We start from the raw sequence: 113,902 nt of genomic DNA on the forward strand, positions 1-113,902 counted from the left end.
TTCTGATTCCCCCACCCCGCCCCTTCCCGAAACTGGGGGCTTCACCCCCAGACCCCCTTTTCGCGCTGAACGCGCTCGGCCTCAAACGCCGGCCGGGCTGAGTTTCAGCCCCTGCGGCGATTGAGCAGATCCGAACGAAGTTCGGATGCCGGGGTCTGGGGCGCAGCCCCAGTTTCGGGAAGGGGCGGGTAGGGGAAATCCGCCCGCCGCAGGCGCCCCACCCGCACCCACACAGCCCGCACATGGAGACCGACATGGACCTGGTCATCCGCAACACCCGCGTCGTCGACGGCACCGGCACCCCCTCGTACACCGCCGACGTGGCGATACGCGACGGACGGATCGCCGAGATCCGCAAAGAGGGCACCGGGCCCCGCCCGACAGCGAGACGCATTCTCGACGCCGACGGACTGGCACTCTCCCCCGGCTTCATCGACATGCACGCCCACAGCGACCTCGCCCTCCTCCGCGACCCGGACCACAGCGCCAAGGCCGCCCAGGGCGTGACCCTCGAAGTCCTCGGCCAGGACGGCCTCTCGTACGCGCCCGTCGACGACCGCACCCTCACCGAGGTCCGCAAGGCCATCACCGGCTGGAACGGCGACGGCTCCGACATCGACTTCGACTGGCGCACGGTCGGCGAGTACCTCGACCGCCTCGACCGGCAGGGCATCGCCGTCAACGCCGCGTATCTGATCCCGCAGGGCACGGTCCGGATGTACGCGGTCGGGTGGGACGACCGCGAGGCGACCACCCAAGAGATGGACCGGATGCGGCAGTTGGTCGCCGAGGGCATGGAGCAGGGCGCGGTCGGCATGTCCTCCGGGCTCACGTACACACCCGGCATGTACGCCAAGGACTCCGAGCTCGCGGAGCTCTGCAAGGTCGTCGCGCGCTACGACGGCTACTACTGCCCGCACCACCGCTCGTACGGAGCCGGCGCGCTCCAGGCGTACGAGGAGATGGTGAACCTGACGCGGGAGGCCGGCTGCGCGCTCCATCTCGCGCACGCCACCATGAACTTCGGCGTGAACAAGGGCAAGGCACCCGATCTGCTCGCGCTGCTCGACGGCGCCCTCGACGACGGCGCCGACATCAGCCTCGACACCTACCCGTACACCCCCGGCTGCACCACGCTCGTCGCGATGCTGCCGAGCTGGGCGAGCGAGGGCGGGCCCGAGGCGATCCTCGCGCGGCTGCGGGACGACGCGACCGCCGAGCGGATCCGCCACCACATGGAGGTCATCGGCGCGGACGGCTGCCACGGGGTGCCGATCGAGTGGGACACGATCGAGATCAGCGGGGTCTCGGACCCGGGCCTGGCGTCCTGCGTGGGCAAGACCATCCAGCAGTCCGCGGACATGCGCGGCGAAGAACCGTGGGTCACGGCCCGCCGGCTGCTCATCAACGACCGTCTGGGCTCGACGATCCTGCAGCACGTCGGCCACGAGGAGAACGTCCGGCTGATCATGAAGCACCGGGTGCACACGGGTGGTTCGGACGGCATTCTGCAGGGCTTCAAGCCGCACCCGCGCGCGTACGGCACGTTCCCGCAGTATCTCGGCCGCTACTCGCGGGAGTTGGGGATCCTCTCCCTGGAGGAGACGGTCGCGCACCTCACCTCGCGCCCCGCCGCCCGCCTCCGCCTGCCCGACCGCGGCCTCGTCCGCGAGGGCTACCGCGCCGACCTGGTCCTCTTCGACCCGGAGACGGTCGCGGCCGGTTCGACCTTCGAGTCGCCCCGTACGCTCCCGACCGGCATCCCGCACGTCCTGATCGACGGCCGGTTCGTGATCGAGGACGGCAAGCGGACGGATGTGCTCGCGGGGAGGTCGGTGCGGCGGACCGCCGCCTGAAAACCGAGTGGACCGCAGGCCCGGCCCCGGCCTAACCTGCGGTCCATGTCCAGCCCCGAGGCCTCCAGACTCTAGCCACCGGCTCCCCGGTGGCTGCTCGCGCCGATCCGCCCCGCCTCTGCGCGCGGGGCGCGCCGCCTGCTGCCGGCCTGCCGTCTCACGGTCCCTTTTCCTCCGGCTCGTACGCCTGCGCGCGTACGGCCCACCGTGTGCTGCGGAGTTCTGCTGTGCCTCTTTTCCTCTATCTCCTCGGCCTTGCCGTGTTCGCGCAAGGCACCTCGGAGTTCATGCTCGCCGGGCTCGGCCCGGACATCGCCCGCGACCTCCATGTCCCGCTCTCCGACGCCGGGTTGCTGACCTCGGCCTTCGCGGCCGGCATGGTCGTCGGGGCGCCGCTGATGGCGGTGCTCGGGCGGCGCTGGTCGCCGCGCGGGGCGCTGCTCGGCTTCCTGTCCGTCTTCGTCGTCGTGCATGTCGCCGGCGCCCTGACCGGCAGCTTTCTCGTGCTCCTGGTCACCCGGATCGTCGGGGCCCTCGCCAATGCGGGCTTCCTGGCCGTCGCCCTGGCGACCGCGGTCTCGGCGGTCGGGCCCGACCGGAAAGGCAGGGCCACCTCCATCCTGCTCGGCGGGGTGACCCTGGCCTGTGTGGCGGGTGTACCGGCGGGTGCGTTCCTCGGCCAACTCTGGGGCTGGCGCTCGGCGTTCTGGGCCGTGGCGGCGGTGTCGCTGCCGGCGCTGCTCGCGATCGTGCGGTCGGCACCGGGCGGAGCGCGCGGCGACTCCCGTACGGAAGCCGCCGAACCGCGTGCGCCGCTCGCCGCCGAGCTGCGGACCCTGCGCCGGCCGCGGCTGCAGCTCGCGCTGCTCCTCGGGGCGCTGGTGAACGGGGCCACCTTCTGCGCCTTCACCTACCTCGCCCCGGTCGTCACGGACGTGGCGGGACTCGCCGAAGGCTGGGTCCCGGCGCTGCTCGCCCTCTTCGGCATCGGCTCCTTCCTCGGCGTCACCCTCGCGGGCCGGCTCGCCGACACCCGCCCGCGCGCGGTGGCCGGCGGCGGGGCGGTGGCGCTGGTCTGCGGCTGGTCCCTCTTCGCGCTCACGGCCGGCTCCCCCGCGGCGACCGTCGCGCTCGTCCCGCTCCTGGGCACGCTCTCCTTCGGCGTCGGCGCCACGCTGATCTCCCGGATCCTGTACGCGGCCGAAGACGCACCGACCCTGTCCGGCGCCTACGCCACCGCGGCGCTCAACGTGGGCGCCGTCATCGGCCCCGCACTCGGCGGTATCGCCCTCACGTGGGGCGCACGCGGACCGCTGTGGGTGAGCGCGGCGCTCGCGGCACTGGCCCTTGTGGCGGTGCGGCGGGCGTTCGAGGTGGCGGACGTCACGTCTCCCGGCAAGGCTCCCCACATCCAAGCCCCGCCCGCCTCGTAATCCGGCATTCCGTACGTGCCCGCCCTCCGTCGCATTGCGATGGAAGGCGGGCCCGGAAGGGCGCGGAGATCAGTTCCCCGGGTGGCCTCAAACTCCGCGCGCCGGGACGAAACACGCTCGTAAAGTTGCCGCATGCAGCTGATCCAGTCGACGAAGCTCTCCAACGTCTGTTACGAGATCCGGGGTCCGGTTCTCGAGGAGGCCATGCGACTGGAGGCAGCAGGGCACCGGATTCTGAAGCTGAACACCGGGAACCCGGCGGCCTTCGGGTTCGACTGTCCGCCGGAGATCCTCGAGGACGTGCTCAGGAATGTGGGCTCGGCCCACGGATACGGGGACGCGAAGGGCCTGCTCTCCGCCCGGCGCGCGGTGATGATGCATTACCAGACGCTCGGCGTGGAGACGGATGTCGAGCATGTCTACATCGGCAACGGCGTCTCCGAGCTGATCGTCATGGCCATGCAGGCGCTGCTCGACGACGGCGACGAGGTGCTCGTGCCCGCGCCCGACTATCCGCTGTGGACGGCCGCCGTGTCGCTGTCCGGCGGTACGGCCGTGCACTACCGCTGCGACGAGCAGTCGGACTGGATGCCGGACCTCGCGGACGTGGAGCGGAAGGTCACCGACCGCACCAAGGCGATCGTGATCATCAACCCGAACAATCCGACGGGTGCCGTATACAGCGACGACGTGGTGCGCGGGCTCGCCGACATCGCGCGGCGGCACAATCTGCTCGTCTGCAGCGACGAGATCTACGACAAGATCCTGTACGACGGTGCCACGCACACCCCGACGGCCACGCTCGCGCCCGATCTGCTCACGCTGACGTTCAACGGCATGTCCAAGGCGTACCGGGTCGCCGGCTACCGCACCGGATGGATGGTCATCTCCGGTCCGCGGGCCCATGCCGCCTCGTACATCGAGGGGCTCACGATCCTCGCGAACATGCGCCTGTGCGCCAATATGCCGGCCCAGCACGGGGTGGTCGCGGCGCTCACCGGGCGGCAGTCGATCAACGATCTGGTGCTGCCGGGCGGGCGCCTTGTCGAGCAGCGGGACACGGCGTACGAGCTGCTCACGCAGATCCCGGGCGTGACGTGTGTGAAGCCCAAGGGTGCGCTGTATCTCTTCCCGCGGCTCGACCCGAAGGTCTTCAAGATCAAGGACGACCGGCAGATGGTGCTCGATCTGCTGCGGGCCGAGAAGATCATGGTCGTGCAGGGCACGGGGTTCAACTGGCCCGAGCCGGACCACTTCCGGATCGTGACGCTTCCGCAGGCCTCGGACCTGGCGGACGCGGTGACCCGGATCGGGCGGTTCCTGGACGGCTACAGCCAGCCGTAGGTCCGGTGGGCGGGGGCGGTTGGCTGTCGCGTGCGGGCCGGTGGGGGTGCGGGTGGTGCGCCTGCGGCGGGCTGATTTCCCCTACCCGCCCCTTCCCGAAACCGGGGCCGCACCCCGGGCCCCGCATCCGAACTTCGTTCGGATCGCCTCAGACGCCGGCGGGGCTGAGTGCGTGCGCCTCCATGCGGCGGGCCGCCAGGATCGCTGCCGAGGTGTCCGCTCGCGATGCCGCCACCACCAGGGCGCGGCCGGCCAAAGCGTGCGCGCGCTCGTGGAGGGCCGTGAGGTCGGTGGCCGACGTGACCGTCGCGCGGACCGGCGTACGGCCGCCACGCAGGCGGGTCACCGCGGCTTCCAACTCGGCGGCCGCGTCGTCGAGTTCGCCGGACGGCGCCAGACCCCGCAGCTCGTCCGTCACCGCCAGCAGGGCCGCGAGGTGACCGGCGAGCTGGAGCTCCAGCTCCTCCTCGCGCGTGCGGTGCGGGAAATCGCCGTCGGGGCCCGGCGTGTGGACCGACTTGGCGCGGATCGGCTCGTACATGGCAGGACCTCCAAGCTGGGATGATTCATATCCTAGCTTAGATTGAGTCTAAAGTTGAGTCCGCACCAAACCCCCTCACGGATCCATCGCGCTCGCCAGCAACGCCACCAGAATGATCACCGCGATCACCGCCATCAGCGCCCACACCAGCTTCCGGGCGTCGAAGCGTCCCGACGCGGCGAGCGGCGGAGGCACAGGAGGCGGCTGCGGGGACTGCGGCGGCACATGGACCTGGGTCCGCACCTGCTGCCGCGGCTCCGGCGCGTTGAACAGGTCCTGGCCCGTGGCCGCCGCCCGCGCGCACCAAGGACAGGACGTCAGATGAGAGCCGTACGTGTGGCGGGCGCGGGCGGTGCAGACGCGGACCCGGCCCCGTTCCTCGTCCAGGGCCCGCAGCCAGTCCTGCGCCGTCGGCCGGGACTTCGGGTCGAGCACCCCGGGCCCGAAGGCGCGGCGGGCCAGGGTGAGCAGGCCGGGCGGCAGGACGGTGGGGTCGATGATGCCGCGCGGGACGACCACCCTCTCCGGGCGGACCACGTACGAGATGGAGGCCGCGATGTTGTCCTTGACCGTCGAGTCCTCCTGGCTGTCGTGCGGGACGCCCCCGAAGGGATGGTTGCCGACGGCGAGCAGCTGATAGACGAGCACCGACAGGGCGAAGTCGTCGCTCTCCTTAGACGCCGGGCCGCCCGCCTGGCGTTCGGGGGCCGAGTAGTCCGTGGTGTGCATCAGGCAGGGGAAGGACTCGCGGGTCCCCCGGTCGGTGAAGGCGATGGAGTCGCAGTCGAGGAAGGTGACGAAGCCGTTGCGGTCGACGACGACATTGCTGCTGGAGAAGTCGCCGACGACGAGGCCTTCGTGGTGCATACGGGCCGTCATGAAGGCCAGGTTCCAGGCGACGCCGAGCAGGAAGCGCCAGTCGGCGCGCTCCGGGAAGAGGCGCAGGCGCTGTGAGCGCGTGAACAGGCCGACCAGCTGGACGTGTTCGGGTTCGCCGAAGCGGCGCATCGCATAGCCGAGGAAGGCGCCCTCGGGCGAGCGGGCGAGGGCGGTCGGCCAGGCCAGCTCGGGCGCCTGGTTGGAGTCGATCGGGCGGTCGCCGAGCGGGGACATGGCCAGCATGCGGGTGAGGCGGCGCTCCTGCTCGGCGCCGGGGCGTTCGCGGTAGAGCTTCACGACGATGCCGGGTTCGCCCTCGACGGGATAGACGGAGGCCTCGCCGCCGCCCTTCAGGGGGCGTTCGGCCAGCGTGACGGGCCGGCCGTCGAGCAGCACCCTGCGGCCGGTCCGGGCTCCCGCGCCGTTTGCCCCGCTCATACCCGTACCGCCCGAAGCAGCGTCTTGTCGTCCGCGTTCACCGCCGAGAGACGGTCCGAGCGCAGCAGCTCGGCGAGGTCCGCCTCCTCCGTGTCCGGATCCTTGGCGGAGGTTTCCAGCGGGCCCAACACCGCGGCCAGGAAAGAGGCGTTGGGGGTCTGGAAACGGGTGAGCGCGGCCTGCGTGAGACCGTCCGTGGAGAGGACCACCGCGTCGATCCCGGGGTCGTCCACGCAGTCGGTGCGCACCCAGCGGCCGGCGTCGCGCGAGGTGAGGAAGACCGTCTCATTGCTGTACTCGCTGGCCGCGGCGGCCTGCGGAAGCAGGTGGAAGAGCGGGATGCCGTCCTCGTCCGTACCCGCGCGGACGATCACCAGACCGTCACCGACGCTCAAGTGCCCCAGCCAGTCGGGGGTGATGACGACGACGGTGAGCGTGGTCGCGAAGTCCTGGGCCGGCGCGCCCGTCTGCTCCACGGCCACCAGGAACTCCCGGCACACCGACTGGAACGCGGAGTGAAGGAGCCCGTGCACCGCCTCCCCCGCCGGCACCCGCAGCTGCGCCGCCTCTCGGCCGAAGTGCTCGGTGGCCAGCCTCACCGCGAGCTGCGCGCCCTCCTGCGAACGCGGCCGGCTGCCCGCGCCGTCGGCCACGGCGAGCACGACGATCCGGTCGCCCGACCCCGTACGGAACTGGGCGCTGTGCCAGGCGTCCTGGCAGGGGACGCCGGTGCGCCGGTGCCGGTATCCCTCCACGCTCACCCCGTGCGTGCGCCACTCCCCGCCGGCGCGTGCCGACGCGCCCCCGCGCCCCATGGGTCAGGCTTCCCAGGCGGGGCGCTGTGTACGGAACTGGTGGAAGATCTTCTCGAAGGCCTCCTCGCCCTCGCCCTTCTGCTCGGCGGCCGCGCTCGCCGACATCATCTGCAGGAGCTCGCGGAACGGGAAACCCTGCAACTGCGCGTTGTACGTGGGTGCGAAGGCCCGCAGCACGGCCTGGCCGCGTTCGGTGATCCCGCCGACGCCGATCGCGTACAGGCGGAAGCGCCGCGAGCGCTGCTCCTCCGCGAGTACGGGGACGATGCGCTGCCAGGTGGTGGTGTAGTGGCCGGTGCCGTCGGTCGGCAGGCCGTCGGTGACCAGGCAGATCTGGGGGCGGTAGTACTGCAGGCCCAGTTTGCGCAGCTCGGTCTTGCGGGCGGCCACTATCTGCATGGCGAGTTCGACGGCCTCGGTCATCAGGGTCACGCCGTTCGCGGCGAGCGTCGGCGCCGTGAAGGCGTGCGCGGGCACGAACGGGCTGAGGTTCATCCCCGGATACAGCGGCTCGGCGCCCCGGTAGGCGGTCACGGACTGGTCCCCGAAGGTGATGACGGCGACCTCGACGCTGTAGCTGAGGCTGACGTCGTCGTGCAGCTCGCGGGTCCACTCCCGTAAGGCCTCGTTGAGCGCCTGGATCGGACGGCCTTCCATGGAACGGGAGTTGTCGAGGCACAGCACGAGCGGCAGCCGCTGGGCGTTGTTGTCCAGCTCGAAGTCGAAGTCCGCGTACTGGGGGACGGCGGTGGGCGGGGGCGGTTCATTCATCATGGCTGTCTCCTGAGTGCTGCGGGGTCCTCGCGAGGGGCAGGGCAAGGAGGTGCGGTGCGGCTTGCTCCGAGGGGTCGCTGTTCTCCGATACGTCGCGTACGCCGACGAACTCGCCGACGGCGGGCGGCGCGGAGGCGGGCCCGCCGGTCCAGCGGGCCCGGTGCAGACAGCGGTCGATCTCGACGTAGCCCTCGGGGACGAGGGGTGTGCGGACGAGGGCTTGGGGGTGCGGGGGTGCGGGCGGCACGTCGAAGGGCGTGACCGGGGCTGCGGGTTGGCGTGGCGCCCGGTGGCGTACGGGCTGGAGCGCCATGGTCCGGGTGGGGTCGGGGTGGTCGGACTCGGCGGGGCGGTCGAGGCGGTCGCGGTCGAGGCGGTCCCGCTCCAGTCGGTCCGGCCGGTCAAGCCGGTCAAGCCGGTCACGCTCCGGCCGGTCGCGCCGGTCCAGTCCGTCCACCTGGTCCGCAGCGCCGCCGGGCCCGGCGGAAGCTGAACGAATACGGCCCGGCGCGTGCCGCGCGGGACGTGCGTGGCCGACCGCGTGCGCGGGGCGCTGCACCGCCTTCAAGAGGAACACGACCAGAGCGAACAGCGCGGCGATGACGCCGAACAGCACCCACAGTGCGCCGTCGCCCCCGTCGTCCCCGCCGAGCGGATCCGCGAGATCGCCGCGCACCAGGTCCTCGCCCGACTGCTCGCGCGCGAGTGCCGCGCACAGCTCCCTGGCCGGCCGCCCCGCGCACAGGCCTGCCGCCTTCACGGCGGTGAGAGTGGACGGGTCGAGCGGGGTGATACGGCTCCCGTCCGCGACCCTGCGGTCCTTCGCGAGCAGCAGCAGGACCGAGCCGCCCTGCCCTGTCGTCTGCTTGTCCGGCACCTCGACGGCCAGACCGCTCCTGGCCAGCCGCCAGCGATGGTCGGAGAGGCTCAACTGGTGTACGGGGCGGCCGAGTTCGATCCGCCCCTTCACCTCGACGACGTCCGGACCCGGATCCCGCGCCGTCTCACGGTCCAGGCATTCCAGACGCTCGGACAGCGGGCCGGGACAGTCGAGGGTGTCCGCCGCGGCGGGGCCCGCCGTGAGCAGCCCCAGGACGAGCGCGCACCCGAGCCCCGCGCCAAGGAGTCCTCCGTGCCCCACCGCACACCCCCGCTCCGGTCGATCAGACCTGCCGAACCCGCCCCAGAACCCGCGTACTTGAAAGGCCAGGCGCCCTCACAGCCGGAACACCTGATGACACCGGGTGAACATCTGCCGCGCCTGGTCCGCCCAGTCGTCCGCCATCACCCCGAAGTCCTTGGGTGTCATCCGGCAGGCGAGCGGCAGCTGGCAGACCCCGGCGATACAGGGGTCGGGGCCGCGCACGTCCCAGACGGAGAGCATGGGGAAGAGCTGTTCGGTGTTCCATGCGTTGGCCGCTGCCGCCGCCACCGCGAGCTGGTCGCCGCGCAGCCGGCGCCCGTCGGTCATGAAGGCGACGAGCAGCCGCCGGGTCGTGGTGAAACGGAAGGTCAGCGTGCGTCCGGCGGACGGCAGCGCGAAGTCCAGGCTCAGCGCGTGCTCGTCCGCCTCGACACCCGCGCCGGTCGCGGCACCCCAGGTGCGGACCAACTCCCGCCAGTGCAGGCCGACTTCCAGCTCACGGCCCGCGTCAGCGCCCGCCCGTGGGTCCATGGCTCACCGCCCCCGCCACCATCGCGTCGGTGAGCCCGGCGTCGAGCAGGGCCTGCGCGTGCGACTGCAGACAGGACGGTACGGAGACCACCGCGGCCCGCGAGTCCTCGCCCCGCCGGCTGTCCAGGTCCCGCTCGCGCGTGCGGATGTCCGCGGCCACCGAGGGCGGCGGCCAGGGCGGTGCGCTGTCGTCGGGGGCGAGCAGTTCGAGCAGCGGGGCGAGCCGGGGCCGGGCGGCCGGGTCCTTGGCCAGACAGGGAAGCAGCAGACGGCACAACTCCTCGGGCGCACCGGCGAGATCGGGCGGCTCGGTCTGTACGCGCAAGGCCACTTGGTCTCCCGTACCGAAGGGAGAGCGGCCGGTGGCGGCGTACGCGAGCACCCCGGCGAGCGCGAAGACATCGGTGGGCGGGCCCACGCTGTCCCCGCTGAGCTGCTCGGGGGCCATGAACGGCGGGGTGCCCATGACGATGCCCGCCTGGGTGATGGTGCTGGAGCCGGCGATACGGGAGATGCCGAAGTCGATGACACGGGGGCCGTCGGCGGCGAGCAGCACATTGGAGGGCTTGAGATCGCGGTGCACGATGCCCGCGGCATGGATCGCCATCAGGGCCTCGACCAGCCCGGCGCCGAGGCGGCGCAGATACGGCTCGGTCAGCGGGCCGCCGGAGCGTACGGCCTCGGTCAGCGAGGGACCCGGTACGTACACGGTGGCGAGCCAGGGCAGATCCGCGTCCGGGTCGGCGTCGACGACGGCCGCGGTGAAGGCGCCGCTGACGGCGCTCGCGGCGGCCACCTCGCGGGCGAAGCGCATGCGGAAAGCGCTGTCCGCGACGAGCTCGGGACGTACGACCTTGACCGCGACCGGGCGTCCGGCGCGCGAGCGGGCGAGGTAGACCCAGCCCATACCGCCGGAGCCGAGCCGGCCCACGATGCGGTAGCCACCGACCCTCAACGGGTCACTGACCGGTGTCCTCATGGAGCGAGTGTGCCCGGATTTCGCGCCCAGTGAAGGCTGTGTGCACAGATTGTCACGTACGAAAAATCCACCCATAACCGTGCCCCCGAAGCCGGTTGGGGCTCCGGGGGCAGGAGGTTACGGGTGGGTCAGCCGAGGCGCTTCACCAGGGCGCGGTACTCGTCCCACAGCTCCTTGGGCGTGTGGTCGCCGAAGGTGTTGAGGTGCTCGGGGACCAGGGCGGCCTCCTCGCGCCAGATCTCCTTGTCGACCGTGAGCAGGAACTCGAGGTCCTCGGTGGGCAGTTCGAGCCCGTCGGTGTCGATGGAGTCGACCGTCGGCAGGATGCCGATGGGGGTCTCGACGCCCTCGGCCTTGCCGTCGAGGCGGTCCACGATCCACTTCAGGACGCGGGAGTTCTCGCCGAAGCCGGGCCACACGAACTTGCCCGCCTCGTTCTTGCGGAACCAGTTCACGTAGTAGATCTTCGGCAGCTTCGCCTGGTCCTTGTCGGCGCCGACCTTGACCCAGTGGTTCATGTAGTCGCCCATGTTGTAGCCGCAGAACGGCAGCATGGCGAACGGGTCGCGGCGCAGCTCGCCGACCTTGCCCTCGGCGGCGGCGGTCTTCTCGGAGGCGACGTTGGCGCCGAGGAAGACACCGTGGTTCCAGTCGAAGGACTCGGTGACCAGCGGAACCGCGGAGGCGCGGCGGCCGCCGAAGAGGATCGCCGAGATCGGCACGCCCTTGGGGTCCTCCCACTCGGGCGCGATGATCGGGCACTGCGAGGCGGGGACGGTGAAGCGGGCGTTGGGGTGCGCGGCCGGGACGCCCGACTCGGGGGTCCAGTCGTTGCCCTTCCAGTCGGTGAGGTGCGCCGGAGTCTCCTCCGTCATGCCCTCCCACCAGATGTCGTTGTCGTCGGTGAGCGCGACGTTGGTGAAGACCGAGTTGCCCCACAGGGTCTTCATGGCGTTGGCGTTGGTGTGCTCTCCGGTACCGGGCGCGACACCGAAGAAGCCGGCCTCGGGGTTGATCGCGTACAGGCGGCCGTCCTCGCCGAAGCGCATCCAGGCGATGTCGTCGCCGATGGTCTCCACGGTCCAGCCGGAGATCGTGGGCTCCAGCATCGCGAGGTTGGTCTTGCCGCACGCGGACGGGAACGCGGCCGCGACGTACTTCGACTCACCCTGCGGCGGCGTGAGCTTGAGGATCAGCATGTGCTCGGCCAGCCAGCCCTCGTCGCGCGCCATCACGGAGGCGATGCGCAGGGCGTAGCACTTCTTGCCGAGCAGGGCGTTGCCGCCGTAGCCCGAGCCGTACGACCAGATCTCGCGGGACTCGGGGAAGTGCGAGATGTACTTGGTGGTGTTGCAGGGCCACGGGACGTCGGCCTCGCCCTCCTGGAGGGGAGCGCCGAGCGTGTGGACCGCCTTGACGAAGAAGCCGTCGTCACCGAGTTCGTCCAGGACCGCCTGACCCATCCGGGTCATGGTGCGCATGGAGACGGCGACATACGCCGAGTCGGTGATCTCGACGCCGATCGCGGACAGGTCGGAGCCGAGCGGACCCATGCAGAACGGGACGACGTACATGGTGCGGCCGCGCATCGAGCCGCGGAAGATGCCGCCCTGGTCGTCCTTGCCCTGGAAGCTGTTCTTTTCTCCAGTAAAGATGGCCCGCATCTCCGCGGGGGCTTTCCAGTGGTTCGTCGGGCCCGCGTCCTCCTCGTTCTCGGAGCAGATGTACGTACAGTCCTCGACGCGAGCGACGTCGGTCGGGTCGGAGGCCGCGTAGTAGGAGTTCGGGCGCTTGATCGGGTCGAGCTTCTTGAACGTGCCCTTGGCGACGAGCTCTTCCGCGAGGCGCTCGTACTCCGCCTCGGATCCGTCGCACCAGACCACCCTGTCCGGCTGCGTGAGGGCTGCGATCTCGTCCACCCAGGCGACAAGCTCTGCGTGGTTGGTGGGGGCACTGGTGGAAGCCGCGATGTCGCGCGCCACGATCGCTCCTAAATGAGGGTTTTGTCGTTGGTTGGCCCCTTGGGGGCTGCGGCCCGGATACCGCGCCGACGAAATGCGCTCATCCGGTGCCGACCTCACTCATTTGATCATCGGGGCGATCCGCCCATATGTCCAGAGGGCCTCACACGTGAGCGTCCCCACATACGGAGCGCGTGAGCGTCCCCACATACCGATATGGAACCTACGGAGCCGTAGGTACGATTCTCCTTATGCCGTCTTCCGCCTCTGACGCCACCGCAACCGAGACGAGCGGTCCCGTCGAGATCGATCTGCCGCACCCCGCGAAGCCGAAGCTCCGGGGCTGGTTGCACGCGGGCATGTTCCCGGCCGTGCTGATCGCGGGACTCGCACTGATCATCTTCACCGACTCGACCCGCGCCAGAATCGCCACGGGGATCTTCGTCCTCACGGCCTGCCTGCTGTTCGGCACCAGCGGCCTCTATCACCGCGGCACCTGGGGCCCGCGCGGCGAGGCCATCCTGCGCCGGCTCGACCACGCGAACATCTTCCTGATCATCGCGGGCACCTATACGCCGCTCGCCCTGCTACTCCTGCCCGACTCGACCGCACGGCCGCTGCTGATCGCGATCTGGATCGCGGCGCTCGCCGGGATCGCGTTCCGCGTCTTCTGGGTCGGCGCCCCGCGCTGGCTCTACACCCCGTGCTACATCGCGATGGGGTGGGCCGCGGTCTTCTTCCTGCCCGACTTCATGCGCACCGGCGGCATCGCCGTACTCGTCTGCGTGATCGTCGGCGGCGTGCTCTACACCGTCGGCGGGGTCATCTACGGGATGAAGCGGCCGAACCCGTCACCGCGCTGGTTCGGCTTCCACGAGGTGTTCCACTCGCTCACCCTTGCGGCGTTCGTGGTGCATTACGTGGGGATTTCACTGGTCGCCTACCAGCACGCGTGAGTCCGCCGGACTCCTGACCCCTCAGTGGCCGTGGCCTCGACGCCGCGGCCACTTGCCATGTCAGCGCACCGACTCCGGCGACGACCACCGCGACGACGGCCCACACCCCGAAGGCCACCAGACCGATCACGCTGAACGCCGCGACGGTCCAGGCGATTCTGTCCACGCGCATCCACAACCCCCTCCACCCCGACGGTCCGGCGCCGTCACGAACGGTGAGAGAGCGTGTACCCAGAGGCCTTCACGAAAAACTTGACAGTGACTCTCACTTGAGAGCTACTCTCAAAATATGACTCCCGAGACTGCGAGTGCGCCCACGGCCGCTCCCGAGACAGTGAACCCCCGCCGCTGGTGGGCCCTGGGCGCGATGGTCGCGAGCATGCTCGTGCTCGGTTTCGACATGACGATCCTCAATGTCGCGCTACCCACGATCGCCGCCGACCTCGGCGCGAACACCGGTCAGCTGCAGTGGATGGCGGACGCGTACATCCTGGTCTTCGCCGCCCTGATGCTCCCCGCAGGACTGCTCGGCGACCGCTTCGGCCGGCGGAAGATGCTGGTCGCCGGGCTGGTGATCTTCCTGGCCGGGTCGGTCGTCGGGATGCTCGCCGGCGAGGTCGGCGCGGTGATCGCCGCCCGTACGGTGATGGGCGTCGGTGCCGCACTCGTGATGCCGCTCGCCATGTCCGTGCTGCCCTCGCTCTTCCCCGAGCACGAGCGCGGCAAGGCGATCGGGATCGTCACCGCCGCCTCCGCGGCCGGTCTGCCGCTCGGACCGATCGTCGGCGGCCGGCTGCTCGACTCCTTCTGGTGGGGCTCGGTGTTCGCGATCAATGTGCCGATGGTGGCGATCGGCATCGCGGCCTGCGCGCTGCTGCTCCCCGAGACCCGCGACCCCGCATCGCCCCGCGTCGACCTGGTCTCGACGGTGCTCACGGCGGCCGGGCTCGGCCTGTTCACGTACGGGATCATCGAGGCGCCCGTACGCGGCTGGGGCGACGGTCTCGTGCTCGGGACGCTCGCGGCCGGTGCGGTCCTGATCGCGGCGCTCGTGCTGCGCGAGCGGCGGGCGGTGCGGCCGATGCTCGATCTGCCGCTGCTCGGCCACCGACCCTTCCTGCTCAACACCCTGGCCGCGACGCTCGTGATGTTCGTGCTCTCGGGCCTGATGTTCGTGCTGCCGCCGTATCTGCAGACCGTGCTCGGCAATGACGCGTTCGGCACCGGGGTGCGGATGCTGCCCCTGATGGGCGGCCTGATCGTGTCCGCCAAGGTCTCCACGCCACTGGTCGAGCGGCTCGGCGCGCGGTCCGTGATCGCCGCGGGTCTGGTGGTCCTGTGCTTCGCGGCGCTGCTCGGCGCGGGGACACGGACCGGCAGCGGGTACGGATACACCGCGCTGTGGCTGACGATCGCGGGCCTCGGCTTCGGGTTCGCGATGATGCCGGCCATGACGACGGCGCTGTCCGTACTGCCGCAGGACCGGGCCGGGAGCGGTTCCGGACTCCTGATGACCGTACGGCAGGTGGGCGGCGCCCTCGGGATCGCGCTGCTCGGCTCGCTGCTCGCGGGCGCGTACGCCAGTGAGCTGGTGACGACCGGGTTGCCGGCCGCGGCCGCCGGGACCGCGGGCGAATCCGTGGTCGCGGCACATGCGGTGGCCGGGCGGCTCGGCGACACCGCGCTCGCGGCCTCCGCCGACGCGGCGTATGTGCACGGCATGCAGGTCGTGCTGCTCGTCTGCGCGGGCGCGGCCCTGGTCACGGCGGCGCTCGCGGCGCTGCTGCTTCCGGGCCGGGCCGGTGCGCGGCCCGCCCCCGCCGAGGCCTGACGCCCGAGGCCCCACGCCTGATGCCCGACAATGACCCCATGGCCGCCCGCTCGAAGACCTCTGCTTCCCCTGCCGCCCCCGCAGCTCCCGCCGCCGAGCCTTCCGTGCCCGATCTGCTGATCGAGGGACAGCCCGAGCTGGGGCTGCGGGAGCGCAAGAAGCTGAAGACGCGGATCGCGATCCGGCGGGCCACGTACCGGCTGATCAAGGAGCAGGGGTACGACGCGACCACCATCGAGCAGATCGCGGCCGCGGCCGAGGTCTCGCCCTCGACGGTCTTCCGCTACTTCGCGACGAAAGAGGACATCGTCCTCAGCGACGAGTACGACCCGGTCATGGTGAGCGTCCTGATGGCGCGCCCAGCCGGTGAACCGCCCCTGGAATCACTCCGGTTCGTGATCGTGCAGGCCATCGAGTCCTTCATGGAGACGGACTACGAGGAACTTGAGCAGCGCACCCGGCTCCTGGTCGAGGTCCCGGCCCTGCGCGCCCGCATGCTCGACTCGATGACGGAGACCACCCGCCTGCTCGCCGAACCCCTGGCGATCCGTGTCGGCCGCGCCGCCGACGACCTGGAGATCCGCGTCTTCACGGCGGCGTTCCTCTCGGCACTGCTGCAGACGTCGCTGTGGTGGGGCGAACGGGACTGCCAGGACGATCTGGTGGAGCTTCTGAACCGGACGGTGGACCTGTTCGGGTCGGGGTTCAGGCTGTGAGCAGGCGCGTTCAGATCGTGCCGGGCGGCATCAGCCACTGGGTCTGCTGACCGGTGACCGAGGCGATGGTCTCGAAGTCCCGGTCGTAGTGGAGCACGGTGAGCCCTTGGAGCTCCGCCGTTGCCGCCAGCACCAGGTCGACGGCGCCCGCCGAACGGTGCTTGCCCTGGTCGGCCAGCTCGCGCTGAACGTCCCAGGCGCGGGAGAACGCCCGGTCGTCGACAGGCGTCCAGCCGAACAAGGCGTCCAGGTCGGCGACGAGTTCGGCGCGGTCCTCCGCGCTCTTCGCGCTGTAGAGGAATTCCAGCTCGGTGACCGGGCAGCGCGCGATGATGCCTTCCTCCAGCGGCTTCTCCCAGGTCTCGCGCGCCGGCCGCCGAAGGATGCGCACCAACGCGCTGGTGTCGATGAGGTAGACGGCAGCGGTCACCGGCGGTAGGTCTCCTTGTCGAGTAGCTCGTCGAACTGCCCCTCGTCCGCCCTGGCCGCCAGCCTGGCAAGCGCTATGGCACGGCGCTTGCGGGCCACGCCCTCCTGGAGGGCGGCGATCACGGTGTCCTTCTTGGTCTTCGTACCGAAGGCGACCGCCGCGTCCGCGAGGAGCTGCTCGTCGATGTCGATCAGCGTCTTGGCCATGAGGCCACCTCCTGGATATACGGAAATGTATCGCGTATATCCAGAATAGCAGGCGCATGCAGAGGCGGCCGGGTGCACCAGCACCCGGCCGCCTTCGTCATGCGTGAGCCGCTGGATCACCGCCGCCGCAGGTCCGCCTTGCCGCAGGCGAGACCGTCGCCGTTGCGGTCCAGGTTCAGCGGGTCGTCGCCGTGCACCCTCAGACGGCCGTAGTCGTGGTCCTTCAGCCACGTGCAGCGGGCCTTGGTCGTGTCCGCGACATCCGGCGGGAAGTTCGTCGGGACACAGGTGTTGGCCGACCCGTAGTGCCGGTCGCAGCCGGCGACCGTCGGGCTGACGGGCACCGAGTCACGCGGCGCCTGCTTCGCCTTCGGGGACTTGGCCAAGTCGTCGGCGAACTCGTGGACATGGGCTGCCGGCGCGTCCTCGGCCAGGGCCGCGGGTCCGCCCAGGTGGACCCACTCCGCGATCGACGGCACACCGTTCGCGTCCACCGCGAAGAGCATGTACCAGCCGGGCGGGGCCAGGTTCGGGTTGGACGTGACGTTGAGGTCGATGTTGGTGCCGTCGACCGTCAGCGGCAGATCCACGAACCGCTGGTTCGGGTCCGAGGAGTGCGTCACGGCCGCGGGACGGATCAGCTCCGCCTTCGCGATGGGCCGGTCGACCGTGATCCGCTGCGTGTCCCCGTACGTCCACTGCTTGTCGATCAGTGAAGTGATCTTCGGCCGTGGGCCCTTGAAGAGGTACGAGGGCGAGTAGATCGACACGTCGTGGTTCCACGAGCCGTTGCCGGGGTTGTCGCCCGTGGTCATGACGCGGCCGTCGGGCAGCAGGAACGCGGACGAGTGGTAGCCGCGCTCCTCCGGGTCCGTGGCGACCTGGTCGAAGGTCTCCGTCTCCGGGTCGAAGACCGAGGTCTCGTACACCGGGTCGGCGCGGTCGTGCAGCGCGCCGCCGGTCTCCAGGACCTTGCCGTCGGGCAGCAGGACCGCCGAGACGTACATCTTGCCCTCGGCGCCCGTCTGCGCCCGCTTGCCCTGGCCCTGGTCGACCGTGCCGAGCGGGATGTCGGGGCCCTGCACGTAACCCGGGTTGGGGTTCTTGAGGTCGATGATGTCGACGAGCCGGTTGGCGACCGGGTTCTTCTCGTTGTTGCCACCGCCCATCGTGATGACCTTCTGGTCTTGGGCGGGCGGGAGAAGCACCGAGGCGGACTCGTCGCGTTCGTCCTTCAGGCGCAGGCCCGGGACGTCCGTGATCGTGTTCTTGTCGTAGTCGTAGATCGAGGCGCCGGTGCCGGGCGTGCCGTTGCCGAAGGTGTGGCTGCCCGAGTAGAAGAGCCGGCCGTCCTGCATCAGGATCATCGCCGGGTACAGGCCCCAGTACGACCAGGTCTGGTTGACCTCGTTGATCGGCAGCCACTTCTGCTGGGCCTGGGAGAACTTCTCGGCCACGACCGCGCCGGTGGAGTCCTCCTTCAGACCGCCGAAGGAGATGACGTCACCGTTGCCGAGGACGGTCGCCGAGGGGTACCAGTGCCCCTCGTTCATGTCGTTGGTCTTGATGTACTGCTCGGTCGCGGGATCGAAGATGTACGAGTCCTTGTATCCCTGGTAGCCGATCGTGCCGTCGGCGCTCGGGAAGCCCTTCGTGCCGCTCATCACGAGGACCTTGCCGTCGCTGAGCTGGACGTGGCCCGCACAGAACATGTCCTTGGGCGTGGGGATCTGCTTGTACGTCCCGTTCTTCGGGTCGTACACGGCGGAGGTGAACTTGCCCGCGGCGAACGCCGCTTGATCGTTGCCGGAGCCGGCGATCAGCAGGATCTTGCCGTTGTGCAGGACGACGCTGTGCATGGAGCGGACGGGGTTGGGGGTGGCGAGCACCTCCCACTTGCCGTCCGCGCACTCGGTCGCGGTGCCCGTGCACACCGGGTCCGGGGTGGGCGGCGCGACCTCCTCCATCACGTAATCGTCGGTGGTCACCGAGCCGGTGCCGTAGACGCTGACGCCCCAGGCGATCTGGTCGGTGCCGGCCGGGACGGCGGGCGTACGGACCTCGGTGCGCCCGTAAGCGGCCTGTACGGGAAGGGTCTTGAGGTCCGTCCAGTACTGCCAGCCGGCCGTGGTGTCGTGCCGGAACAGGGTGAGGGAGGCGTCCGGAGTCGTCGACTTGTACCAGAGGCTCAGGTCGTACTGCTTGTCCGGCGACACCTTCGGCGCGCACGTGGCGTTCTCGGTGATCAGTGCCTTGCGGTCGCCGCTGAGGCGGCGGGTGAGCTCCACCTTCATCGCCTTCGTGCCCGAGTGGGCGTCCGGCGTGGTGGTGAAGGTGAAGTCGTTGTCGCCCCAGCCGGACTTGGACCAGCAGGCGGGCATGTCGCCGGTGCCCGCCGTCTCGAAGCCCGGGTTCTGGATCAGGTTCGGTGCGGCGGACGCGGACTGCTGGGGTATCGCGAGGAGAAGGCCTGCGGTCAGGGCGCCCACCCCGGCCATGGCCGTTCTCCGCTTCGGACGTCTCACTGTGTGGTCCCCCTCGGTGCGGCTCGGTTCTTACGCGTGTAGACCAGTGCCTCCGTCCCGGCGTAGCGCAGGACGAACGTCAGGATGAGCGCGGTCGCCGTGGCCGGCAGGACCGCCATGTCCCAGGTGGTGACGAGCAGCGCGATCAGCGGGATGCGCAGGACCAGGTCCGCGTTGGCGAGCAGGGCATAGCGGCCGATGCGGTCGTACAGGCGGCGGTGGCGGCGGGTGCGGAAGAGGAGCACCTCGATGAGGAGGAAGTTCCAGGCCACACCGAACTGGTTCGCCACGATCTCGGCCGGCAGATAGTGCATCCCGGCGGCCGTGAGCCCCCACAGCGCAAGGAGGTTGGGGACGAACCCCGTCAGGCCGATCAGACCGAAGGCCACCATCCGCCACAGCGGCTTGGAGGTGCGCAGCTCCACGAGGTGGCGCAGGAAGCGCAGCCCCTCGCGGGCAGTCGACTTGGACTCGCCCGCGAAGCGGTCCTGGAAGACGAAGGGGACCTCGCGGACGCTGCGCGGACCGCAGCGGACGGCGAGCTCCATCAGGATCTTGTAGCCGAGCGGACGCAGATCCTCCGCCATCACCGCCGCGCGGCGGATCGCGAAGAAGCCGCTCATCGGGTCGCTGATGCCGCGCAGCGCGCGCGGGAAGAGGCCCTTGGTCAGCCAGGTCGAGGCGCGCGAGACCGCGACGCGGTAACCGCCGGCCAGACCGGCGCGGCTGCCGCCCTTCGTATAGCGGCTCGCGACCACCAGGTCGGCTCCGGAGGCCTCGCCCGTGGCGATCAACTCCGGTACCAGGGACGGCGGATGCTGCAGATCCGCGTCCATGACCACGACCCAGTCCGAGGCCGCCGCCTTGATGCCCTCGACCACCGCGCCGCCGAGACCGCCCGTGGGGACCTCGCGGTGGATCACCGAGACCGGGAACGGGCAGTCCTGGGCGGCCTTGGCCACCACCTCGGGGGTGTCGTCCGTGGAGTCGTCCACGAAGATCACTTCGCAGGGGACCCGGGACGGGACGGACTCGGTGATCTGCCGGAGCAACTCCCGTACGTTCCCCGACTCGTTGAAGCTCGGGATGATCACGGTCACGGCGCCGGGTTCCGGCACCGCGGCAAGTTCCCCTACGGAATCCTCCGCGGGTGTCTCGTACATGGTCATCGCTTCCCCCCGTTGGCGCTCATCGCTTCCCCCCGCTGCCCGGCGCGATCTCGCGGATCTCGACCCGGTCCTCGCCCGTGCCGAACACCGCGACCGCCTCGGAGTGTTCGAGGGCGGCCTTGACGTTGGGCAGGTCCACCGCGTCGCGCCGTACGGTCGGCGAGGCCACGATGTAGTCGACGTCGCGCCAGCCGTCCGGCATGGTCTTGGAGACGGCGGGGTCGAGGTCGGCCTTGTAGAACCAGATCGCGCCGAGGCCGGGCTCATAGCCGGCGTGCACGAGGTCGAGCCACATCGCGTCGTCCACGAGGACACGCTTGTCGGCGCGGTCCTCGACCTGGGTGGCCATCCAGGTGGCGGCGGCGCGGTAGGGGCCGTTGGCGTCCTGGGTCATGGCGGTGCGGTTGCCGTCGTACCACTTCGGGACGAGGTACGTGAGCGCCGCGAGGACAAGCACGGCGGCCGTCGCCCAGCGCACCCCGGTCACCGCGCGCGGTTCGTCGGGACGCCGGCGCGAGCGGATGAGCACCGCGTGCGAGACGCTCGCGGCCGCGCCCGCGAGCACCAGGGACAGGAAGGGCAGCGCCTGGATGATGTACATCGCCGGCAGGTAGCCGGACGGGCGCATCGAGACCAGGGCGAGGATCGCGACGGCGAGCGCGGGGCCCGCGAGCGCGCGGGCCGTGACCGACCAGCGCAGGACGGCAAGGAGCAGGAGCGCCGCGGCCAGACCGCCGATCGGCAGCACCTTGTCGTAGTACAGCCAGGACTCCAGGACCCCGTTGGAGCCGGAGCCCGCGTCGAAGATGAAGCCCGAGCCGGGGCGGCTCATCTGGTAGGCGATGCCGTCCCAGAGCGAGACATGGCCGTCGCCGGGGAACAACTCGCCCTTGAGCAGGGCGTAAAGGGGGTAGCCGAGGCCGATCAGCGCACAGGCGGTGATGGCGCCGGTGACCGCGAACTTGCGGGTGTCGCGGTGGCTGTGCCGCCACATGGTGAGCAGCACCGCGGGCAGGATGACGAGCATCGTCTCCTTGGTGAGCACGCCCACGGCGGCGGCGATGCCCGCGCCGAAGTGGTGCCACAGATGCCGCGAGGGCGAGGCCGCGAGGCAGAAGGCGAGCAGCATCCACATCACGGCGATGTTGTCGAGGAAGATCTCGCGCTGCAGCACGACCGAGAGCGGCGAGAGACCGAACAGCGCCATCGCCAGACCGGCCGCCCAGCGCGGCAGCCACAGCCGGCGCGCGAGCACGTAGAGGAGCACCGCGCTGACCGCGCTGACGAGCAGCATCGCCAGACGCATCGCGCCGACGGTCATCGACTCCGGCGCGATCAGGGACGGTATGTAGGTCAGGCCCGCGATCTGGATCCAGCCGAGCGGCGGGTGGTCGTACCAGTACGTGTAGTGGGCCAGGCCCTTGCCCTCCTGGACGGCCCAGGCCTGGGCGAGATAGGTGCCCTCGTCGTCGCTGAGGGTCGGGTAGCCGGCGATGTTCCAGCCCTGGACGACCAGGATCGCGGCGAGCAGGAGCGTGCACAGGATCAGATCGGGCGGCGAGCTGCGGAAACGGACGTAGGGCCAGACCGTCACACGCCGCTTGTCGGCCTTCTTCGGGGCGCTTTCGGGCGCACGGGACTGTTGCGTGGGAAGCTCGACCGTGTCGGTCGTGGTCGACGCGGGGACCTCGATAGGCGGGGCGGTCACGCGCGGATCTCCTCAGGGCTCAGATGTGCGCCGACGTGGCTGGTCAGCTCCCACTCGTTGTTGCCGCGGCTCTCGCGCCACACTGCGCGGATCGCGGCGAAGGCGAGGAGCACCTGGTAGAAGGGCCCGCCGACGATGAGCTTGATGTAGTGGATCAGCCTGACTTTCAGCGCGTACTGCTTGCCGAAGTCGTGCAGTCCCACGACCTCGAAGACGAAGGTGACGAACGCCGTGATCAGCGGCAGGAACGTGATGAAGGCGACCCCCACGGGGACTTCCAGGAAGATCGCGACCGCCACGTTGAGCGGAATGATCAGGCCGGTGAAGGCCTGCAGGAACGGCGTCATCAGGGTGTAGCGGGCCAGCAACCGCTGCCCGAACGTGGGCAGTTGCTTCCAGTCCTTCTTGCGGTAGACCTGCAGGAAGCCCTGGTTCCAGCGGGTGCGCTGCTTGAGCAGCGACATCAGCGTGCCGGGGGTCTCCTCGCGGGTGACCATGTCGGAGTCGTACGCGACGACGACCTTCTTGCCGATGCTGGACAGGCGCACACCCAGGTCGCAGTCCTCGGCGAGGCAGTTCTGGTCCCAGCCGCCGGCGTCGCGCAGGACGTCCGTACGGACGAAGACGGTGTTGCCGCCGAGCGGGATGAAGCCCTTCTGCGCGTGCAGGTGCAGCCGCGAGCGGAACCAGAAGAAGTACTCCAGGCAGTTGCGCAGGCTGTACCAGCTGGAGTGGAAGTTGATCAGCTGCACCCCGCCCTGGACCACGTCGGCGCCGGTCGAGCGGAACGCGTGGTCGACATGGGCGAGGAGCTCGGGATGCACCTGGTCCTCGGCGTCGAAGACACCGACGACATCGCCGCGGCAGTGCGGCAGCGCGGTGTTGAGCGCCTTCGGCTTGTTCTTGACCTCATGGGTGTCGGTGATGACCCGCACCCTGCGGTCGCGCCGGGCCGCCTCGTCGGCGACCGCGGCGGTCTCCGGGTCGTCGTGGCCGACGATCACCACGATCTCGAAAGCGGCATGGCTCGACTCGAGCAGCCGCTGGATCGTGTGATCGAGCACGGCCTGCTCGTGCCGCGCGGGCAGCAGCAGCGAGAACGCGAGTCCGTCGTTCCCGTGCGGTGCCTCGAACCTCGTGGCGGCGAGCGTTTCCGGCGTGCGCCAGGCATGCATCTGCCACCACAAAGTGAACGCGGCCATCCAGAACAGCGCCATCGAGACAGCACTGATCACAACAGTGGACAGCAAGAGTCCCCCCAGACCCCACAGTGGGAACGACTCCCCGTCGTCCCGCACCCCCAAGGGACGGCCGACGGCCGCCCCGTTCCCCCAAGCTACGTGGAGAGAATACGGGGGGATTGTGAAGGCGAGCAGCTCCTACAAGCAAATCCCTTGTTTCATCACAGCCCCCAAGATGTACGACCCATCACACCTCTTCAGGGTTGTACGAGCTTTTCGGTGAGTTCGGGCACTGTGGTGACCGGAGCGTCGCAGGTGAAATTGCGGCACACGTAGGCCGCCGGCCCGCCGTTGACCAGCGGACGGCCCGCGAGCAAGGGCAGTTCGTCCTCCTCGCCGTGCGCCACGACGGCGCCGGGCGCCGTGGAGAGCAGCGCGGTGCGCAGCAGTTCGCGCGTAGCCGGATCGTTACGGTCACCGACGACCGCGATCTCCCGCGGCCCGTCGAGCAGCGCCTCGGCGACGGCGAGCCCGTGCCCGATGAACCGCGGCGCCTTCGGGCCGAGCGCCCGCACGATCCCGAGCGCCCGCTCGGCGGCGGTGCGGTGGGGTTCGGCGCCGGTGTGCGCGGCATAGGTGAGCAGCGCGCCGGCCGCGGCGCACCAGCCGCTCGGGGTCGCGTTGTCGGTCGGGTCCTGCGGGCGCCGGATCAACTGCTCGGCGTCGTGCGCGGTGTCGTAGAGCGCACCGTCCTCGCCGCCGAACTGGTCGAGCACGATGTCGAGCAGGAACCCGGCGAACTCCAGCCAGACCCCCTCCCCCGTCACCGACGCGAGCGCCAGGAAACCCTCGGCGACATCGGCGTAGTCCTCCAGCACCCCGCTGTTCGCGCCCCGTCGGCCGTCCTTCGAGGTCCGCGAGAGCCGGGCGTCGGGGCCCATGTGCAGCCGTACGAGCAGATCGCCCGCGGCCAATGCGGCGTTCACCAGGTCGGGCCGGTCGAAGTACGCGCCGGTCTCGGCGAGCGCGGCGATCGCCAGACCGTTCCAGGCGGCCACCACCTTGTCGTCACGGCCGGGCGCGGGACGCTGCGCACGCGCCTCGAACAGCCGCTGCCGTACGTCGGTGAGCTTCTCCGAGTCCACCAGGCCGTCGCCCTGCGGAAGTTGGAGCACCGAGGCGCCCTCCTCGAAGGTGCCCTCCTCGGTCACGCCGTAGTGCACCGCGGCCAGTTCGGCGTCCTGCTCGCCGAGCACCTCGGTGAGCTGCTGCGGAGTCCATACGTAGAAGGCACCCTCGACATGCTTGCCGGTGGCCGGGTCCTCGGAGTCGGCGTCGAGCGCGGAGGCGAACCCGCCCTCGTTGGTGCGCAGTTCGCGCACCATGAAGTCGGCGGTCTCCAGGGCTACGCGCTTGGCGAGCTCGCTGCCTGTGGCGCGCCACAGGTGGGCGTAGGCGCGGCAAAGGAGCGCGTTGTCGTACAGCATCTTCTCGAAGTGCGGCACGACCCACTTGCGGTCCACGCTGTAGCGCGCGAACCCGCCGCCGAGCTGGTCGTAGATCCCGCCGCGCGCCATCCGCTCCAGGGTGTCCTGCGCCATCTCCAGGGCGCCGACCGAGCCGGTGCGCGCGTGATGGCGGAGCAGGAACTCCACGACCATGGACGGCGGGAACTTGGGCGCGCCACCGAACCCGCCGTGCGTGGCGTCGTAGTCGCGGGTCAGGCCGAGCAGCGCCTGGGCGAGCTCCTCCTCGCCCGGCGGCTTCGCCTCGCCGTAGGCGAGTTCGCGCTGGGAGAGGTCCCGCACGATCTTCTGCGCGACCTCGGTGACCTCGTCACGCCGGCCGCTCCACGCCTGCTGCACGCCTTCGAGCACCTGCGGGAAGGAGGGCATGCCGTGGCGGGGCGCGGGCGGGAAGTACGTACCGAAGTAGAAGGGCTCCTTGTCCGGCGTGAGGAACACCGTCATGGGCCAGCCGCCCTGGCCGGTCGCGGCCTGCACGGCCTCCATGTAGACGGCGTCGACGTCCGGGCGCTCCTCGCGGTCGACCTTGACGTTCACGAAGTGCTCGTTCATGTACGCGGCGGTGCTGTCGTCCTCGAAGGATTCGTGCGCCATGACATGGCACCAGTGACAGCTCGCGTAGCCGACGCTCAGCACGACCGGCACACCCCGGCGGCGTGCCTCCTCGAAGGCTTCGGGCGACCAGGGCCACCAGTCGACGGGGTTGTCGGCGTGCTGGAGGAGGTACGGGGACGTCTCGTGCGCCAGTCGGTTCGGCATACGTCCATCCTGCACGAGAAGGGGCGCGCCGACGGACACCGCCGGGCTCAGTGGGGTGCCGGGCCGCCGAACTCCGCCATCGCCCGAGCCACCGTCTCCTCCAGCTGTACGTGGTGTGCTCCGCGCCAGTAGACCCGCTCGCAGGCCGTGCACTGGGCGAAGACCTGGTGCGTGCGCAGCGTGCCGCCCTCCAGAAGGTGTGCCACGTCCTCCTTGGTGACCGGCGCGAGCTCGCCGTTGCAGAACGTGCACCGCGTCCACGGCCGCAGCTCGGGCCTGAACCGGCCGAGTACATCCCGCAGTTGGTCGTCGGGCCGGTCGCTGTAGACGTAGGCGCCCGCCCACAGCTCACGCCGCCGCAGCAGTCCCCGGTCGCGGCTCAGCAGGACGCGGCGGTCGCGGGCCGAGTACGCGGCGAGCGCGGGGTCGCCGATGTCCTCGGACTCGTATGCCGCGTCCACGCCGAGCAGCCGGAGCCTGCGGGCGAGCGTGCCGAGATGCACATCGAGCAGGAACCGCAGCGGCGCCCCCTCGACGGTCTGCGGGCGCTCCACTTCGTATACGTCGATCACTTCTCCGTGCGCCGGAATGTGCCCGGCCGTCACCTCGCGCCCGTCGACCTCGAGCCGCCCCACCTCGGTGAGCGGCACCCCGAGCGACTCGACGACATGGCCCAGCGTCGAACTCCCGTCGACCGCGGCCGCACTGCGGCCCGCGCGCCGCGCGGCGGGCACGAACACCCCGAGTCCGGGGCCGAATCCGATGCTGATCACTGGTGGCTTCACGGAGCGAGCGTAAGCGCCGTACGGCTTCCGCTTCGAGGGGATATCGAGGGGGACATCGAGGGGTGACGAACGGCGCGGCCGGCTGGTTCCGTCGCGGGACAGCCTTGGGCCGCCCGGGTGTGACCTGCAGGGCGGCCGGCACGAGGCGCGCGGATGCGGGTACGGGCTGAAGGCGTGGGGTGTCCGCCCGGCGGGCACTCGCATCGTCCACCGACTTCGGCCGCCGTTCAGACCCGGGAGCATGGAATGCCGAGCACCAGCAAGGACGTCGTGGAGCTGATCCTCGATGACCACCGCCGCATGGAGGAGCTCTTCCGCGAGATGCGGAGTGTGGAGGCCGACCGGGCCGCGGCCCTGAGCGAGTTCGCCGATCTGCTGATCGCGCATGCGCTCGCGGAGGAGGCCGAGGTGTACCCGGCCCTCAAGCGGTACCGGAACATCGATAACGACGAGATCGAGCACGGCGAGGAGGAGCACGAGGAGGGCAACGAGGCGCTGCTCGCACTCCTGGAGGTGGACGAGGTCGGTTCGGACGCGTGGGACGAGAAGCTGGAGAAGCTGGTCGAGGCCGTCACGCACCACACGGACGAAGAGGAGCGGACCATCCTCAACGGCGCGCGCGAGAACGTGGCGGCGGACCGGCGCGAGGAACTGGGTGCCGCGTTCCTGAAGGAGCGGACCGCCCGGCTCAAGACGGGCCCCGGGGACATCGACAACGTACGGAGCATCGTGAAGGGGTGATATCTGTCGCCGCGCAGTGAGATTTGGCGTGCCGGGCGCGGAATGTTTTTCCCTGAAGACTCAGTGCGGAATTATTTGGCGCCCACCAGGTCAATGCGGCGTGCTACTGTCAGTCTCAGTTGCAGTCATGGTTCCCATATTTCAGCGTTTTCGCCGGCTGTTTCGAGCCCGAGCGCTTCTATATTTCCGGTCATTTCCGGGCGGGGCATCATCGCGGCGACCCGGGCCCGCAGTCGCGGGTTCCGGCGTACTGCCCCGAAGGAGAACGACATGGCATCCGGCACCGTGCAGAACATCGTTCCGGTCTGACCGCGACGCACACTTCGCAGCTGGGGCCCGCATCCCTCGGGGTGCGGGCCCCAGCTGCGAGCATTCCCCACGTTCTTCAATCTCTCGCACTCCGTGCATTTTCCGCAGTGATTTCGCCCTGCGGGATCGCCGGCGCTTCTTCAGCAATCCATTTCGGCCCGTGCCTGTGATTCCCCGCGCTGCTCTTCTGCTGCGGGAATTCCTTGATGCGTGCCGTATCAAGGAAGGTTCTGCATGAACCCCACACGTACGCGTACCGGCAGTCGCTCCTCCGTCCCCCGCGGCCGCTCCGGCGGCCCGCGCCGGCAGGGTGGTCAGGGCCGGCAGGGTGGTCAGGGCCGGCGTCCGGCGGCGGTGCAGGGCGAGTTCGCCCTGCCGGAGACGGTGACGCCTCCGCTGCCCGCCGTCGAGGCCTTCGCCGACCTCGATCTGCCCGGCCCGCTGCTCGCCGCGCTCACCGCGCAGGGCATGAAGGTCCCGTTCCCGATCCAGGGCGCGACCCTGCCCAACACGCTCGCGGGCCGTGACGCCCTCGGCCGCGGACGCACCGGTTCCGGCAAGACGCTCGCGTTCGGCCTCGCCCTGCTCGCCCGCACCGCCGGACAGCGCGCCGAGCCCCGCAGGCCGCTGGCCCTGGTCCTCGTACCGACGCGGGAGTTGGCCCAGCAGGTCACCGCCGCGCTCGCGCCGTACGCCCGCTCGGTCAGGCTGCGCCTTGCCACCGTCGTCGGCGGGATGCCGATCGGACGGCAGGTCAGTGCGCTGCGCGGCGGCGCCGAGGTGGTCGTGGCGACGCCCGGCCGGCTCAAGGACCTCATCGACCGCGGCGACTGCGCGCTGAACCAGGTCGCGATCACGGTGCTCGACGAAGCCGACCAGATGGCCGACATGGGGTTCATGCCCCAGGTCACCGCGCTGCTCGACCAGGTGCGGCCCGAGGGTCAGCGGATGCTGTTCTCGGCCACCCTCGACCGCAACGTGGACCTGCTGGTGCGCCGCTACCTCTCGGATCCGGTGGTGCACTCCGTCGACCCGTCCGCGGGCGCGGTCACCACGATGGAGCACCACGTGCTGCATGTGCACGGCGCCGACAAGCACCGTACGACGACGCAGATCGCGGCACGCGAGGGCCGGGTGATCATGTTCCTGGACACCAAGCACGCGGTCGACCGGCTCACCCAGGACCTTCTGGCCAGCGGCGTGCGCGCGGCGGCGCTGCACGGCGGCAAGTCCCAACCGCAGCGCACCCGGACGCTGTCCCAGTTCAAGACCGGGCACGTGACCGTGCTCGTCGCGACCAACGTCGCGGCGCGCGGCATCCATGTCGACGACCTCGACCTCGTCGTCAACGTCGATCCGCCGGCCGACCACAAGGACTATCTGCACCGCGGCGGCCGCACCGCACGGGCCGGCGAGTCCGGCAGCGTCGTCACCCTGGTCACCCCGCAGCAGCGCCGTGACATGACCCGCCTCATGGCGGCCGTCGGCATCGTGCCGCAGACCACCCAGGTCCGCTCCGGTGAGGCGGAGCTCAGCCGGATCACCGGCGCCCAGGCTCCTTCCGGCATCCCGGTGACGATCACCGCGCCGGTGTCCGAGCGACGCAAGCGCAGTACGAGTACGGGCTCACGCGGCCGGCGCAGCCCCGCCTCGGCCGCCCGGCGCGCGGCCGGCCGGCAGTCCGCCTTCGACGCGGCGGCGTAGCGCGTCCACGACCCCCGGCCGACCGGTGACAACCACCAGGTGGCAGCCGGCAACCGACAGCAAGTCGACCCCGTTCCGCAGGAGGTACGTTTTGACGCTGGTTCAGATGCAGCCCCGCCCGGCCCACACCGTCCCCGGGCCCCGGCACACGGCCGGCGCCCTGGACGCGGGCGCGCCGCGGGTCGGGGACGACATGACCGTCGAGGTCGCGCTGTCCGTCATGGCCGGCGCCCGCACCGGGCATCTGCTCGTGTGCGACGACGACGGTGTGTGCACGGACCTGGTCACCCGGGCGCAGCTCGGCGCGGTCCGCGACAGCTCCGCGTATACGGACCGGATCCGGCTGCGGGACATCCTCGGGGGCCACGGCCCGTCGGCGGACCACCTCGCGCCGGTGCACTGAATCGCCTCACCGCAGCAGAGACGTCCCCCTTCCGTTCCCACCCTGTGAGGCATCATGCGCTGTGTCATCGCCCGCTTCCCGTTCGACCTCACCAAGAGCGGGGTCCTGGAGTCCATGCGGGGCGTCAAGCCCGAGCAGGTCACCGGCGAGTCCGTGATCATCGGGCGTCGCACCTATCCCCTCAAGCAGGTCGGCCAGGTCATCACCCGGCAGGACCGCCGCGACTTCAGCGCCGGTGAAGTGCTCCGGGCCATGACCAAGCTCGGCTTCACCTGCCGCGGTCTGCCCCAGGGCGCGCCCTCGCGCGCGCTCAGCCCGGTGCAGCACGCGTCCGCGATGCTCGGCGCACCCGCGCTCGCCTGACCGACGGGCATCGGCGCTTCCGCACCTGCCTGAACGACGGGCAGGCATCCGCCACCGCCGTCATACGGCAAGGCCCGGCCGGGACGTCCCGGCCGGGCCTTGCCGTATGACGGCGGTGGTCGCAGGGCGGCCGGCGGCCCTGCGCGAAGGCGCCCTTACGGCACGTAAATCTGCCCCGTCTGAGCCCCCTCCACGGACCGTACGTACGCCTGCGCGACATCGGCGAGGTCCACCGGCGGCATGCCCGGGAAGAAGTCCCCGTACCGGTCGAGGCTCTCGGTGAAGACCGTGGGGCTGACCGCGTTGATGCGCTGCGGGGCGATCTCGATGGCGGCGGCCCGGACGAACGCCTCGAGCGCGCCGTTCGCCATGGAGGCGGCGCTGCCCGTGGGGATCGGCTCGCGGGCCAGGACACCGCTGATGAGCGTGAACGAGCCGCGTTCGGCGACATGGGGAACGCCCTGGCGGACCAAGTCGATCTGGCTGAGCACCTTGCCGTGGAAGGCGGCCAGATAGTCCTCCGGGGTCAGCTCGGCGAGCGGCTTGAACGGGGTGTGGCCCGCGGCGCCGACCACGGCGTCCACCCGGCCCGCCCGCGCGTAGAGCTCGGTGACCTGCGCGGGGTCGGACACGTCGCAGCGCAGGTCGCCGCTGCTGCGGCCGACGGTGAGGACGTCGTGGCCGCGGGCGGCGAGGGACTTGTGGACTGCGGTGCCGAGCGTGCCGCCCGCGCCGATGAGGAGAATCTTCATGGCTTCGACGCTATGGCCCGCTCTGCGCGCGAGGGAAATGCCTACTGCGGCGCAGTTATGCTCCAGGGTTATGAATGTGGAGCTGCGGCATCTGCGGGCCCTCACTGCGATCGGCGACGAGGGGACCATCACCGGCGCCGCGGCCGTGCTCCACATCAGCCAGCCCGCGCTGTCGCGCACCTTGGAGCAGCTGGAGAGCCGCGTCGGGGTGCGGCTCGTGGAGCGCACCACGCGCCGCCTCGCCCTCACCGACGCGGGTCAACGGCTTTACGAGCGTGCCCAATTGATCCTGCACCAGGTGGACGACGCCCTCGCGGAGGCCGTGGCGGGCGTGCGGCCGCTGCGGGTCGGTTTCGCCTGGGCGGCGCTCGGCGAGCGTACGGTCCCCGTGCTGCGCGCCTGGCGCGAGGCGCACCCCGGCACCCCGATCGAGGTGCACCGCCGCGCGGACCCGGAGGCGGCCCTGCGCCGCGGAGAGATCGACGCGGCGCTGCTGCGCGCGGACCCCGATCCTGGGGCCGGACTCGCGGTCCAACCCCTGTACCGGGAGCGGCGGTTGGCCGCCCTGCCCGACAGCGACCCGCTGGCCGCGGAGCCCGTCGTACGGCTCGGGGATCTCGTCGAGCGGCCGATGGTCCTGTGCGCCACCGCCCCCACGACCACCGCCGGGCTCTGGCCGGACGAGCGGCGGCCGCGCACGTTCGAGGTGTCCAATGTCGACGAATGGCTCACCGCGATCGCCATGGGCGACGCGGTGGGGGTGACCGCCGAGGCCACCGGGCACAGCCATCCGCACCCGGGGGTCCGGTACGTACCGCTGACGGACGCACCGCCCGTGACCGTCCTGCTCGCCTGGCCGCGTACGCCCACGCATCCGGCCACACCCGCGCTGATCACGCATCTGCGACGGATGGCGGAGGGCGTGCCCGGCCGGGAGTAACTCCCCTTGCAGGTCTTGGACCCACTGTCTTGACGCTCGGAATGTTACCGGTAACACTTCATCGGGTGAGCGACCACACCGCCCGACATCAACGCGCCCGGACCGCCCAACTCCCCGCCCAAGCACCCCTGTTCAGCACAGCCGCCGTCGTCGCCTCCTGCGCCGGATTCGTCCTGATCGGTGCGCTGCAGGCCCTGTACGGTCCGGCGATCCCGGCCTTCCGCGCGGAGTTCGGGCTCTCGCCGTCCGGCGCGGGTCTGGGCCTGAGCGCGCACTTCGTCGGCGGAGTCGCCGGAGTGCTGCTCTTCGACCGGCTCTTCGGGCGGCTCGGCAATCGGCAGATCCTGGCCAGTTCGTACGTCCTGATGGCAGCCGGCGCCGCCGGCTTCGCGCTCGCACCCACCTGGCCGTTCGCCCTGGCCGCCGCGCTGCTCGCCGGGCTCGGCTTCGGCGGGATCGACTACGGCCTCAACCAGCTGTTCGCGAGCGGCTTCGGCCACCGCTCGACCGCGATGCTGAACATCCTCAACGCCCACTTCGGCATCGGCGCGATCCTCGGCCCCGCGCTGATCGGCGCGCTGGGCGCCGCGCACTATCCGGCGGTCTTCCTGGCGTTCGCCGCGGCCAACCTGCCGCTGCTGCTCTGCCTGCGAGGCGTACGCGACAAGGCTCTCGCACCGCAGCAGGAGTCCACGGAGCCCACCGGGGCGCTCGGGCGCAGTCTGGCCTCGGTGCTCGGGGTGTTCATCGCCCTGTACGTGCTGCACGTCGGGATCGAAGCGGGCGTCGGCGGCTGGGAGCCGACGCATCTGGAGGCCGTCGGCTACGGCACCGGGGCCGCGGCGACCGCCACGTCCGTGTACTGGCTGATGATGACGGTGGGCCGGTTCCTGGTCGCACCCCTCGCGCTGCGCCACTCGGCCCAGGCGATCATCACGGTGTCCTGCGCGGGCATGACGATCTGTCTGCTCCTCGCCACGGTCCCCGGACTCTCCCCGTATGCGTACGCGGGGGTGGGCCTGTTCATCGCACCGATCTTCCCGACCGGTCTGCCCTGGCTGCACAAGGCGGCCCCCAAGGCACGGCGGGCCGGCGCCGCGGTGATCGCCGCATCGATGGCCGGCGGTGTGGTGGCCGGACCCGCGCTCGGCAAGGCGATCGAGTGGTCCGGGGTGCGGGCCGTGCCCCTGCTGCTCTGCGGGGTGTCGGCGGTGTGCCTGGCCGCGACGCTGTGGCTGATCCGGGCGACGCGGACGCCGCGCACGCGTATGCACCGTACGCCCCCTCCGCCCTCTGGGGCCCCTGCGCCCTCTGCGCCCTCTGGGGCCCCTCCGCCCTCTGGGGCCCCTCCGCCCTCTGCACCCTCTGCGCCCACTCCGCCCCCTTCGCCCCCTCCACCTCCTTCGCCCCCTCCACCTCCTGCGCCCCCTCCGCCCCGTACAGCCCGTACGCCCTGATGTCCCTCTCACCGAAAGGTCCAGGCCCCATGCCCGCCCTGACGACCACCACCGACGGATTCCTGCTGCACGGCGCCCCCTTCCGGATCATCTCCGGCGCGATGCACTACTTCCGTATCCACCCCGACCAGTGGGCGGACCGGCTGCGCAAGGCGCGGCTCATGGGGCTCAACACCGCGGAGACGTACGTCCCTTGGAACCTCCACCAGCCCGAGCCTGACGGCCCGCTCGTCCTCGACGGGCTGCTCGACCTGCCCCGCTATCTGCGCCTCGCGCAAGAGGAGGGGCTGCAGGTGCTGCTCCGGCCGGGCCCGTACATCTGCGCCGAGTGGGACGGCGGCGGGCTGCCGTCGTGGCTGACCTCGGACCCGGGGATCAAGCTCCGCTCCAGCGACCCGAGGTTCACCGCCGCCATCGACCGCTTCCTCGACCTCCTGCTGCCGCCGCTGCTGCCGCACATGGCCGCGTCCGGCGGCCCCGTGATCGCGGTGCAGGTGGAGAACGAGTATGGGGCGTACGGCGACGACACCGCCTATCTGCGCCACCTCGCCGACGGGTTCCGCGACCGGGGCGTCGAGGAGCTCCTGTTCACCTGCGACCAGGCCAACGCCGAACACCTTGCGGCGGGCGGCCTGCCGGGCGTGCTCGCCACCGCCACGTTCGGCAGCCGGGTCACCGACTCCCTCGACCGGCTGCGCGCGCATCAACCCCAAGGGCCGCTGATGTGCGCGGAGTTCTGGATCGGCTGGTTCGACCACTGGGGCGAGCCGCACCACGGGCGCGATGCCGCCGACGCCGCCGCGGACCTCGAACGGATCCTGGCGGCGGGTGCCTCGGTGAACATCTACATGTTCCACGGCGGCACCAACTTCGGCTTCACCAACGGGGCCAACCACGACCACGCGTACGCGCCGATCGTCACCTCCTACGACTACGACGCACCGCTGACCGAGTGGGGCGACCCGGGCCCGAAGTACCACGCGTTCCGCGAGGTGATCGCCCGCCACGCGCCCGTACCGGAGGAGCCCGCTCCGACACCTGGCCCCAAACTCCCCTATACGGAAGTGGAGTTGACAAGCCGCACCCCGCTGCTCGCGCATCTCGACGAGCTCGCCGAGCGGGTGCACGCCGAACAGCCGCCGACCATGGAGGAGCTGGGGATGCGCTCCGGTTACGTGCTGTACCGCACGGCCCTGCCCGCCGCGGGCGACGGGCTGCTGCACTTCGAGGGGGGTGTGGGCGACCGCGCCCAGGTGTTCGTGGACGGCGCGCCCGTCGGCGTACTGGAGCGCGAACGGCACGAGGAGAGCCTTCCGGTACGGGCGCTGCGCGCGGGCGCGGTGCTCGACGTCCTGGTCGAGAACATGGGCGGGGTCAACTACGGGCCGCGTATCGGCGCGTCCAAGGGCCTGCTCGGCACGGTGCGCTTCGACGGGACGCCGCTCGTGGGGTGGGACTGCCATCTGCTGGCGCTGAACGATGTGGGGCAGGTACCGGACGCGGGGACGGAGGTACCGGGGTCCGCGTCGGGCCAGGTGCCGGACACTGCTCCGGCCTCGTCGCCCGACGCCCACGGCCCCGTCTTCTACCGTGGCGAGTTCACCGTGGACGCCCCCGCCGACACCTTCCTCGCCCTGCCCGGCTGGACCAAGGGCCAGGCCTGGGTCAACGGCTTCCACCTCGGCCGCTACTGGAACCGCGGCCCCCAGCGCACCCTGTACATCCCCGCACCCGTGCTCCGCACCGGCCGCAACGAGCTCGTACTCCTCGAACTGCACGGCACCACCTCCGCGCGCGCCGCACTGACGGCCACGCCGGACCTCGGATACGAGAAGGCCCATTGATGCCCCAGGCCCCATACCGTCTATATGTCCCCGAGCCGGCCACACCCCTGCTCACCGGCCATCTCCCGTTCGCCGACGCCCCTCACGCACCCGACCCGATCGAGGTGACCAGCCGCTATCTCACCCGCGGCGGGCGGCCCTGGTTCCCGGTCTCCGGGGAGTTCCACTACACGCGCTTCCCGGCCGGACAGTGGGAGGAGGAGCTCCTCAAGATGAAGGCCGGCGGGGTCACCGCCGTCGCCTCGTACCTCATCTGGATCCACCACGAGGAGGTGGAGGGCCGCGTCCGCTTCGACGGCGACCGCGATCTGCGGCGGTTCGCCGAGCTGTGCGCGCGGCACGGGCTCGACTTCATCCCGCGCATCGGCCCCTGGTCGCACGCCGAGGTCCGCAACGGTGGTCTGCCCGACTGGCTGCTTGCCCGTGAGGTGACACCCCGTACGGACGATCCCGGCTATCTGACCGCCGTACGGGCATGGTTCGGGGCCGTCGGCGAGCAGCTGAGCGGACTCGACCGGGCGCACGGCGGCCCGATCGTGGCGATCCAGATCGAGAACGAGCTCTACGACCAGCCCGGCCATCTCCTGACCTTGAAGCGGATGGCTCAAGAGGCGGGCCTGTCGGCCCCGTTGTGGACCTCGACGGCGTGGGGCGGGGTGCGGCTGCCGCCCGACGAGCTGCTTCCGCTGTACGGCGGCTACACCGAGACCTTCTGGACGGAGTGGGACGGCGGCTGGCCGGACACCTGCCGCAAGCACTTCTTCTTCACGCACCAGCGCGACGACGAGGGCATCGGCTCGGATCTGCGGCCCACGGCCGTACGCGGCGCCGATCCGCTGCCGACGGACCGATTCCCTTGGGCCACCTGCGAGTTGGGCGGCGGTATGGCGGTCGCGTACCACCGGCGGCCTCGGGTGGACGCGGCAGATCTCGGGGCGCTCGGGCTCACGAAGATCGGCTGCGGGTCGGTGTGGCAGGGCTACTACATGTTCCACGGGGGCACCAATCCGGCCGGCGAGCTCAGCACGCTCCAGGAGTCGCACGCGACGGGCTACCCCAACGATCTGCCCGTCCTCACGTACGACTTCCAGGCGCCGCTCGGCGAGTACGGCCAGGTGCGGCCCTCGTACGGTGAACTCCGCCTGCAGCACCTGATGCTGGCCGACTTCGGGCATCTGATCGCGCCCATGGAGTCGGTGCTGCCCGAGCGGCAGCCGGACGGGCAGGACGACCGCGGGACGCTGCGGTGGGCGGTCCGTGCGGATGCGGGCGGCGCGGGATTCCTGTTCGTCAACAACCACCAGCCGCACGAGGCGTTGCCGGACCATCAGGGGACGAGGTTCGAGGTCTCCTTCTCGCAGGCGGGCCCGCTGTCGCTGCCGAGCACACCGGTGACGGTCCCGGCCGGCGCGTACTTCTGCTGGCCGCTGCGGCTGGACATCGGGGGCCTGCGCCTCGACTGGGCCACCGCGCAGCCGGTGTGCACGCTCGACGACGACGGCCGGCCGCTCCTCATGCTCGCAGCGACGGAGGGCATCGCGCCCGAACTCGCGCTGGACGCAGGCACGGTGGACTCCGTGAGCGTCCTCTCCGGTGACGTGGATGAGGTCGGCGACCGCATCCTGGTGTCGGGGCTGCGGCCCGGCACGGACGCGCTGGTCGAGGTGCGCACGGCGGACGGCGGGCGCGTGGGGCTGCTCGTCCTCGACGCGGCGACGGCACGGACCGCCTACCGGGGGCGGGCCTGGGGAGCGGAACGGCTGGTGCTCAGCGCGGATTCGGTCGTCTTCGACGAGGCGGCGGACGAGGTGCGGGTGCACAGCGCGTCCGGACGGCCGTCGTTCGCGGTGCTGCCGGCCCCTTCGGTTGCGCCGGCTGTGGCGGGGGTGGCCGCCCCTTCGTCCGCGCCGACTGCACCGACGCCACCCGCCCCCTCGTCCGCGCCGACTGCACCGACGCCACCCGCCCCCTCGTCCGCGCCGACTGCACCGACGCCGCCCGCCCCTTCCTCCGCGCCGGCTGTCGCGCGGGCGCGGGTGGGTGTGGCCGCGGACGGGGTGTTCACGCGGTACACCGTCGAGGCCGACGGGCACGGCTCGGGCGCGCTGCCCCTTTCCCTCGTACGGGAAGCAGGCCCCGTCCCCGTAACGGCGACGGGTGTCCTGGGCCGGGCGAGCGCCCCCGCGGACAAGCACTTCGAGTCGGCGGCCGAGTACCGGATCGATGTGCCCGATGAGCTGCTCGCGGACCCGGCAGGCGTGCTCCTGCACCTGTCGTGGAGCGGTGACGTGGGCCGCGCGTACGCGGGCGGCGTCCTGGTCGCCGACCAGTTCCACGCCGGGCGCCCCACGTGGGACATCGCGCTCGACCGGCTGCCGGTCGAGGCGCTGCGTGCGCGGGGCCTGCGCGTACGGGTGCTCGCGCGGGCGGCCGACGCACCCGTGTACGTACCGGAAGGCGCGGGTGACGGGCGGGAGGCCCTGGTCCGGGACGTGACATGGACGAGGGTGCGGACTTGGGGGGTGGGCGTCGCCTGAGGGCCGGTTCGCCTTCGGCTCCCGCCGGGGGGTGCGCGTTTCGTCGGCGGCTTCCTGGCCGGTGGGGGCTTCTTTCATCCGCTGGGATGGCTGAGGCCTGTGGATGGTTGCGCGGACCTCGCGCGGCTCCACTGTCGGCGCCCGCGCCATCGGACTTCTTTTCCCTCATTGCTGTCGGGAAGGGGGTACCCGTTGGGGCGCCTTGCTGTCAGGGAGGGGGTACCCGTTGGGGCGCCTTGCTGTCAGGGAGGGGGTACCCGTTGGGGCGCCTTGCTGTCAGGAAGGGGGTACCCGTTGAGGCGCTGTGACTGCAGTTGCGGGTGTGACGGGAGCAGGGGGAGTCCGGAAGAGTCGTCACCGTAATGGGAGAAAGGAAGCCCGACGGCGGGAGCGCCGAAATCGCACCCGCGCGAGGTCCGCGCAACCATCTACGGACCTCAGCCACCCCAGCGGATGAAAGAGAAACCCACCGGCCGACCAGCCGCCGACGAAACCCGCACCCCCCGGCGGGAGCCGAAGGCGAACCGGCCCTCAGGCGACCCCCACCCACCACCAGCCCGCCATCTGGCCCGCCCCGCCTATCCTGGCGTCCAGCCGGGCCGGTCCACGCCCGGCTGGACGCCAAAGGACCCCGCCATGCCGCCATCGCCCACCGACGGCCCCGCCCCCAAGGGCCGCAGCCGCCGCAACTTCGCCGGTGCGCGGCCCGTGATGGACGACGTGGCACGTCTGGCGCGCGTGTCCAAGCAGACGGTGTCCCGCGTGCTCAACGACCACCCGGCCGTCCGCGCCGAGACCCGCGAAGCCGTACGCGCGGCGATGGACACCCTCGGCTACCGCCCCAGCCGCAGCGCACGTTCGCTGGCCAGCGGGCGCACCCGGATGCTCGGGGTGATCTCCTTCGACGCGGCCCGCTACGGCCCCGCGTCGATCCTCACCGCGATCAACACGGCGGCGCAGGAGGCCGGTTACCTGATCAGCTCGATCGCCGTGGCCACCGCGGACCGCGACACCGTCGTCCGGGCCGCCGCCCGGCTCTCCGCGGAGGGCGCGGAAGGGGTGATCGCCATCGCCCCGCAGCAGTACGTACGCGACGCGCTCGCCGAAGCCCGTATCGACAAGCCCCTCGTCGTCATGGAGAGCGACCTCGGCGGCGGCACCCCGCTGGCCACCGCCGATTCCCGTACGGGAGCACGCAAGGCCACCGAGCACCTGCTCGCGCTCGGCCACCGCACCGTCCACCACATCGCGGGCCCGATGGGCTGGATCTCGGCCGACCTGCGCCTGGCCGGCTGGCGCGAGACGCTGGAGGCGGCGGGCGCGCCGGTCCCCGAACCCCTCGCGGGCGACTGGAGCGCCGACTCCGGCTACGCACTGGGCCGCAACCTGGCCGAACTCCCGGAGGTCACCGCGGTGTTCGCCTCCAACGACCAGATGGCCCTGGGCGCCCTGCGCGCGTTCCACGAGGCGGGCCGGCCCGTGCCCGGCGAGGTGAGCGTCGTCGGCTACGACGACATCCCCGAGGCGGCCCACCTGCTGCCCCCGCTCACGACGGTCCGCACCGACTTCGCCGAACTCGGCACGCGCGCCCTGCACATGCTCCTGCAACGCATCGACGACCCCGCCTCGCCGGACACGGAGACGGTCGTCCCGGTCGAACTGGTGGTGCGCCGCAGCACGGGGCCCGCGGCGCGCACGTAGCCGGGCCCACGCCTCGCAAGCCGCCGAGCTGCACCTCGCAAACAGCAGGCCCGCATTCCGTATGACCGCTCGCGAACTCGGCGTACACGCTGGACACTTGGGTACGGCGATCAGCACAGGCTCCGCGAGACGCGTCCGGCGAGCGGGCGCTCCGCGGATTGTTTGCGAGGGGGACGCGATATGCGGGACGCCCACCGGGCCGAGGCCGAGCGGCTGCTTGCGCGCGCGGTCGAGGAGGAAGTACGCCGCTCCGGCGGGCGGACCGACGGGAATGTGCTGCTCAACCGGGCGCGCGCCGCGCTCGACGCGATGGCGGCGAGTGCCGCCGAGGAGTACACGGCGTACGCGCAGGCCCTGGACGAGGCGGAGGCCGGGGCGCAGTCCTTCGGCGACCGGTTCGGGAAGGAAGGCGCGACACCGCTGTTCGTGACGGTGGTCGCGGCTGTCGCCGCCGTCGTCGCGGACCTCGCCCTGGGCACGGGGGCGAGCACCGCGCTCGGCGCGGGTGCGGTCGTCGCCGTGGTCGGCGCGGCCGCGACCGTCGGCAAGATCACGGCGGCGCACTGGCCGGCCGCGCATCAGGCCGCCGGGGCGCGCAACCAGCCCGGCGGGCCGGAGCAATTGCGGCTGCAGTGGCTGACCGCTCTGGAGGTACGGGGCATCCGCCCGTACATCGACCAGCAGCGCGTGGTCGCCGGGCGCGGCAACGGGCCCAAGAAGAAGTCCGCCACTCCCCTGCTGCCGCGGGACAAGAGCCAGGCGGCCCGGCGGCGCAGCGTTCTGGAGTCCTCGTTCGCCCAACTGCCCGAGCCCGACGGCCCGTTCGCGGGACGGCGGCATGAGCTGGGGCGGATCGCGCAGTGGGTGCACGCGGCGCGGGCCTCGACGGAGACGAAGCCGACCGTGGTGGTGCTGCATGGGGCGCCGGGGTCCGGGCGGTCCACGCTCGCCGTGCATGCGGCGCACGATCTGCGGGACCAGTTCCGCGGGGCGTGCGTGGTCGATCTGCGCGGGGACAGCACCACGGAGCCGCCGCGCACGACCCGCGACGCGCTCCTGCATCTCCTCAACCGGCTCGGCGCGCCGCGCGAGCAGCTGCTCTTCCGTGAACGCTCCTCCCCCGACCAGCAGTTGAGACGGCTCAGCGAGCTGTACCACCAGCATCTGACGGGGCTGCCGGTCACCGTCGTCCTGGACGACGCGAGCGATGCGGAGCAGGTGCGCACGCTGATCCCCGAGCGCTCCGACTCGCTCGTCCTGGTCACGGCGCGCAAGCCGCTCGCCCTGCCCGCCGACACGCCGGCCTGGGTGCACCAGCTGCCGGTGGAGGCGCTCGACGCGGGCGGTTCGGAGGAGCTGCTCAAGGCGGCGGCCGAGGACGCGAGCGGACCGTACGACGCCCAAGCGTCCGATGACATCCGGGAGTTGTGCGGGGGCCTGCCCCTGGCGCTGCGGATCGCGGGGTCCGCGCTCGGGCCGCGTACGCCACTGCAGCTGGCCGGGGATCTGGCGGCGTACGGTCCGGTCGATGCCGTCGAGCGGGTCCTGTGGCTGCGTTACAGCGACCAGAGCGAGGCGGGCCGGCGCCTGCTTCGCCGGCTCGCGCTCGCCGGGCGGGCCTCGCTCGGCGCGGCGGCCGCGGCGTCACTGCTCGCGACCGACGAGTCCGAGGCCACCCGCCATCTGACGGCGCTCGCGCGGGCCGGACTGATCGACCACGTCCGCGGCAGCCGCTACCGGCTGCACGATCTCGTACGGGCCTTCGCCCAGGCGCGCCTGATGGACGAGGAGGAGCCGGCCGAGCGCACGGCCGCGCAGGAGCGCCTGATCGCGAACTATGCCGAGCTCGCCGACTCCGTGATCCGCCTGGTCGACGGCAAGACCTCCACACGGGCCGGGCAGTTCGGGCCGCACGGATTCACCTCGCTCGACGCGGCGCTGCGCTGGCTGGACGAGGAGTCCTCGTTCATCACGGCGGCGCTGCGGCACGCGGAGGGCGTCGACCAGCAGGCCGTACTGAACCTGCTCGGCGCGCTGTGCGACTACTGCCTGCTGCGCGGCGACCTCTACCGCCTGGGCGAGATCAGCGAGTTGACGGCCGCCGTCGACCAGGGCCTGCTCGGGCGCTCGGTGCAGTGGCGCACGGGCATCGCGGCCCGCCAGCTCGGCGAACTGGACAAGGCCCGCACGACCCTCGCGTCCGTCGTGGACCTCTACTTCGAGGCGCACCACGAGGCGGGCGCGGCACGCGCGCTGTGCTCGCTCGGGATCACGCTGCACCACCAGGGCCAGCTCGCGGAGGCGGCGGCGAAGCTGCGCGAGGCGCTCGATCTGCAGGCCTCGCCGTCGCTCGACGCCGACCGCGCGTGGACCCTGCACGCGCTCGCGGCCGTCGAACGCGACCGCGCCCAGATCGCCGAGGCGCTCCGGCTGCTCGACCAGGCCCTCGTGCTCCACCAGGCCGGCGAGTCCGTGCACGGGCAGGCCTGGGCACACTTCCAGCTCGGCCAGGTGTATCTGCGAATGGGTGAAGTCCCGCGCGCGGAAGGCGAGTTGAGGACGGCGCTCGACCTGTACGGGCAGACCAGGGACGCGCGCGGCGAGGCCTGGGCGCTCACGCAGCTCGCGCGGGCCCGCCTGGTCGAAGGGGACATCTCACCGGCGGTGGACGGCCTGCGCCAGGCGCTCTCGCGCCACCGCGAGAACGAGGACGCGCGCGGCCAGGCGTGGACGCTGTACTACCTCGGGCAGTCCCTGGAGGAACGCGGCGACCTCGACCAGTCCGTACGGGAGCTGGAACGGGCCCGCACGATGTTCTCGCGCATGCGGGACGTCTACGGCCTGGCCTGCGCCCGCCACCACTCCGGCCGTGTGACCCGCGACCAGAGCGCGTCGCGCACGGGCTCGCTGCGCAACTCCGGCTTCGCACGCCAGCTGCTCGCCGACGCCCGCGCGGACTTCCACCGGATCGGGGTGGCCCACGGGGAGGCCTGGACCTGCCTGGAACTCGCGGTCGTCGACGCGGGCAACAGCCGCTCGGCGCAGGCGCTGGAACTCTGCGACACGGCCGCCGCGCTCTTCGCCTCGTACGGGGACCGCCGCGGCGAGGACTGGGCCCGCTTCCTGCGCTGCACCCTGCTGCCGTACGCATCCCCCGGCGGCTCGGAGGTCGGCGCCGCGGTCGCCCACGAGGAACTGCTCCAGCTGTCCTCGGCCGACCACCCGACCCGCGACGGCAAGCTGGGCGAGTACCTGTCGACGTACGCCTTGATGCTGGAACGCGACATCGACCTGGAGGCGGGCTGGCAGGCGTGGCGCCTGGGCATGGTCCCGGGGCGGCATGCGCGGGAGGTCATGGGCGTGGGCGTGCCGGCCTGAGGTGAGAAAGGGACCGCTTGTCCCGCGCAATCCGTACGAGAATGCGCGGTGCAAACGGTCCCTCGGTCACGCCTTGGGGGCTTCGCCCTTCGCGGCCGGCGACGACGGCGCCGCATCCGGATCCGGAGCTTCCTCGAAGGAGACCCGGCCCATGTGCCGGTTCATCGACTTCATCAGGAACCAGACCCCCACCGCGAGGGCCGCGAAGACGAGGAAGCCCAGGACACCCGGGGTGACCTTGTCCTCGTCCAGCTCCTTCGCGAGCAGGACCGCTTGTGCCAGATTCGCGCTCATGTCAGGCATTGTCCCGTACGCCGGCGAAGAGGTCGGACTCGGGGAGGGAAACGTCGACGAGCGACTTGGCCAGCTCGTACTCCTCCGTCGGCCAGACCTCCTTCTGGATCTCCATCGGCACGCGGAACCAGCCGCCGTCCGGGTCGATCTGCGTGGCGTGCGCGATCAGCGCCTTGTCGCGGATCTCGAAGAAGTCCGCGCACGGCACATGCGTGGTCAGCGTCCGCTCGGCGCGCTCGAACTCCTTCCAGCGCTCCAGCCACTCCCCGTACGGCGACTCCATGCCGCGCGCGAGCAGCGCCTCGTGCAGCGCGATGGTGCGCGGCTTGTTGAAGCCCTGGTTGTAGTAGACCTTCAGCGGCTGGAAGACCGGCCCGTACTCGGACTCCGGGTACTTCTCCGCGTCCGCCGCACCCTCGAACGCCACCATCGTGATCTTGTGCGTCATGATGTGGTCGGGGTGCGGGTAGCCGCCGTTCTCGTCGTACGTGGTGATCACCTGCGGACGGAACGCACGGATCTTGCGGACCAGCTCACCGGCCGCCTTGTCCACGTCCTCCAGGGCGAAGCAGCCCTCGGGCAGCGGCGGCAGCGGGTCGCCCTCGGGCAGACCCGAGTCGACGAAGCCGAGCCACTCCTGCTTGACGCCGAGGATCTCGCGCGCCTCGTCCATCTCCTTGCGGCGCACCTCGTGGATGTTCTCCTCGATGTACTTGTCGCCCTGGAGCTTCGGGTTCAGGATCGAGCCGCGCTCGCCGCCCGTGCAGGTCACGACAAGGACGTCCACCCCCTCGGACACGTACTTGGCCATGGTGGCCGCGCCCTTGCTCGACTCGTCGTCGGGGTGGGCGTGGACGGCCATCAGTCGCAGCTGCTCAGTCAAGACAGGTCCTCGGTCATGGGTCTCCTACAGGCCTTCTATAGTGACGGAAACCGGCGCGGGATAATTCCCGGACCCCGTCCCTGCGCCCTCCGGAGAGGACGATCATGAGCTCGGCACCGCAGACGCTCCCCGAGGCCCGTTACGGGGCGTCGTCGGACGAGCGCGCCGACCGCAAGCTCAAGATCATCGGAGCGGTGCTCGGTGTGCTGCTGCTCGGGATCGTCGGCTGGTTCGGCTACGACTACATCTCCGGCAAGAAGGCCTTCAGCGGCGAGCTGATCGCGTCCAAGGTGGTCTCCGCGAGCGAGGTCGAGGTCAAGCTCGACATCCGCAAGGACGCCGGCACCTCCGGGGTCTGCACCGTACGGGCGCTCGCCGAGAGCGGCGCCGAGGTGGGCCGCAAGGATGTGGCTTTCGATCAGCGGACCGATCAGATCACGAAGGTTTTCACGCTGCGGACGACAGAAAAGGCCACCGCGGCCGAGCTCGTTTCCTGCACACAGCGTTGACCGGCCGCTGACCAGCGCCGACGCAGATCTCCGCGTTACGTCCTCCCCCTTTTCCGCCTGAATTGTTAGGCTCGTGGTTTCGCCCGCCCAGAAGGGAACATTCTTCGGGGAGGGCGAGCTTTGTATTCCCAGTACCTACGAGGAGCACCTGTGACCCAGACCAGCGACAACGTCACCTGGCTGACCCAGGAGGCGTACGACAAGCTCAAGGAAGAGCTGGAGTACCTGTCGGGTCCCGCGCGCGCGCTGATCGTTGCGAAGATCGAGGAAGCTCGCCAGGAAGGCGACCTCAAGGAGAACGCCGGGTACCACGCGGCGCGCGAGGACCAGGGCAAGCAGGAGCTGCGGGTCCGCCAGCTCACGCAGCTCCTTGAGCGCGCGAAGGTCGGCGAGCCGCCGGCCGACAACGGTGTGGTCGGCCCCGGCATGGTCGTGACGATCGCCTTCGACGGCGACGAGGACGACACCATGACGTTCCTGCTCGCCTCGCGCGAGTACGTCTCGGACGACATCGACACGTACTCGCCGCAGTCCCCGCTCGGCTCCGGCGTGAACGGCAAGAAGGTCGGCGAGGACGCCGAGTACGAACTGCCGAACGGCAAGATGGCCTCGGTCAAGATCCTTGAGGTCAAGCCCCACCAGGGCTGAGCACCTCGGACACCCCACGGAGAAGCCCCCGGTCGGCAGTGACCGGGGGCTTCGTCGTGTGCGGGCGCGGATCACTCCGCGGCGGTACGGATCAGGCGGAAGCGTTGCGGTACTTGCGGACCGCGAGGGTGCGGAAGACCACGATGATCAGGACCGACCAGATGAGGGAGGCCCAGATCGGGTGCTCCATCGGCCAGGCGCCGGTGACCGACTTCGGCTGCCCGGCGATGGTGTTGCCGAAGAGCTCCCGCGCCGCCGCCACCGTGGCGCTGAACGGATTCCATTCGGCGACGTGCTGCAGGAACGACGGCATGCCGTTGACCGGCACGAACGCGTTCGAGATGAACGTCAGCGGGAACAGCCAGATCAGACCGCCGGAGGTCGCCGCCTCGGGCGTGCGGACCGAGAGGCCGATCAGGGCGCCGATCCACGAGAACGCGTAGCCGAGCAGGAGCAGCAGCAGGAAGCCGCAGAGCACCTTGCCGATGTTCTCGTGGGTACGCCAGCCGACGAGCAGCGCGACGATCGCGAGGACGAGCAGTGTGATCGCGGTCTGTACCGAGTCGGCCAGGGTGCGGCCGGTCAGCACGGCGCCGCGCGCCATGGGCAGCGAACGGAACCGGTCGATCAGGCCCTTGTGCATGTCGTCGGCGATACCCGCGCCCGCACCCGCCGTGGCGAAGGTGACGGTCTGCGCGAAGATGCCCGCCATCAGGAATTCCTTGTAGGCGGCGGCGCTGACACCGGCACCCGGAATGGCGATCGAGCCGCCGAAGACATACGTGAACAGCACCACGAACATGACCGGCTGGATGATCCCGAACAGGATCATCTCGGGGATGCGGGCCATGCGGATCAGGTTGCGCTTGGCGACGACCAGGGAGTCCCGGATGGACCCGCCGATGCCGCCACCGGCGATGGGCGCCCCACCCTTGACCGTGTCGGTTACGGCACTCACTGGCCGGCCTCCTTCTTGGCCTTCTTCGCGGCCTTCGCCGCCTTCGGGTCCTCGCCCTCGGCGCCGTTCTCCTCGGCCTCCTCGGCCTTGTGGCCGGTCAGCGAGATGAACACGTCGTCGAGGGTCGGGCGGCGCAGACCGATGTCGTCGATCTCGATGCCGCGCGCGTCGAGTTCGCGGATGACCTCCGCGAGGAGCTTCGCGCCGCCGGTGACCGGGACGGTGAGCTTGCGGGTGTGCTCGTCGACGGTGTGGCCGGTCTCGGTCTTCGCGAAGCCGCGCAGGATCTCCTGGGCGGTGGTGATGTGCATACGGTCGTGCACGACGACCTCGACGCGCTCGCCGCCGGTCTGGGCCTTGAGCTGGTCGGAGGTGCCGCGGGCGATCACGCGGCCGTGGTCGACCACGCAGATGTCGTGGGCGAGGTGGTCGGCCTCTTCCAGGTACTGCGTGGTGAGCAGCAGCGTCGTACCGCCGTCGACCAGCTGCTTGATGACCTCCCACAGGGCCTGGCGGTTGGTCGGGTCGAGACCGGTGGTGGGCTCGTCCATGAACATCACCGGCGGCGAGACGACCAGGGCCGCGGCGAGGTCGAGGCGGCGGCGCATACCGCCGGAGTAGGTCTTGGAGGGACGGTCGGCGGCGTCCGCGAGGTTGAACTGCTCGAGCAGCTCGGCCGCCCGGCGCTTCGCGTCCTGCTTGCTCATCTGGTAGAGCTGGCCGACCATCTGCAGGTTCTCACGGCCCGTCAAGTACTCGTCCACAGCGGCGAACTGGCCGGAGAGGCCGATGGAACGCCGTACTTCGTTGGGGTTCTTGACGACGTCGATGCCCGCCACGACGGCCTTGCCGCTGTCGGGGGTGAGCAGCGTCGTCAGACAGCGGACCGTGGTGGTCTTTCCCGCACCGTTCGGACCGAGCAGGCCGAGGACGGTGCCTTCGGGGACATCGAGATCGACGCCGTCCAGTGCCTTTACGTCGCCGAAGTGTTTGACCAGGCCTTCGGCGTAGATGGCGCCTGGCATGTGGGTTCTCCCAGTGGTTTGGGTGATCTTTAGGCAAATCTTAGATTTGCCCGACTTATCGCGCTCGCGGACAGGCGAGCCCTGATGTGCGGGCGGTCACACCATAACGCGATACATCGCGTCCCGTCAGGCCCTTGGCTGATCAACCGGCCATCCCTCGGGATGTCAGGCCATCACCGTGTAACCGGCCTCCCGCAGAGCCGTCGCGACCTCCGTGCAGTGCTGCGGCCCCTTGGTCTCCAGGTGCAGCTCGACCTCCACCTCCGTGAGCCCGAGCCGGGGGTCGGTCCGTACATGGCTCACGTCGACCACATTGGCATCCAGCACTGACAACGCCGCGAGGAGCGAGGCCAGCGCGCCGGGCCGGTCCGCCAGGCGCAGCCGCAGCGAGAGGTAGCGGCCGGCCGCCGCCATGCCGTGGCGCAGGATCCGCTGCAGCAGCAGCGGGTCGACATTGCCGCCCGACAGGACCGCGACCACCGGGCCCGTGAACTGCTCCGGTGTGCTCAGCAACGCCGCGACCGAAGCCGCGCCCGCCGGTTCGACGACCAGCTTCGCGCGTTCCAGACACAGCAGGAGCGCGCTCGAGAGCGCGTCCTCGGAGACCGTACGGACCTCGTCCACCAGATCGCCAACGATTTTGAAGGGGACGTCGCCGGGCCGGCCGACCTTGATGCCGTCCGCCATCGTCGACGGGTTCTCCAGGGCCACGGGGTGGCCGAGCGCCAGCGAGGGCGGATACGCGGCCGCGCCCGCCGCCTGGACGCCGATCACGCGGACATCGGGCCGCAGCGTCTTGACCGCCACCGCGATCCCCGCCGCGAGCCCGCCGCCGCCGACCCCGACGAGGATCGTGCGCACCTCGGGGCACTGTTCGAGGATCTCCAGACCGACCGTGCCCTGCCCGGCGATGATGTCGGCGTGGTCGAAGGGGTGGATGAACACGGCCCCCGTTGCGCGTGCGTAATCCTGCGCCGCGGCCAGGGTCTCGTCCACCACCTGTCCGTGCAGACGTACTTCGGCTCCGTACTCCCGCGTCGCCGCGACCTTCGGCAGCGGGGCGCCCTGCGGCATGAAGACGGTCGAGCGCACGCCGAGCAGCGAGGAGGCGAGGGCGACGCCCTGGGCGTGATTGCCCGCGCTCGCGGCCACCACACCGGCCGCGCGCTCCTCGGCGATCAGGCCGGCGATCCGCACGTAGGCGCCGCGCAGCTTGAAAGAACCTGTGCGCTGCAGGTTCTCGCACTTGAAGTGGACCGGGGAGCCGACCAGTTCGGTCAGATGGCGGCTGCCTTCCATGGCGGTGACCCGCGAGACGCCGATGAGCATCTTCTGCGCGCCCCGCACGTCGTCGAGCGTCACCGGGTGCCGCGGGTGGGAGGGGTGCAAGGAGTCAGCCGTGCGGTAGTTCATGACATCGAGTCTGGCAGTCGGGGGCACTCGTGGCCTGGGCGGGGAACGCAGGGCCACTGGTTTACGCAGCGCAGGTACGGCAAGCGCTTGGGCCGCGTACCCTGTCCCCCAATCCACCGACCAAGCGTGAAGTGAGCCCCGGCCATGCCCACAACTCCGGACATGACGACCGACCATCCCTCGGGCGAGAAGAGCGTCCTTCTCGATCATCTGCAGCACGAGGTGGCGGTTTTCGCCCGCCGTGCCGAGCAGACCCGGCTCGGCGGGGTCGGGCAGCTGCGCAACTCCATGGACCGTGCCGCATATCTGCTGCTCAACCGCCTGGACAACGAAGGCCCGATGGGCGTCAAGGCGCTCGCCGCGTCCATGGGCATCGACTCCTCGACCGTGACCCGGCAGGTCGCACCGCTCGTGGAGTCCGGCATGGTCAAGCGCACCTCGCACCCCGAGGACGGGCGTGCGGTGGTGCTCGCGCTCTCGCCGCGCGGCCAGTCCCGCCTCGAAGAGGTACGGGCTTCGCGGCGCGAGCTGATGGCCCAGCTGACCGAGGACTGGGCGCCGAAGGAGCGCGAGGACTTCTGCACGCTGCTCACGCGTTTCAACGACGCGCTGTCCGCCCGCATGGGGCAGAGCCCCGCCGCGGAGGACATCCCGCCCGCATCGTGACCGTCGGGTCCCTGCCTGCCTCTTGACCGGGAGCCCTGCGCTGGCCTGATATGAGACCAGGACCTCCTGAGCCGAGGTTCCAGGAGGCGCGGTGAGTGAGCGGCAGACGGTCCAACTCGTCCGCCGGGCCCGGGACTTCGAGTCCTTCGTCGCGGGCGCGGGCGGGCGGCTCCTGCATGCCGCCACGCTCCTGACCGCGGAGCCCGCCGACGCCAACCCGCGCGCGCAGCGCCTGCTGACCGCCGCGCTGTCCCGTACGTATGCGGCCTGGGACCGGCTGCACGGCGAGGACCCCTACACGTATGCGCGCCAGCAACTCGCCTACCGCTTCCTGCTGTTGAGCTGGCGGCTGCGCGAAGGGCGGGGTGGGGTCCTGGGGATGCTCTCGCCGCAGGAGCGTCTGATCCTGGTCCTTCGGGTGCACGAGGGTGTCGCCGAGGAGCAGACCGCGGCGCTGCTCGGACTGCCGGCGGAGCGGGTGCGGACGCTGTGCTTCCGTGCCATGTCGCTCGTGCTCGACGGGGAGCCGGGGCCGCTGCGGCTGACCGGCGCCGAGACCGTACGGGGGGTCGCACGTGTCCGACCGTAGGGAGAACGAGGTCCGCAGGCTGCTCGGCACCGCGGGCGCACCGACGGTGCCGGCCGAGCTGTACGAGGACGTGGTGCGCCGCGGGTCGCGGCTGCTGCGGCGGCGTGTGAGGGTGCGGCGGCTGATGTGGTGGGCGGCGGTGCTCGGGTTCCTGGCGTTCGTGGTGTGGGTGTCGGTGACGGATCCGTTCGTGCCGCCGCCGGCCGAGGTCACGCCGCCGCTCGAGAGGTGGTGAGCGGCCTCGGACGAGGCCGCCCACCTGGACGGCAGCCGGGACGGCTGCGGGTCCGGCTATTCCCCCAGCGCCTGGCGCAGATCCGCGAGGAGATCGTCCGCATTCTCGATGCCCACCGACAGACGCACGAGGTCGGACGGCACCTCCAGGGGCGAGCCCGCCGCCGACGCGTGGGTCATCCGGCCCGGGTGCTCGATCAACGACTCGACGCCGCCGAGGGATTCACCGAGCGTGAAGAGCTTCGCGCGGTTGCAGACGTCCACGGCCGCCTGCTCGCCGCCCTCGACGCGGAAGGAGATCATGCCGCCGAAGGCACGCATCTGCTTGGCCGCGACCTCGTGTCCGGGGTGCTCGGGCAGGCCCGGGTAGAGGACCTGGGTGACGCGCGGGTGCCGGGTCAGCATCTCGGCGATCCTCGTCGCGTTCTCGCTGTGCCGGTCCATGCGCACGGCGAGGGTCTTGATGCCGCGCAGCACCAGCCAGGCGTCGAACGGGCCCGCCACCGCGCCCATCGCGTTCTGGTGGTACGCCAATTCCTCGCCAAGGGCCGCGTCGTTGGTGATCAGCGCACCGCCGACCACGTCCGAGTGGCCGCCCATGTACTTGGTGGTCGAGTGCACGACGATGTCGGCGCCGAGGGCGAGCGGCTGCTGCAGATACGGGCTCGCGAAGGTGTTGTCGACGACGAGCTTCGCGCCCGCCGTACGCGCGAGGTCCGCGAGCGCGGCGATGTCCGTGATGCCGAGCAGCGGGTTCGAGGGCGTCTCGACCCAGATCACCTTCGTACGGCCGGTCATCGCCGCACGGACCGCCGCCGGATCACTCGTGTCCGCGACCGAGAACTCGACGCCCCAGCGCGAGACGACCTTGGCGAAGAGCCGGAAGGTGCCGCCGTACGCGTCGTTGGGGATCACCACATGGTCGCCGGGGGCGAGCAGGGTGCGCAGGAGGCAGTCCTCGGCGGCCAGGCCCGAGGCGAAGGCGAGCCCGCGGGTGCCGCCTTCGAGCGCGGCGAGGTTCTCCTCGAGCGCGGTACGGGTCGGGTTGGCGCTGCGGCTGTACTCGTAGCCGCCGCGCAGCCCGCCGACGCCGTCCTGCTTGTACGTGGAGACCTGGTAGATCGGGGGGACGACCGCGCCCGTCAGGGGGTCGGCGGTGTTGCCCGCGTGGATGGCCAGGGTCTCGAAACTCCGGGCCCCGTTCGGGGCGTTGTGCTCGTCGCTCATGGGGCCGAGGGTAGTCCGGTGGGGCCCGGTTGCGGGGCCGGTGCGGCATGCGAGGCTCGGGGGATGGCGATGACGGTGAGCGGGGTCGACACCCGGGGCGGGCAGCACTGCGAGACGACGGCGCTCGGCGTGCTCCTTCGCCACGAGGGACTCGACCTGTCCGAAGCGATGCTGTTCGGGCTCGGCTCGGGGCTCTCCTTCGTCTACTGGGACGCCAAGTACCTGGACTTCCCGTTCCTCGGCGGGCGGGTCAAGCCCTTCGAACTCACACGGAACCTCGCGGCGACGCTCGGCCTCGACCTCGACGTCCGCGAGACGACCTCCGCGCGCAAGGCCTGGGCGAACGTGACGGAGGCGGTCGACGCGGGCCGCCCCGTCGGACTCCAGCTCGACAGCTACCACCTGGAGTACTTCACCTCGCGCGTGCACTTCGGCGGCCATGTCGTCGCGCTCTACGGATACGACGACTCGACGGCCCATCTGGTGGACACGGCCCAGCAGGGCGGAGCCGTGACGACCTCCCTCACCTCGCTCGCCGCGGCGCGGGCGGCTAAGGGGCCGATGACGGCACGGTCGCGGTCGTTCACGCTGCGGGTGCCTGCGGGTGTGGTGGATGCGTCCGTACGGGATGGTCGCGCGTCGTCTGTACGGGGTGATCTCGCACCAGCCGTACGGGACCGTCTCGCGCCGGCCATCACCGCGTGCGCGCGGGCCTTCCTCGACCCCCCGATCGCGAACCTCGGCCACCGGGGCATCGCGAAGGCCGCGAAGCTCGTCCCCGGCTGGCACGCCCGCTCGGCCGACCCCGCCCGCGACTTCGCGCAGACGGCCCTCCTGATGGAACGCGCGGGCACGGGCGGCGCCCTCTTCCGCAACCTCTACCGCGATTTCCTGGCGGAGGCTGCCGACCTCCTCGACAGCCCGGACGTACGGGCGGCACATGCGCTGTACGCGGAGGCGGCGGGGCTGTGGACGCAGGTGGCGGGGCTGATAGAGCGGGGCGCGCTGAGGGAGGCGGGGGCGGCGCTTGACGAGGTGGCTCGGGTGGAACGGGAGGCGATGGGCCGGCTGGTCGGCCTCGCCGACATCTCCAGCCCCGGTGGCATCTCCAGCCCTGGTGGCATCTCCAGCCCTGGTGGCATCTCCAGCCCCTGCGGCGATTGAGCAGGCGGGGTCTGGGGGCGCAGCCCCCAGAGGGGGTCTGGGGGCAGAGCCCCCAGTGGGGGCAAGGGGCGAAGCCCCAACAGGGGGGTGCAGGGGGCGAAGCCCCCGCTGGCCCACCCACCCCGGGGCTCCGCAACTGGGGGTCCGGGGGCACAGCCCCCGGTTTCGGGAAGGGGCGGGCAGGGGAAACCAGCCCGCCGCAGGCGCCACCCACCCGCACCCGAAGACGAGCCCGCACGCGCCACCCACCCGCACCCGAAGACGAGCCCGCACCCGACCCACCACCGCCCCGTCACGTACCCAGAGCGTTATGGAACCCTTGGAGCATGGAGATTCTCTGGGTCCTGATGGCCCTGCTCATGCTCGGCGCCGCACTGAGCCCCTTCCTGCGCCGCAGCCGGGGCGGCATCCGCCTGACCTCCCCCGGCGCCCCCGACGCCGCGGACCCGGCGAACTACGGCTTCGCCCTCGAGGAGGAGCTGGACATCCGGATGCCCGGCCCGGACCAGGACCTGCTCGACGTCCTCGACGTGGTCCAGGGCACCCAGAGCTGGAAGGCCGCCTCGCAGCTGCTCGCCGGCACCCCCGTCGAGGGCGAACTGCGCTGGCAGCGCGTTCAGGCCTTCGCGGGCGCTGCCTCCCTGGAGCTGGCCAATCGCCCGGGCGGCGTCAGCGATACGCCCGGCGGGCAGTGGCTGCGGGTGTGGCGGGCCGAGGCGCCCAAGGACGCGGGCGGTGCGATGGTGCACGCCGAGTTCCTGGTGCAGCAGGCCTTCCGTACCGCCGTACCCGGCACCGACGAGCACCGGATCATCCTGGAGGAGGCGAAGGCCGCCTGCGGACAGGCCGCGCTGCTCGCCCCCGGCGACCCCGTGCCGTACATCATCGAGCTCGCGGTCGCGCGTGCCCTCGGCTACCCGCAGCCGGAGTTCGACCAGCTGTGGCTGAAGATCCTGGACCGCGCGCCGCAGCACATGGGCGCGCATCTCGCGGCGCTGCACTACTGGACCGAGAAGTGGCACGGTTCGCGCGAGCAGTCCTACGAGTTCGCCCGGGCCGCGGCCGCCCGCGCAGCCCAGGGTTCGCTGCTCTCCGCGCTGCCCCTGTTCGCGGTGTACGACCACCTGCCCGAGGTGCAGACGGTCAGCAGCTTCTGGCAGAGCGAGGTCGTACGGCACGCGATCGAGGGCGCGCAGTACGCGGTGCACTCGGCCCGTCCCGACGACCCGATGGCCCCGCACGTACGGCATCTGCTGATCTTCTTCCTCGTACGCTCCGAGCGCTGGGGCGAGGCGATGCAGCAGATCGTGGCCGTGGACGGGCATGTGGGCGCGCTGCCGTGGACGCTGTCCCCGAACCCCGCAGGCGAGTACGCGGTGTTCCGTGCGCTGGCGGTCGCGGGCTACGAGGCGAACGGGGGCAGCCCGGCGACGCTGCCGCACTGAGCCGTTTCCCGAGGCGCCGTTTCCCGAGGGCACTTCGGAGTCTTACCGAACGCTGACGTGGCGGGGGTGGGAGGAATCCTGTCCCCGCCTCGTGCGTTCCTCTGACAGAGCGGCCCGGCCGACCGGGCCCCGTACGGGAGGAAACACATGATCTTCGGCCGCATCCCCCAGCTCCCCACCCCGGAGGAAGCCCTCCGCGGCCGCCCGGAGCCGTCGTACGGCGTGCCCGACAAGCACACCGTCCTCGGCAACCCGCTGCTCGGCCCGTACCCGTCGGGCCTCGAGGTCGCGGACTTCGCGCTCGGCTGTTTCTGGGGTGCGGAGCGCAAGTTCTGGCAGACCCCGGGCGTGTGGACCACGCTGGCCGGCTATCAGGGCGGCTACACCCCGCACCCCACGTACGACGAGGTCTGCTCCGGCCGTACGGGCCACACGGAGGTCGTCCGCGTGGTCTTCGACCCGGCGGTGGTGTCGTACGAGTCGCTCCTGAAGCTCTTCTGGGAGTCCCACAACCCGACGCAGGGCTTCCGCCAGGGCAACGACGTCGGCACCCAGTACCGTTCGGCCATCCACACCCACTCGGACGCCCAGGCCGCGGCGGCCCAGTCCTCGCGCGAGGCGTACCAGAAGGTCCTGACGGGCTCGGGCTACGGCGACATCACCACGGAAATCCTCCCGGCGGCGGACCGTCCGTTCTACCCGGCGGAGGCCTACCACCAGCAGTACCTGGACAAGAACCCGGCGGGGTACTGCGGGATCGGCGGGACGGGTGTGTCCTGCCCGATCGGCGTGGCGAAGGCGGAGGGCTGAGCGCGGCTGCGCATCGGGGTCCTGGGCTCAGGGATCAGATCCGCCGCATCCGGTAGGCGCAGGTCCGGTACGGCACGTCGATGGTGTCGCGGTCGGCGAGGGCTGGGTCGGTGGTGGCCAGCTCGGTGATTTCCCGGTCCAGGCGGGCCTGCTCGGCGGCGTCGGCCGTCAGGTAGGAGGAGCGGGACCGCACCAGGTCGGTCAGGCGGTCCGTCGGGACGGTCACGGTGTGCTCGGTCAACCCGCGTTCGGGGTCGGTGAACCACGGCGTCACGGGCCCGTACGGCCAGGCGCTCTCCATGCCGTATCCCTCGCTGCCGACGATGCCGGACAGTGCGGCCACCCACGGGGTCCGGTCGTCGCGGATGTTCCACATCGCGGCGAGGACGCCGTCCGCGCGCAGCACCCGGTGCATTTGCGGCAGGGCGTCCTGCGGGGTGAACCAGTGGTACGCCTGCCCGACCACGACGGCATCGACGGACTCGTCCGGCAGCGGGATGTCCTCGGCGCTGCCGGCGAGGATCCGCGTGTCCGGGTGGCGTTCGGCGGCCACGGCGCGCATCTGCTCGTCGGGCTCGACCGCGATCACCTCGTGTCCGGCGGCGTGCAATGCCCCGGTCAGCAGCCCGGTACCCGCCCCCAGGTCCAGGACGCGCACCGGCTCGGCGCCGATCGCCCAGGTGATCGCCGGTACGGGGTAGGTGGGGCGTATCGAGTCGTAGAGCCGGGCGGTGGAACCGAAGGACAGGGCAGGGCTGGACATGCTCGTGTACGTACCCGCATCCGGTCGGCAGCACCCGCGCGCAGCGGCAGCCCGGGCACGGTGCCGACGACTGCGGGCGGCGTGCCCCGTCACCCGCGGGGTCGGCGTCGGGTGAGCTGCGGACACGGAGACCGCCCCGCGGGCCGTGCCGGCGACGAGCACAGCCGTATGGCGGACCCGGGGGTGCGGGGGTCCCTATCGTTGCGCCATGACGGACGAGCAGCGGCCCGCGCGGGTCTTTCCGAACCGTTGTCCCGAGGCGTTGGACTCCCGGCCGAGGGTGCCGCAGGACAGCTGCAGCTGTCTGAGCCGGCCCGGCGCGGCGCCCGGCTTCCACGCCGAGATCCAGGACACCACCGCTCCGGGCTGGCTCCGGCTGCTCGAGATGATCGACGAGGCCGCGGCCGACAGGCGCGAGGAGTTCCGTCCGCTGCGGGAGCTGAGCCCTGAGCACCGGCGGCAGATCGTGACGCTGCCGGCCTCGATCGGGCGGCTGACAGCGGTGCGCGCCCTTGTGCTGTACGGGAGCAACCTGGTCCGCATCCCTCCGGAGATCGGCGAGATGGCGAGCCTGGAGGAGTTCGACCCCTATACGTCGGGACGGCTGCACTGGTTCCCGTACGAGATCACGCGGTGCACCCGGCTGGCGAGGAGCACGGTGAGCACGCGGGCTCTCTACGGCAACTTCAAGTTCCGGCCGCCGTTCCCGCAGCTCCTGCCGCCCGGCGGCACCGCCCTCGACCTCGACGGCCTGGCTCCCGACCGCTGGGGTGCCACCGGGGCCCGCGCCTGCAGCGTCTGCGCCGGGCCCGTCCCGGCGACGGGCCCGTACCAGGCGTGGCTGTCCCGGGTGGTGGCGACCGATGTGCTGCCGCTCCTGGTGAACGCCTGCTCCCCGGCATGCCTCGACGCTCTGCCGCCCGGCGCGAAGGGCTACTTCCCCACGCCTCACCGGGGCGGCGCGATCGAGCAACCGCCACCGCGCTGAGCGTCGAGCAGCCGTGCCGGGGTGTCGACTTGATCAGGAAATCGAACATACGCTCTAATCAACGGCATGGACAGGCCCCGCTTCCCCGACGATCTCCTTGCCGCGCAGACAGCTTGGTACGCGACGTACGAACGCCTCGTGACGGTGCAGGACACGGGCGCCGCCGCCCACCGCCGGCATCTCCTCGTCCTGTCGCGGCGGATCGCGGCGCATCCCTTCTGGCAGACGCCCGCCGGTACGCCGGCCGCTCGCGTCGAGCTGAAGGAGCTCGGCCGGCGGCGCGCCGCGGGCGAAGGGGCCCGGGTGGGCTGACCGGTGGCGGGCCGGTATCAGGCGGGCCGAGAGGTGGCGGGCTGGCGGTGGGGAAAAACCGTTGGGCGGGCCAGGCCGTTTCGGGGATGATCCGCGCGTGGACACCTACCTTGAGACCGAGCGCCTGAGCCTGCGCCGCTTCACCGCCGACGACGCCGAGCTGTTGATCGAGCTGGACAGCGATCCCGCGGTGATGCGCCATCTGACCGGCGGCGTACCGACCGCGCCGGACGTCATCCGCGAGCAGCACCTGCCGAGAATCCTCGCCGGATACGACAAGTGGGGCGGCGACCTCGGGCTGTTCGCCGCGCACGAGGAGGCCGGCGGCGCGTTCATCGGCTGGTTCATCCTGCGCCCCGAGGCGGAGGGCCCCCTCGATGAGGTCGAACTCGGCTACCGGCTGCGGCAGTCGGCCTGGGGCAGGGGTTACGGCACGGAGGGCTCGCGGGCCTTGCTGCGCAAGGCATTCACGGAGCTCGGCGTGCGCATGGTCTGGGCCGAGACGATGACCGTGAACCGCGGTTCACGCAACATCATGGAGAAGCTCGGCATGACGCTCGCGGAGAGCATCCCCACGCCGGACGACATGGAGGCGATCGAGGGCTCGGAGCACGGCGGAGTGCGGTACGAGATCACCAAGGAGCAGTGGGAGCGGCGAACGGAGCGGTAACGGCGCCGGCGAAGTCCTGCGCGCCCACCACGACTGCGGCCTAGAGGTGCCGCTTCGCCGCCATCACCAGCTGCCGGATCGCATCCCGCGTACTGACTCTGAGCTCGTCCAGCTCGGTCCTGGTGCCGGCCTTGGTCAACGCGGTGATCTGGTCCAGGACGTCCTCGGCGGACTGGACCAGGCCGGCGTCATCCGTGAGCATCTGCGCGCGGAACAGCGCTTCCTGGGCACCGGAGCGGAGCCCGTACGCGCGGATGCGTACCGTGTCCGCGTCTTCCGGGGGCGGCTGGTCGTTCGCGCAGAACCACAGATGCACAAGACAGCGGCGGTAGTTGACCAAGGTGCCCGCGTATGCGGAGTACGCGTTCAGCCGTTCCTGCCGAAGCCGCTCGTCCCGCGCGAACGCATGCCCCTCCACCGCCGTGCGCCGCTGAACGGCCAGCGTGATGCCGGAACCCAGCAGGGTGCCGAGGACGGCGACGGCGCTCGCAATGATCGCTTCCACCCGCCAAGGCGATCACATCCCCTCGGACGCGGCGGAGAGTTGTCCCACTCGTGACCTCGGCGCACCGGCCGAACGGGCCGCCGTCGGGCGGTGTGCAGGTGGCTGTTAGCGTGCCGCGGCATGTGGATACGTGAGCTGGTGGGCGGGCGGGCCGCGTGGCGGCATGCCGCGTCCGGGGTCGTTTTCCGTGAGGTGCCCGGCGGGGTGTTCTCCATGGGCTTGTCGGATGCGGAGCTCGATGCCGTACGGGCCATCGAGGAAGCCGATCAATTCGAGGACGACCCCGCCGGGTTCTACGCCGGCGCCGATGAGGCGCGGCCGGTACGGGACGTGCATGTGGCGCCCTTCCTCGTCGCCCGGCACCCGCTGACGGTCGCGCAGGTGCGGCACTGGCTCCCGGAGTACGAGGACCTGTACGCCGAGGCCGACACGAACACGGCCCGTCTCGAGGACGACCTGGACGACCTGCTGGCCGCGCTGCCCTTCCGGCTGCCCAGCGAGGCGGAATGGGAGTACGCGGCCAGGGCCGGCACCACGACCCTGACCTTCCGCGGCGACCAGAAGCCCGGCGAGGAGCAGGTCCTGCACGATTTCGCCGACGAGCAGCGCACCGCGGCGGCGGAGAATCCCTTCGGCCTCGCGGCCATGGGGTCGGCGAACGAGCTCTGCGCCGACGTATGGATCCCGCATTACAAGGACGCGCCCGCGGATGCCACGCCCCGCACAGGGCAGGGCTCGCGGACGGTGCGCGGGGGCGCCGCCGACCTCTGGCCGTGGCAGGGCTGCGACGAGTGGCTGCTGCTGCTCTCCGCGACCCGGTACGAGCTGATGAACTTCACCGCGGTACGCCCGGTCGCCCCGGTCCCCGCCGAGGGTGACGTCCTGGGCACGTAGCCGCCGGGGACGCCGACGGCCACGTGGCGGCGTGCGGTGCTCACGGGTGGTCGAGGCCGCCCGTACGCTCGTCGATCCACGTCGACAGGCGGGTCAACAGCCTATCCCCCGTCGGGCTTTCGGGGGTGAGGGCCGTGATCTGGAAGGCGTGGGTGAGGGACTCGTAGGTGTCGGCCTCGACCTTTGTGCCCGCCGTCGACGCCGCCTGTGCGAAGCGGAGGGTGTCGTCGAGGAAGGCCTCTGCGGTGCCGACGAGCATCAGGAGCGGGGGCAGGGACGACAGGTCGCCGTGGTACGGGGACTGCGGGGCCTCGTCGCGGGCGGCGCCGGCGAGGTACGCGTCCGTGATGTGCGTCAACATCGCGCGGTCCACGCCCAGTTCGCCGGACGCGTCGATGGACGGGCTCGCGAGGGTGAAGTCCGTCAGGGGCGAGATGGTGATCGTGCCGGCGGGGAGCTGCCGGCCGGCCGACTTGAGGCGCAGCAGTGCGGACAGCACCAGCGCACCGCCCGAGGATTCGCCGAGGAGCACGATGCGTCCGGCCGGGACGCCCGCCGCCAGCAGGCCCTCGTACGCGGCGACCACGTCGTCGAGCGGCGCCGGGTACGGGTCCGCCGGGGCGAGGCGGTAGTGCGAGACGAAGACCGGGCGGCCGGTCACCTCGGAGAGGCGATGCGCATAGCGCGCGATCAGCTCCGGCATACGGCTGGTGAAGCCGCCGCCGTGGGCATAGAGGATGACGCCGCGGGCGGGGTCGGATCCGGTGGCCGAGACCCAGACGCCCGGGGAGTCCACCTCGGGGAGGGCCTCGGTTCCCGCGCCTTCGGGGAGGGTGAGGTCGAGGCCGGCGATGCCCTTGAGGGCGGCGGCCACTTCGGCTGCGGCGGTGGCCGGGTCGGGGGTCGCAGGGATACGGGAGACGTTCATGATCTCCGGTATAGCTGGCGCGGGAAGGGCCCCGCAAAGGTTTTCCCCTCGCCAGGCCTCCTCGCCCACTGCCCCTCGCCAGGCCCGCCCCGCCGACTCCCCCTCGCCCCACGGCCCTTCGGCTGCCTACCTCCGCCGACTGCCCCTCGCCCCTTCGGCTGCCTACCTCCGCCGACTGCCCCGCCGACCACCCTTCGCCCGCCTACCCCCAGGCCACCCTTCGCCCGCCTGCCCCCGCGCCACCCGATACTCATGCACCCGCAACTGCAGCGTCGCCAGATCGAGAAGCGGTGTCGGTACGTCCAACTCCCGCGCCCGTGCCGTCAGATCGCCGAACAGGTGCTCCGCCTCCGTGGAGCGGCCGTCGATCACGTCGCGGTACAGGGACGGGACCAGCGGGGAGTCCGGGGTGGTCACCACCGTTTCCGTGAAGGACAGTTCGGCCGGCGGCACCGGGTGGCCGGCCGCCGCCGCGATCGCGGACGTCTCCGCGAGGAGCGCCGGGCCGAGCGAGGGACCGCCCGGGACGGCGTTGACGTCGCCCACCGTGCCGCGCCCCAGGCAGGTGAGCGCGCCGATCGTCGTGATGAACGCCCACTTCGCCCACATCGCCTCCAGGACGTCCGCCGACGCGACCGCGTCGATGCCGGGGACGTCGAGGACCTCCCGTACCGCCTCGACACGCTTCGTCATACCGCCAGCCTGCTCGCCGAACGTCAGCTGGGAGAGCGGCGCGAGGCGCACGATGTCGCCCTCGGGCGTGAGGGCCGTGACGACCTTGACCACCCCGCCGAACACCGCGTCCGCACCGAACTCCGCGCTGAGACGGTCGACATGGGCCAGACCGTTGAGGAACGGCATGATCACCGTCGAGGGGCCGACCGCCGGACGGATCGACTCGATCGCCGCGTCGAGCGCGCTCGCCTTCACGGCGAGCAGGATCAGGTCGTACGGCTGCGACACCTCGCCCGGGAGGACCAGTTGGGGCGTCAAGGGCTCCCAGTCCTCCGTGCCCTTGCCCGTGATGCGCAGTCCGCGCGAGCGCAGCACCTCGGCGCGTCCCGGGCGGACGAGGAAGGTGACGTCGCGGTCCGCGCGGGCGAGCAGCGCGCCGAACCAACCGCCTGTCGCGCCGGCGCCGACTACCAGGATCTTCATGGAGTTCCCTTTCGAGCATGCGAGTTCCGCGTCCCGGGCTCCGGGATCGCGTTCCGCCCCGAGTGAATCACCCCGTCTCGCTGGCGCCTACACCGAGCCCGGATCCTGGACAGCCGACGGCGCCCGCCCGGGCGGTCCCCGCCCCCGGACACGCCGAGGCCCGGCCCCCGCAACGGAGACCGGGCCCAACTCACGTACAGCCGAAGGCCGTCGCGCACGTACAGCCAGGGGCCGTCACGCACATACAGCCGAAGACCCTCAGATCGTCGACGTGTCGATCACGAAGCGGTAGCGGACGTCCGAGGCGAGGACGCGCTCGTACGCCTCGTTGATCTGCTCCGCCGGGATGACCTCGATCTCCGCGCCGAAGCCGTGCTCCGCGCAGAAGTCCAGCATCTCCTGGGTCTCCGCGATGCCGCCGATCATCGAGCCCGCGAGGGTCTTGCGGCCGCCGATGACCGAGAAGAGGTTCAGGGAGACGGGCTCCTCGGGGGCGCCGACGTTCGCGAAGACGCCGTCCACCTTGAGGAGGGACAGGTACTGGTCGAGGGGCAGCGGGGCCGAGACCGTGGAGACGATCAGGTCGAAGGTGCCGGCCAGTTCCTCGAAGGTCGCCGGGTCGCTGGTGGCGTAGTAGTGGTCGGCGCCCAGGCGCTCGCCGTCCGCCTTCTTGCGCAGCGACTGGGACAGGACGGTCACCTCGGCGCCGAGCGCGTGCGCGATCTTGACGCCCATGTGGCCGAGACCGCCGAGGCCGACGATGGCGACCTTCTTGCCGGGGCCCGCGTTCCAGTGCTTGAGCGGGGAGTAGAGGGTGATGCCCGCGCACAGCAGGGGCGCGGCCACGTCGAGGGAGATGCCCTCGGGGATGCGGACCGCGTAGTTCTCGTCGACGACGAGGTGCGTGGAGTAGCCGCCGTAGGTGGGCTCGCCGTTCTTGTCGAGCGCGTTGTACGTGCCGGTCATGCCCTGCGTGCAGTACTGCTCCTGGCCGCGCAGGCAGTACTCGCACTCGCGGCAGGAGTCCACGAAGCAGCCGACTCCGACGCGGTCGCCGACCTTGTACTTGGTGACCTCGGGGCCGACCTCGGTGACGATGCCGGCGATCTCGTGGCCGGGGACCATCGGGAAGATGCCCTCGCCCCAGCCGTCGCGGGCCTGGTGGATGTCGGAGTGGCAGATGCCCGCGAACTTGATGTCGATCATGACGTCGTGCGCGCCCACCGCGCGGCGCTCGATGGTGGTGCGCTCCAGGGGAGCGTTGGCGGCGGGGGCGGCGTAGGCGGCGACGGTGGTGGTCATGGTCAGGGGGTTCCCCTCGGTGGGTTCTCGATCTTTGTGCTCGATACGAGAGTGCAGCAGCCGGAAGGTGCTACCCAGCCCACTGTTGTGCCTACGTCCGGGGTTCCTACTACTGGCAGGGTCAGGGTGCGTGCGTACGGCGGAGTGATACTGGATGGCATGACCGACCAGGAACCCGCCCTCGACCGGCGTGCGGAGCTGAGCGAGTTCCTGCGCACCCGCCGCGCCCGGATCAAGCCCTCCGACGTGGGCCTGCCGGACTACGGGCACCGGCGGCGCGTGCCGGGCCTGCGGCGCGAGGAGCTGTCGCAGCTCGCCGGGGTCTCGGTGGCGTACTACACACGCCTGGAGCAGGGCAACGGTGCGAACGTGTCCACGGAGATCCTGGAGGCGATCTCCCGGGCGCTGCGGCTCACCGACGCCGAGCACGCGCATCTGCTGCATCTGACCAAGCCCAGGCAGCACAAGAAGAAGCGCCGCGGCGGCGCCCGGCAGCAGGTGCGGCCCGCGCTGCAGCAGCTGCTCGACGCGATGGAGGGCGTGCCCGCGTACATCGTGGGGCGGCGCACCGACATCCTGGCCTGGAACCGGGCCGCGGCCGCGCTCTTCGGCGACTTCGCGACCTGGGCGCCCGAGGACCGCAACTGGTCCCGGATGATCTTCCTCAATCCGCAGGTCAAGGCGCTGTTCGCGAATCCGGAGCAGAAGGCCAGCGATGTCGTCAGCTATCTGCGGATGGACGCGGGCTGCCACCCCGACGACCCGGAGCTCTCCGCGCTCGTCGGGCAGCTCTCGGTGAAGAGCGAGGAGTTCCGGCGGCTGTGGGCCGCGCACGACGTCAAGGACAAGGGCCACGGCACGAAGGTCCTGCACCACCCGCTGGTCGGCGAGCTGACCCTCTCGTACGAGACGCTGATGCTGGCCGACGACGGTGAGCAGGCGCTCTCCACGTATCACGCGGAGCCGGGCTCGCCCTCGGCCGAGGCGCTGCGCCTGCTCGTCAGCTGGGGCACGGACGCGGCGGCCGAGCGGTCCGCCTCCGTGAAGGATCAGGGCTGACGCAAGGGGTCGGCCCTGACGTAAGGGATCAGGGCTGATACGGCCCTCCCGGCACCCCCCACCCCCAGGACGGCATCGGCTGTACGGGCGGGCAGTCCTCGTCGGAGACGTCGTTGGAGTAGTAGATCGCCATCCTGGTACCCCACTCGATGTAGGCCAGGAAGGCCGAGCGGAACTCGGCGTCGGTCGGCAGCCCGACCTCGTCGGCCGCGTCCTGCATGAGGTTCACCCAGCGCCGGCGCTGCGCCTCGGTGATGTGCTTGCCCAGGTGCTTGGACGCCATGTGCTGATGGCCGCCGAGCTGTTCGCTGTAGGTCTTCGGACCGCCGAACACCTCCGCGATCCAGGCGCCCACATGCCGGGCGTGCTCGGCCGGCAGGTCCTTGAACAGGCCGCCGAGCAGGTCGTCCGCGACGACCCGGGCGTAGAAGGCGTCGGTGAGCCGCTCGAAGATCTTCTCGCCGCCGGCCCAGGCATACAGCGTGGGCACGGCCGCGCCCTGCCCGGCCACCCCGGTCGGGGCGTAGTGCCGCATCTCCTCGATGTGCTTCACGTACGGGCTGATCTCGGTGAAGAACGAACGGAATTCCGCGGAGGCGCGGAAGGTCTCGGTGTGGTCGCTCGTGGAGGTCCAGGTGATGCGCAGGATGAAGCTCTCGGGCTCCTCCTCGCAGCGGCGCAGTTCGTAGTCGACGCATTGCGGCGATGCGGCGAGCGGGCCCGCGGCGCGCTCGTAGGCGGCGACGAAGGCCTCGGCCCCGTCCGCGGGGATGGTGTAGCGGATGTACTCGACAGTCCGGCTGCTCATGTCCGGACCGTACGTCACGCATCCGGCCCGCAGGAACCTCGAAGGTCCCTGCGGGCCGGATCAACTCACCTTGCTTTAGTGGTGGTTGGCCTACTTGCCGTAGTACGCGTCGTAGACCGACATCGCCGTCGTGTTGCCCTTCTTGTCGCCGATCTTCGCGTGGAAGGCGACGGACTTGCCCTTGGCCGGGTTCTTGAACTCGACCTTGCCGCTCTTGACGGTGAGCTGCTTCCAGGTCTTGCCGGCGTCGTAACTGACGTACACCTTCAGGTACTTGAGGTTCTTGCCGGCGGCCGCGCCCTGCACGGTGACCGGCATCTTCACCTTCTTGCCCGCGGCCGCCGTGGAGTCCAGGGCGATACCGGGCGGCGAGAAGCGGGCCACCGAGACCGGGAGCCTGGCCTCGGAGACCTTCTTCGACTTGAAGGTGAAGGTCACGTTGACCTTGCTGGACGTCCGCCCCACGGACAGATCCCGCTTCAGGGACGAGACCATCTTGTACGAGGCCTCCCCGGACGGAACCTTGAAGAAGGCGCCGTCGAGGCTGCTCCGGCTCTCGGCGATCTTCGTGCCGTTGCGGTACAGCGTCGTCTTCGCCGAGGCCTCACGCGCCCCGCCGTAGTGGTTCTTGCCGTCCGCGAGGACCGGGATGCTGGTGTAGATCTCGTTGCCGGTGCGGGTCACACCGAACTCCGAGTTGAGCTTCGGGCCGAAGACGCCGGTGTTGAACGTCTTCGAGTAGCTCTTGCCGCCCGTGAAAGTCTGTGCGCCGCCGAGGTCGTAGTAGGCCTCAGGCACCGGGAGGCCCTGCTCGTCGACCTCGCCGCCGAACTGGAACACGGCCATCGACCACTTGGCCTTGTTCACCGTGGACAGATACAGCGTGCGCTTGCCCGGCGCCTTCTGCTGGACGGGCACCGGCGGCGGGTAGTTGGCGCCGCCCCCGGAGATCTCTGCGGACGGGGCGACCCCTGCGGTCTTGCCGCGCACGGACGCGCCCAGACCGACGGTGACCTTGGCGAGCTCGGAGGACTTGAAGCGCTTGACGACTCCCGAGCCCAGCTTCTTCACGGCGCCGCCGAAGACGACGTCGTACTGGGTCGCGGCGCCCTTGGTCCAGGTGCCGCTCCAGTCCTGCGCGAGACCGGTGGTCTCGGCGCCGAGGTGCGCGGTGCGAATGTCCGCGAACGAGGCGGCGTCCTGGCCGTCGAACCAGCCGAGGCCGCCGGCGTCGAAGGTGTACGTGGTGGCCGCGTGCAGCGGCTTCGCCGCCGGGTCCGGCACCGTGATGGTCTGCGGCTTCGCGGTGCGGGCGTCGAGGGTCACCGAGGTGTTCTTGGTGAGGCTGAGCTTCGGCATGAACAGCAGGTCCACGCCGCCCTTGAAGTCCACCGGGTCCTTGTAGATCCGCGAGTTCACGACGTAACTGCCCTTGGGCAGCCGGATCTTGACCGTGCCCGACTTGTCGCTGAGCCGGAGGTACTGGCCCTTGGCCAGGCTCGAGTATCCGAACAGTTCCGTGGCGTGATCCGGGGCCGGCTGCCCGTCGCGCCCGATGTGCCGCACGGTCAGGTCGTACGACTCGATCTCGTTGTGCACAGCCGCGGCCGTGCGCACCGTCTGACCGCCGCCGGTCGCCGTCACGTACGCGGAGTACGAGCCGAGAACCGCGCCGCCCAGCTTGGTGTCCGCGCTGACGTCGACCGAGGCCGTACCGCCCGCGGGCACCGTGACCTCGGTGGCGCCGAGGGTGAAGAAGCCCGCCGGGGCAGCCCGGCCCTTCGGGTCGTACCCCTTGACCGCGAGCTTCAGGGTGATGTCCTGGGCGCCCGTGTTCTTGTACGTGAGCTTCTCGGTCAGCTTCGGGTCGTCCGTGTGCGGCCACTGGGCCACGCCGAACTGCAGGGGCGACGGGTTGGCGAACACGGTCTGCGTGAGCGCCTTGTCGACCTGGATACGGCCGGTGCCCTGCTGGAACGGCGTGTACGCGGCGGCCTTGGCCGAACCGGTGAGCACGCTCTTGAGCTCGGTGTACGTCCAGTCCGGGTGCTGCTGCTTGAGCAGGGCCGCGGCGCCCGCGACATGCGGAGTCGCCATCGACGTACCGGAGATGGCGAAGTACTTGCCGTCGGGAGTCTTCGGGACTTCCGGTTCCTTGCCGATCAGGCTGTCCTTCGCCGCCGCGGCCATGATGTCGACGCCCGGCGCGGTCACGTCCGGCTTCAGACCGCCGTCACCGATGCGCGGGCCCCTGCTGGAGAACGGGGCGAGCTTGTCGGAGCGGTCGACGGCGCCGACGGTGAGCGCGGCCTCCGCGGTGCCCGGGGAGCCGACGGTCTGCGCGCCGCCCTCGCCCGAGTTGCCCGCCGCGATGGCGAACAGGACGCCCTTCTCCTCGGAGTACTTGTTGACGGCCGCTTCGAGCACGTCGAGCGTGGGCGAATCCGGGCCGCCCAGGCTCATGTTGACCACGTCCGCGCCCTCGGCGACGGCCCACTCGATACCGGCGAGGATGCCCGAGTCGTCGCCGTAGCCGTCGTCGCTGAGGACCTTGCCGTTGAGTACGTCGGCGCCGGGAGCGACGCCCTTGTACTTGCCGCCCGACGCGGCACCCGTACCGGCCGCGATGGACGCGACGTGCGTGCCGTGGCCGAACTTGTCGTCCGTGCCCGCCGAGGTGGAGAAGTTCTTCGCCGCGACGACCTGGTCCTTGAGGTCCGCGTGCGTGGCGTCGACGCCCGTGTCGAGTACGGCGATCTTCACGCCCTTGCCGTCGTAGCCGGCCGCCCAGGCCTTGTCGGCGCCGATCTGCTTGACGCTGCGGTCCAGGCTGGCCTTGCGCACGCCGTCCAGCCAGATCTTCGCGACACCGGACGTCGTGGTGACGGTGCCGCCGCGCTCCTCGGTGAGCGCCTGCCACAGCTCGGCGGTGTCGTCCTTCGGCGTCGTCACGGCCTCGGCGTTCAGGGACTTGAGGACCCTGCGCACCTGTGTGCCGCCCGCGTCGCGCACCTCGGACCTGGCGTCCGCGGCCGCGCCCTTGTAGCCGACGATCACCTTGAGGCCCTTCTTCTGGGCCCTGCGGTTCTCCGCCTTGGTCAGCTCGGTGATGTCGAAGAGCCGGCGGTCGAGCCTGCCCTCGGCGATCAGCCGCTCGGCGTCCAGCGGCACGACGAACGTGTGCCCGTCGAAGCCCTGGATCCGGACCGGGATGTGCTCGCGGCCCTTGGCCTTCTCGACCCGGACGACCTTGCCCTTGGCGTCCACGACCACCCGGTCACCGGTGATCAGCTGGACCCGCTGCTCCGCGGCCTTCGCCCCGGCGCCGGCCGCCGCACTCTGCGCGGCCGGCTTCGCCGTGGCCGCCGGTGCGGTCATTCCCCCCGCGAGCGCCACGGCCGCCGCGACGGCGACCGTGGATATGCCCGCTCTCTTGACGTATCTGCGCAACTTTTCCCCCCTGGTCAGTGCTTCGCGTCATCTATGACGGTCACCGAGGGGGTTCGGTTGTGTGTGCACGGTCAGTTTTCTTTCCGGGTGTGCCGGAGGTCTCTTTCCGGGTACGCCGGAGGGTCATCCCGGCCGTTGCGCAGGTGCCGTGGGCTCAGGCCCTGGCGTTCTCCGTCACCGTCAGACGGCCCTTCCTGATGGTCGCAAGGCGCGGCGCCCGCTTGGCGATCGCGCTGTCGTGCGTGACCATCACGAACGTCAGACCGTGCTCCTTCCACAGCCCTTCGAGCAGCTCCATGATCTCGTCGCGCATCGACTCGTCGAGGTTGCCGGTGGGCTCGTCGGCGAGCAGCACCTTCGGGCGCTTGACCAACGCCCGTGCGATCGCGACGCGTTGCTGCTGGCCGCCGGACATCTCGCCCGGCAGATGGCTCAGCCGCTCCCCCAGGCCCACCGAGTCCAGGGCCTGCGCGGCCCGTTCGCGGCGGTCCCGCGCCTTCAGCCCGAGCGGGACCAGAGCGGTCTCGACGTTCTCCTGGGCGGTGAGCGTCGGGATGAGGTTGAAGGACTGGAAGACGAAGCCGATGTTCTCGCTGCGCACCCGCGTCAGGCGTGCCTCGGGCAGCGTGGCGAGATCGGTGCCGTCCAGTTCGACCTGGCCGGAGGTCGGCCGGTCGAGGCCGCCGAGCATCTGCAGGAGGGTGGACTTGCCGCCGCCGGTGGGGCCCTGGATGACCAGCCGGCCGCCGTCCTCGATGGTCAGGTCGACATCGTCGAGGGCCTGGACGGTGGCTTTGCCGCGGCGATAGGTCTTGGTGACGCCTCTGAGGTGGTACATGGTGGATTTCTCCTGGGACTGTCGTCAGGCGTACGGAAGTTGAGGATTCGGCGCGCCGAAGTGGGGGACATGGCGCGCGCTGCTCGGCGCACCGAAGTGGGGGACGTGGCCCGCTACTCGACGCGCCGCAGCGCGTCCGCGGGCCGCAGCCGTGCGGCGCGCCAGCCGCCGAAGGCGCCCGCGATCAGACCGCCGCCGATGGCGAGAGCCGCCGCGAGGGCGATCGTCGCGAGGCTGACCGGGGCGCCGAGCGCGATGTCGAGGGTGCGTTCGCCCGCCTCGCGCAGCGGGCCGCCGCCACCGCCGGGCCCGGACACGGCGATCCCGCCGCCTCCGCCGCCGCCCGGACCGCCGCCCATCAGGCCGCCGCCGAGTTCGGCGGTGAGCGTCGGCGAGATGGCCGTCACCGCGTAGGCGCCCGCGAGTCCCACACCGATGCCGAGCGCTCCGCCGATCAGCCCGTTGACCAGGGCCTCACCGACGACCTGGCGGGTGACGCGGCCCGACTTCCAGCCGAGCGCCTTGAGCGTGCCGAACTCGCGCACGCGCCGGCTCACCGCCGACGAGGTCAGCAGGCCGGCCACCAGGAAGGCCGCCGCGAGAACCACGTACGAGAGCCACTTGCCCACGTTGGAGGCGAGGTCGGCCGCCGTGTCCAGGGAACCCGAGACGGTCTTGGCGAGATCGGCCGATGTGGTCACGGTGGTGTCGGGGACGTTCTTCTGGATCTCGTCCTTGACGGCCGCGATCGCCTGCGAGTCCGCGGCCTTCACGTACACCGTCGTGATCTTGTCCTTGGCGTCGGCGAGCGTCTGCGCCTGCCGCAGCGGGATGTAGACATTGGCTGCCGCCTGGCCCTTGTCGGCCGTGGCGATCCCGACGATCTCGAACTCCTTGCCCTTGATCTTGAGTTCGCCGCCGACCTTCAGGTCTTCCTTCTTCGCGTACGCGGAGTCGAGCACCGCGACCTTCGCGTCGGTCTCGGACTCCTTGAACGTACGGCCCTTCGTCAGTGTCGACGAGGTCAGCGGGCCGAGGTCCGGCTCGGTGACGTCCGTACCGAAGACGGTGAAGGAGTTGACGCCGAAGTCGGCGCCGCCGCCGCGGACTTCGCCGCTGCCGCCCTTCTGGCCGGGCTGCGCGGGCTGGGCCGGCTTCATCTCGCCGGGCTTGAAGTCGCCGCTCACCGTGATGCTGGTCAGGCTGAGCCCGCCGACCGCGTCCGCGACACCGTCCTGCTCGGCGACCGTGTCGACCGTGGAGGTGCTGAGGGTCTCGAAGCCCTGCACCATCAGCATGTCGTTGGACTGCTCGGCGCCGTCCTGGCTCGCGTCGAACTTGAACCGCGGCCGCTGGGGCGCCGCGCCCTCCTCGGGCTCCTCCTGCGCCTTGGTGACGGTCATGTCCGTACCGAGTCCGTAGAGCGACTCGAGGACCTCGCCCTGGGCCTGCTTCATGCCCGCGGAGACGGAGTTGACCACGATGACCAGAGCGATGCCGAGCGCGAGCCCGGAGGCGACGACGAGCGCCGCCTTTCTGCGACGGCGCAGCTCACGCCGCAAGTAGGTGAAGAACATGCGGCTGAAGGTAGGAACGGCGCGTGATGGCGGGATAAGGGGCGCGTGAGAGACCCATGAGAAGCCCTGCGCCGCTCAAATCCCTTGCCCCGTACGGACGGTGGCCCGCACCTCTCGTCAGTGGGAGAGGTGCGGGCCACCGAGGGATCCCGCGGGGAGTTCAGGTGATACGGATCAGGCCTGCGAGCCGGCCGTCCATTCGGCCCAGCTCATGTTCCAGCCGTTGAGCCCGTTGTCCGGGGCGATGGTCTTGTCACCGGTGTTCTTGACGATCACCACGTCCCCGACCATCGAGTTGTCGTAGAACCAGGCACCCGGGGTGCCCTTGTCGTCCGCACCCTTGGCGTCGGACAGGCCCACGCAGCCGTGGCTGGTGTTGACCGAGCCGAAGATGGACTTGGCGCCCCAGTAGTTGCCGTGGATGAAGGTGCCGGAGGTCGACAGACGCATCGCGTGCGGCACGTCCTTGATGTCGTACTCGCCCTTGCCGTCGTCGTCGGTGAAGCCGACCGTCGCACCGTTCATCCGGGTCTCCTTGAACTTCTCGGAGATCACCATCTGGCCTTCGTACGTCTTGTTGTCGGGCGCACCGGCGGAGATCGGGATGGTCTTGATGACCTTGCCGTCGCGCTCGACGGTCATCTGCTTGGTCTTGGCGTCGACCGTGGAGACCTGAGAGCGGCCGATCTTGAACGTGATCGACTTCTGCTGCACACCGAAGACGCCGTCGGCGCCCTCGACACCGTCGAGCTTCAGGTCGAGCGTGACGGTCGAGTTGGCCTTCCAGTAGTCCTCGGGACGGAAGTCGATCCGCTGCGAGTTGAACCAGTGGCCGACGACCTCCTGACCGCTGCTGGAGGTGACGGTGATGCCCTTCTGGACAGCGGCCTTGTTCTCGATCGCCTTGTCGAAGTTGATCGAGACCGGCATGCCCACACCGACGGTGGAGCCGTCCTCGGGCGTGAAGTTGCCGATGAAGCTGTTGGTGGGGGCGACCGTGGTGAACGTGGAGTTCTCGTGCGCCTCGCGGCCCTCGGAGTCCTTCGCGGCGACGGTCACCTTGTAGGTGGTCGCACGCTCCAGCTGCTCGTCCGGCTTCCAGCTCTTCTTGTCGGCGGAGAGCGAGCCCGCGACCTCCTCGCCCTCACCCGTCGTCATGGTGACGCTGGTCAGGGTGCCGTCCTTGACGGTGACCTGGCCGGCGTTGTTGATCGACGCGTTCTTCTCGCCGTTCTTCGGCGTCACGGATATTCGGGCGGCGGAGGTGTCCTTCGCGGCGGCCTCGTCGGCCTTCTCCTGCTGGCTCTCCTTGCCCTTCGTGCCCTCGTCCCCGCTGCTGCAGGCCGAGAGCACCAGGACGCCGCCGAGCAGTGCGGACACAGCCGTGAGGCCCCTGCGCCGCTTGCTAACCGTCATCACACGCTTCTCCATCGTCGCCGAATCCCCGGATGCCCCGAAATTCCCCGTATGTCCCCGCGCGGAGTGAAACCCCGCACACCCTTACAACACGCGTACCAGGCCGACCGGTTCCACTTGCGGACCGGATGTGGCCCAGGACACGCGACCGGCCGCCCCAGCTGGGACGACGCTGACGAAGAGAACCCCGGCCCGACGGGTCCGCCGGGCCGGGGTTCCTACGCCGCTTCGAGGTTACGCGCCCACCGGCGCCGCTCCCCGGGCGAGCGTGTGATCCTCGTCCCCTTCGCCCTCTTCGAACCCTTCGAACCCTTCGGGCTCTTCCTCTCCGTATACGCCGTCTTCCTCTCCGTACGCGGAATCGTCGTCCTCGTCGTACGCGGACCCGCCGTACGCGGACTCGTCATCCTCGCCCTCGTACCCGAGGTCCGCGTCCTCATGCCCGAGGTCCCCGTCGAGATCGTCCTCGTCCCAGTCGGCGTCGTCGGGTGCGTGGTCGACGGCCTCGCTGCTCCAGGAGGCCTGCGTCAACTCGACGCCCGGCACCTCGGCCACCAGATCGAAGGGATCGACGAGATGGGCCAGCGCCTCGGCCGCCTCCTCGCGTACGGCGGACTCGGCGTGCGCGCGCTCCTCGTCCGGCATGTACGCGTCCTCGCCGATACGGTCCAGAGCGGCATCGCTCAGCGCGCCCTCGTCGGTGACCTCGAGGACGAGTTCCACGCGTAGCCGTACGAAACGGGATGTCTCAGGGGTGCTCATGCCCGGAGAGTAAGTCGAAAGCCACCCTCCACTTTCGCGCGACCCGCCCGGTTCACTAGCATCCGGTCAGACGGTCCAACTTCCCGCACCACTAGGGGGATCGACCCCGTGTCATCCGCACGCCGTTCACTGCTCACCGCCACCGCCGCCGGGTCCCTGCTCGGCGCACTGTGGTTCGTCCCTTCGGCGACCGCCAGCGGGGAGCACAAGGAGCAGACGGCCGCCGACAGGGCCGAGAGCTCCAGAAATCCGGAGCTCGCGGTCACCTCGGCCACCGCGCCCGGCGCGGGTCCACGCCTCGCGGAGACGGGGTCGACGGATACGACCCCGTACCTCGCGGGCGGTCTGACCTTCCTGATCTCCGGAGTGGGGATCTTCGCGCTCAGCAAGCGGCGGGTCGTCGGGATCTGAGCGCGGCCGGTCCACTCATTGGGCCTTCAGGCCCGCCCTACTCCCCCGGCCACTCGGGCTTGCGCTTCTCGTTGAACGCCGCGACGCCCTCGGCGCGGTCGCCCGAGAAGGCCACGCCGCGCCAGGCGGCGTCCTCGACCTCCAGGCCGGCCCGCAGGTCGAGCCCGTGCCCGAGCCGCAGCGCGCGCTTGGCGGCGCGCAGGCCGACGGGCGAGTTGGCGGCGATACGGGCGGCGAGGGCGAGCGCTTCCGTGCGGTCCTGTCCGGCTTCGACGAGCTGGTCGACCAGACCCGACTCCCGCGCCTCCGCGGCCTCCACACGTCGCGCCGAGAAGATCAGCTCGGCGGCCCGTGCGGCGCCCACGCGGCGCGGAAGGAGCTGTGTGCCGCCGCCGCCCGGGATGACGCCGACGGAGACCTCGGGCAGGCCGACCACGGCGGTGGTGTCGGCGACGATCAGGTCGCAGGACAGGGCGAGTTCGAATCCGCCGCCCAGGGCGAAGCCGTGCACGGCGGCGATGGTGGGCATGGGCAGTTCGAGTACGCCGGTGTAGGCGGCGCGGGCGACGGGGCGCTGGCGGAGCAGCTCGGCGTCGGTGAAGGAGTTGCGCTCCTTGAGGTCGGCGCCGACGCAGAAGGCCCGCTCGTGCGAGGACGTGAGGACGACCACGCGGGCGTCGCGGTCGGCGGCCAGGGCGGCGCAGGCCTCGCCGATGGAGGCCGCCATGGCGCTGGAGACCGCGTTCATGGCCTTGGGCCGGTCGAGTACGAACTCGGCCACGTGTCCGTGCCGGCGTACGGCCACGAACTCGCCGTACCGCTCTTCGTGCACTGCTGCCTCTGTCAAGGTGACCGCCCTCCCGGTTAACGTGCGTTCACGGTATCTCAGCCCACCCAGCCCCTGCGGCGCTTGAGCAGATCCGGGCGAAGCCCGGATGCGGGGTCCGGGGCGAAGCCCCCCACGCGGCGGAGCCGCAAAATGTCACAGCCGGGAAGGGGCGGGTAGGGGAATCCGGCCCGCCGCAGGCGCCACCCACCCGCGCTCGGCCACGCACCCGCGCCCGGTAAGCCCCCCACCCCGAACCCACCCGTGACACAAACCGATTCAATCCGTAGGGTGCTGAATATGACTATGCACACCGTGGTGCTCGGGACGTCCGGCACGACCCCCGCCGATGTGATCGCCGTGGCGCGCGGGAACGCGCGCGTCGAGCTGTCCGCCGAAGCCGTCACCGCCCTCGCGAAGGCCCGCGAGATCGTCGACGCGCTCGCGGCGAAGCCCGAGCCGGTCTACGGCGTCTCCACCGGCTTCGGCGCGCTCGCCACGCGCCACATCAGCACCGAGCTGCGCGCACAGCTGCAGCGCAACATCGTCCGCTCGCACGCCGCCGGCATGGGCCCGCGCGTGGAGCGCGAGGTGGTGCGCGCGCTGATGTTCCTGCGCCTGAAGACCGTCTGCTCGGGCCACACCGGCGTACGCCCCGAGGTCGCGCAGACCATGGCGGACCTCCTGAACGCGGGCATCACCCCGGTCGTGCACGAGTACGGCTCCCTCGGCTGCTCCGGCGACCTGGCGCCCCTGAGCCACTGCGCGCTCGCACTGATGGGCGAGGGCGACGCGGAGGGCCCCGACGGCACGGTCCGTCCCGCCGGCGAGCTGCTCGCCGAGGCCGGCATCACCCCGGTCGAGCTGCGCGAGAAGGAGGGCCTGGCTCTCCTCAACGGCACCGACGGCATGCTCGGCATGCTGCTCATGGCCATCGACGACCTGGAGAAGCTCTACAAGAGCGCCGACATCACGGCCGCGCTCTCGCTCGAAGCGCTGCTCGGTACGGACAAGGTGCTCGCCCCCGAGCTGCACGCGATCCGCCCGCACCCGGGCCAGGGCGCCGCGGCCGCCAACATGCTTGCCGTCCTGGAAGGTTCGGGCCTCACGGGCCACCACCAGGACGACGCGCCGCGCGTCCAGGACGCGTACTCGGTGCGCTGCGCCCCGCAGGTCGCGGGCGCGGGACGCGACACCCTCACGCACGCGGCCCTGGTCGCCTCGCGCGAGCTGGCCGCCGCGGTCGACAACCCGGTCGTGCTGCCCGACGGCCGCGTGGAGTCCAACGGCAACTTCCACGGCGCCCCCGTTGCGTATGTCCTGGACTTCCTCGCCATCGCCGCGGCCGACCTGGCGTCCATCGCCGAGCGCCGCACCGACCGCCTGCTCGACAAGAACCGCTCGCACGGTCTGCCGCCGTTCCTCGCGGACGACGCCGGTGTGGACTCGGGCCTGATGATCGCCCAGTACACGCAGGCCGCCCTGGTCAGCGAGATGAAGCGACTCGCGGTCCCGGCCTCCGCGGACTCGATCCCCTCCTCCGCGATGCAGGAGGACCACGTCTCGATGGGCTGGTCGGCGGCGCGCAAGCTCCGTACGGCCGTGGGCAACCTCGCGCGCGTGATCGCCATCGAGCTCTACGCGTCCACCCGCGCCATCGAGCTGCGCACGGGCCTGACCCCGGCCCCGGCCTCCGCCGCCGCCATTGCCGCGGCACGCACGGCGGGCGTCGAGGGCCCGGGCCCGGACCGCTTCCTCTCGCCCGACCTGGCGGCCGCGGAGACGTTCGTACGGGATGGAGGCCTGCTCGCCGCGGTGGAGAAGGTCACCGGGCCGCTGGCGTAAACGTCCGGCCGCCGGAGGCAAGCCCGGTCGGGGCGCCTCCGGCGGCTGCCGCTGTGCCCACCCGTGCCGCCCTGCAGCACGACTGCCCACGGCTACGCGTATGAAAAGTCCGCATTTTTCCCATACCTCCCTAACCTAGGGAGATGGCACAGGAAGACCGGCTCGCCGGTGTCGTGCGGGTGGCGCAGGCCATGGCCGCCGCGCACAGCCCGCGGGAGTCATGGCTCGCCGCCGCGCACGGCGCCCAGCGCGCGCTCGGCGGCAGCTTCGCGGCCCTGTCCATGTGGGAGCGCGAGCGCGGCCGCCTGAAGGTCCTGGTCAACGCGGGGGAACGGGCGTCCGGCGAGGAGGAGTTCCCGGACAACGAGACGTATCCCGTGCATCAGTTCCCGGAGATCACCGAGTTCCTGCACGAGCGCTGGGCCGGCGGCGGCGAACCCAACGCCTGGGTGGAGACCGCCGAGGGCCCGGCCGGCGGGGCGGCCGGCTACTGCCACCAGCGGGTGGCCGCGCTGCGCCGGCGCGGCCGCGGCTGCTGTGTGGTCGCGCCGATCGTCCTGAACGGGCGGGCCTGGGGCGAGCTGTATGTGGCGCGGCCCGTGGGGATGCCGGTGTTCGGCCGCGAGGACGCGGACTTCGCCACGGTGCTCGCCGCGGTGATCGCGGCCGGACTCGCGCAGACCGAACGCCTGGAGGAGGCCCGGCGGCTCGCCTTCACGGACGCGCTGACGGGGCTCGCCAACCGGCGTGCGGTCGATGCCCGGCTCGACGAGGCGGTGGAGTCGTACCGCCGCGACGGCACGGTGGTCTCGCTGGTCGTCTGCGATCTGAACGGTCTGAAGAAGGTCAACGACACCCACGGCCACGCCACCGGCGACCGCCTCCTGGAACGCTTCGGCTCGGTCCTCTCGCTGTGCGGCGCGATGCTCCCGGGCGCGCTCGCGGCACGCCTGGGCGGCGACGAGTTCTGTCTGCTCTCGGTGGGTCCGCCGGCCGACGAGGTCGTACGCGTGGCACACGAACTGTGCGTACGGGCCCAGGACTTGGACCTCGGCGAGGGCGTGGCCTGCGGGGTCGCCTCGACCGGCGACCCGATCGGCCCGGTCCGCTCGGCCCGCCGCCTCTTCCGCCTCGCGGACGCGGCCCAGTACCGCGCGAAGGCGGCCCGCTCGACCACCCCGGTGGTGGCCGGCCGCGAGGGCCCGGACGACCCGGTCATCCAACTGGCGGACGCCCCTGAAACGAAGCGCCCGGGAGAACGGAGACGGTTCCGAAACTAGCCCCTGCGGCGATTGAGCAGATCCGAACGAAGTTCGGGTGCGGGGGTGCAGGGGGCGAAGCCCCCGCGGCCCACCCACCCTGGGGGCTCCGCAACAGGGGGTCCGGGGGCGGAGCCCCCGGTTTCGGGAAGGGGCGGGGCGGGGAGAAAAGCCCGCCGCAGGCGCAACGACCCGCACCACAGCGCACCCGAAAGCTAAGACCGCCGTGTCAAAAGCCAGGGCTCCACAACCCCGAGCCCACGCACCGGCCGCTGCCACATCGGCTGCAAAGCAAACCGATACGACGGCGGCACCTCCCCCGCAGCCAACGCCTTCTCCGCCTCCGCCGCAGCCTCCGCCTCCGACACCGGCGCATCCCCCACCCGCTGCAGATCCGCCGCGAACGCCCCGTCCACCAGAACGGCGTCCTTCGGCGCTATCGACGTAAGCCGCGAGGCCAGATTCACCGTCGTACCGAAGACATCGCCCATCCGCGTCGTCACCGTGCCGAAGGCGATGCCCACGCGCAGCTCGGGCATCGTCTCGTCCCCGGCCATCGTCTCGATCAGCCGCAGCGCGATCTCGGACGCGGTGCCCGCGTCATCGGCGGCGAAGAGCACCTCGTCGCCCAGCGTCTTGATCAGCCGCCCGCCGTTCGCCGCGACCAGATCCGCGGACGTGGTCTCGAACGCCTCGACCAGCTCGCCGAGTTCCTCTTCCTCCATACGGCGGGTCAGCCGCGTGAACCCGACGAGGTCCGCGAACCCGACGGCGAGCCGCCGGTCCACCATCTCCTCGTCGTCCGCGGCCTGCACGACCCGGCCCGTCGCGGCGGCGAGCTGGCGCCGCCACACGTACACGAGGAACTCCTCGAGCTCCGGCAGGAGCAGCTCCATCAGCGGATACGTGACCTCGGTGCGGGTCATGCCCGGCTCGGGCGGTTCGGTGAGGCCCGCCAGGAAGGAGTCGATCTGCCATTCGGCGAGCCGCGCCGTGGTCTGCCCGGTGGAGCGCGCCACCTGGACGGCCATCGCCTCGCTGAGCAGTCCCGCCTCGACGAGTCCCGCGAGGCGCCGCAGGGCGAGCACATCCGCCTCGGTGAGCGCCTTGGCCTGGCCGATGTCGGCGAAGCCCATCGCACGCCAGAACCGGGAGGCGAGCTCCATCGAGACACCGGCGGTGCGCGCGGCCTGGAACGCGGTGTAGCGGCGCTCGGCGCCCAGGATCAGGCCTTCGAGACGCAGGGCGAGAGGGTCGGCCTCCCCGTCGGACCGGGCCGTTTCCTGCGCCGCGTGGTCGATCGGCCGGGGGCCGGGCTCCTCGTCGGAGGGGGCACCGCCCGCCGCACCGTTGGCATGCGCAGTGGCGGAGCCGGCAGGGGAGCCGGAGGAGGAACCGGGGTCATCGACGGTCACTGCCTACTGCCCTTCCCTTCCGCACTCGCTGCCGCGTGGACGCGCCACTTGATCTGTCACAGCCCCATAACGACTGACGAACGGGCACAACGATACGGCAGGTGTGGGCTGGCTCACTTGACATCCCCCGTCTTACGGACAGAGAGCGAATCCCTCAGGTCCACGAGGACAGCGGCATGGTCGGACGGCCAGACGCCGTCCACCGGCCCGTCGCCCACCCGCCGTACGGAACGGACCGAGCCGAGGCCCGCCGGGCCCGGCACACCGACATGGATGTAGTCGATACGGGCGCTGGGGCCGAATCCGGCCGCCACGTAGGGGTTGGCCGCGTCCCAGGTGACCGAGGGCTGCGCAGGGTCGGCGTGCTCCCACGCGTCGAGGAACACCTGCCCGGGGACGGCCGGTGCCGTCCTGAGGCCGCCGAAGCGCCGTACTTCGTCGGAGTCCGGCCAGGCGTTGAAGTCGCCGGTGATCACGGGCGGGAAGTCGGTGCCGCCGCGGTGCCCGGCCACGAACTCGGCCAGCGCGTCGACCTGTTGGCAGCGCACCGCGGAGGCGTCGACGGCCGAGGTGAGATGCGTGGTGAAGAACGGGATCGGGTGCTCGGGGGCGTCGATCCGCGCGTAGAGCGCGAGGCGGCCGTCGTCGTCGTTCTCGCGGGCCGGCAGCTCGAGCCTGGCCTGCTCGGCGAGGGGCCAGCGGCTCAGGACGGCGTTGCCGAAGTCGCACGAGGAGTCGCCGAGCCGTCGCTGCCACCGCTGCGGCGCCCGGGACGCGGCCCAGGTCCAGTGCATGCCGAGGTGGCCGGCCAGCCACCCGGCGAGGTTCTCGTCGCCGTGCGCCCACACCTCCTGCAGGCCCACGACATCCGGGCGGAGTTCCTCCAGGACCGCCAGGACGGCCTTGCGCCGCTCTTCCCAGGGCCCGAAGCGCCACCACACGTTCCAGGTCAGCACGCGCACCACGACCAGCGCCCCCTTCGCCTAAGCGGTCGCGGCCCTCAGATGCACCACGTCCCCGGCACCGACCGCCTCGCGCCCGCCACCGTCCACGGCGATGACCAGGCGCCCGTCGCCGTCGAGCGCGACGGCCTCGCCGACGAGGGTGCGTTCGCCCGGGAGTTCGGCGCGCACACGGCGCCCGAGCGTGGCGCAGCCGGCGGCGTAGGCCTCCTGGAGTCCGGACGCGGCGGGGTCGCCGAGCGCGTCGCGCCACGGCACGTACCACTGCTCGATGCCGCGCAGGACGGCCCGCAGCAGAGGGTCGCGGTCCAGGCCGCGGGCTCCGGCGAGTGCGAGGGAACCGGCGGTCGGTACGGGCAGCTCCTCGGCGCCGAGGCTGACATTGATGCCGATGCCGAGCACGACGAAGTTCTCGCCCGCGCGCTCGGCGAGGATGCCGCCGGCCTTGCGCTCCTCGCCGTCGACGGTGACGAGGAGGTCGTTGGGCCACTTCAGCGCCGTGTCGATGCCCGCCGTACGGGAAACAGCACTCGCGGCGGCGACGCCTGCGAGCAGCGGCAGCCAGCCGAGCCGGTGCACGGGGACCTTCGAGGGCTCCAGGAGCACGGAGAAGAACAGGCCCGAGCGGGGCGGGGCGCTCCAGGTGCGGTCGAGGCGGCCGCGTCCTGAGGTCTGCTCCTCGGCGACGAGGACGGCTCCCTCCTCGGCGCGGCCGGCGGCGGCCAGCGCGGCAAGGTCGGAGTTGGTCGAGCCGGTGGCCGCCACGACCTCCACATCGCGGACAAGACCGCCGTCGCGGACCAGTGCCCTGCGCAGCGCCGCCCCGTTCAGCGGGGGCCTCTCCAGGTCGGACCAACGGTTCGCGGGAGGGTTTTCGCTCGTCATGCAAGACAGACTAGGTGTGGGGAACACCGCACTGCCGAGCCCGTGCCGCGCCATTACGCTACGCATCAGTAGCCAAGCGTTCTCATACGAGCAGCCAGGGAGCCGCATCCCGATGTCCGAGCCGGCAGAGATCGACATCCACACTACGGCGGGCAAGATCGCCGATCTGCAGCGCCGTATCGACGAGGCGACCCATGCCGGATCCGCGCGCGCGGTCGAAAAGCAGCACGCCAAGGGCAAGCTGACGGCCCGTGAGCGGATCGAACTGCTCATGGACGAGGGCTCGTTCGTCGAGCTCGACGAGTTCGCCCGGCATCGCTCGACCGACTTCGGCCTGGAGCAGACCCGCCCGTACGGCGACGGCGTCGTCACCGGTTACGGCACGGTCGACGGCCGTCCGGTCGCCGTGTTCTCGCAGGACTTCACGGTCTTCGGCGGGGCGCTCGGCGAGGTCTTCGGGCAGAAGATCATGAAGGTGATGGACTTCGCCCTCAAGACGGGCTGCCCGGTCATCGGCATCAACGACTCCGGCGGCGCGCGTATCCAGGAGGGTGTGATGGCGCTCGGGATGTACGGCGAGATCTTCCGCCGCAACACCCACGCGTCGGGCGTCATCCCTCAGATCTCCCTGGTCGTCGGCCCGTGTGCGGGCGGCGCGGTGTACTCCCCCGCGATCACCGACTTCACGGTGATGGTCGACCAGACCTCGCACATGTTCATCACGGGCCCGGACGTCATCAAGACGGTCACCGGCGAGGACGTCGGCTTCGAGGAGCTCGGCGGCGCCCGCACCCACAACTCCACGTCCGGCGTGGCCCATCACATGGCGGGCGACGAGAAGGACGCGATCGAGTACGTCAAGTCGCTCCTTTCCTACCTGCCGTCGAACAACCTGAGCGAGCCGCCGGCCTTCCCCGAGGAGGCGGACCTCGAACTGTCCGACGAGGACCGCGAGTTGGACACGCTGATCCCGGACAGCGCGAACCAGCCGTACGACATGCACACCGTCATCGAGCACGTCCTCGACGACGGCGAGTTCTTCGAGACGCAGTCGATGTTCGCGCCGAACATCCTCACCGGCTTCGGCCGCGTGGAGGGCCGCCCGGTCGGCATCGTCGCCAACCAGCCGATGCAGTTCGCCGGCTGCCTCGACATCAACGCGTCCGAGAAGGCCGCACGCTTCGTGCGCACCTGCGACGCGTTCAACGTGCCCGTGCTCACCTTCGTCGACGTGCCGGGCTTCCTGCCGGGCGTCGACCAGGAGTACGGCGGCATCATCCGGCGCGGCGCCAAGCTGATCTACGCCTACGCGGAGGCCACGGTCCCGCTGATCACGATCATCACGCGCAAGGCCTTCGGCGGCGCGTACGACGTCATGGGCTCCAAGCACCTCGGCGCCGACCTCAACCTCGCCTGGCCGACCGCGCAGATCGCCGTCATGGGCGCGCAGGGCGCGGTGAACATCCTGCACCGCAAGACGCTGGCCGCCGCGGAGGATGTCGAGGCCACGCGCGCGCAGCTCATCCAGGAGTACGAGGACACGCTGCTCAACCCGTACACGGCGGCCGAGCGCGGCTACATCGACGCCGTGGTGATGCCCTCGGAGACCCGCCGCCAGGTCGTCCGCGGCCTGCGTCAGCTCCGTACGAAGCGCGAGTCGCTGCCCCCGAAGAAGCACGGCAACATCCCCCTCTAGGCCGACCCGACGCCGACCGCCAGGAGGTCCGCCGATGATGATCAAGGTTGTCCGGGGCAATCCGACCCCGGAGGAGCTCGCCGCCGCCCTGGCGGTGGTCCAGGCGCGCGCCGCGTCCCTGGCCACCGAGGGATCCGGCGCGCCCGCACCGTCCGACGCCTGGTCCGACCCGGCGCGCGTGGCACGCCACCGGCTGCCGGCTCCCGGGCCGACGTCGTGGGCCCGTTCGTACTGGCCCGGATAGGACGTACGGACAGGACGTACACACGTGAGCGCGGGGCGGGCCGATTCCTCGGCCCGCCCCGCGCTCTCGTCACGCCCTCCCCACCCGTCGGCTACAGAACGCGGGCGACCTCCGCCGCCATCCGCGCATAGCCCGCGTCGTTGGGGTGCAGGGCGTCGCCCGAGTCGTAGCGGGCCGCGATGCGCTCCGGGTCGGCCGGGTCCGCGAGCAGCCGGTCGAAGTCGGCCACCGCGTCGAACTCGCCCGAGGTGCGGATCCACTCGTTGACCTCGTCGCTGACCCGCGCCGCGTGCGCGCCGTAGTGGTCGGAGCCGCCGAGCGGCAGAAGCGTGGCACCGACGACCCGTACGCCCCGCTCGTGGGCCTGCGCGATCAACGAGCGGTATCCGGCGATGAGTTCGGCGGCCGAGACCCGCGGGGCCGGGAAGTACGTCGGCCGGTCGTAGCCCGCCGCCTGGGCCTCGTAGAAGCCGATGTCGTTGAGGCCCTCCAGGACGACGGCCGTGGTGATGCCGGGCTGGTCGAGCACGTCCCGCTCGAAGCGCGCGGTGCCGCGCTCGCCGTACCAGGCCGAGTCGTTCAGGACGAGGTTGCCGCCGATCCCCGCGTTGACCACCGGGCGGTCGATGCGGTCGGCGAGCGCGTCCGGGTAGCGGCGGTCGGCGCCGGAGGTGGAGCCGAAGCCGTCGGTGATCGAGTCGCCGAACAGTGCCACGCCACCCTGGCCGGGACGCTCGGAGCGTGCCCCGCCCGTCACGTCGACGCCCGCCAGGTAGTACCAGGACTGCGTCTTCTCGCCGAAGGCCCGGCCCGAGACATCGGCGCGGTGGTCCCCGTCGGCCCGGTAGCTGTCGGTGAAGCCCTGCGCGTGGAACGTGGCGGGCCCCGTGGTCTCCGCGAGATAGAGCGTGACGGTGACGGACTCCTCGGCGCCGACCGTCAGTTGGGCCGGGTCACTGGCGGTGTGGCCGCGCGCCGGTATGACGGTGGACCGCCTCCCGTCGAAGGTCAGATGCCGTACGGATCCCTGCTCGACGGCGGCCCCCTTCCCGGCCCGGGCGATGGTGGCGCCGGTGATCCGCAGCGGCGAGGTGCCGTACGCGTTGGACAGCCTGATTCTGGCCTGCTCGCCGGCCTGGGTGACCCGGACGACCTGGCGCAGGGTCTGCCGCGAGAAGCCCTGCTCCGCCCAGTTGGCGGTGAATCCCTCACTCGGGCGCTGCGGTGACGCGGCCCAGGCGGCCGTCCAGCCGATGGGGCGCGCCACGGCGTCGGTGCCGCCCAGAAGCGTCAGACCGAGGGTGGCGGCGGCGAGCGGGGCGAGGGCACGGCGGAGGTACTTGTTCATGACACACCTTCACTAATGGGCCTGTAGTTCCCTTAGGGCGAGACAGACGTTAGCAGAGGTCGGCCACCAAATGGAACTGCAATCCCTTTAGAGCTCGGCGGTGCTCGACTGGCGCTCCGCGAAGGGCAGTTGGGATGCGCGGTACGGATACGGCAGTTGAGTACGCGTACTCAGGCGCCCGGACCCGCGGGCGCGGAGTATCGGTCCCATGCTCTGGTCCGACCCCGAGAACAAGCCGCCCAAGGACATGCGCGACGCGCAGGCCATGATGCGGCGCGCGGGCTTTCTGCTCGCCCTGGCAATGGTGCTCGCGATGTTCGTGCTCGGCGTGCACTGAGACGGCCGCCCCAAAGGGGCGGGGTCCCGGGCGGGCGGGTCCCAGGGGGGCGGGGGTCCCGCAACCGTCCACCGCCCCGTTATCGTCCCTAGTGCGGAAGTCCATGCCGGGAGGGGCGCACCAAGTGAACAAGCCATTGCGGCACATAGCCATCTTTTGTGGGCTGCTTGTGCTCGCACTGCTGATCCGCGCGAACTGGGTCCAGTACGCGCAGAGCGAAGAGCTGAGCAAGCACGAGAAGAACCGCCGGGTCGCCATCGAGCGGTACGCGCAGCCGCGCGGCAACATCCTCGTCGCGGGCAAGCCCATCACCGGTTCGAAGGCCGTGGACGGCCAGGACTACAAGTACAAGCGGACGTTCAAGGACGGCCCGATGTACGCCCCCATCACCGGCTACTCCTCGCAGGCCTTCGGCTCCACCGCCCTGGAGAACCTGAACGACGAACTGCTCTCCGGCTCGGACGACCGGCTGTTCATCCAGAACACCGTCAACATGCTGACCGGCAAGAAGCAGCAGGGCGGCGATGTGTACACGACCATCAACGCCGACGCGCAGGAGGCCGCCTACAAGGGCCTCACCGACCTGAACCTGAAGGGCGGCGTCGCCGCGATCGAGCCGGAGACCGGCAAGATCCTCGCGCTGGCCTCGACTCCTTCGTACGACCCCTCGACGTTCGCCGGCATGAGCAAGAACGACGGTGAGCAGTGGAAGAAGCTCAACGCCGACAAGGCGAAGCCGCTGCTCAACCGGGCGCTGAAGGAGACGTACCCGCCGGGCTCGACCTTCAAGGTGCTGACCGCCGCGGCCGCCATCGAGGCCGGCAAGGTCACGGACGTCAACGCCCCGACGGAGACCCCCGACCCGTACAAGCTGCCCCAGACCAGCACCCTGCTGCCCAACCACACCGAGGGCCTGCCGTGCAAGAACGCCTCGGTGACGGACGCCATGGAGGTGTCCTGCAACACGGTGTTCGCCAAGCTGGCCGACGAGGTCGGCAAGGACAAGATGCGCGAGGTCGCCGAGGGCTTCGGCTTCAACGACGGTGAGGTCGACACCCCGATCCGGGCCGGCAAGTCCGTCTACCCCTCCGACATCGACCGTCCGCAGACCGCGCTCAGCGGCATCGGCCAGGGCTCGGTGACCGCGAGCCCGCTGCAGATCGCCATGCTGGCCGCCGGCATCGCCAACGACGGCAAGGTCATGAAGCCGTACCTGGTCGACCAGTTGCGCGGTCCCGACACGGACGTCATCGCCCAGACGGAGCCGTCCGTGCGGTCCGAGCCGATCTCGGCCGAGACCGCCGCCCTGGTCCGCGAGGCCATGGAGTCCACCGCCAAGAACGGCTCGGGCCGGCCCGCCCTGCTCGACGACAAGGGCATCACCGTCGGCGCCAAGACCGGCACCGCCCAGCACGGCGCCAACAACGAGCTGCCGCCGTACGCCTGGTTCATCTCGTACGGCAAGAACAGCGACGGCAAGCAGGTCGCGGTCGCCGTCTTCGTCGACCCGGGCCAGGACATCCCGCGCTCGGACATCGCGGGCGGCAAGCTGGGCGGCCCGATCGCGAAGGACGTCATGGAGGCGGTCCTCGTCAAGGACTGACCACCCGCCGGGCAGGTGGCCGACGTGCCGCGAGGCCGCCCCACCCGCCCCATTACCCTGGCCCGCATGACCCGACAGCAGCCCACCCGCCGCCTGGTGCTCGCCTCCCAGTCCCCCGCCCGCCTGGGCCTGCTCCGCCAGGCGGGCCTCACCCCCGAGGTGATCGTCAGCGGCGTCGACGAGGACGCCATCACCGCCCCCACCCCGTCGGAGCTCGCCCGCGTGCTCGGCGAGGCCAAGGCACAGGCCGTCGCCGCACGCGAACAGGCCGCGGGCGCCCTCGTCGTGGGCTGCGACTCGGTGCTCGAACTCGACGGCGAGGCGCTCGGCAAGCCCGCCGACGCGGAGGAGGCCACCGCACGCTGGAAGGCGATGCGCGGCCGGGCCGGGGTGCTGCAGACCGGGCACTGCGTGATCGACACGGTGAGCGGGCGCCAGGTCTCGGCCACCGCGTCCACCACCGTGCGCTTCGGCGAGCCGACGGACGCGGAGATCGCCGCGTACGTCGCCAGCCGTGAACCCCTTTACGTGGCGGGCGCGTTCACGCTCGACGGCCGCTCGGCACCGTTCATCGACGGCATCGAAGGCGACCACGGCAATGTCATCGGCATCTCGCTGCCGCTGCTGCGCCGGCTCCTCGGCGACCTCGGCGTCCCGATCACCGACCTGTGGGCGCCTGCCGCGGAGGACTGAGCGGCCTGCGGCTCCGCGTCGTCCGAGGGCGGACTAAGCAGCCTGCGGCTCCCCGCCGTTCGCGGGCGCGGGGGGTGCCGGCGGCGTGTCCTCGGGCTCGGCCGGCTTCCCCTCGTACCCCATGAGGCTGAGCACGATCAGGCCGAACATCACCATCATGAAGGCGAAGGCCTCCCAGCCGACCATGCCCACCGTCAGCGCGCCGAGCACCGCGTGCAGGACCGCCGCGCTGATCAGCAGGACGCGGGCGAAGCGGCCGTGCGGACGGCCCCGGAACGCGGAGACGAGCAGGACCACACCGCAGCCGCCGAGGTAGAGGAAGACCACGCCGGCGAGCACGAAGCTGGACGTCGCCATGACGTCCGGGTCGAGCCCGTCCAGGGACATCGACTGGGCGTCGGCGATCTTCCCGAGCGCCGCATTGACGATCACCAGGCCGACGGCCTCGACGAACAGCAGGATCGCGGCCACGACGGCCACCGCTCTGCGCATCACGCGTACCCCTACCCCTGGTTACCGCTACGGCTCGCCGCGAACGCTACTGGCGGGTAGGGCGCAGGACAAGGGTTGCGGGGTACCCGGACCCGGCCCGAGGCGCCCAGGGCAAAGAATGATGCGGCCGTTCGTAGGGACTCGACAAAGAAACGCGCGGCGGGGCTGGCCCAGAAGACAGAGACCTGCACCACATCTGCGGGTTACCGTGGCGTTCAGAAACCCGGCGTACCGTGGTGCGACAAGGGATTTCGCGAGTGGAGCGGCCCTCGCATCACACTCCGTGTGGGCAAGCTCACCCTTGGGGACGGGTCGAAAGCCCGTGTCGGCAGTCCCTAAACTCAGCTTGTTTCAAGGAGGGAGCCATCGTGCGCAAGGTGCTCATCGCCAACCGTGGCGAAATTGCTGTCCGCGTAGCCCGGGCGTGCCGGGACGCAGGGATCGCGAGCGTAGCCGTCTACGCCGACCCGGACCGGGACGCTCTGCATGTACGGGCCGCGGACGAGGCATTCGCCCTCGGCGGTGACACTCCGGCGACCAGCTACCTGGACATGGACAAGGTCCTCAAGGCCGCCCGTGAGTCCGGTGCCGACGCCGTTCACCCCGGCTATGGCTTCCTGTCCGAGAACGCCGAGTTCGCCCAGGCGGTCCTGGACGCGGGTCTGATCTGGATCGGTCCGCCGCCGCAGGCGATCCGCGACCTCGGTGACAAGGTCGCCGCCCGGCACATCGCGCAGCGCGCGGGTGCCCCGCTGGTGGCCGGTACGCCGGACCCGGTCAGCGGCGCGGACGAGGTCGTCGCGTTCGCCGAGGAGCACGGTCTGCCGATCGCGATCAAGGCCGCCTTCGGTGGCGGCGGTCGCGGTCTGAAGGTGGCCCGCACCCTCGAAGAGGTCCCCGAGCTCTACGACTCGGCCGTGCGCGAGGCCGTGGCCGCCTTCGGCCGCGGCGAGTGCTTCGTCGAGCGCTACCTCGACAAGCCGCGCCACGTCGAGACCCAGTGCCTGGCCGACAGCCACGGCAACGTGGTCGTGGTCTCGACCCGTGACTGCTCGCTGCAGCGCCGCCACCAGAAGCTGGTCGAGGAGGCGCCCGCGCCGTTCCTCACCGAGGAGCAGAACAAGCAGCTGTACGCGGCCTCGAAGGCGATCCTCAAGGAGGCCGGCTACGTCGGCGCCGGCACCGTCGAGTTCCTCGTCGGCCTGGACGGCACGATCTCCTTCCTGGAGGTCAACACCCGTCTGCAGGTGGAGCACCCGGTCACCGAAGAGGTCACCGGCATCGACCTGGTGCGCGAGATGTTCCGTATCGCCGACGGCGAGGAGCTCGGCTACGGGGACCCGGAGATCCGCGGCCACTCCTTCGAGTTCCGTATCAACGGCGAGGACCCGGGGCGCAACTTCCTTCCCGCGCCCGGCACGGTGACGCTGTTCGCACCGCCGACCGGCCCCGGTGTGCGGCTGGACGCGGGCGTGGAGACCGGCTCGGTCATCGGCCCGGCCTGGGACTCGCTGCTCGCCAAGCTGATCATCACGGGCGCCACGCGTGAGCAGGCGCTGCAGCGTGCCGCGCGTGCGCTGGCGGAGTTCAAGGTGGAGGGCATGGCCACGGCCATCCCGTTCCACCAGGCCGTCGTGGTCGACGAGGCCTTCACCGCCTCGCCGTTCAAGGTCCACACCCGCTGGATCGAGACGGAGTTCGTCAACGAGATCAAGCCGTTCGCGGTGACCCCCGAGGCCTCGGACGACGAGGACGAGGCGGGCCGCGAGACGATCGTGGTCGAGGTCGGCGGCAAGCGCCTGGAGGTATCGCTGCCTTCGTCGCTCGGCATGACCCTGGCCCGTACGGGCCTCGCGGCCGGCGCCAAGCCGAAGCGCCGCGCGGCGAAGAAGTCGGGCCCGGCGGTCTCGGGCGACTCGCTCGCGTCGCCGATGCAGGGCACGATCGTCAAGGTCGCGGTCGAGGAGGGCCAGGAGGTCGCCGAGGGCGATCTGATCGTGGTCCTCGAGGCGATGAAGATGGAGCAGCCCATCAACGCGCACCGCGCGGGCACGGTCAAGGGTCTGGCGGCGGAGGTCGGTGCCTCGCTCACGTCGGGCGCGCTGATCTGCGAGATCAAGGACTGAGCAACACCCGTACGAGAAGGACTGAGCAACTCCCGTACGCGGAAGGGCCCCTGGCATTGCGCCGGGGGCCCTTTCCCGTGGGCGGCCCCGCCCTATGCTGAGGCGCGTGGACCTGCTGATCACGTTGGAAGTCGATGCCGACGCCGAGGACTTGACGGGGTCGCTGCACCGGCACCTGCGGCAGGACGGCCGGGGATGGGAGGTCGCGCCTCCCGACCATACGGACACGGTGCGCGTACTCGTCCCGGGCAGGTCGGCCCTGCAGTTGCTGGCCGGCTCGGTGCTGCAGTGGCTCTCGGAGCGCCGGGCCGTGCGGTCGGTGGCACTCACGACGCCGGACGGGCAGCGGATCGTGGTGACCGCGCAGGACACGCCGCAGCCACCGCCCGAGCCGGTGTACCCGCCGCAGGAACCGGCGGACGAGGACGACGAGGGGTACGCCGACACCCTGCTCCCCTCCGACGAGCACACAGGGGCCCACTCCAGGCACCGACCGCCGGCGGGTGCCACGCCACCCGGCCCCGTCATCGACCCCGACGACGACTGGCCACGGGACCGGTGACCCGTGGGTGATATCGCCAAGGGCGTGCTCGGCGGGGGCTGGGCGCTGCTCGCCGGGTGGGTGCTGCCGTCCGCGATCAACCTGGCCGTGTTCTTCTTCGCCGTCGCCCCGAGCCTCCAAGGGCTCGGTCTGGTGCGGCAGTTGTGGCCGGACACGCAGAGCGGCACGATGACGCTGCTGCTCGTCTGCGCCGTACTGCTCGGTCTTGTCCTGAGCTCACTGCAGCAGCCGCTGTACCGCTTCCTGGAGGGCTACGCACTGTGGCCGCAGCGCGCGTACGACCGGGGGCTTCGCACTCAGCGCGCGCGGCGTCAGCGGCTGACCGAACTCGTGGCGCAGCCGGGGCATCCGACGCTGCGACTGGCCGTACTCCAGGAGCAGTTGAGCCGCTATCCGATCGGCGACGAGCAGATCGCGCCCACACGGCTCGGCAATGCGATCCGCCGGTTCGAGGAGTACGGGCACGACCGCTACCGGCTCGACACCCAGGTGCTGTGGAACGAGCTGACCAGCGCCGCTCCGCAGCCCGCCGTACGGCAGACGGAGACCGCCCGCACGCCGGTGGACTTCTTCGTGGCGCTTCTGTACGGGCATGCGCTGCTCGCGCTCACCGCCCTCGGCGCGCTCGCGGCCGAGGAGGCCGACCACGGGCTGCTGGTCCCGACGGCCGTCCTCGCGCTCGGGCTCATTCCCGTCTGGTACCGCTCGGCGGTGGTCGCCACCGATGAATGGGCCGCGGCCGTACGGGCGTTGGTGAACGTCGGGCGCAAACCGCTGGCCGACGCGCTGGGGCTCGTCCTGCCGAAGGAGCTGGCCGAGGAGCGGCGGATGTGGCAGCTCGTGACGCGGATGTCACGGCGTCCGTACCATCCCGCGGCCGAGGCGGCCTTCGCCCCGTACCGCGCGGACCCCGACCGGGTCGTGCCCGTCCAGGGCACGCCGGTCGTTCCGGGGCAGCCTCAGCCGTAGAACGGCCTCAGCCGTAAACTCGGCCACGGCTGTGGAGCGGGGTCCAACTCCCGTAGGACGGACTCGCTGTTCAGGGTGGGGTATCCCGGGGTTTCTGGGGACTCCTATTCGTCGCCCCCAGCGCCCCCAGCTACCTCCGCCGGAGGTCGGCCACCCGCGCCTCCCCCGCCGCTCCCGCAAGCGCTGCCGTACTGCGCAGCGCGGACGGGCCGCCGGGGACGCCGCGGCGCTGCCCCGGCAGGGGCACGTCCCGGCGCGGCTGGCGCCCCGCCGGGACGGGATCGGCACCCTGGGAGGGACCCGAGGCACCGGCGACCGCGACCTGGACGCCTTGGTCGGCCAGGGCCTGGAGCTCGGTGGCGGCACGCTCGTCGTGCGCCGGGGGCTCGTCCGTGACCAGGCGGGTGATGACATCCGTCGGCACCGTCTGGAACATCGTGTCCGTGCCCAGCTTGGTGTGGTCCGCCAGCACGACGACCTCCGCGGCCGCCTGTACCAGGGCACGGTCCACCGAAGCCGAGAGCATGTTGGACGTCGACAGACCGCGCTCCGCGGTCAGACCGCTGCCGGACAGGAACGCGCGGGAGACGCGCAGTCCTTGGAGCGACTGCTCGGCACCACTGCCCACCAGGGCATAGTTCGAGCCGCGGAGCGTGCCGCCGGTCATCACCACTTCGACGCGGTTGGCATGGGCCAGCGCCTGCGCCACCAGGAGGGAGTTGGTGACGACGGTGAGTCCGGGCACGCGGGCGAGCCGGCGGGCCAGCTCTTGTGTGGTCGTACCCGCTCCGACCACGATCGCTTCGCCTTCTTCGACGAGGCCTGCCGCGAGGTCGGCGATCGCCGTCTTCTCGGCGGTCGCCAGGTGCGACTTCTGAGGGAATCCGGATTCACGGGTGAATCCGCCGGGGAGGACCGCTCCGCCGTGGCGGCGGTCCAGGAGTCCTTCTGCCTCCAGAGCCCGCACGTCCCGCCGTACGGTCACTTCGGAGGTCTGGACGACGCGGGCGAGCTCACGGAGCGAAACGGCCCCGTTGGCGCGCACCATTTCGAGGATCAATTGGCGACGTTCTGCAGCGAACACGAAACTGACAGTAACCCCAACGTCCGTCTGGTTTCAGCACTTTGCGCCGAATTACAGAAGATGAGCGTATGGGGACCCCGGAAGTGGTATAGGGGCCCAGACCTCTGGCCTATGCCATACGAATAGGCCCCAACTCTGCGTAACCGAGGGTCAGTTACGACCTCACCTGCAACAACGGTCTCCGCGTGGGGCCGGATCAGCCCTCGCCGGTCACCTTGCGCGTGTGCAGCTGACGGGCGACCTCGGCGATCGAGCCCGACAACGAGGGGTAGACCGTGAACGCATTCGCGATCTGTTCCACCGTCAGGTTGTTGTCGACCGCGATCGAGATGGGGTGGATCAGTTCCGAAGCGCGCGGCGCGACGACCACTCCGCCGACCACGATGCCCGTACCGGGGCGGCAGAAGATCTTGACGAAGCCGTCGCGGATGCCCTGCATCTTCGCGCGCGGGTTGCGAAGGAGCGGCAGCTTGACGACGCGGGCGTCGATCTTGCCGCCGTCCACATCGGCCTGCGAGTAGCCGACGGTGGCGATCTCGGGGTCGGTGAAGACGTTCGACGAGACGGTCTTGAGGTTCAGCGGCTGCACCGCGTCGCCCAGGAAGTGGTACATCGCGATGCGGCCCTGCATGGCCGCGACGGATGCGAGCGCGAAGATACCGGTCACGTCACCGGCCGCATAGACGCCGGATGCGGACGTACGGGAGACCTTGTCGGTCCAGATGTGACCGGAGTCCTTCAGCTTGACCCCGGCCTCCTCCAGGCCCATCCCCGCGGTGTTGGGGATGGCGCCGACGGCCATCAGACAGTGCGTACCGGAGATGACGCGGCCGTCGGCGAGCGTGACCTCGACGCGGTCGCCCACGCGCTTGGCGGACTCGGCGCGCGAGCGGGCCATGACGTTCATGCCGCGGCGGCGCATGACGTCCTCGAGGACGGCGGCGGCGTCCGGGTCCTCGCCGGGAAGGACGCGGTCGCGGGAGGAGACAAGCGTGACCTTGGAGCCGAGCGCCTGGTACGCACCCGCGAACTCGGCGCCCGTGACACCGGATCCGACCACGATGAGTTCCTCGGGGAGCTCGTCGAGGTCGTAGACCTGGGTCCAGTTGAGGATGCGCTCGCCGTCCGGCTTGGCGTCGGGCAGCTCGCGCGGGTGGCCGCCGGTGGCGATCAGCACGGCGTCCGCGGTGAGCAGGGTCTCGGTGCCGTCGGCGGCGGTGACGATGACGTCGCGCGTGCCGTCGATGCCGGAAGGACCGGCGAGGCGGCCGCGGCCGCGCATCACCTTGGCGCCGGCCCGCGTCACGGACGCGGTGATGTCGTGGGACTGGGCGAGCGCGAGGCGCTTCACACGGCGGTTGACCTTGCCGAGGTCGACGCCGACGACGCGGGCCGGGCTGTCGGGGTCGGGGGTGTCGTCCTCGACGATGATGCCGAGCTCTTCGTACGACGAGTCGAAGGTCGTCATGACCTCGGCCGTCGCGATCAGAGTCTTCGACGGTACGCAGTCGGTCAGCACCGACGCCCCGCCCAGACCGTCGCAGTCGACGACGGTTACCTCCGCGCCGAGTTGAGCCGCCACGAGGGCCGCTTCATATCCGCCGGGTCCGCCACCGATGATCACGATCCGAGTCACGTACTCCATTGTCCCGTACGCGCGGGGCGGTTACGTCCGCGGGTCCGCCGCTCGTGTGGGAGCCCTGGTCCCGCGGGTCCACCGCACTCGCGGGAGCCCTGGTCCCCGCGGGTCCCACGGTCCGCACGACCGCCACCCCTCCCTGCCGTACCCTCGACCTCATGTCGCTCTACGCCGCGTACGCCGGCAATCTCGACCCGCGGCTCATGTCCCGCCGCGCCCCGTACTCGCCGCTGCGCGCCACCGGGTGGCTGAGCGGGTGGCGCCTGACGTTCGGCGGGGAGCACATGGGGTGGGAGGGCGCCCTGGCCACGGTCGTCGAAGCGCCGCGCTCGCAGGTCTTCGTCGCGCTGTACGACATCGCGCCGATGGACGAGGACTCCCTGGACCGCTGGGAGGGCGTCGGCCTGGACATCTACCGGCGGATGCGGGTGCGCGTACAGACCCTGGAGGGCGAGATGCCCGCGTGGGTGTACGTCCTGAACGGCTACGAGGGCGGCCTGCCCTCGGCCCGCTACCTGGGCGAACTCGCGGACGCGGCGGAATCGGCGGGCGCCCCGCACGACTATGTGATGGAGCTGCGCAAGCGGCCCTGCTGACCACCCCGCAGCCCGCACGCGACAAGGCCCGGCACCGCCCTCTTGGCAGAACCCACAACCCTTTCCCGCCACACTCGTGCGCCACAGATCTACGCGCGTAGGCCGATAACGGCTACCCTCTTGCGCGTGAACGCTTCGAATACGCCCCCCACCGACCCCTACGCCGCCGCCGACTCGGCCGCCGCCAAGCTGCGCGAGCTGACCGGGGCCGCTGCCCATGACGTCGCCCTCGTGATGGGCTCCGGGTGGGCTCCCGCCGTGGACGCGCTCGGTGCCCCCGAGGCCGAGTTCGCCGTGACCGAGCTGCCGGGCTTCCCGCCGCCGGCCGTCGAGGGCCACGGCGGCAAGATCCGCTCGTACAAGATCGGGGACAAGCGCGCCCTGGTCTTCCTCGGACGGACCCACTTCTACGAGGGCCGCGGCGTCGCCTCCGTGGCGCACGGTGTGCGCACCGCCGTCGCCGCCGGCTGCAAGACGGTCGTCCTGACCAACGGCTGCGGCGGTCTGCGCGAGGGCATGCGTCCCGGTCAGCCCGTGCTGATCAGCGACCACCTGAACCTCACGGCGACCTCGCCGATCGTCGGCGCGAACTTCGTCGACCTGACCGACCTGTACTCGCCGCGCCTTCGCGCGCTGTGCAAGGAGGTCGACCCGTCGCTGGAGGAGGGCGTGTACGCGCAGTTCCCCGGCCCTCACTACGAGACGCCCGCCGAGATCCGGATGGCCCGGACGATCGGCGCCGACCTCGTCGGCATGTCCACCGTGCTCGAAGCGATCGCCGCGCGTGAGGCGGGTGCCGAGGTGCTCGGCATCTCCCTGGTCACCAACCTGGCCGCGGGCATGACGGGTGAGCCCCTCAACCACGAAGAGGTGCTCCAGGCGGGCCGCGACTCCGCGACCCGTATGGGCCAGCTGCTCACCCAGGTGCTCGACCGCATCTGAGCGGGTACGCGTGGTGGGGGGCCCGCACGTGTGGTGCGCGGGCCCCGCTCCCCGCGTGCGCGGGGGTGAAAGTGCGAGGTCCCGTGCTCGCACGCGTACCGCCGCTGGAATTCGTCTGAGGGGCCCGCACGCCCCCACCCCACCCGGGGGCTCCGCCCCCTGGCCCCGAAAGGCAAGGCACGTGTCGGAAGAACTCATCGCTCGCGCGCAGGCATGGCTCGCCGAGGATCCCGATCCGGAGACGCGCGAAGAGCTGGCCAAGCTCATCGAGGCGGACGACGTCGAGGCGCTGGCGGAACGGTTCGCCGGGACGCTGCAGTTCGGCACCGCGGGCCTGCGCGGTGAGCTGGGTGCGGGTCCGATGCGGATGAACCGCTCCGTCGTGATCCGCGCGGCCGCCGGCCTCGCCGCCCACCTGAAGGCGAAGGGCCAGACCGACGGTCTGGTCGTGATCGGCTACGACGCCCGTCACAAGTCCGCGGACTTCGCGCGCGACACCGCCGCCGTCATGACGGGTGCGGGCCTGCGTGCCGCCGTACTGCCGAAGCCGCTGCCGACCCCCGTGCTCGCCTTCGCCATAAGGCATCTCGGTGCCGTGGCGGGCGTCGAGGTGACCGCGAGCCACAACCCGCCGCGGGACAACGGCTACAAGGTCTACCTCGGCGACGGCTCGCAGATCGTGCCGCCGGCCGACGCGGAGATCGCCGCCGAGATCGACGCCGTCCGCGCGCTCGCCGACGTGCCCCGGCCCGAGAGCGGCTGGGAAACCCTCGGTGACGAGGTCCTGGGGGCCTATCTGGCGCGTACGGACGCCGCGTTGAGGCCCGGCTCCCCGCGCGGCGCGCGGACCGTCTACACGCCCATGCACGGCGTCGGCAAGGAGACCCTGCTCGCTGCCTTCGCGCGCGCCGGCTTCCCCGCGCCCGCCGTCGTGGCCGAGCAGGCCGAGCCCGACCCGGACTTCCCGACCGTCGCGTTCCCCAACCCGGAGGAGCCGGGCGCGATGGACCTCGCGTTCGCCGCCGCCGAGCGCGAGCAGCCGGACCTGGTCATCGCCAACGACCCCGACGCCGACCGCTGCGCGGTGGCCGTCCACGACGGCGAGAAGTGGCGGATGCTGCACGGCGACGAGGTCGGCTCGCTGCTCGCCGCCCATCTCGTACGGCGCGGAGTCAGCGGTGTCTTCGCCGAGTCGATCGTGTCCTCCTCGCTGCTCGGCCGGATCGCCGAGAAGGCCGGTCTCGGCTACGAGGAGACGCTGACCGGCTTCAAGTGGATCGCCCGCGTCGAGGGCCTGCGCTTCGGTTACGAGGAGGCCCTGGGCTACTGCGTCGACCCCGAGGGCGTCCGCGACAAGGACGGCATCACGGCCGCCCTGCTCGTCGCCGAGCTCGCCTCCGAACTCAAGGAGCAGGGCCGCACGCTGCTCGACCTGCTCGACGACCTCGCCGTCGAGCACGGTCTGCACGCCACCGACCAGCTCTCCGTCCGCGTCAAGGACCTGTCCCTGATCGCGGACGCCATGCGCAGGCTGCGCGAGCAGCCGCCGACCGTCCTGGCCGGCCTCGATGTCGTACGGCGTGAGGACCTGACCGAGGGCACCGAGACGCTGCCGCCGACGGACGGGCTGCGCTACACGCTGGACGGCGCGCGCGTGATCGTGCGGCCGTCGGGCACCGAGCCCAAGCTCAAGTGCTACCTGGAGGTCGTCGTCCCGGTCGAGGGCACCGACGTGCCCGCGGCCCGCGCGAAGGCCAAGGAGCTGATCGCCGGTCTGAAGCGCGATCTGGCGGTCGCCGCCGGGATCTGACCCATGGTGGGAAGGGGCGGGCTGCCGGGTCGGCAGCCCGCCCCTTCGTACGTCTGACGGGTGATTCCTGGACGGCAGTTGACGCAACCGGCCACTCGGCGGCCACCCGGCCGAGGAAGGGCTGACCGGAAGCGCACCACCGAGTCCAGGAGCCGCAGCCCGTGTCAGCGCAGCCCGTGTCAGCGACCACCCAGGCACCTCACCGCACCGCAGGACTCCTGCCCGCTTCCCGCCGCCACCCCGACGTACCGCGTCCGACCCGCGCCGCGGTCCACGCGCTGCGCCACGCGGGACCCGCGCTCGCCGCGTACGCGGCCGTCCGCCTGACCGGGCTCGCCGTCCTGTGGCACTGGGCGCACGCCGAGGGCGTCGGCGTATGGCAGACCGTCGCCTCCGACTGGGACGCCAACTGGTACCTGGGGATCGCCGACCAGGGCTACGCACGCGAGCTCGGCACCACGTACGACACCAACAACCTGGCGTTCTTCCCGCTCTACCCGGTCCTGGTCAAGGCGATCGCGGCTTTCACGCCGGGCAGCCGCGCCACCGTCGGGCTGCTGCTCGCCGTCGCGTTCTCCTTCGTCGCCGCCTGGGGTGTGTTCGCGGTGGGCGACCGGCTCTACGGGCGGCGGGTCGGGGTGCTGCTCACCGTTCTGTGGGGCGCTTTCCCCGTCGCCGCCGTGCAGTGGATGGGGTACACCGAGTCGCTGTTCACGGCCTTCGTCGCCTGGTCCCTGTACGCGGTGCTGCGCGGCCACTGGCTGTGGGCGGGCTCGCTCGCCGCGCTCTCCGGCCTGACCCGGCCGACCGGCATCGCGCTGGCCGCCGCCGTCTCGCTGACCGCCCTGCTCTCCCTGCGCGCCGGATTCCGCGGGCGCGCTCTCGCCGGCGCCCTGCTCGCCCCGCTCGGCTGGCTGCTCTACGTGGGCTGGGTGGGCCATCGGCTCGGCCGCTGGGACGGCTACTTCGCCGTCCAGAAGCTCTGGCACAACGAGATCGACGGCGGCCGCGAGACCCTGCGCGTGGTCCGCGAGCTGTTCTTCTACGACTCGGACCCCGAGCTCTACCTCGTCGGGGTGACGCTCGTGATGGCGGCCGCGGCGGTCCTCTTCGCGTACTGCCTCAAGCAGCGCCAGCCGCTGCCCCTGCTCGTCTTCAGCGGCGTGCTGCTGGTGATCGTGCTCGGCTCCGGCGGCGTGTACTTCCCGCGCGCCCGCTTCCTGCTGCCCGGCTTCCCGCTGCTGCTGCCGCTCGCCCTGTACGTGGCGGGGCTTGCGCGCACGCGGGCCGCGCTGTGGGTGGCGGCGGCGGTGCTCGGCTCGGCGTACTGCAGCGGGTACATGCTCCTGGTCTGGCCGAGCGCGCCCTGACACCTGACATACGGGTGGGTCCCTTGGTACGCGCACCAAGGGACCCACCCGTATACGGCTATACGGCGCTCAGTAGGACGAACCGCCCGAGCCCAGCGACCCCGTGGGGTGCCAGACCGTCTTGGTCTCCAGGAACGGCGTCAGACGCGAGGTGCCCGGGTCCGCGGACCAGTCCACAGGCTGTGGACGGAGAACGCGCTTCAGGTTGTCGGCCGCCGCGATCTCCAGCTCCTTGGCGAGCTGCGCGTCGGCGCCCGCGAGGTCGATCGCGTTGACGTCCTGGTGCGCGGCCAGCGGGGTGGCGATCTCCGCCGTCTTGCCCGAGAGGATGTTCACGACACCGCCCGGCACGTCCGAGGTGGCGAGCACCTCGGCCAGCGACAGAGCCGGCAGCGGACGGTCCTCGGAGGCGATGACCACGGCAGTGTTGCCCGTGGCGATCACCGGGGCGAGCACCGACACGAGGCCGAGGAAGGACGAGTCCTGCGGCGCGACGACCGTCACGACACCGGTCGGCTCGGGGGACGACAGGTTGAAGAACGGGCCCGCGACCGGGTTCCCGCCGCCCACGATCTGCGCGATCTTGTCGGTCCAGCCCGCGTACCAGACCCAGCGGTCGATCGCCGCGTCCACGACCGCGCCCGCCTTGGCCTTCGACAGGCCCTCGGCCTCCGCGACCTCCCGGACGAACTGCTCGCGGCGGCCTTCCAGCATCTCCGCCACGCGGTACAGGATCTGGCCGCGCAGATACGCGGTCGCGCCCGCCCAGCCGCCGAACGCCTTGCGCGCGGCGACCACCGCGTCACGGGCGTCCTTGCGGGACGAGAGCGGGGCGTTGGCCAGCCAGTTGCCCTTTGCGTCGTTCACTTCGTACACCCGGCCGCTCTCGGAACGAGGGAACTTCCCGCCCACGTACAGCTTGTAGGTCTTGAAGACGGACAGCCGCCCGTTGGAATCAGACATCGAGGTACGCCTCCAGACCGTGCCGGCCGCCCTCGCGGCCGAAGCCCGACTCCTTGTAGCCGCCGAACGGCGAGGTCGGGTCGAACTTGTTGAACGTGTTGGACCAGATGACGCCCGCGCGCAGCTTGTTCGCGACCGCGAGGATGCGCGAGCCCTTCTCGGTCCAGATGCCGGCCGAGAGTCCGTACGGGGTGTTGTTGGCCTTGGCGACGGCCTCGTCCGGCGTACGGAAGGTGAGGACCGAGAGCACCGGGCCGAAGATCTCGTCGCGGGCGACGGTGTGCGCCTGGGTGACGCCGGTGAACAGCGTGGGCGCGAACCAGTAGCCGGTGGAGGGGAGTTCGCACTCGGGCGACCAGCGCTCGGCGCCCTCCGCCTCGCCGGTCTCGACGAGAGCGGTGATACGGGACAGCTGCTCGGCGGAGTTGATCGCGCCGATGTCGGTGTTCTTGTCGAGCGGGTCGCCCAGGCGCAGGGTGGACAGGCGGCGCTTGAGCGAGTCGAGCAGCTCGTCCTGGATCGACTCCTGGACCAGCAGGCGCGAGCCCGCGCAGCAGACCTGGCCCTGGTTGAAGAAGATGCCGCCGACGATGCCCTCGACCGCCTGGTCGATGGGGGCGTCGTCGAAGACGATGTTGGCGCCCTTGCCGCCCAGTTCGAGCGTGAGCTTCTTGTCGGTGCCCGCGAGGGTGCGGGCGATCTCCTTGCCGACGGCGGTGGAGCCGGTGAAGGCCACCTTGTTGACGTCCGCGTGCGCGGTGAGGGCCGCGCCCGCGTCGCCGTATCCGGGAAGGATGTTGACGACACCCTTCGGCAGACCGGCCTGGCGGCAGATGTCCGCGAAGAAGAGCGCGCTCAGCGGGGTGGTCTCCGCCGGCTTGAGCACGACCGTGTTACCGGTCGCGAGCGCAGGGGCGATCTTCCAGGCGAGCATGAGCAGAGGGAAGTTCCACGGGATGACCTGGCCGGCCACACCCAGCGGCCTCGGGTTCGGTCCGTATCCCGCGTGGTCGAGCTTGTCGGCCCAACCGGCGTAGTAGAAGAAGTGAGCTGCGACCAGCGGCAGATCCGCATCCCGCGTCTCCTTGATCGGCTTTCCGTTGTCGAGGGTCTCCAGGACGGCCAGCTCGCGGCTGCGCTCCTGGATGATCCGGGCGATACGGAACAGATACTTGCCGCGCTCGGCACCCGGCAGCGCGGACCACTTGTCGAAGGCCTTGCGGGCGGCCTTCACGGCGCGGTCGACGTCCTCGGCGCCGGCCCGGGCGACCTCGGAGAGGACCTCCTCGGTGCTGGGCGAGACGGTCTTGAAGACCTTGCCGTCGGCGGCCTCGGTGAACTCACCGTCGATGAACAGGCCGTAGGACGGGGCGATATCGACGACCGACCGCGACTCGGGGGCCGGTGCGTACTCGAACAGGTTGGTCATGGGTGATCAGTCCACCGTCACGTAGTCGGGGCCGGAGTAGCGTCCGGTGGCCAGCTTCTGACGCTGCATGAGCAGGTCGTTGAGGAGGCTGGAGGCGCCGAAGCGGAACCAGTGGTTGTCCAGCCAGTCGGGTCCGGCGGTCTCGTTGACAAGCACCAGGAACTTGATGGCGTCCTTGGTGGAGCGGATGCCGCCCGCGGGCTTCACTCCGACCTGTACCCCGGTCTGCGCACGGAAGTCGCGGACGGCCTCCAGCATCAGGAGGGTGTTGGCGGGGGTGGCGTTGACGCCGACCTTGCCCGTCGAGGTCTTGATGAAGTCGGCACCGGCGATCATGCCGATCCAGCTCGCGCGGCGGATGTTGTCGTACGTCGACAGCTCGCCGGTCTCGAAGATCACCTTGAGCCGTGCGTCGCCGCACGCCTCCTTCACGGCGCGGATCTCCTCGTAGACCTTCATGTAGTTGCCCGAGAGGAAGGCGCCGCGGTCGATCACCATGTCGATCTCGTCGGCGCCCGCGGCGACCGCGTCCTTGGTGTCCGCGAGCTTCACGCCGAGCGCGGCGCGGCCGGCCGGGAAGGCGGTGGCGACGGAGGCGACCTTCACGCCGGAGCCGGCGACGGCGGCCTTGGCGGTGGCGACCATGTCCGGGTACACGCAGACCGCGGCGGTCGTGGGCGTGCCGCGGTCGGTCGGGTCCGGGTGGACGGCCTTCGCGCCGAGCGCGCGGACCTTGCCCGCGGTATCCGCACCCTCCAGGGTGGTCAGGTCGATCATCGAGATGGCCAGGTCGATCGCGTACGCCTTGGCCGTCGTCTTGATCGACCGCGTGCCGAGGGCCGCGGCGCGTGCCTCGAGGCCGACGGTGTCCACGCCCGGCAGGCCGTGGAGGAAGCGGCGGAGGGTGGCGTCGGACGCCGTCACATCGGCGAAGGGGGCCTCGGCCGGAGCTTGCTCCGTCTTCACGGACTTCACCTTCTTGTCGGCCTTGTCGGCCTTGTCAGCCTTGAGCGCCTTCTGGGCCCTCGCGGCCTTGGCCAACTTGTCTGACTTGGGGACTGGGGGCATGGTCACGAGGGGAGCATATCTACGCGCGTAGCGGCTTGTGAAGTCCTCGGGGGTTCGCGGGCCTGGAGGGGGCAAAGGCCGGGCGGTCAGGGAGCCGGAGGCTGCGGGCTCGGCGAGGAAGCGCGCGGCCGGGCGCCGAGAGGGCCGGAGGCCGGAAACGGCAGGAACAGCACATCCGCCGGTACGGGTGTGACGGACGTGACCGTCCAAGCGGGGCTTCACGGCTGGCCCCGGCCCCGTGGCGGTGGGGCAGAATCGACGCCATGAGCTCCCCCGACGAGTCCGAGAACCCCCGCCCCGAGCCGGCCGTGAACGGTGCGCCGGCCGAGCCCGCGTCCCCGGACCGCGTCTTCCGCTCCGGCGCGGGGATCGCCGGCGGTGTGCTGCTGCTCGCGCTGGGCGCGTGGCTGGGCGGGGACGCGCTGCTCCGTGGCAACGGGATGGCGCCGTGGCTGGCGCTCGCGGCGATGATCGCGCTGGTGCCGCTGGTGGTGGCCTACACGGTCCGGCCCGCGGTGTACGCGAACGACCAGCGGCTCAAGATCCGCAATCCGTTCCGCACGATCGTCCTTCCGTGGGCTTCGGTGGACGACGTCCGGGCCTCGTTCTCGTGCGAGGTGCTCTCCGGAACGGAGAAGTACCAGGTGTGGGCCATCCCGGTGTCGCTGCGCGCGCGCAAGTCGGCCAACCGCCGCCAGGCGCGGGCCGCGGCGAGCGACCCGAGCGGGCGCACGTCCGCGCTCGCCGGGGCGGACAAGCCCACGCGGGCCGCGGCGGACCAGGCGGTCGACGACCTCCGCGCGCTGGCGGAACGCCACGCCTCCGATCCGGCCGCGCAGGGTCCCGTCGAGGTCCGCTGGGCCTACGAGGTCCTGGCCCCGGTGGTCGCCGGAGCGATCCTCCTCGCGGTCCTGGCCCTGGTGGCCTGACCGCTCCAGGCGGCCGGGCTTCTGCGCTGCGAGGGCGCTGCTTGCGGTGCTCTACCTGCGGTGGGCTTTGTGCTCCGGTGAGCGGCGCCCGGCTGGGTGCAGCGGGCCCGAGGCCTCGTCGCGGTCTGCGGCTGGGCTGCGCCTGCGGCGGCCAATTTTCCCCTACCCGCCCCTTCCCGAAACCGAGGGCTCCGCCCCCGGACCCCCGGGTGGGTGGGACTCTTGGGGCTTCGCCCCCTGCCCCCTGTCGCGCCTGAACGGCGCTCGTCCTCAAACGCCGGACGGGCTGAAAGTGGACCCTCCGTCCAGCGCAGGCGGAGCAGCGTGGGCGGGGTGGGTAGGTGGCGGGCGGAGTACTCGCCCGCAGCCCTGCACCGTCGGGTCGGCAACAGAAGCCCTGCAGCCGCGAGCCGTTGGTGGGGAGCCCACTCGGCCCGCAGCCGCGAGCCGTTGGCGGGGAAGCCCACCCGGCCTCCGGCCGCGCACTGCTGGGGCAGAAGCTTCACCCGACGAAGCAGGTGGCGGCGAAGCGCACCGCAGGAAGCCGGACACGAAACCGCAGCCCCACCGCGCGATGGACAGAGAGCCGGACACGAAGCAGCACCCCGAGCAGCGGGGGCCTGGGGGCGAAGCCACCAGCGGGGGCCCGGGGGCAGCGCCCCCGTGACCCCGGCGGCGTCAGCCCGGCAGGAGCGACGACGCGTGGCTCACGACCGGCAAGTCGTCCAGGGAGCCACCCGACGCCACAGGCCCCGTCACCAGCGCCGAGCTGACCGGCTTGAAGTCGGCGAGCTGCGTGCCCACCGCGTTGTCCAGCGGATCCACCCCCGTCCCCGCCAGCGGATCGAGCCGCAGATCCTTCGCCGGCCGCACCGCGAATCCCACCGCGTCCGTCACCGCCGCCCCCGGGCTCGCCGAGTCCACGTCCCCCACCGGCGTCCCGAGCCCGACCGAGAGCGGCATGCCGATCGCACCCGCCCCGCCGGCGGACCCCCCGAGCGCGATCCCGGCCGCGGTCGCCACCAGCCCCACCCGCGCCGCCACCCGGCCTCGCCGCTTGGGCGCCGCATGCCGCGCCGCCCCACGCCCCGGCCGCCCCGGCGCCCCGACCGGCGCCAGCTGCCCAGCCATCCCGGCCTGCCCTGCCGGCAGCTGCCCAGCCACCCCCGCCTGCCCCGCAAGCACCTGCCCTGTACGCCCTGCCAGCCCTGCCATGGAGTCACCTCGTGCGGTAATCGTGAGACCACACACCGTAGTTGAGATGTGAGCTGCGTTTCAAAGGGCGCCCGCCGGGATGAGCCGAACGGGCCCATGCCTCACACTGGTGTTCCGTGAGCTCCCACCCTCCGATACCGACCCGCGTCGTGCTGCTCTGCGGCCCCTCCGGCGGCGGCAAATCGCGCCTCGCAGCCCGCTCCGGGCTGCCGGTCCTGCGTCTCGACGACTTCTACAAAGAGGGCGACGACCCGACCCTGCCGGTCGTGGCGGGCGGTACGGACATCGACTGGGACGCGCCCGCCTCCTGGGACGCCGACGTCGCCGTCGCGGCCATCCTCGACCTGTGCCGTACGGGACGTACCCGCGTCCCCGTGTACGACATCTCCACCAGCTCCCGCACCGGCGAGGAGGCGCTCGACATCGAGCGCACCCCCCTGTTCATCGCCGAGGGCGTCTTCGCGGCGGAGCTCGTCGACCGCTGCCGTGAGCTCGGTGTGCTCGCCGACGCGCTGTGTCTGCGCGGACGGCCGTCGACCACGTTCCGCCGCCGGTTCCTGCGCGATCTCAAGGAGGGCCGCAAGTCCGTGCCCTTCCTGCTGCGCCGCGGCTGGCGTCTGATGCGCTCCGAGCGCTCGATCGTCGCCCGCCAGGTCGCCCTCGGCGCCCACGCCTGCAACAAGGAGGAGGCCCTGGGCCGCCTCGCCGCCGCAGCCGCCGGCCGCTGCCAGAAGGCCCGTACGACGGCTCCGTAAGACAGACTCCGCACGACGGCGGAAGACGTCTCCGCGAGAAGCAGCAAAGGGACCGGAAAAGACCCCCCGGCCTCTCCGGTCCCGCTGCCTTGCGGCTCCCCCACGTCCCCCGTGGGAGCCCCCCGCTTTCCCCGTTCCCCCCGCTCAACCCCCCGGTATCCCCCGATCCCGACGGGCTTTCCCGGGGTCTCTCGCGAGACCCCGGACCCCCACCGGTCACCGCCTCCCCCCGGGGACGGCGACCGACAACTCAAAGAACCGCAGCTCAGGCGACCAGCTCGCCGAAGCACTCCTCCTGGTCACGGCCGAGTGCGAGGACCTCGTCCTCGCGCAGCCGGCGCAGCGAGCGCCAGATGCTGGACTTCACCGTGCCGACGCTGATGTCGAGGATGTCGGCGATCTCCGGGTCGGTGCGGCCCTCGTAGTAGCGAAGGACCAGCATCGTCCGCTGGAGTTCCGGCAGCCGGGCCAGCGCCTGCCACAGGACCGCGCGCAGCTCGGTGCCGCGCATCGCGTCCGTGTCGCCGGCCGTCTCCGGCAGCTCCTCGGTCGGGTACTCGTTCAGCTTGCGGCGGCGCCACGCGCTGATGTGCAGATTGGTCATGGTGCGGCGGAGGTAGCCCCCGACCGCGGCCTTGTCGGAGATCCGGTCCCAGGCCTTGTACGTGGAGAAGAGGGCGCTCTGGAGAAGGTCCTCGGCCTCGAAACGGTCGCCGGTCAAGTGGTAGGCGGTGGCGTACAGGGAGGCGCGGCGCTCCTGGACGTAAGCGGTGAACTCCGCTTCCGAGCAGGGCACCTGCTCCCCCGAGGCCTCCCTGTACGCAGCTCCCCCGTCAGCCCCCGCGGCGGTCGTCGCGACATCGACCACCGTCATGTAACCGGTGTGCTGACGTCCGGCACCACGAGCGCACCCCCGCCCGCTCACGGCGCCGGACTTCTCGTGTCCCCCGTTCACCGACTTCGCGACGTCGTGCAGACGCGTGACAACTGCGCTTGAGCTGGTGCTGTGCAGCGTGTTCATCTCGCGCCCCCCGTCGTGGAGTCCGTTTTCTTGCGGGCTTGCCGTGTGCTGAGAATCCTGCCCGGCCACTTCGACGGCGGTGTCAGCCAACTGTCACAGACCTGTCACAGGGGGCTGTGTCTTTACGTAGGTCCTACGGGGGTTGAGTGCGGGAGCTGCCCAACTGTCGATACGGCGCCGTGGGATGGGCCAGAATGACCTCTGTGCCTTCCCTGTTGCTGATCGAGGACGACGACGCCATCCGGACGGCCCTGGAGATGTCACTGACACGCCAGGGTCACCGCGTGGCCACGGCTGCCACCGGCGAGGACGGTCTGAAGCTGCTCAGCGAGCAGCGGCCCGACCTCATCGTGCTGGATGTGATGCTGCCCGGCATCGACGGCTTCGAGGTGTGCCGGCGCATCCGGCGCACGGACCAGCTGCCGATCATCCTGCTGACCGCGCGCAATGACGACATCGACGTGGTGGTCGGCCTGGAGTCGGGCGCGGACGACTATGTGGTCAAGCCCGTGCAGGGACGGGTGCTCGACGCCCGTATCCGTGCGGTCCTGCGCCGTGGTGAACGCGAGGCCAACGACTCGGCCACGTTCGGGTCGCTTGTCATCGACCGGTCGGCGATGACGGTCACGAAGAACGGCGAGGATCTGCAGCTGACGCCCACCGAACTGCGGCTGCTCCTCGAGCTGAGCCGCAGGCCCGGACAGGCGCTGTCGCGGCAGCAGTTGCTGCGTCTCGTATGGGAGCACGACTATCTCGGCGACTCCCGGCTCGTGGACGCGTGTGTGCAGCGGCTGCGCGCCAAGGTGGAGGACGTGCCGTCCTCGCCGACGCTGATCCGTACCGTGCGCGGCGTGGGTTATCGCTTGGATACGCCTCAGTGACGTCCGACTCCGCCCAGACCGCCCCGAGTTGGGGCCGCAGGGTGGCGGCGAAGCTCAGGTTCACCAGTCTGCGGCTGCGGCTCGTGGTGGTGTTCGGCCTGGTCGCGCTGACCGCCGCCGTGTCCGCTTCCGGGATCGCGTACTGGCTCAACCGCGAAGCCCTGCTCACCCGCACCCAGGACGCGGCCCTCAACGACTTCCAGTCGGAGATGCAGAGCCGTGCGGCGGCGCTGCCGCCCGATCCCGGACAGGCCGAACTGGATGCCGCCGCCACGGTCATGGCGCGCAGCAGCCAGCAGTACAGCGTGATCCTGGTCGCCAAGGACGCGAGCGGCAAGGAGCTCTCCGCGAGGGCCGGGTCCCCGACCGCGTTCGGTCTTTCCGATGTGCCCGGGTCGCTGCGGGACGCGGTGAACAAGCCCCAGGTGCCGTCCGGCGGCGGCCCCGCCACGTACCGGATGTTCTGGCAGCGCACGCAGCTCGACGGGACGCCGTATCTCGTCGGCGGTACGCGGGTGCTCGGCGACGGGCCGACGGGTTACATGCTCAAGTCCCTCGCGCCCGAGCAGAAGGATCTGAGCTCGCTCGCCTGGTCGCTGGGGATCGCGACGACGCTCGCGCTGATCGGGGCCGCGCTGCTCGCGCAGGCCGCGGCGACGACCGTACTGAAACCCGTACACCGCCTCGGAGTCGCCGCGCGGCGGCTCGGCGAGGGGAAGCTGGACACGCGCCTGAGGGTGTCGGGGACGGATGAACTGGCCGAGCTGTCACGGACGTTCAACCGGACCGCCGAGTCCCTGGAGAAGAAGGTCGCGGACATGAGCGCGCGGGAGGAGTCCAGCCGGCGCTTCGTCGCGGACATGTCCCATGAGCTGCGCACACCGCTGACCGCGATCACCGCGGTGACGGAGGTCCTGGAGGAGGAAGAGGACAGCCTCGACCCGATGATCGCTCCTGCCGTACGGCTCGTCGTGAGCGAGACCCGGCGGCTGAACGACCTCGTGGAGAACCTGATGGAGGTCACCCGCTTCGACGCGGGCACGGCCCGGCTCGTCCTCGACGACGTGGATCTCGCGGACCAGATCACGGCCTGTATCGACGCGCGGGCCTGGCTCGACGCGGTGGAGCTCGACGCCGAGCGGGGCTTCATGGCGCGGCTCGATCCGCGGCGGCTCGATGTGATCCTGGCGAATCTGATCGGCAACGCCCTCAAGCACGGCGGTTCCCCGGTGCGGGTCTCGGTGCGGACGCAGGAGCCGGACCGGGACGGCGGGGCGGGCCCGGACATCGTGATCTCGGTGCGCGACCACGGGCCCGGTATCCCCGAGGACGTCCTGCCGCATGTCTTCGACCGGTTCTACAAGGCGAGTGCCTCACGGCCGCGGTCGGAGGGGTCGGGGCTCGGTCTTTCGATCGCGCTGGAGAACGCGCACATCCACGGTGGCGAGATCACCGCGGCCAACTCTCCTGAGGGGGGTGCGGTGTTCACGTTGCGGCTGCCGCAGGATGCGTCGGATCCGATCGAGCCGGAGGAGGCCGCGCAGGGCGCGGAGTCCGGTCCCTCGCCGGCGGCGGAGGGGGCGCGATGAGGCGGCGGACCGGGGCGGTGCGGCGGCAGGCCACGGCGGTGCTGCTCGCCGCGGGTGCGCTGGTGCTCGCCGGCTGCGGGATCCGGGCGACCGAGGTGCCCACGGAGTTCGGGGCCGCGCCCTCGCGGGTGCCGTGTCCGGCGTCGGCCGCCGATGTGGCGGCGCAGGCGGCCCGTGGGCTGCCCATGCAGGTCTACCTGATCTGCGGATCGCAGCTGGTGGGCGTGGACCGGTCGGTCGCGCTGAGCGACGGGCACACGGCGGACGACCGCGTGTACGTGGCGCAGGCGCTCCTCGACGAGCTGCGGGAGGAGCCCTCGCAGGCGGAGGCGAAGGCCGGCTTCACGACCGCCGTGCGGTCCGAGCTCCGGGTACGGGGGCCGCAGAAGGGCGATCCCGCGGAGGCCCTGCGGCTGAGCACCCCGCCGAAGCGGCTTGCGTCGTACGCGCTCGCCCAGGTGGTGTGCACCCTGGTGCACGGGGTGGGAGCGGGGGCGGATTCCGTGGTGCTCGGGGGTCCCGCGGACAAGGACGCGCTCCAGGCTTACGCCTGCACGGACGAGGTCAGGGCGCAGCCGGGGGTCGTGCCGGTGCCGTCGGGGCCTGCCTGACCGGCTGCTGTGCGGGCTCTGCGCCCTGCTGTACCGGCCGTCCGCCGGGGTGCCCGGAGGAGCTCGGTCCACTCCCGTACCGGCCGCCCGGAAGTCCGCGGAACCGTTTCTACGTCACCGTGCGTCTAGGGGGGCGTGCAGCGTCAGGGACTCGGCGGGTCGGCCGTCATCCGCTTTCGTGCGACAGGGGTCATGCTCCTCGTCGCGCATCTCGCTTTCGTCGGATGGCTCACCTTGCGTCCCCTGGATGTGCCGTGGGTGACCGCGGCGAATCTGCAGCCGTTCGCGGGGATCAAGGCGGATCTGGCGCTCGGGCCCGCGGAGGCCTTCCGCAGGATCGGCGAGGCGCTGCTCCTTCTCGCACCGCTCGGTGTGCTCCTGCCGATGGCCGGGGGCCGGCTGGACGCCTCCACGCTCGGCTCGTTCCTGCGCACGGTGGCGGCGGGAGCGATGCTCTCGCTCGGCATCGAGCTGCTGCAGACCGCCGTACCGGGGCAGGTCGTCGACATCGATTCGCTGATGCTGAACACCGCCGGTGTCGCCATCGCGCATCTGGCGTTCGTCCCGGCGGCACGGGCCCGTATCCGCCGCAGGAAGGGGTTGCCCGGGCGGGCTCCCCTGCCCAGGGACGAGGCGTCTCAGGGGTCGACCCCGACGATTCCCAGGGTCGGGATCGCCCCGTAGCCTGACGTTTTGCCCTCTTCGCGACCGTAGCTTTGAAGTACACCGAGGCACCGACCAGGAAGCCTCACCAAAGGTTCGCGAAGGAGCCACCATGACCGCCCTTGCCCGCCCTCGTAACGGACGGATGATCGGCGGAGTGTGCGCAGCGCTGGCGAAGCGCTTCGGCACCTCCGCGACCACGATGCGCGTGATCTTTCTCGTCTCGTGTCTGCTGCCCGGCCCCCAGTTCCTGCTCTACCTGGCCCTGTGGGCGCTGCTGCCCGCCGAGAAGGACAGCGTCCACAAGGACACCACCGCGCCTGCGTGGTGAGCGGCCGGGGCCGGGGAGCACGACCCGCGATCCCCGGTCCCTCGATCGACAGGCATGCGAAAGGGCGCCCGCCCGGAGTACGACTCCGGAAGGGCGCCCTTTCCGCTTGCCCGCGTGCCGTCAGCCGCCGAGCCCCGGCAGGCCCGGGACGGCGGGCAGGCCGTCGACCGCGGGGAGGCCCTGGACGGGCAGGCCGTTGGTGCTCACCGGCAGACCGTCGACCGGCAGGCCACCCGTCGGCAGACCGCTCGTCGGCAGACCCTTCGTCGGCAGACCGCCGAGCAGACCCGAGACCGGGTCCGCGTCCGCCGGCAGCGACTGCTCGATGGTCGGCTTGGCGGTGCTCAGACCGTTCGTGAGCGCACCCTGCCCCGCGTCCACCGCCTCGGACGCACCCGGCAGGGTCTTGGTCACCTGGCCGACCGGCAGGTCCTTGGCGACGGCACCCACGGCGTGGGCGGGGTCGGGAAGGGCGGGCGCTGCCGACGCGGCGCCCGCGCCCGCTGCGGCAAAAGCGGCACCGAGGGCGGCGACACCGAGGGTCTTGGCAGACTGCTTCATGGTGAATACGTCCTTGTAGACGGGGAGTTCTTGAGCGGTCCCGCAAGCTATCGAGGCCCGCTCCCCGGCCGCAAACACCGTCAACGTATGAAAAACGGCCGGGAATTGATCTTCCCGGCCGCTTCTCCTGACGTGGTTTTCGGCTGCTCAGCCCTCGGAACCGCTGGTCGCAGCGGTCTGCCGGAACAGCCACTCCGACTTGAGCTCGGCATAGCCGGGCTTGATCACGTCGTTGATCATGGCCAGTCGTTCATCGAAAGGAATGAACGCTGATTTCATCGCATTGACTGTGAACCACTGCATGTCGTCGAGCGTGTAGCCGAAAGTGCCGACCAGGTGCTCGAATTCACGGCTCATGCTCGTGCCGGACATCAGGCGGTTGTCGGTGTTCACCGTCAGCCGGAAGTGCAGCTTGCGGAGCAGACCGATGGGGTGGTCGGCGTACGAAGTGGCCGCGGCCGTCTGGAGGTTGGACGTGGGGCACATCTCCAGCGGGATGCGCTTGTCCCGTACGTACGAGGCGAGGCGCCCGAGCTTCACGGAGCCGTCCTCGGCGACCTGGATGTCGTCGATGATGCGCACGCCGTGGCCGAGGCGGTCGGCGCCGCACCACTGCAGGGCCTGCCAGATGGAGGGCAGGCCGAAGGCCTCGCCCGCGTGGATCGTGAAGTGGTTGTTCTCGCGCTTGAGGTACTCGAAGGCGTCGAGGTGGCGGGTGGGAGGGAAGCCCGCCTCGGCGCCCGCGATGTCGAAGCCGACGACGCCGAGGTCGCGGTAGCGGTTGGCCAGCTCGGCGATCTCCAGGGCGCGGGCCGCGTGGCGCATCGCGGTGAGCAGGGCGCCGACGCGGATGCGGTGCCCGTTCTCCTTCGCGCGGCGCTCACCCTCGCGGAAGCCCTCGTTGACCGCCTCGACGACCTCTTCGAGGGTGAGGCCCTTCTCCAGGTGCTGCTCGGGGGCGTAGCGGATTTCGGCGTAGACGACGCCGTCCTCCGCGAGGTCCTCGGCGCACTCGGCGGCGACCCGGAAGAGCGCTTCCTTGGTCTGCATGACGGCGCAGGTGTGCGCGAAGGTCTCCAGGTAGCGCGGCAGCGAACCGGAGTCGGCGGCTTCGCGGAACCAGATGCCGAGCTTGTCGGGCTCGGACTCGGGGAGGCCTTCATAGCCCGTCTCACGGGCGAGATCGATGATCGTCCCGGGGCGCAGGCCGCCGTCGAGGTGGTCGTGGAGGAGCACCTTGGGGGCCCGGCGGATCTGGTCCGGGGTCGGCGAGGGAGTGGTCTGGCTCGTCATTGCCGCACTCTACCGCCTACGCGCGTAGAGCGCGCTGCTCCGTTGCGGATTCGTTCTCCGGGACGGCCGGTCCGCGGCACCGCGGCCTCCGCTGTGACATCCCATGTCGATACGTAACAGTGACCCGCGGTCCAGGTTCCGTACACCTGCATTTCTGAGAATGTTCTGCCGTGACACAGCAAGCAATTCCGAGGCGTGAGGCCCGACTTGGCCGTGCCATCGGGCAGGAGCCGGCGCCTGGGCGCGCGGTCGGCGGGGTGGTGCTCCTGCTCCCGGCCGGCGAGGTGACCTCCGCCCGGCGGGCCCATCCGCTCGCGCTGGCCAATGTGCGCGCGCTCGGCCGCAGGCTGGCGCGTGCGGGGCGCGAGGAGGGCCTGGTCGCGCACGCCGTGCACTACCGGTGCCGCGGCTGGAACGGGGCGGACGCGCAGCCCGCGGCCGACGCCCTCTGGGCGGCGGACGAGGTCGTACGGCGCTACGGCGACGTGCCCGTATGCCTCGCCGGGATCGACATGGGCGGGCGGGCGGCGCTGCACGCGGGCGGGCACAGCGCCGTCAACTCGGTCCTCGCGCTTGCGCCTTGGCTGCCGGAGAAGGACGTGGCGCTCGCGCCGGAGCCGGTCAAACAGCTGGCCGGGCGGCGGGTCCTGATCGCGCACGGCACGAATGACGAGCGGACCGATCCCGAGCTGTCGTTCCGTTTCGCGGAGCGCCTGAAGAAGGCGAACCGGGACACCGCGCGCTTCGAGGTGCACTCGGACGGGCACGCGATGCTGCAGCACCGGGCGGAGGTGTTCGCGCTCGCGGTGGACTTCGTACGGGGTGCACTCTTCGGCACCCCGTTCGCCCGCCCTGTCGCGGACGCCTTCGCGGCTCCGCCGCCGCTGGGGCTGCGGATGCCGTTGGCTTCGGGGTTCGGGCGGGCGTTGATGCGGTGAGGTCTGTTTGTCGGGTGCGGTGAGGTTCGCCGTCGGGTGCGGGTGCGTTCTGGTTGCGGTGGGGCGCCTGCGGCGGGCTTTTCTCCCCGCCCCGCCCCTTCCCGAAACCGAGGGCTTCGCCCCCGGACCCCCAGTTGCGGAGCCCTCCGGGTGGGTGGGGCCGCGGGGGCTTCGCCCCCTGCACCCCCGCATCCGCACTTCGTGCGGATCGCCTCAAACGCCGGCGGGGCTGAACGAGAGCAGCCGTCCCTTTCGGGTCAGCAGGAAGCGTTTGAAGGCCGCGACCGGGGGCGTGTCCGGGTGGTCCTTCAGCCATGCCACACCGATTTCCCGTACCGCCCTCTGACCCGTCACCGTCAGCTCGACAACTCCCTTGCGGGGGACGGCCGGTGGGGGCAGCAGCGCGACGCCCAGGCCCACCGCGACCAGGCCGCGGAGGGTTTCCGCCTCCTCGCCCTCGAAGGCGATGCGGGGGCGGAAGCCGGCCTCGGCGCAGAGGTCGTCGGTGATGCGGCGCAGGCCGTAGCCCGGCTCCAGCATGATGAAGGTTTCGTCCGCGGCCTCCGCGAGGCGGATGCGTTTGCGGGTGGCGAGGCGGTGGTCCTCGGGGACGACCAGGCGCAGGCGCTGTTCGTCCAAGCGGCGGGCCACCAGGTCCGGGGCGTCCGGCACGGGGGAGGTCAGGCAGAGGTCGAGTTCTCCCGAGCGGAGGTGCTCCAGCATCCACTCGCCGTAGTTCTGGACGAGCGTGAAGCGGACGCGGGGGTGGTCGGCGCGGAACTCGCGGATCAGCGAAGGGACCGTCTCCGAGCCCATGGTGTGCAGGAAGCCGAAGGCGACCTTGCCGGACTCGGGGTCGGCGTCCGCACGTACCGACTCGGCGGCTCTCTCCACCTCCCCCAGTGCCCGCTCCACCGTCGCCAGGAAGGTGCGGCCCGCCGCGGTCAGCGAGACCGTACGGCCGTGGCGGGCGAACAGGTCGACGCCCAGGTCGCGTTCGAGCCGTACGAGCGCGCGCGAGACCGTGGACTGCGGGGCCTGGAGCTGATGCGCGGCGCGCGTGACGTGCTCCGCGCGGGCCACCGCGGCGAAGTACGCGAGGCGGGGAGCGAGGATCGCCGACCAGGATTCGGGGTCGAGTTCGGCGAGGGCCACAATTTCTTCCGTGTCACTGTTCCGTGACAGTCCCGTCTGTGACCTCGGCTCATGCACCATGGGAACGATTATGACGAGTCTGTGCATTGGACGCATGAATCCCGCGGTTCTAATTTCGGAGCATGCCTGCCGCCAGTAGCGGGGCATCCGCCCACCCTGCGGATGCCCTCACCCCTGCGTCCCCTGCCCCTCTTCCCGCCGCGAGCCCCGCTCCCGCCGCGAATGCCGCGCATGCCGCGAGCCCCGAAGACACCCGGCTCGCCCCCGGAGCACCCGGCTACCGCCGGATCAGCCTCGCGCTGTTCGCCGCCGGGCTCGCCACGTTCGCGCTCCTCTACTCCACGCAGGCGCTCCTGCCCGCCATCTCCGGCGAGTTCGCGGTCACCGCGGACGACGCGAGCTGGACGGTGTCGGCGGCGACCGGTGCTCTGGCCCTGTTCGTGCTGCCCCTGAGCGCGCTCTCCGAGCGGTTCGGACGGCGCACCCTGATGACCGTCTCGCTGACGGTCGCCGTCCTCGTCGGCCTGCTCGTGCCGTTCGCGCCGAGTATCGGCTGGCTGGTCGTGCTGCGCGCCGTACAGGGTGCGGCGCTGGCCGGTCTGCCGGCGTCGGCGATGGCGTATCTCGCGGAGGAAGTGCGGCCGAAGGCGCTGGTCGCGGCGGTGGGCCTGTTCGTCGCGGGCAACAGCATCGGCGGCATGAGCGGCCGGATCGTGGCGGGCTGGGTCGCCCAGGCCTGGGGCTGGCGCGCGGCGCTGCTCGCGGTCGGCCTGATGGCCCTGGTGTGCGGGCTCGCGTTCCGCGCGCTGCTGCCCAAGCCTCGTAACTTCCAGGCCGGTTCGCTCAACCCCCGCGCCCTGTACGGGACCGTGCGCGGCCATCTGTCGAACCCGCTGCTCGTCCGTCTGTACGCGATCGGCGCGCTGTTCATGACCGTCTTCGGCGCCGTGTACACGGTGATCGGCTACCGGCTCGTGGGCGAGCCCTTCAACCTGCCGCAGGGTGTGGTCGGTTCGGTCTTCCTGGTCTATCTCGTCGGTACGGTCTCCTCGGCCGCGGCGGGCAGGCTGGTGGGCCGGCTCGGGCGGCGCGGGGCGCTCTATCTCGCGGTCGGCACCACGGCTTCGGGCCTGCTGCTCTCCCTCACCGACTCCCTCGCGGGCATCCTGCTCGGCCTCGTCCTGATCACCGCAGGGTTCTTCGCCGGCCACGCGGTCGCGTCCTCGTCGGTGAGCCGGACCGCGACCACGGGGCGTGCCCAGGCCTCGGCGCTCTACCAGTCCGCGTACTACATCGGCTCCAGCCTCGGCGGCACGCTGGGCGCGCTCGCCTTCCACGCGGGCGGCTGGCCGGCCACCGTCGTGCTCGGTCTGGTCGCGGTGCTCGGTGTGGTGTCGGTGACGCTCTACGGGTCGCATGCGGCGCGTGTGGAGCGGCGGGTGCTCCTCGCCGCCCGGTAAATCCGTCCTGGCCCG

The 113,902-nt window shown here is 71.0% G+C and carries 101 protein-coding genes and 3 pseudogenes (1 of these 104 cut by a window edge); 54 read left to right on the forward strand and 50 right to left on the reverse strand.

The annotated features are described in order from the left end of the window. The 4 genes from H9Y04_RS34545 to H9Y04_RS34560 form a co-directional block, all read left to right on the forward strand. A protein-coding gene (locus tag H9Y04_RS34545; RefSeq protein ID WP_187818103.1) for an amino acid deaminase crosses the window boundary here: on the forward strand, window positions 1-6 show its end. It extends 1,323 nt beyond the left edge of the window; only the last 6 of its 1,329 coding nucleotides appear in the window; the start codon falls outside the window, past its left edge; its stop codon occupies window positions 4-6. Window positions 7-254: 248 nt separating this feature from the next. After that, complete coding sequence (locus H9Y04_RS34550; protein WP_187818202.1) at window positions 255-1,856, forward strand: N-acyl-D-amino-acid deacylase family protein; 1,602 nt, start codon at window positions 255-257, stop codon at window positions 1,854-1,856. A gap of 227 nt (window positions 1,857-2,083) precedes the next feature. Beyond that, window positions 2,084-3,289, forward strand: a complete 1,206-nt coding sequence (locus H9Y04_RS34555; RefSeq protein WP_187818104.1) for a Cmx/CmrA family chloramphenicol efflux MFS transporter — start codon at window positions 2,084-2,086, stop codon at window positions 3,287-3,289. A gap of 132 nt (window positions 3,290-3,421) precedes the next feature. Further along, window positions 3,422-4,633: a pyridoxal phosphate-dependent aminotransferase gene (locus H9Y04_RS34560; protein ID WP_187818105.1), complete on the forward strand. Its 1,212-nt coding sequence runs from the start codon at window positions 3,422-3,424 to the stop codon at window positions 4,631-4,633. A 148-nt stretch (window positions 4,634-4,781) separates the two neighbouring features. Here the strand turns inward: H9Y04_RS34560 and H9Y04_RS34565 are convergent, their stop codons facing one another. The 8 genes from H9Y04_RS34565 to H9Y04_RS34600 form a co-directional block, all read right to left on the reverse strand. Continuing rightward, a complete protein-coding gene (locus tag H9Y04_RS34565; RefSeq protein ID WP_187818106.1) occupies window positions 4,782-5,174 on the reverse strand; it encodes an SCO4983 family protein in 393 nt (130 codons plus the stop codon). Window positions 5,175-5,249: 75 nt separating this feature from the next. After that, on the reverse strand, window positions 5,250-6,491 hold the full coding sequence (locus H9Y04_RS34570) for a hypothetical protein (protein ID WP_187818107.1): 1,242 nt from the start codon (window positions 6,489-6,491) through the stop codon (window positions 5,250-5,252). Continuing rightward, window positions 6,488-7,306 carry a PP2C family serine/threonine-protein phosphatase gene (locus H9Y04_RS34575; protein ID WP_187818108.1) on the reverse strand — a complete coding sequence of 273 codons (819 nt, stop codon included), beginning with the start codon at window positions 7,304-7,306 and terminating at the stop codon, window positions 6,488-6,490. The genes H9Y04_RS34570 and H9Y04_RS34575 overlap by 4 nt, the downstream gene beginning before the upstream one ends. A 3-nt stretch (window positions 7,307-7,309) precedes the next feature. Continuing rightward, window positions 7,310-8,080: a vWA domain-containing protein gene (locus H9Y04_RS34580; protein WP_236071826.1), complete on the reverse strand. Its 771-nt coding sequence runs from the start codon at window positions 8,078-8,080 to the stop codon at window positions 7,310-7,312. After that, window positions 8,070-9,221: a hypothetical protein gene (locus tag H9Y04_RS34585; RefSeq protein ID WP_187818109.1), complete on the reverse strand. Its 1,152-nt coding sequence runs from the start codon at window positions 9,219-9,221 to the stop codon at window positions 8,070-8,072. The genes H9Y04_RS34580 and H9Y04_RS34585 overlap by 11 nt, the downstream gene beginning before the upstream one ends. Before the next feature lie 75 nt (window positions 9,222-9,296). Next, on the reverse strand, window positions 9,297-9,755 hold the full coding sequence (locus tag H9Y04_RS34590; protein ID WP_187818110.1) for a hypothetical protein: 459 nt from the start codon (window positions 9,753-9,755) through the stop codon (window positions 9,297-9,299). Then, on the reverse strand, window positions 9,733-10,734 hold the full coding sequence (locus H9Y04_RS34595; RefSeq protein ID WP_187818111.1) for a serine/threonine-protein kinase: 1,002 nt from the start codon (window positions 10,732-10,734) through the stop codon (window positions 9,733-9,735). The genes H9Y04_RS34590 and H9Y04_RS34595 overlap by 23 nt, the downstream gene beginning before the upstream one ends. A gap of 128 nt (window positions 10,735-10,862) precedes the next feature. Further along, complete coding sequence (locus H9Y04_RS34600) at window positions 10,863-12,716, reverse strand: phosphoenolpyruvate carboxykinase (GTP) (protein WP_187818112.1); 1,854 nt, start codon at window positions 12,714-12,716, stop codon at window positions 10,863-10,865. 230 nt (window positions 12,717-12,946) lie between these two features. Here H9Y04_RS34600 and trhA point away from each other — a divergent pair, with 230 nt between their 5' ends. The 3 genes from trhA to H9Y04_RS34615 all read left to right on the forward strand — a co-directional run bounded on the left by trhA (window position 12,947) and on the right by H9Y04_RS34615 (window position 16,198). Beyond that, window positions 12,947-13,651, forward strand: coding sequence for a PAQR family membrane homeostasis protein TrhA (gene trhA / locus H9Y04_RS34605; RefSeq protein ID WP_187818113.1), 705 nt, complete (start codon window positions 12,947-12,949; stop codon window positions 13,649-13,651). 289 nt (window positions 13,652-13,940) lie between these two features. Continuing rightward, complete coding sequence (locus tag H9Y04_RS34610; protein ID WP_187818114.1) at window positions 13,941-15,482, forward strand: DHA2 family efflux MFS transporter permease subunit; 1,542 nt, start codon at window positions 13,941-13,943, stop codon at window positions 15,480-15,482. A 38-nt stretch (window positions 15,483-15,520) separates the two neighbouring features. Then, window positions 15,521-16,198, forward strand: coding sequence for a TetR/AcrR family transcriptional regulator (locus tag H9Y04_RS34615; protein ID WP_187818115.1), 678 nt, complete (start codon window positions 15,521-15,523; stop codon window positions 16,196-16,198). A 10-nt stretch (window positions 16,199-16,208) separates the two neighbouring features. Here H9Y04_RS34615 and H9Y04_RS34620 read toward each other — a convergent pair whose 3' ends face one another. From H9Y04_RS34620 to H9Y04_RS34655, 8 genes are all read right to left on the reverse strand, one after another. After that, window positions 16,209-16,628 (reverse strand): PIN domain nuclease, encoded by a 420-nt coding sequence (locus H9Y04_RS34620; protein ID WP_187818116.1) that lies wholly within the window; start codon window positions 16,626-16,628, stop codon window positions 16,209-16,211. Continuing rightward, window positions 16,625-16,834 carry a type II toxin-antitoxin system VapB family antitoxin gene (locus H9Y04_RS34625; RefSeq protein ID WP_187818117.1) on the reverse strand — a complete coding sequence of 70 codons (210 nt, stop codon included), beginning with the start codon at window positions 16,832-16,834 and terminating at the stop codon, window positions 16,625-16,627. The genes H9Y04_RS34620 and H9Y04_RS34625 overlap by 4 nt, the downstream gene beginning before the upstream one ends. A gap of 116 nt (window positions 16,835-16,950) precedes the next feature. Further along, a complete protein-coding gene (locus H9Y04_RS34630; RefSeq protein WP_187818118.1) occupies window positions 16,951-19,332 on the reverse strand; it encodes a galactose oxidase-like domain-containing protein in 2,382 nt (793 codons plus the stop codon). A gap of 23 nt (window positions 19,333-19,355) precedes the next feature. Beyond that, window positions 19,356-20,528, reverse strand: coding sequence for a glycosyltransferase (locus H9Y04_RS34635; RefSeq protein WP_236071827.1), 1,173 nt, complete (start codon window positions 20,526-20,528; stop codon window positions 19,356-19,358). A 19-nt stretch (window positions 20,529-20,547) separates the two neighbouring features. Then, a complete protein-coding gene (locus H9Y04_RS34640) occupies window positions 20,548-22,236 on the reverse strand; it encodes an ArnT family glycosyltransferase (RefSeq protein WP_308801498.1) in 1,689 nt (562 codons plus the stop codon). Beyond that, window positions 22,233-23,453, reverse strand: coding sequence for a glycosyltransferase (locus H9Y04_RS34645; RefSeq protein ID WP_438818191.1), 1,221 nt, complete (start codon window positions 23,451-23,453; stop codon window positions 22,233-22,235). The genes H9Y04_RS34640 and H9Y04_RS34645 overlap by 4 nt, the downstream gene beginning before the upstream one ends. A gap of 221 nt (window positions 23,454-23,674) precedes the next feature. Then, a complete protein-coding gene (locus tag H9Y04_RS34650; protein ID WP_187818119.1) occupies window positions 23,675-25,702 on the reverse strand; it encodes a thioredoxin domain-containing protein in 2,028 nt (675 codons plus the stop codon). Window positions 25,703-25,749: 47 nt separating this feature from the next. Then, window positions 25,750-26,487, reverse strand: coding sequence for a Mut7-C RNAse domain-containing protein (locus tag H9Y04_RS34655; protein ID WP_187818120.1), 738 nt, complete (start codon window positions 26,485-26,487; stop codon window positions 25,750-25,752). A 246-nt stretch (window positions 26,488-26,733) separates the two neighbouring features. Here H9Y04_RS34655 and H9Y04_RS34660 point away from each other — a divergent pair, with 246 nt between their 5' ends. From H9Y04_RS34660 to H9Y04_RS34675, 4 genes and pseudogenes are all read left to right on the forward strand, one after another. Continuing rightward, entirely contained in the window at window positions 26,734-27,228 is a 495-nt protein-coding gene (locus H9Y04_RS34660; RefSeq protein WP_187818121.1) for a hemerythrin domain-containing protein, read from the forward strand. A 543-nt stretch (window positions 27,229-27,771) separates the two neighbouring features. Continuing rightward, window positions 27,772-29,241 carry a DEAD/DEAH box helicase gene (locus H9Y04_RS34665; RefSeq protein ID WP_187818122.1) on the forward strand — a complete coding sequence of 490 codons (1,470 nt, stop codon included), beginning with the start codon at window positions 27,772-27,774 and terminating at the stop codon, window positions 29,239-29,241. A 91-nt stretch (window positions 29,242-29,332) separates the two neighbouring features. After that, window positions 29,333-29,614 (forward strand): annotated as a pseudogene (locus tag H9Y04_RS34670) (CBS domain-containing protein); the annotation flags it as partial. An 84-nt stretch (window positions 29,615-29,698) separates the two neighbouring features. Next, entirely contained in the window at window positions 29,699-30,007 is a 309-nt protein-coding gene (locus H9Y04_RS34675) for an SCO5918 family protein (protein WP_187818124.1), read from the forward strand. Between the two features lie 155 nt (window positions 30,008-30,162). Here H9Y04_RS34675 and H9Y04_RS34680 read toward each other — a convergent pair whose 3' ends face one another. Next, window positions 30,163-30,759, reverse strand: a complete 597-nt coding sequence (locus H9Y04_RS34680) for a short chain dehydrogenase (protein ID WP_187818125.1) — start codon at window positions 30,757-30,759, stop codon at window positions 30,163-30,165. Window positions 30,760-30,829: 70 nt separating this feature from the next. Between H9Y04_RS34680 and H9Y04_RS34685 the strand changes: the two genes are divergently transcribed. The 6 genes and pseudogenes from H9Y04_RS34685 to H9Y04_RS34710 all read left to right on the forward strand — a co-directional run bounded on the left by H9Y04_RS34685 (window position 30,830) and on the right by H9Y04_RS34710 (window position 42,616). Next, window positions 30,830-31,699 carry a LysR family transcriptional regulator gene (locus tag H9Y04_RS34685; protein ID WP_187818126.1) on the forward strand — a complete coding sequence of 290 codons (870 nt, stop codon included), beginning with the start codon at window positions 30,830-30,832 and terminating at the stop codon, window positions 31,697-31,699. 128 nt (window positions 31,700-31,827) lie between these two features. Further along, window positions 31,828-32,955, forward strand: a pseudogene (locus tag H9Y04_RS34690) (MFS transporter); the annotation flags it as partial. 230 nt (window positions 32,956-33,185) lie between these two features. Continuing rightward, on the forward strand, window positions 33,186-35,000 hold the full coding sequence (locus tag H9Y04_RS34695; RefSeq protein ID WP_187818127.1) for a glycoside hydrolase family 35 protein: 1,815 nt from the start codon (window positions 33,186-33,188) through the stop codon (window positions 34,998-35,000). Further along, window positions 35,000-37,537 (forward strand): beta-galactosidase, encoded by a 2,538-nt coding sequence (locus H9Y04_RS34700; RefSeq protein ID WP_187818128.1) that lies wholly within the window; start codon window positions 35,000-35,002, stop codon window positions 37,535-37,537. The genes H9Y04_RS34695 and H9Y04_RS34700 overlap by 1 nt, the downstream gene beginning before the upstream one ends. 636 nt (window positions 37,538-38,173) lie before the next feature. Further along, window positions 38,174-39,238, forward strand: a complete 1,065-nt coding sequence (locus tag H9Y04_RS34705) for a LacI family DNA-binding transcriptional regulator (RefSeq protein ID WP_187818129.1) — start codon at window positions 38,174-38,176, stop codon at window positions 39,236-39,238. 180 nt (window positions 39,239-39,418) lie between these two features. Continuing rightward, the gene (locus H9Y04_RS34710) at window positions 39,419-42,616 is read left to right on the forward strand and encodes a tetratricopeptide repeat protein (protein WP_187818130.1); all 3,198 of its coding nucleotides are present in this window, start codon (window positions 39,419-39,421) and stop codon (window positions 42,614-42,616) included. A 66-nt stretch (window positions 42,617-42,682) separates the two neighbouring features. On the opposite strand, the gene H9Y04_RS34715 is transcribed toward H9Y04_RS34710, so the two are convergent. Both H9Y04_RS34715 and mca read right to left on the reverse strand, forming a co-directional pair. Continuing rightward, on the reverse strand, window positions 42,683-42,919 hold the full coding sequence (locus H9Y04_RS34715) for a hypothetical protein (protein ID WP_187818131.1): 237 nt from the start codon (window positions 42,917-42,919) through the stop codon (window positions 42,683-42,685). Continuing rightward, window positions 42,912-43,793, reverse strand: coding sequence for a mycothiol conjugate amidase Mca (gene mca / locus H9Y04_RS34720; protein ID WP_187818132.1), 882 nt, complete (start codon window positions 43,791-43,793; stop codon window positions 42,912-42,914). Before mca ends, H9Y04_RS34715 begins: the two co-directional genes overlap by 8 nt. Before the next feature lie 104 nt (window positions 43,794-43,897). Between mca and H9Y04_RS34725 the strand changes: the two genes are divergently transcribed. Together H9Y04_RS34725 and greA are read left to right on the forward strand one after the other, a co-directional pair. Further along, on the forward strand, window positions 43,898-44,302 hold the full coding sequence (locus H9Y04_RS34725; protein ID WP_187818133.1) for a DUF4307 domain-containing protein: 405 nt from the start codon (window positions 43,898-43,900) through the stop codon (window positions 44,300-44,302). 150 nt (window positions 44,303-44,452) lie between these two features. Continuing rightward, window positions 44,453-44,950 (forward strand): transcription elongation factor GreA, encoded by a 498-nt coding sequence (gene greA, locus H9Y04_RS34730; RefSeq protein WP_187818134.1) that lies wholly within the window; start codon window positions 44,453-44,455, stop codon window positions 44,948-44,950. A 91-nt stretch (window positions 44,951-45,041) separates the two neighbouring features. On the opposite strand, the gene H9Y04_RS34735 is transcribed toward greA, so the two are convergent. From H9Y04_RS34735 to ilvA, 3 genes are all read right to left on the reverse strand, one after another. Further along, on the reverse strand, window positions 45,042-45,869 hold the full coding sequence (locus tag H9Y04_RS34735; RefSeq protein ID WP_438818192.1) for an ABC transporter permease: 828 nt from the start codon (window positions 45,867-45,869) through the stop codon (window positions 45,042-45,044). A gap of 35 nt (window positions 45,870-45,904) precedes the next feature. Further along, window positions 45,905-46,933: an ATP-binding cassette domain-containing protein gene (locus H9Y04_RS34740; protein ID WP_187818136.1), complete on the reverse strand. Its 1,029-nt coding sequence runs from the start codon at window positions 46,931-46,933 to the stop codon at window positions 45,905-45,907. A 165-nt stretch (window positions 46,934-47,098) separates the two neighbouring features. Next, window positions 47,099-48,346: a threonine ammonia-lyase gene (ilvA, locus tag H9Y04_RS34745; protein WP_187818137.1), complete on the reverse strand. Its 1,248-nt coding sequence runs from the start codon at window positions 48,344-48,346 to the stop codon at window positions 47,099-47,101. A 144-nt stretch (window positions 48,347-48,490) separates the two neighbouring features. On the opposite strand from ilvA, the gene H9Y04_RS34750 reads away from it, so the two are divergent. The 3 genes from H9Y04_RS34750 (at window position 48,491) to H9Y04_RS34760 (ending at window position 49,836) form a co-directional block, all read left to right on the forward strand. Next, window positions 48,491-49,012: a MarR family winged helix-turn-helix transcriptional regulator gene (locus H9Y04_RS34750; RefSeq protein ID WP_187818138.1), complete on the forward strand. Its 522-nt coding sequence runs from the start codon at window positions 48,491-48,493 to the stop codon at window positions 49,010-49,012. Between the two features lie 91 nt (window positions 49,013-49,103). After that, entirely contained in the window at window positions 49,104-49,601 is a 498-nt protein-coding gene (locus H9Y04_RS34755; protein ID WP_187818139.1) for a sigma factor-like helix-turn-helix DNA-binding protein, read from the forward strand. Beyond that, window positions 49,588-49,836, forward strand: coding sequence for a hypothetical protein (locus H9Y04_RS34760; protein ID WP_187818140.1), 249 nt, complete (start codon window positions 49,588-49,590; stop codon window positions 49,834-49,836). The genes H9Y04_RS34755 and H9Y04_RS34760 overlap by 14 nt, the downstream gene beginning before the upstream one ends. Window positions 49,837-49,892: 56 nt before the next feature. Here H9Y04_RS34760 and H9Y04_RS34765 read toward each other — a convergent pair whose 3' ends face one another. After that, window positions 49,893-51,062, reverse strand: a complete 1,170-nt coding sequence (locus tag H9Y04_RS34765) for a cystathionine gamma-synthase (protein ID WP_187818141.1) — start codon at window positions 51,060-51,062, stop codon at window positions 49,893-49,895. Window positions 51,063-51,125: 63 nt separating this feature from the next. On the opposite strand from H9Y04_RS34765, the gene H9Y04_RS34770 reads away from it, so the two are divergent. The 3 genes from H9Y04_RS34770 (at window position 51,126) to msrA (ending at window position 54,481) form a co-directional block, all read left to right on the forward strand. After that, complete coding sequence (locus H9Y04_RS34770; RefSeq protein ID WP_236071829.1) at window positions 51,126-52,226, forward strand: BtrH N-terminal domain-containing protein; 1,101 nt, start codon at window positions 51,126-51,128, stop codon at window positions 52,224-52,226. A 326-nt stretch (window positions 52,227-52,552) separates the two neighbouring features. Continuing rightward, window positions 52,553-53,671 (forward strand): hypothetical protein, encoded by a 1,119-nt coding sequence (locus H9Y04_RS34775; protein WP_187818142.1) that lies wholly within the window; start codon window positions 52,553-52,555, stop codon window positions 53,669-53,671. Between the two features lie 147 nt (window positions 53,672-53,818). After that, window positions 53,819-54,481 (forward strand): peptide-methionine (S)-S-oxide reductase MsrA, encoded by a 663-nt coding sequence (gene msrA / locus H9Y04_RS34780; protein ID WP_187818143.1) that lies wholly within the window; start codon window positions 53,819-53,821, stop codon window positions 54,479-54,481. Between the two features lie 34 nt (window positions 54,482-54,515). Here the strand turns inward: msrA and H9Y04_RS47065 are convergent, their stop codons facing one another. After that, a complete protein-coding gene (locus H9Y04_RS47065) occupies window positions 54,516-55,244 on the reverse strand; it encodes a class I SAM-dependent methyltransferase (protein WP_187818144.1) in 729 nt (242 codons plus the stop codon). Window positions 55,245-55,452: 208 nt separating this feature from the next. Here H9Y04_RS47065 and H9Y04_RS34790 point away from each other — a divergent pair, with 208 nt between their 5' ends. The 3 genes from H9Y04_RS34790 to H9Y04_RS34800 all read left to right on the forward strand — a co-directional run bounded on the left by H9Y04_RS34790 (window position 55,453) and on the right by H9Y04_RS34800 (window position 57,214). After that, a complete protein-coding gene (locus H9Y04_RS34790; protein ID WP_236071831.1) occupies window positions 55,453-56,232 on the forward strand; it encodes a leucine-rich repeat domain-containing protein in 780 nt (259 codons plus the stop codon). Between the two features lie 66 nt (window positions 56,233-56,298). Next, entirely contained in the window at window positions 56,299-56,544 is a 246-nt protein-coding gene (locus H9Y04_RS34795) for a DUF8825 domain-containing protein (protein WP_187818145.1), read from the forward strand. Between the two features lie 97 nt (window positions 56,545-56,641). Next, window positions 56,642-57,214 carry a GNAT family N-acetyltransferase gene (locus H9Y04_RS34800; RefSeq protein WP_187818146.1) on the forward strand — a complete coding sequence of 191 codons (573 nt, stop codon included), beginning with the start codon at window positions 56,642-56,644 and terminating at the stop codon, window positions 57,212-57,214. Between the two features lie 40 nt (window positions 57,215-57,254). Here the strand turns inward: H9Y04_RS34800 and kilB are convergent, their stop codons facing one another. Beyond that, window positions 57,255-57,719, reverse strand: coding sequence for a plasmid transfer protein KilB (gene kilB, locus H9Y04_RS34805; RefSeq protein WP_187818147.1), 465 nt, complete (start codon window positions 57,717-57,719; stop codon window positions 57,255-57,257). A gap of 120 nt (window positions 57,720-57,839) precedes the next feature. Here kilB and H9Y04_RS34810 point away from each other — a divergent pair, with 120 nt between their 5' ends. Beyond that, on the forward strand, window positions 57,840-58,613 hold the full coding sequence (locus H9Y04_RS34810; protein ID WP_187818148.1) for a formylglycine-generating enzyme family protein: 774 nt from the start codon (window positions 57,840-57,842) through the stop codon (window positions 58,611-58,613). A 40-nt stretch (window positions 58,614-58,653) separates the two neighbouring features. On the opposite strand, the gene H9Y04_RS34815 is transcribed toward H9Y04_RS34810, so the two are convergent. From H9Y04_RS34815 to H9Y04_RS34825, 3 genes are all read right to left on the reverse strand, one after another. After that, window positions 58,654-59,541, reverse strand: a complete 888-nt coding sequence (locus H9Y04_RS34815; protein WP_187818149.1) for an alpha/beta hydrolase — start codon at window positions 59,539-59,541, stop codon at window positions 58,654-58,656. 162 nt (window positions 59,542-59,703) lie between these two features. After that, window positions 59,704-60,699 carry a ketopantoate reductase family protein gene (locus H9Y04_RS34820; protein WP_187818150.1) on the reverse strand — a complete coding sequence of 332 codons (996 nt, stop codon included), beginning with the start codon at window positions 60,697-60,699 and terminating at the stop codon, window positions 59,704-59,706. 258 nt (window positions 60,700-60,957) lie between these two features. Continuing rightward, a complete protein-coding gene (locus H9Y04_RS34825; RefSeq protein WP_187818151.1) occupies window positions 60,958-62,001 on the reverse strand; it encodes an NAD(P)-dependent alcohol dehydrogenase in 1,044 nt (347 codons plus the stop codon). Between the two features lie 159 nt (window positions 62,002-62,160). Here H9Y04_RS34825 and H9Y04_RS34830 point away from each other — a divergent pair, with 159 nt between their 5' ends. Then, window positions 62,161-63,060, forward strand: coding sequence for a helix-turn-helix domain-containing protein (locus H9Y04_RS34830; RefSeq protein WP_187818152.1), 900 nt, complete (start codon window positions 62,161-62,163; stop codon window positions 63,058-63,060). A 28-nt stretch (window positions 63,061-63,088) separates the two neighbouring features. Here the strand turns inward: H9Y04_RS34830 and H9Y04_RS34835 are convergent, their stop codons facing one another. From H9Y04_RS34835 to H9Y04_RS47845, 6 genes are all read right to left on the reverse strand, one after another. After that, window positions 63,089-63,868, reverse strand: a complete 780-nt coding sequence (locus tag H9Y04_RS34835; protein WP_187818153.1) for a group II truncated hemoglobin — start codon at window positions 63,866-63,868, stop codon at window positions 63,089-63,091. Between the two features lie 90 nt (window positions 63,869-63,958). Next, on the reverse strand, window positions 63,959-67,246 hold the full coding sequence (locus tag H9Y04_RS34840; RefSeq protein WP_187818209.1) for a S8 family peptidase: 3,288 nt from the start codon (window positions 67,244-67,246) through the stop codon (window positions 63,959-63,961). A 226-nt stretch (window positions 67,247-67,472) separates the two neighbouring features. Then, window positions 67,473-68,156 (reverse strand): ABC transporter ATP-binding protein, encoded by a 684-nt coding sequence (locus H9Y04_RS34845; protein WP_187818154.1) that lies wholly within the window; start codon window positions 68,154-68,156, stop codon window positions 67,473-67,475. 113 nt (window positions 68,157-68,269) lie between these two features. Continuing rightward, window positions 68,270-69,733, reverse strand: a complete 1,464-nt coding sequence (locus H9Y04_RS34850; protein WP_187818155.1) for an ABC transporter permease — start codon at window positions 69,731-69,733, stop codon at window positions 68,270-68,272. 174 nt (window positions 69,734-69,907) lie between these two features. Then, window positions 69,908-71,164 (reverse strand): L,D-transpeptidase, encoded by a 1,257-nt coding sequence (locus H9Y04_RS34855; RefSeq protein ID WP_187818156.1) that lies wholly within the window; start codon window positions 71,162-71,164, stop codon window positions 69,908-69,910. A gap of 219 nt (window positions 71,165-71,383) precedes the next feature. Continuing rightward, window positions 71,384-71,911 carry a hypothetical protein gene (locus H9Y04_RS47845; RefSeq protein ID WP_306660206.1) on the reverse strand — a complete coding sequence of 176 codons (528 nt, stop codon included), beginning with the start codon at window positions 71,909-71,911 and terminating at the stop codon, window positions 71,384-71,386. 108 nt (window positions 71,912-72,019) lie between these two features. Between H9Y04_RS47845 and H9Y04_RS34865 the strand changes: the two genes are divergently transcribed. Then, entirely contained in the window at window positions 72,020-72,322 is a 303-nt protein-coding gene (locus H9Y04_RS34865) for an LAETG motif-containing sortase-dependent surface protein (RefSeq protein WP_187818157.1), read from the forward strand. 37 nt (window positions 72,323-72,359) lie between these two features. Here H9Y04_RS34865 and H9Y04_RS34870 read toward each other — a convergent pair whose 3' ends face one another. Continuing rightward, the gene (locus H9Y04_RS34870) at window positions 72,360-73,154 is read right to left on the reverse strand and encodes an enoyl-CoA hydratase/isomerase family protein (protein ID WP_187818210.1); all 795 of its coding nucleotides are present in this window, start codon (window positions 73,152-73,154) and stop codon (window positions 72,360-72,362) included. A gap of 300 nt (window positions 73,155-73,454) precedes the next feature. Between H9Y04_RS34870 and hutH the strand changes: the two genes are divergently transcribed. Both hutH and H9Y04_RS34880 read left to right on the forward strand, forming a co-directional pair. Next, window positions 73,455-74,993 carry a histidine ammonia-lyase gene (hutH, locus tag H9Y04_RS34875; RefSeq protein WP_187818211.1) on the forward strand — a complete coding sequence of 513 codons (1,539 nt, stop codon included), beginning with the start codon at window positions 73,455-73,457 and terminating at the stop codon, window positions 74,991-74,993. Window positions 74,994-75,136: 143 nt separating this feature from the next. Continuing rightward, window positions 75,137-76,273, forward strand: a complete 1,137-nt coding sequence (locus tag H9Y04_RS34880; protein WP_187818158.1) for a GGDEF domain-containing protein — start codon at window positions 75,137-75,139, stop codon at window positions 76,271-76,273. A gap of 194 nt (window positions 76,274-76,467) precedes the next feature. On the opposite strand, the gene H9Y04_RS34885 is transcribed toward H9Y04_RS34880, so the two are convergent. From H9Y04_RS34885 to H9Y04_RS34895, 3 genes are all read right to left on the reverse strand, one after another. Further along, window positions 76,468-77,667 (reverse strand): adenylate/guanylate cyclase domain-containing protein, encoded by a 1,200-nt coding sequence (locus H9Y04_RS34885; RefSeq protein ID WP_187818159.1) that lies wholly within the window; start codon window positions 77,665-77,667, stop codon window positions 76,468-76,470. 113 nt (window positions 77,668-77,780) lie between these two features. Further along, the gene (locus tag H9Y04_RS34890) at window positions 77,781-78,629 is read right to left on the reverse strand and encodes an endonuclease/exonuclease/phosphatase family protein (protein ID WP_187818212.1); all 849 of its coding nucleotides are present in this window, start codon (window positions 78,627-78,629) and stop codon (window positions 77,781-77,783) included. 21 nt (window positions 78,630-78,650) lie between these two features. Then, window positions 78,651-79,514 (reverse strand): biotin--[acetyl-CoA-carboxylase] ligase, encoded by an 864-nt coding sequence (locus tag H9Y04_RS34895; protein WP_187818160.1) that lies wholly within the window; start codon window positions 79,512-79,514, stop codon window positions 78,651-78,653. A gap of 112 nt (window positions 79,515-79,626) precedes the next feature. Between H9Y04_RS34895 and H9Y04_RS34900 the strand changes: the two genes are divergently transcribed. Continuing rightward, window positions 79,627-81,210, forward strand: a complete 1,584-nt coding sequence (locus H9Y04_RS34900; protein WP_187818161.1) for an acyl-CoA carboxylase subunit beta — start codon at window positions 79,627-79,629, stop codon at window positions 81,208-81,210. 34 nt (window positions 81,211-81,244) lie between these two features. Next, entirely contained in the window at window positions 81,245-81,454 is a 210-nt protein-coding gene (locus H9Y04_RS34905) for an acyl-CoA carboxylase subunit epsilon (protein ID WP_187818162.1), read from the forward strand. A gap of 91 nt (window positions 81,455-81,545) precedes the next feature. Here the strand turns inward: H9Y04_RS34905 and H9Y04_RS34910 are convergent, their stop codons facing one another. After that, window positions 81,546-82,802, reverse strand: a complete 1,257-nt coding sequence (locus tag H9Y04_RS34910) for an SGNH/GDSL hydrolase family protein (protein WP_187818163.1) — start codon at window positions 82,800-82,802, stop codon at window positions 81,546-81,548. 208 nt (window positions 82,803-83,010) lie between these two features. Here H9Y04_RS34910 and mmpB point away from each other — a divergent pair, with 208 nt between their 5' ends. The 3 genes from mmpB to H9Y04_RS34920 all read left to right on the forward strand — a co-directional run bounded on the left by mmpB (window position 83,011) and on the right by H9Y04_RS34920 (window position 85,435). Next, complete coding sequence (gene mmpB, locus H9Y04_RS47580; RefSeq protein WP_267913020.1) at window positions 83,011-83,139, forward strand: morphogenic membrane protein MmpB; 129 nt, start codon at window positions 83,011-83,013, stop codon at window positions 83,137-83,139. Between the two features lie 124 nt (window positions 83,140-83,263). Next, on the forward strand, window positions 83,264-84,742 hold the full coding sequence (locus tag H9Y04_RS34915) for a peptidoglycan D,D-transpeptidase FtsI family protein (RefSeq protein WP_187818164.1): 1,479 nt from the start codon (window positions 83,264-83,266) through the stop codon (window positions 84,740-84,742). A gap of 66 nt (window positions 84,743-84,808) precedes the next feature. After that, entirely contained in the window at window positions 84,809-85,435 is a 627-nt protein-coding gene (locus tag H9Y04_RS34920; protein ID WP_187818165.1) for a Maf family protein, read from the forward strand. A gap of 33 nt (window positions 85,436-85,468) precedes the next feature. Here the strand turns inward: H9Y04_RS34920 and H9Y04_RS34925 are convergent, their stop codons facing one another. Further along, window positions 85,469-85,927, reverse strand: a complete 459-nt coding sequence (locus H9Y04_RS34925; protein ID WP_187818166.1) for a hypothetical protein — start codon at window positions 85,925-85,927, stop codon at window positions 85,469-85,471. Between the two features lie 368 nt (window positions 85,928-86,295). Here H9Y04_RS34925 and H9Y04_RS34930 point away from each other — a divergent pair, with 368 nt between their 5' ends. From H9Y04_RS34930 to H9Y04_RS34940, 3 genes are all read left to right on the forward strand, one after another. Next, entirely contained in the window at window positions 86,296-88,053 is a 1,758-nt protein-coding gene (locus H9Y04_RS34930) for an acetyl/propionyl/methylcrotonyl-CoA carboxylase subunit alpha (RefSeq protein ID WP_187818167.1), read from the forward strand. A gap of 106 nt (window positions 88,054-88,159) precedes the next feature. Next, window positions 88,160-88,615, forward strand: coding sequence for an effector-associated constant component EACC1 (locus tag H9Y04_RS34935; RefSeq protein ID WP_187818168.1), 456 nt, complete (start codon window positions 88,160-88,162; stop codon window positions 88,613-88,615). A 3-nt stretch (window positions 88,616-88,618) separates the two neighbouring features. Then, entirely contained in the window at window positions 88,619-89,584 is a 966-nt protein-coding gene (locus tag H9Y04_RS34940; protein ID WP_187818169.1) for a hypothetical protein, read from the forward strand. A 130-nt stretch (window positions 89,585-89,714) separates the two neighbouring features. On the opposite strand, the gene H9Y04_RS34945 is transcribed toward H9Y04_RS34940, so the two are convergent. Then, window positions 89,715-90,632: a DeoR/GlpR family DNA-binding transcription regulator gene (locus H9Y04_RS34945; protein WP_236071860.1), complete on the reverse strand. Its 918-nt coding sequence runs from the start codon at window positions 90,630-90,632 to the stop codon at window positions 89,715-89,717. A 232-nt stretch (window positions 90,633-90,864) separates the two neighbouring features. Next, window positions 90,865-92,313, reverse strand: coding sequence for an NAD(P)H-quinone dehydrogenase (locus tag H9Y04_RS34950; protein ID WP_187818171.1), 1,449 nt, complete (start codon window positions 92,311-92,313; stop codon window positions 90,865-90,867). Between the two features lie 152 nt (window positions 92,314-92,465). Here H9Y04_RS34950 and H9Y04_RS34955 point away from each other — a divergent pair, with 152 nt between their 5' ends. From H9Y04_RS34955 to H9Y04_RS34970, 4 genes are all read left to right on the forward strand, one after another. Next, complete coding sequence (locus H9Y04_RS34955) at window positions 92,466-92,903, forward strand: gamma-glutamylcyclotransferase family protein (protein ID WP_165336566.1); 438 nt, start codon at window positions 92,466-92,468, stop codon at window positions 92,901-92,903. 126 nt (window positions 92,904-93,029) lie between these two features. Then, entirely contained in the window at window positions 93,030-93,845 is an 816-nt protein-coding gene (locus tag H9Y04_RS34960; protein ID WP_187818172.1) for a purine-nucleoside phosphorylase, read from the forward strand. Window positions 93,846-94,026: 181 nt separating this feature from the next. Further along, on the forward strand, window positions 94,027-95,655 hold the full coding sequence (locus H9Y04_RS34965) for a phospho-sugar mutase (protein ID WP_187818173.1): 1,629 nt from the start codon (window positions 94,027-94,029) through the stop codon (window positions 95,653-95,655). A 161-nt stretch (window positions 95,656-95,816) separates the two neighbouring features. Then, window positions 95,817-97,025 (forward strand): putative hexosyltransferase, encoded by a 1,209-nt coding sequence (locus H9Y04_RS34970; RefSeq protein WP_438818188.1) that lies wholly within the window; start codon window positions 95,817-95,819, stop codon window positions 97,023-97,025. A gap of 69 nt (window positions 97,026-97,094) precedes the next feature. Here H9Y04_RS34970 and H9Y04_RS34975 read toward each other — a convergent pair whose 3' ends face one another. Genes H9Y04_RS34975 through deoC form a run of 3 tightly spaced genes read right to left on the reverse strand, consistent with a single transcriptional unit; the run spans window position 97,095 to window position 100,491 of the window. Then, on the reverse strand, window positions 97,095-97,988 hold the full coding sequence (locus H9Y04_RS34975; protein ID WP_187818174.1) for an aldehyde dehydrogenase family protein: 894 nt from the start codon (window positions 97,986-97,988) through the stop codon (window positions 97,095-97,097). Continuing rightward, window positions 97,981-99,417, reverse strand: coding sequence for an aldehyde dehydrogenase family protein (locus H9Y04_RS34980; RefSeq protein ID WP_187818175.1), 1,437 nt, complete (start codon window positions 99,415-99,417; stop codon window positions 97,981-97,983). Before H9Y04_RS34980 ends, H9Y04_RS34975 begins: the two co-directional genes overlap by 8 nt. Before the next feature lie 6 nt (window positions 99,418-99,423). Then, window positions 99,424-100,491 carry a deoxyribose-phosphate aldolase gene (gene deoC, locus H9Y04_RS34985; RefSeq protein WP_308801515.1) on the reverse strand — a complete coding sequence of 356 codons (1,068 nt, stop codon included), beginning with the start codon at window positions 100,489-100,491 and terminating at the stop codon, window positions 99,424-99,426. 257 nt (window positions 100,492-100,748) lie between these two features. On the opposite strand from deoC, the gene H9Y04_RS34990 reads away from it, so the two are divergent. Beyond that, complete coding sequence (locus H9Y04_RS34990; RefSeq protein ID WP_187818176.1) at window positions 100,749-101,414, forward strand: PH domain-containing protein; 666 nt, start codon at window positions 100,749-100,751, stop codon at window positions 101,412-101,414. A gap of 678 nt (window positions 101,415-102,092) precedes the next feature. Here H9Y04_RS34990 and H9Y04_RS34995 read toward each other — a convergent pair. Beyond that, the gene (locus H9Y04_RS34995; protein ID WP_438818189.1) at window positions 102,093-102,629 is read right to left on the reverse strand and encodes a hypothetical protein; all 537 of its coding nucleotides are present in this window, start codon (window positions 102,627-102,629) and stop codon (window positions 102,093-102,095) included. 116 nt (window positions 102,630-102,745) lie between these two features. Between H9Y04_RS34995 and H9Y04_RS35000 the strand changes: the two genes are divergently transcribed. Next, the gene (locus H9Y04_RS35000; protein ID WP_308801517.1) at window positions 102,746-103,384 is read left to right on the forward strand and encodes a uridine kinase family protein; all 639 of its coding nucleotides are present in this window, start codon (window positions 102,746-102,748) and stop codon (window positions 103,382-103,384) included. A 265-nt stretch (window positions 103,385-103,649) separates the two neighbouring features. Here the strand turns inward: H9Y04_RS35000 and H9Y04_RS35005 are convergent, their stop codons facing one another. Further along, window positions 103,650-104,405, reverse strand: coding sequence for a SigE family RNA polymerase sigma factor (locus H9Y04_RS35005; RefSeq protein WP_187818177.1), 756 nt, complete (start codon window positions 104,403-104,405; stop codon window positions 103,650-103,652). A gap of 203 nt (window positions 104,406-104,608) precedes the next feature. Between H9Y04_RS35005 and afsQ1 the strand changes: the two genes are divergently transcribed. The 5 genes from afsQ1 to H9Y04_RS35030 all read left to right on the forward strand — a co-directional run bounded on the left by afsQ1 (window position 104,609) and on the right by H9Y04_RS35030 (window position 108,480). Further along, the gene (afsQ1, locus tag H9Y04_RS35010; RefSeq protein WP_187818216.1) at window positions 104,609-105,286 is read left to right on the forward strand and encodes a two-component system response regulator AfsQ1; all 678 of its coding nucleotides are present in this window, start codon (window positions 104,609-104,611) and stop codon (window positions 105,284-105,286) included. Next, a complete protein-coding gene (locus H9Y04_RS35015) occupies window positions 105,184-106,875 on the forward strand; it encodes an ATP-binding protein (RefSeq protein ID WP_308801518.1) in 1,692 nt (563 codons plus the stop codon). Before afsQ1 ends, H9Y04_RS35015 begins: the two co-directional genes overlap by 103 nt. Further along, entirely contained in the window at window positions 106,872-107,486 is a 615-nt protein-coding gene (locus H9Y04_RS35020) for a hypothetical protein (protein WP_187818179.1), read from the forward strand. The genes H9Y04_RS35015 and H9Y04_RS35020 overlap by 4 nt, the downstream gene beginning before the upstream one ends. Window positions 107,487-107,621: 135 nt before the next feature. Further along, window positions 107,622-108,170, forward strand: coding sequence for a VanZ family protein (locus tag H9Y04_RS35025; RefSeq protein WP_187818180.1), 549 nt, complete (start codon window positions 107,622-107,624; stop codon window positions 108,168-108,170). A 91-nt stretch (window positions 108,171-108,261) separates the two neighbouring features. Next, the gene (locus tag H9Y04_RS35030; protein WP_187818181.1) at window positions 108,262-108,480 is read left to right on the forward strand and encodes a PspC domain-containing protein; all 219 of its coding nucleotides are present in this window, start codon (window positions 108,262-108,264) and stop codon (window positions 108,478-108,480) included. A 213-nt stretch (window positions 108,481-108,693) separates the two neighbouring features. On the opposite strand, the pseudogene H9Y04_RS35035 reads toward H9Y04_RS35030, so the two are convergent. Further along, window positions 108,694-109,041 (reverse strand): annotated as a pseudogene (locus H9Y04_RS35035) (ATP-binding protein); the annotation flags it as partial. A gap of 147 nt (window positions 109,042-109,188) precedes the next feature. Then, a complete protein-coding gene (locus H9Y04_RS35040) occupies window positions 109,189-110,334 on the reverse strand; it encodes an adenosine deaminase (RefSeq protein ID WP_187818182.1) in 1,146 nt (381 codons plus the stop codon). 170 nt (window positions 110,335-110,504) lie between these two features. Between H9Y04_RS35040 and H9Y04_RS35045 the strand changes: the two genes are divergently transcribed. After that, window positions 110,505-111,272 (forward strand): prolyl oligopeptidase family serine peptidase, encoded by a 768-nt coding sequence (locus tag H9Y04_RS35045; RefSeq protein ID WP_187818183.1) that lies wholly within the window; start codon window positions 110,505-110,507, stop codon window positions 111,270-111,272. A gap of 213 nt (window positions 111,273-111,485) precedes the next feature. Here H9Y04_RS35045 and H9Y04_RS35050 read toward each other — a convergent pair whose 3' ends face one another. After that, window positions 111,486-112,487, reverse strand: a complete 1,002-nt coding sequence (locus H9Y04_RS35050) for a LysR family transcriptional regulator (protein ID WP_187818184.1) — start codon at window positions 112,485-112,487, stop codon at window positions 111,486-111,488. 62 nt (window positions 112,488-112,549) lie between these two features. Between H9Y04_RS35050 and H9Y04_RS35055 the strand changes: the two genes are divergently transcribed. Continuing rightward, a complete protein-coding gene (locus H9Y04_RS35055) occupies window positions 112,550-113,887 on the forward strand; it encodes an MFS transporter (RefSeq protein WP_187818185.1) in 1,338 nt (445 codons plus the stop codon). Window positions 113,888-113,902 lie beyond the last annotated feature (15 nt).

The organism is Streptomyces polyasparticus (assembly GCF_014493765.1).
Taxonomy (GTDB): domain Bacteria; phylum Actinomycetota; class Actinomycetes; order Streptomycetales; family Streptomycetaceae; genus Streptomyces; species Streptomyces polyasparticus.

Coding starts and splice junctions, on each gene's coding strand:
- H9Y04_RS34560 (WP_187818105.1), top strand. CDS start 3,422: ATGCAGCTGATCCAGTCGACGAAGCTCTCCAACGTCTGTTACGAGATC.
- H9Y04_RS34795 (WP_187818145.1), top strand. CDS start 56,299: ATGGACAGGCCCCGCTTCCCCGACGATCTCCTTGCCGCGCAGACAGCT.
- trhA (WP_187818113.1), top strand. CDS start 12,947: ATGCCGTCTTCCGCCTCTGACGCCACCGCAACCGAGACGAGCGGTCCC.
- H9Y04_RS34650 (WP_187818119.1), bottom strand. CDS start 25,702: ATGCCGAACCGACTGGCGCACGAGACGTCCCCGTACCTCCTCCAGCAC.
- H9Y04_RS34945 (WP_236071860.1), bottom strand. CDS start 90,632: ATGGTGCGCGCCAACGGGGCCGTTTCGCTCCGTGAGCTCGCCCGCGTC.
- H9Y04_RS34590 (WP_187818110.1), bottom strand. CDS start 9,755: ATGGACCCACGGGCGGGCGCTGACGCGGGCCGTGAGCTGGAAGTCGGC.
- H9Y04_RS34740 (WP_187818136.1), bottom strand. CDS start 46,933: ATGCCAGGCGCCATCTACGCCGAAGGCCTGGTCAAACACTTCGGCGAC.
- H9Y04_RS34840 (WP_187818209.1), bottom strand. CDS start 67,246: ATGACCGCACCGGCGGCCACGGCGAAGCCGGCCGCGCAGAGTGCGGCG.
- H9Y04_RS34570 (WP_187818107.1), bottom strand. CDS start 6,491: ATGAGCGGGGCAAACGGCGCGGGAGCCCGGACCGGCCGCAGGGTGCTG.
- H9Y04_RS34710 (WP_187818130.1), top strand. CDS start 39,419: ATGCGGGACGCCCACCGGGCCGAGGCCGAGCGGCTGCTTGCGCGCGCG.
- H9Y04_RS35005 (WP_187818177.1), bottom strand. CDS start 104,405: ATGAACACGCTGCACAGCACCAGCTCAAGCGCAGTTGTCACGCGTCTG.
- H9Y04_RS34790 (WP_236071831.1), top strand. CDS start 55,453: ATGACGGACGAGCAGCGGCCCGCGCGGGTCTTTCCGAACCGTTGTCCC.
- H9Y04_RS34855 (WP_187818156.1), bottom strand. CDS start 71,164: ATGGAGAAGCGTGTGATGACGGTTAGCAAGCGGCGCAGGGGCCTCACG.
- H9Y04_RS34580 (WP_236071826.1), bottom strand. CDS start 8,080: ATGATGAATGAACCGCCCCCGCCCACCGCCGTCCCCCAGTACGCGGAC.
- H9Y04_RS34770 (WP_236071829.1), top strand. CDS start 51,126: ATGGCGATGACGGTGAGCGGGGTCGACACCCGGGGCGGGCAGCACTGC.
- mmpB (WP_267913020.1), top strand. CDS start 83,011: ATGCTCTGGTCCGACCCCGAGAACAAGCCGCCCAAGGACATGCGCGAC.
- H9Y04_RS34665 (WP_187818122.1), top strand. CDS start 27,772: ATGAACCCCACACGTACGCGTACCGGCAGTCGCTCCTCCGTCCCCCGC.
- H9Y04_RS34610 (WP_187818114.1), top strand. CDS start 13,941: ATGACTCCCGAGACTGCGAGTGCGCCCACGGCCGCTCCCGAGACAGTG.
- H9Y04_RS34625 (WP_187818117.1), bottom strand. CDS start 16,834: ATGGCCAAGACGCTGATCGACATCGACGAGCAGCTCCTCGCGGACGCG.
- H9Y04_RS34725 (WP_187818133.1), top strand. CDS start 43,898: ATGAGCTCGGCACCGCAGACGCTCCCCGAGGCCCGTTACGGGGCGTCG.
- H9Y04_RS34850 (WP_187818155.1), bottom strand. CDS start 69,733: ATGTTCTTCACCTACTTGCGGCGTGAGCTGCGCCGTCGCAGAAAGGCG.
- H9Y04_RS34680 (WP_187818125.1), bottom strand. CDS start 30,759: ATGAAGATTCTCCTCATCGGCGCGGGCGGCACGCTCGGCACCGCAGTC.
- H9Y04_RS34660 (WP_187818121.1), top strand. CDS start 26,734: ATGCCGAGCACCAGCAAGGACGTCGTGGAGCTGATCCTCGATGACCAC.
- H9Y04_RS34980 (WP_187818175.1), bottom strand. CDS start 99,417: ATGACCAACCTGTTCGAGTACGCACCGGCCCCCGAGTCGCGGTCGGTC.
- H9Y04_RS34990 (WP_187818176.1), top strand. CDS start 100,749: ATGAGCTCCCCCGACGAGTCCGAGAACCCCCGCCCCGAGCCGGCCGTG.
- H9Y04_RS34880 (WP_187818158.1), top strand. CDS start 75,137: ATGGCACAGGAAGACCGGCTCGCCGGTGTCGTGCGGGTGGCGCAGGCC.
- H9Y04_RS34615 (WP_187818115.1), top strand. CDS start 15,521: ATGGCCGCCCGCTCGAAGACCTCTGCTTCCCCTGCCGCCCCCGCAGCT.
- H9Y04_RS34835 (WP_187818153.1), bottom strand. CDS start 63,868: ATGAGCAGCCGGACTGTCGAGTACATCCGCTACACCATCCCCGCGGAC.
- H9Y04_RS35020 (WP_187818179.1), top strand. CDS start 106,872: ATGAGGCGGCGGACCGGGGCGGTGCGGCGGCAGGCCACGGCGGTGCTG.
- H9Y04_RS35030 (WP_187818181.1), top strand. CDS start 108,262: ATGACCGCCCTTGCCCGCCCTCGTAACGGACGGATGATCGGCGGAGTG.
- H9Y04_RS34775 (WP_187818142.1), top strand. CDS start 52,553: ATGGAGATTCTCTGGGTCCTGATGGCCCTGCTCATGCTCGGCGCCGCA.
- H9Y04_RS34575 (WP_187818108.1), bottom strand. CDS start 7,306: ATGGGGCGCGGGGGCGCGTCGGCACGCGCCGGCGGGGAGTGGCGCACG.
- H9Y04_RS35050 (WP_187818184.1), bottom strand. CDS start 112,487: ATGGTGCATGAGCCGAGGTCACAGACGGGACTGTCACGGAACAGTGAC.
- H9Y04_RS34705 (WP_187818129.1), top strand. CDS start 38,174: ATGCCGCCATCGCCCACCGACGGCCCCGCCCCCAAGGGCCGCAGCCGC.
- H9Y04_RS34975 (WP_187818174.1), bottom strand. CDS start 97,988: ATGTCTGATTCCAACGGGCGGCTGTCCGTCTTCAAGACCTACAAGCTG.
- H9Y04_RS34905 (WP_187818162.1), top strand. CDS start 81,245: ATGATGATCAAGGTTGTCCGGGGCAATCCGACCCCGGAGGAGCTCGCC.
- H9Y04_RS34765 (WP_187818141.1), bottom strand. CDS start 51,062: ATGAGCGACGAGCACAACGCCCCGAACGGGGCCCGGAGTTTCGAGACC.
- H9Y04_RS34900 (WP_187818161.1), top strand. CDS start 79,627: ATGTCCGAGCCGGCAGAGATCGACATCCACACTACGGCGGGCAAGATC.
- H9Y04_RS34630 (WP_187818118.1), bottom strand. CDS start 19,332: ATGGCCGGGGTGGGCGCCCTGACCGCAGGCCTTCTCCTCGCGATACCC.
- H9Y04_RS34695 (WP_187818127.1), top strand. CDS start 33,186: ATGCCCGCCCTGACGACCACCACCGACGGATTCCTGCTGCACGGCGCC.
- H9Y04_RS34815 (WP_187818149.1), bottom strand. CDS start 59,541: ATGAACGTCTCCCGTATCCCTGCGACCCCCGACCCGGCCACCGCCGCA.
- msrA (WP_187818143.1), top strand. CDS start 53,819: ATGATCTTCGGCCGCATCCCCCAGCTCCCCACCCCGGAGGAAGCCCTC.
- H9Y04_RS34910 (WP_187818163.1), bottom strand. CDS start 82,802: ATGAACAAGTACCTCCGCCGTGCCCTCGCCCCGCTCGCCGCCGCCACC.
- ilvA (WP_187818137.1), bottom strand. CDS start 48,346: ATGAACTACCGCACGGCTGACTCCTTGCACCCCTCCCACCCGCGGCAC.
- H9Y04_RS35040 (WP_187818182.1), bottom strand. CDS start 110,334: ATGACGAGCCAGACCACTCCCTCGCCGACCCCGGACCAGATCCGCCGG.
- H9Y04_RS34675 (WP_187818124.1), top strand. CDS start 29,699: ATGCGCTGTGTCATCGCCCGCTTCCCGTTCGACCTCACCAAGAGCGGG.
- H9Y04_RS35055 (WP_187818185.1), top strand. CDS start 112,550: ATGCCTGCCGCCAGTAGCGGGGCATCCGCCCACCCTGCGGATGCCCTC.
- H9Y04_RS34595 (WP_187818111.1), bottom strand. CDS start 10,734: ATGAGGACACCGGTCAGTGACCCGTTGAGGGTCGGTGGCTACCGCATC.
- H9Y04_RS34550 (WP_187818202.1), top strand. CDS start 255: ATGGACCTGGTCATCCGCAACACCCGCGTCGTCGACGGCACCGGCACC.
- H9Y04_RS34995 (WP_438818189.1), bottom strand. CDS start 102,629: ATGGCAGGGCTGGCAGGGCGTACAGGGCAGGTGCTTGCGGGGCAGGCG.
- H9Y04_RS34685 (WP_187818126.1), top strand. CDS start 30,830: ATGAATGTGGAGCTGCGGCATCTGCGGGCCCTCACTGCGATCGGCGAC.
- H9Y04_RS34955 (WP_165336566.1), top strand. CDS start 92,466: ATGTCGCTCTACGCCGCGTACGCCGGCAATCTCGACCCGCGGCTCATG.
- H9Y04_RS34635 (WP_236071827.1), bottom strand. CDS start 20,528: ATGACCATGTACGAGACACCCGCGGAGGATTCCGTAGGGGAACTTGCC.
- H9Y04_RS34715 (WP_187818131.1), bottom strand. CDS start 42,919: ATGCCTGACATGAGCGCGAATCTGGCACAAGCGGTCCTGCTCGCGAAG.
- H9Y04_RS34565 (WP_187818106.1), bottom strand. CDS start 5,174: ATGTACGAGCCGATCCGCGCCAAGTCGGTCCACACGCCGGGCCCCGAC.
- H9Y04_RS34645 (WP_438818191.1), bottom strand. CDS start 23,453: ATGGCGCTGTTCTGGATGGCCGCGTTCACTTTGTGGTGGCAGATGCAT.
- H9Y04_RS34920 (WP_187818165.1), top strand. CDS start 84,809: ATGACCCGACAGCAGCCCACCCGCCGCCTGGTGCTCGCCTCCCAGTCC.
- H9Y04_RS34925 (WP_187818166.1), bottom strand. CDS start 85,927: ATGCGCAGAGCGGTGGCCGTCGTGGCCGCGATCCTGCTGTTCGTCGAG.
- H9Y04_RS34810 (WP_187818148.1), top strand. CDS start 57,840: ATGTGGATACGTGAGCTGGTGGGCGGGCGGGCCGCGTGGCGGCATGCC.
- H9Y04_RS34820 (WP_187818150.1), bottom strand. CDS start 60,699: ATGAAGATCCTGGTAGTCGGCGCCGGCGCGACAGGCGGTTGGTTCGGC.
- H9Y04_RS34750 (WP_187818138.1), top strand. CDS start 48,491: ATGCCCACAACTCCGGACATGACGACCGACCATCCCTCGGGCGAGAAG.
- H9Y04_RS34700 (WP_187818128.1), top strand. CDS start 35,000: ATGCCCCAGGCCCCATACCGTCTATATGTCCCCGAGCCGGCCACACCC.
- H9Y04_RS34895 (WP_187818160.1), bottom strand. CDS start 79,514: ATGACGAGCGAAAACCCTCCCGCGAACCGTTGGTCCGACCTGGAGAGG.
- H9Y04_RS34845 (WP_187818154.1), bottom strand. CDS start 68,156: ATGTACCACCTCAGAGGCGTCACCAAGACCTATCGCCGCGGCAAAGCC.
- H9Y04_RS47065 (WP_187818144.1), bottom strand. CDS start 55,244: ATGTCCAGCCCTGCCCTGTCCTTCGGTTCCACCGCCCGGCTCTACGAC.
- H9Y04_RS34950 (WP_187818171.1), bottom strand. CDS start 92,313: ATGGAGTACGTGACTCGGATCGTGATCATCGGTGGCGGACCCGGCGGA.
- H9Y04_RS47845 (WP_306660206.1), bottom strand. CDS start 71,911: ATGAGCACCCCTGAGACATCCCGTTTCGTACGGCTACGCGTGGAACTC.
- H9Y04_RS34830 (WP_187818152.1), top strand. CDS start 62,161: ATGACCGACCAGGAACCCGCCCTCGACCGGCGTGCGGAGCTGAGCGAG.
- H9Y04_RS34825 (WP_187818151.1), bottom strand. CDS start 62,001: ATGACCACCACCGTCGCCGCCTACGCCGCCCCCGCCGCCAACGCTCCC.
- hutH (WP_187818211.1), top strand. CDS start 73,455: ATGCACACCGTGGTGCTCGGGACGTCCGGCACGACCCCCGCCGATGTG.